This is a genomic window from Haloferax elongans ATCC BAA-1513, assembly GCF_000336755.1.
GTDB classification, from domain to species: domain Archaea; phylum Halobacteriota; class Halobacteria; order Halobacteriales; family Haloferacaceae; genus Haloferax; species Haloferax elongans.
In genome coordinates this window covers 387,469-497,536 of the sequence record NZ_AOLK01000011.1, presented here as the reverse complement: position 1 = coordinate 497,536, position 110,068 = coordinate 387,469, and the positions used below count along the sequence as shown (strand labels likewise).

The window sequence follows — 110,068 nt, the reverse complement described above, 5'->3', positions numbered from 1 at the left end:
TCTGCGTGACTGCCAACGTCGGCCTATGACACTCTCACTCGACGCCACGCAACTCGAACGCTACTCTCGTCACATCATCATGGACGAGGTCGGCCCGGACGGGCAGGAGCGGCTCCTGTCGGCGCGGGTCGTCGTCGTCGGGGCGGGTGGGCTCGGGTCACCGGCTATCGAGTACCTCGCCGCCGTCGGCGTGGGCGAGTTGGTGGTCGTCGACGATGACGTCGTCGAGCGAAGCAATCTCCAGCGACAGGTCATCCACCACGACGAGGACGTGGGCGAACCGAAAGCCCAGAGCGCCGCCGAATTCGTCCGCGGCCTCAACCCGGACGTGAGCGTTGAGCCAATCGAAGCGCGCGTAGACAAATCGAACGTCCACGAAATCGTCGCGGGCGCGGACGTGGTCGTCGACGCCTCCGACAACTTCCCGACGCGCTATCTCCTGAACGACGTGTGCCGATTCGAGGAGATTCCGCTCGTCCACGGCGCTATCTACAAGTTCGAGGGGCAGGCGACGACACTCCTTCCCGACGGTCCCTGCTATCGGTGTCTGTTCCCCGAAGCGCCCGAACCGGGGACGGTCCCCGACTGCGCGACGACCGGCGTCATCGGCGTGCTCCCCGGAACGGTCGGGTGTATTCAGGCGACTGAAGCCGTGAAGTTGCTTCTCGATGCGGGCGAGCCACTCGATGGGCGGTTGCTGTTCTACGACGCGATGGACATGACCTTCGAGACGGTGCCGTATCGAAAGAACCCGGAATGTCCGGTCTGCGGTGAGGGTGGGCTGGACTCTATCGCCGATATCGAGTACGTCGAGAGTTGTGCTATCGACCTCAATTAACTGGCTTCGGAAGACAGGACGCCGCCCGCTGAAAAGAGAGTCTCCCCCTACCGGTCGAAATTGAACGTGTCGTCCGAATCGGCTCCGTCCGACCCGGTTTGGCCGTTCGCAACGCTGCCTTCCGACGAAGCATCAGTCGCGTTCGACCCGTTGGAGACACCACCGGTACCCGCCGAGCCGAGGTCGGAGACTTCCGATTCGAGCGTCTCGACTTCGTCGACTGCGTCGGCGTCGCCGCCGACGAGTTCGTCGACGCGCTCTGCGAGCACGTCGAGCGCGATAGTCTGGTCCGTCGTCGCGTCCGTGATGTCCATAGTGGCTTCTTCGGCAGAGCGGGCGTGTTCCTGCGCCTGCTGAATCGTCGTCGTGACTTCCTCGATATTGGTCGCCTGCGAGTCGGTCGCGCGGGCGACTTCCGAGATACCGTTTGCGGCCGAGTCCGCTGCGTTCGCAATCTCGTCGAGCGATTCGAGAACATCGCCGATTTCGCCGGAGGCGATTTGAATCTGTTCGTGGGACTGCTCGGAGGCCATCACCGTCTCGTCGGCCTGTTCTTGAATCTCTTCGATGCTGGTGGCAATCTCTTCTGTGTGTTCGTGGGTCTGGTTGGCGAGTTGCTTGACCTCGTTTGCGACGACCGAGAAGCCTTCACCCGCTTCGCCCGCGCGGGCAGCCTCGATGTTCGCGTTGAGTGCGAGCAAGTTGGTTCGGTCGGCGACTTCGGCGATGACCTCGACGACCTCCTCGATTGCGCCCATCCGCTCTTGGAGTTCCATGACGCTGTCGAGCAGTTCGTCGGAGATTTCGATGACCTGGTCGGTCGCGGTTCGGATGCTCTGCCCCGCCTCTCGTCCGTTTTCGGCGGCCGCTTGTGCCTGATTCGCCGCCGAGGCGACTTCGTCGGAAGTGGCTGCAATCTCTTCCATGCTGGCCGAGAGGTCCTGCATCTCTTCGGCACCCTTCGAGAGCAGTTTGGTCTGTTCTGTCACCTGCGACTCGATGTCGGTCGCGGCGGTCGCCGCCCGCTGAATCGCCGTCCCGAGGTCGGCGGTCGTATCGTCGACGTCGGAGGCCAGTCGTTCGAATCGCGCGGCCATCTCGTTGAGGTGGTCGAGGACGAGCACCACTTCGTCGTCGAGGACGTCGTGTTCGTCTGTGAACTCCGCGCGCGCCGAGAGGTCGCCCTCGGTGATGCGCTGCATCGTCGTCGACACCTCGTCGACGAGTGCGAGCGACGCCTTCCCTTTGTTTACCTCCTCAGTTCGGTCGTGAATCGTCTCGATGACGCCGATGAGTTCGTCGTCCTCGAACAGCGGTCGCGCCGAAAACGAAATATACCGCTTGTCACCGTTTCGGTCCACCATCTTGCTCGAATCCTGGTAGAGATACTGCGACTTGTCGGCGAAGGTGAGACCGTACGCTTCGTCTGCATTTCGCGGTGCGTCGATAATCTTGTCTGCGAGCGTCTTCGCTCGGCGGCCGTCGGGGTAGAAGAGTTCGCTGACGTGTTCGGACCCGAGCGCCTCGTCCGCAGAGACACCCGTCAGCTCCGAAATCGGCTTGTTCCACGCGATGACCCGGTTGTCCGCGTCGAGCATGAACACCGGTGCACCAATCCCGTTGAGCAAGCCACCGAGTTGCATCTGCTCTGCGGCAGGAGTGACTGTCGCTCCTGCCGTCGTTTGTACGCCACCGTCAGCACGCGTCTGAGTCCCAACCCCGGGGACCAGCGCCGCAATGCGCGAAAGCAGGTCCATATGTTTCCACCACGACCATTTCCACTATAATGCTATGCAATTAGTTATCATGTATGATAACAGAAAAGTGAGACGAGGAGCAACGAGAGTCGAGTATTCACCAGAATTATACCCGACGAGTACGCCGACTCTCGAACTATATAGCAGCGTGTGATGAATCCACGAGAGCGAACGGGCGAAAAAGTGGGTCGTGGGTGGGGGGAGTGCCCAGAAGTGGGTCGCAGGGAGCGAGTCGCTACTGAGTGTCGTCGTCGCCGCCGTCAGTGACGGGCGACTCGGCGGCAAGGGCCTCAGCAGTATCTATCCCGTCGTCGTCGATTTCGACCGACTCGTCCAGTTCGGTCTGCTGGGCGTCGACTTCGAACGACGAGATGAGCGACATCAGCCGTTCGGCCTGTGAGGCGAGGCGGTCAGTGCCGCTGGAGACCTCTCCGAGCGAGGCCGTCTGTTCTTCCGCGGCCGCGGCGACGGATTCGGACCGTGCTGCGGTGTCGTCGCTGATGTCGGTGACGCGGTCCATCATCGACGCGACTTCCTCGGTCGAGGCGGCCTGTTCGTCGGTCGTTCGACTGATTTCGTCGACGCCGTCCTTGGTCGCGCGGACGTTGTCGACGATAGTGTCGAGCGATTCGCGGGCGTTTTCGACCGCGTCGACGCCGGATTCGACGGCGTCTTTCGTCTCGCGCATCTCGGTGACCGAGGCCTCGGACTTCTCTTGGACCTCTTCGATGGTCGCTTCGATTTCTTCGGCGGACTCCTTGGTCTCTCCAGCGAGGTCTTTGACCTCGTTGGCGACGACCGAGAAGCCTTCACCCGCTTCGCCCGCGCGGGCGGCCTCGATGTTCGCGTTGAGCGCGAGGATGTTCGTCTGCTCGGCGATGTCGGTGATGAGTTCGACGATGTCGCCGATTTCGGCCATGTGCGCTTCGAGTTCTTCGATACGCTCGGCCGTCTCGGCGGTCTTCTCTTCGACGTTCTCGATGGAGTCGATAGCCTCGACCGTGGCGGTGTGACCCGCCTCGCTCGCTTCGAGCGTGTGTTCGGCCGTGCGCTCGAGTTCGCTCGCCGAGGAAGCGACTTCCTCGATGGTCGCCGAGAGGTTGCTCGTCTCGTTCGTGGTCTGGCGGAGGTTCTCCTGTTGTTCGTGTGCGCCTTCGGCCATGACCTGCGTGGATTCGCTGACCTGGCGACTCGCGCGTTCGATTTCCTGCGCACTCGCGGTCACCTCTTGGCTGGCTGCCGCGACGGTTTCGGCAAACCCGGACACTTCGGCGATGGTGTCTTCGAGTTCGGTGGCCATCTGGTTGAACGACCGCGCCATCTCGTTCATCGCCTCGTTGTCGGCGTCTTCGCTCATGCGAGCCGTGAGGTCGCCGTCGGCAGCAGCAGAGAGCGCCTCACCGAACTCTTCGGCCTTCGTTTCGAGTTCGACGATGAGCGCTTCGAGGTCTTTGTGGGTCTGACCCATCGCCTCACCGAACGACCCTGGCACGTCCTCGTCCAACACGGGATCGTCGAACTCTTTCGCCGCAAGAGCTTCGGCCTGCCCGGCGACCGTCGTCAGGTACGACTGCATCTCGGCGAACGAGTTGTACAACTGCCCCATCTCGTCGATGCGGGCGGTAGACGGCACCTCGCCGTCGACCTCACCGCTGGCGATTTGGTCTGCGTTCCGTGCGACCGTCGCGAGCGACTTCGCGGTGCCGCGGCCAATCGTCACGCCGACGAGGAACAGCGACCCGACCGCGAACGCGAGGAGGAACGCGAGGTTACGCGTCACCGTGGTCTGGAGCGAGAACGCCCGTTCCGTTGGAACGTGGTAGGTGAGTACCCAGTCGGTGCCGGTAATGGGCGCGTACGCCATCGCGTACTGGCCTTCTTCCATTCCGGTCCGTGCAGAGACTTGCTTGTAGCCGCTCTGTCCGTTCAGGGCAGTTTCGATGGCCGTGACGGACCCTTCAGACGCGGAGTACTGTTCGAGAAGCGACGCCTTCCGGTTGTCTAGGAGGATGTTCCCTTCTGCCGTGACGACCTTCACGTCACCCGTCGGAATCGGCGACTCGAAGTCGTGGGAGCGCGCTTCGAGCGACGCGGTCAGGACGATGAACCCGTTAGACCCAGTGACCGGTGCGGCGAAGGCGATAACTGGCTCGCCGTTCACGTCGTAGGGTTCCGAGGTCACAGGTTGGTTCGAGCCCGCGACGGAGACTGCTTGGTCCGCCCACGGGGTGTCGAGGGAGTCGAGCGACGTGCCGCTCGTTCCGTCGGTCGTACTCGCGACGACCGACATGGAGTCTGCATCGACGTAGTGGAGCGACCGAACGTCACTCGGGAGTTCGATGAGCTTCTGTTCGAGCCACCGTTGGTGTTCTGTGGCCGACGTACTCGCCGGGCGTTCGCCGAGCGACGCCGAGAGGAAGGTGACGGTCGATTGCTTGGTTTCCGTCCAATCGGCGACAGAGCGCGCTTCGGACTTGGCAATCCCGCGAATCTCTTCTTCGGTCTGCGTTTCGACGACCGACTTGGTATCGAAGTGGATGAACGCGCCTGCGGCACCCATCACGATGATAATTGCGAGGAGTGCGAGGCCGAACTTCGCCGCGTACCGGCGGCGAATCACGTTCGGCAAGAGCCGCTCGAAGGCGTCGGCCAACTGTTTCAGTGGTGAACTCATTGGTTTCCTCCTGATTCGAAGAACTGCCGCTGAAGCAGCTCTAACTGCCTGACTTCGTAGTTGTGGACTTTCTCCACGACGTACGGACTCAGCGGTTCGAGGTCTTCGGTCAGGTCGACACCGCTTGCTGCACCCTGATAGTTCAGTTCGCGTCCGGCGTCAGTGAGTGAGCGCACGCGGCCGAAGTCGCCGACTGAAACCGTGTGTCCGGTCCCGCCGGAGACGGACTGAATCGTGTCGGCAATCGCAGCCCCAGTCGCCTCACCGGCCTTCTCGGCGGCCGCGGCCATGAGGAACAGTGCGTCGTACGCGTTGACGGAGTAGGCCGCAAGCGGTGCGATGTCGGACAGGCGCTGCGAGAGATGGAAATATCCGTCAGTGCGGACGCTCGAAAGCGACGCGCTGTAGAATCCTTCGTAATACTTCGGAACGTCGCTTCCGAACATCCCCGCGGAGAACACCCACGGTGCCTCGTAGTCGGACGACCCGTACGCGTCGAGGACGCCCGTCTCCTGTCCGGCGACACTAACGAAGCCGACTGCGTCGGGCGAGTTCTGGAACACCTCGTCGATGACGCCGTCGAACGACGACGCCGTCGGGTCGTACCGAACGTCCGAAACGACCTCTGCGTCGGTGCTTGTCTTCATCGAACTGGCGAGACCGTCGCCGTAGGCGTTGTCGGTTGCGAGAATCGCAATGGAGTCGGCGTTCGCGTACTGCGGCGCGTCGAGGATTTTCGCCATCGCGATGGCCTGAAGCGCGTCACTGGGGACCGTTCGGCCGAAGTACTTCCGACCGTCCGCTCGGCCGGCATCCGTGAGCGCAGGGCTCGTACTCGCTGGGCTCATTTCCATGATGCCGTCCGAGGCCGCCTTCGGTGCGAGCGCGATGGAGGCGTCGCTGACGAGTCCACCGACGAACCCGACGACACCCTCGTCAACAAGTGTCTTGTATCCTTCAACAGCCGTCTGAGCGTTTGCTTCCGTGTCGACGGCCGTCAGTTCTACCGGCCGGTCCAGCACCCCACCTGCCCGGTTGATGTCTGCGACAGCTTGTTCCACTGCACGCATTCCGTGCGTCCCGAGCGTTTCGAGGGAGCCGCTGACCGGTAGGACTGCCCCGAACCGAACTGGTTCGTTTGCTTGGTTATCGAGTGCCCCCACACACCCCGACAGCGACCCGAGCGCAACAGCGCTCCCGGCGGCGCGGAGAAGCCCTCGTCGATTGTACGAGAGAGTCACACCAGACCGACTAGCGAACTTGCATATAACTTTGGGCCGCCGATTATCAGTCGATATATTCTGGTGTCAAGTAAATGCCGATATTTAGATTAAGCGCCGTTATTTGAGGGATATATTGGCGAGAGATTCACACGCACATAAATGGGGTTGTGCGCTGATAGTATCCAACTGATAATTGGAGTTCGCTCACCGTCAGTGGGCGGTAACAAGTAGTCTGAGCGCCACAACTATTGGCATCGAAACAGAGTTTATTTCTGCATGACACAATTTTCAGACAGAACGTTGCGGTGTGGAGCACTCGTCACAGCACTGCTGGTCATCGGGATGGCCGTTTCGAGCGTTCCTGTTGCAGGGGAACTGGGGGCCAGTGGTCAGCAGGCGAACTCGACGGTCCAGTGCCAAGTCTCGATGGATGTCGCGAGCATGGCGTTGATGACCAAGGGACTTCTCACGTTTTCCCCATACGGTGTCGTCATCAAGGCAATCGAAGTGTTTCAGGAACCGGTCGGCTACGTTTCGGTTCCCGCGGGGGTGAACTGTAACACCGTCGTAGTGGCCTAAGCACCCAGACGGTATCGTTCCCGTCCGCACGCCATCGTAGCGTTTTATCCGCCCGCCGACCCACGTGCGCACATGACTGCTCAGGGAATCGTCGGCCAGTTCCTCTCGTTGAAAGAGGAGACCGACGCCGACCTCCTCGCCATGCAGTGTGGCGACTTCTACGAGTTCTTTGCGGACGACGCCGAGACGGTCGGGCGCGAACTCGACCTCAAGGTGTCACAGAAGTCGTCGCACGGTTCGTCGTATCCGATGGCAGGCGTGCCGCTTGCCGACTTGACGCCCTATCTCAAGGCGCTGGTCGAACGCGGCTATCGCGTCGCCGTCGCCGACCAGTACGAGACCGAGTCGGGCGACCTCCGACGGAAAATCACGCGCGTCGTTACGCCCGGCACGCTCCTCGAAACCTCGCGGGCCGACGCTCAGTTCCTCGCCGCCATCGTGACGGGTCGCAGCGGCGGCCTCGGTCTCGCGTTCGCCGACGTGACGACCGGCCAGTTCCTCGTGACCGAAGCCGACACCGTCGAGGACGCCGCGGCCGAACTCTACCGCTTCTCGCCGGTCGAAGTCCTCCCCGGCCCGGACCTCAGAGCGGACGACGAGACGCTCTCGCAACTCCGCGACGCCACGGACGCCTCCTTCTCGCTTTTCTCCAGCGACGCGTTCGCACCGGGTCGCGCTCGCCACGCCGTCCGCGAACAGTTCGGCGAATCCACCGTGGACAGCGTCGGTCTCGACTCCGAACTGGCGACTCGCGCTGCGGGTGGCATTCTCGCGTACGTCGAAGAGACGGGCGCTGGCGTCCTCCGGTCGATGACGCGCCTTCGTGTCTACCACCCGAGCGACCTGCTCGAACTCGACGCGACGACCCAGCGAAACCTCGAACTCACAGAGACCATGCACGGCGACCGCTCGGGGTCGCTGTTCGACACTATCGACCACACGGTCACCGCGCCGGGTGGGCGACTCCTCCGCGAGTGGCTCACCCGACCGCGACGCGACCGCGACGAACTCGCCCGCCGACACGACGCCGTGGAGTCGCTGGCCTCGGCCGCCCTCGCCCGTGAGCGCGTGCGCGACGTGCTCGATGGCGCGTACGATCTCGAACGCCTCGCCTCACGCGCTGCCTCGGGGAGTGCAGACGCGTCGGCGCTCCTCTCTGTCCGCGACACCCTCGATATCCTCCCCGCACTCGCCGACGCTATCGAGGGGACCGAACTCGCCGACACCCCCCTCGCGGATGTAGTCGCCAGACCCGACAGAGACGCCGCCGCAGACCTCCAAGCGGAACTCGACGACGCACTCGCCGAGGACCCACCGAAGACGGTCACACAGGGCGGACTCTTCCAGAAAGGCTACGACGAGGAACTCGACGACCTCATCGAGCGCCACGAGTCGGCGAAGTCGTGGATAGACACGCTTGCCGACCGCGAGAAGCGTCAGCACGGCCTCTCGCACGTCACGGTCGACCGCAACAAGACCGACGGCTACTACATTCAAGTCGGTAAGTCCGTCGCCGACCAGGTGCCCGACCACTACCGCCAGATTAAGACGCTCAAGAACTCCAAACGCTTCGTCACCGAGGAGCTAGAGGAGAAAGAGCGCGATATTCTCCGCCTCGAAGAGGCACGCGGCGACCTCGAATACGACCTGTTTCAGGACCTCCGCGAGCGCGTCGCCGCCCACGCCGAACTCCTACAGGACGTTGGCCGCGCACTCGCCGAAGTCGATGCCCTCGCCTCGTTGGCAGCTCACGCCGCCGGAAACGGATGGACACGCCCAGAACTCACCGAACCCGGTGTCCTCCACGTCGAAGCGGGTCGCCACCCGGTCGTCGAGACCACGACCGACTTCGTCCCCAACGACCTCCACATGGACGACGAGCGCGGCTTCCTCATCGTCACCGGCCCGAACATGTCGGGGAAATCGACCTACATGCGGCAGGCCGCGCTCATCACGCTTCTCGCACAGGTCGGGAGTTTCGTCCCCGCCGACGCCGCCACTATCGGGGTCGTAGACGGTATCTACACCCGCGTTGGCGCGCTGGACGAACTCGCACAGGGGCGCTCGACGTTCATGGTCGAGATGCAGGAGTTGTCGAACATCCTCCACTCGGCCACCGAAGACTCGCTCGTCATCCTCGACGAAGTGGGCCGCGGAACCGCGACCTACGACGGCATCTCTATCGCGTGGGCCGCGACCGAGTATCTCCACAACGAAGTCCGCGCGAAGACGCTCTTCGCGACCCACTATCACGAACTGACGAGTCTCGCCGACCACCTCGACCGGGTTGCGAACGTCCACGTCGCGGCCGACGAGCGCCACGGCGACGTGACCTTCCTCCGAACCGTCGTGGACGGGCCAACAGACCGCAGTTACGGGATTCACGTCGCCGACTTGGCGGGCGTTCCGCGTCCTGTCGTAGACAGAGCCTCCGACGTGCTCGACCGACTCCGCGACGAGAAGGCCATCGAGGCGAAAGGCTCGGGGTCGTCCGAACCCGTGCAAGCCGTCTTCGACGTTGGAAGCGGACAGATGAAAGTCGAGAGTGAGAGTAGCGAACGGAGTAACACAACTGGTGCACCCCAGAACGGGTCGGTCGAGTCTGCCGCAGCGGTCGCAAGCGAAAGCACCGAAAGCCCCGAAAGCCCCGAAAGCCCCGCCCCCGCCATCGACCCCGAAACCGAAGCGGTCCTCGACGAACTCGAATCGGTCGACGTGAACGCCACGTCGCCGCTGGACCTGATGGCGAAGGTGCAGTCGTGGCAGTCGAAACTGGAGGGTGACGAATGAGCGATATCGTCCAACTCGACGAGAAGACCATCCAGCGAATCGCTGCCGGAGAGGTCGTCGAACGCCCCGCCTCGGTCGTGAAGGAACTCGTCGAAAACAGCCTCGACGCGGACGCGACGCGAGTCTCGGTCGCCGTCGATGCGGGCGGTGTCGAAGGCGTCCGCATCCGCGACGACGGCGTTGGAATGTCCGAAGAAGAACTCGAACTCTCCGTGCGCGAGCACACGACGAGTAAGATTTCGGACATCGAGGATTTGGAGGCCGGTGTCGGAACCCTCGGCTTCCGCGGCGAGGCGCTCCACACCATCGGGGCAGTCTCCCGCATGACGATTCGCTCCAAGCCACGCGGTGGCGATGTTGGGACTGAACTGCAGTACGAAGGTGGAGAAGTCGAAGAGGTTCGACCCGCCGGGTGCCCGGAGGGGACCGTCGTCGAAGTCGAAGACCTCTTTTTCAACACGCCCGCCCGCCGGAAGTTCCTGAAGACGACGGCCACCGAGTTCGACCACGTCAACACCGTCGTCACGCACTACGCCCTCGCCAATCCCGACGTGGCCGTCTCCCTCGAACACGACGACCGCGAGGTGTTCGCAACCGAAGGACGCGGCGACCTCGCATCCACGATTCTCTCGGTCTACGGCCGCGAAGTCGCCGAGGCGATGGTCCCCGTCGAATACGACTCGGCGGACGTTTCGGTTTCGGGACTCGTCAGCCACCCCGAGACGACGCGGAGCACCCGCGACTACCTCTCGACGTTCGTCAACGACCGCTACGTCACCGCGCGCGTCCTCCGCGAGGCGGTTCTCGACGCTTACGGCGGGCAACTCGACGCCGACCGCTATCCTTTCGCGATCCTGTTCGTCGACGTCGCCCCCGACGCCGTGGACGTGAACGTCCACCCGCGGAAGATGGAAGTCCGATTCGACGACGAGACACAGGTTCGACAGGCCGTGACCGATGCGGTCGAAGACGCCCTGCTGTCGAACGGCCTCGTCCGGTCGTCGGCACCGCGTGGGCTGTCGAAGGTTGACGAGACGCCCATCGCACCCGGCAGCGAGGATGGTGCAGTCGGCGGCGACGATTCGAACGAACAGGTTGCCGACCCGAACGAGGAGAGTACATCGGCCGACGACCCGCACGACGTTCACGCGGCGGCGGCCGACAGCGAGGATTCGGACACCGAGCGGCCGAGCGCGAGAGACGTGCAAGCCGAGCGCGACCACCCACAGGGCGTCGGCGAGCAGTCGCCTGATTCGGGCGCGACAACGGCTTCCAGATCGGATGCGACAGCGTCTGACGATTCGAGCCAGTCGTCCCAATCGCCGCCGCCGACGCCGCCCCGCGAATACGACCTCGCCCCCGGGCCGGAGCGAACGTCGCAGTCGTCGCTGGATAGCGGGCGGTCGTCGTCGGATAGCGGGTCGCAGTCATCGCCGAGTAGCGGGACGCAACCGTCAGCAGACGCCGGGGTGCAGTCGTCGTCCGATGTCGGTACATCGTCGCCGGACACGGGTGCTGGCAGCAGCACCGACCACCCGACTGACTCGACCGCGGGTACCCCACCTCGCCGTATCTCGGCCCCGACGACCCAACGCGACCTCTCGGGCGAAGAAGCAACGCTCGAACCCGAGTTCGACTCGCTCCCGTCGATGCGAATCCTCGGGCAACTCCTGGACACCTACATCGTCGCCGAGACGAGCGAGGGGTTGGTTCTCGTCGACCAACACGCCGCCGACGAGCGAGTGAACTACGAGCGCCTAAAGGCCGAAGTCGAAGGCGACACGCCGACGCAGGCGCTCGCTGACCCCGTCGAACTCGAACTGACCGCCCGCGAGGCCGCTCTGTTCGAGGAGTACCGCGAGGCAGTCGCGCAGGTCGGCTTCCACGCGGGGCGAACTGGCGAGCGAACCGTGACCGTGCGGACTGTTCCGGCGGTCTTCGATGCGGCACTCGACCCCGAACTCGTCAGGGATGCACTGACCGCGTTCGTCCAAGACGAATCCGAGGGTGGCCAACAGACGGTCGACGCCGTCGCCGACGAACTGCTCGCGGACCTCGCGTGCTACCCGTCGATTACGGGCAACACCTCGCTTCGGGAAGGGTCGGTCCTCGACTTGCTGTCGGCGCTGGACGACTGCGAGAACCCCTACGCCTGTCCGCACGGCCGCCCGGTCATCGTCGAGTTCGACAGCGACGAAATCGAAGCGCGGTTCGAACGCGACTACCCCGGTCACGGGGGGCGACGCACAGAGGATTGAAGTCAGGCCGCCGAGAGAGACGAACCGATGCACCCGCTGGTCTTCGTCGGCATTCTGTTCGGGCCGCTGGTTTTGGTGGTTTCGTACCTCTTTACCGCCGCGACCGGACCGAGCGTCCCCCCGTGGGCCGACCCCGTCGGCGAGGCGATTCGATTCTACGGCACGGTACTCGCCGTCATCGTCGGCCCGGCCGCGCTTCACATGGACCGCATCAGGCTGGCCCGCGAGTCGAACTGGATACCGTCTCCGCTGTACTACCTCATCGGGATTCCCTTCCTCAGTCTTCCAATCTCGTTTATCTACCTCGTCCGGCGGCTGACCGGGGCGTAAGGAACCAGAGACGGGGAGCGTCGCGCTGACGGCAACACACCGACTCAGTCGCGTGATTCGACGCCAACGCCGGACGTTTATACAGTGCCGTCGAACGCATCTGCATGACCGACCTCGTGACCTTCGGCGAGACGATGCTTCGCCTGTCGCCGCCGCGTGGCGAGCGACTCGAAACTGCCCGCGAGTTCGAAGTCCAGGCTGGCGGCGCAGAGAGTAACGTCGCCGTCGCCGCCGCCCGACTCGGCTGGGATGCGGCGTGGTTCTCGAAACTCCCAGACTCACCGCTCGGCCGCCGCGTCGTGGGCGAACTGCGAAGCCACGGCGTCGCCACCGATGGCGTCGTCTGGGATGACGAACACCGACAGGGCCTCTACTACCTCGAACACGGTGTCGAACCGCGACCGACGAACGTCGTCTACGACCGCGGTGACGCCGCGGTGACGACTCTCGAAACGGGCGAAATCGACCTCGATACCGTCCGCGACGCCGACGTGTGTTTTACCAGTGGTATCACGCCCGCGCTCTCCGAGACGCTCCACGAGACGACGAAAGACGTGCTCGAAGCGGCCCAAGAAGCGGGGACGACTACCGCGTTCGACCTGAACTACCGGACGAAACTCTGGACTCCCGACGAGGCCGCCGCGGTGTACCGCGACCTGTTCGACGCCATCGACGTGCTGTTCGCCGCCCAGCGCGACGCTGAAACCGTCCTCGGACGCGACGGCGACGCCGAATCCATCGCTCGCGGGCTCGCGGCCGACTACGACTTCGAGACGGTCGTCGTCACCCGTGGTGCGGACGGGTCGCTCGCGTTCTCTGACGGCGACGTGTACGAGCAGGGTGTCTACGAGGCCGAAACACACGATGCAATCGGCACGGGGGACGCCTTCGTCGGTGGCTACCTTGCCAAGCACCTCGACGGCGGTGACGTCGCCGACTCGCTGCAGTGGGCCTCGGCGACAGCGTCGTTCAAGCGAACTATCGAGGGCGACGTGGCTGTCGTCACGCCCGAAGACATCGAGCGCGTCGTCGCCGACGAAGGCGACGGCATCTCGCGGTAAACGAGCTTCAAACGTTTTTCGCTGGACGAAATCCCGACCAGCAGTGCGATTTCCGCGCACCCCGTCCCAACGACTAAGCGCTCTCCGCTCGCGCGACACAGTATGACACACGTACTCATCATCGGTGCCTACGGGAGCGCCGGGGTCGCCGTCGCGGACAAACTGGTCTCGCACGTCGGCGACGACATCGACCGACTCACGCTCGTCGACGACGGCGACCCGGCGGGCGGGCTCTGCATCCTCCGCGGTTGTATGCCATCCAAGGAACTGCTCTCGGCGGCGGGGCATCACTATCAAGCACGGCACGACCACCGACTCGATGGTGACGCGCCCGAGATGGACCTCGATGCAGTCGTCGAGACGAAAGACGAACACATCTCGGGGTTCGCCAGTCACCGCCGGGCCGCGGTCCGAAAGCTAGCCGAGACGGATGGCGTCGAACTCGTCCGCGAGCGTGGCCAGTTCGTCGACGAGCGTCGCATCCGGGCTGGTGACCGTGAGTTCGACCCAGACTACGTCGTCGTCGCCACCGGGTCGTCGCCGTTCGTCCCTGACCTTCCCGGCCTCGACGAGGTCGGCTTTTTGACCAGCGCCGACGTGCTCGACGCGACCGACCTCCCCGACTCAGGCGTCGTGATGGGATTCGGCTACGTCGGTCTCGAACTCGTCCCGTATCTCGCAGAGGCGGGCGTCGACCTCACAGTTATCGAGCACGACGAACGCCCAATCGACGAGGCCGACCCCGAGTTCGGCGAGGCGTTGCTGGACATCTACCGCGACGACTTCGGCGTCGAGATTCGAACTGAAGTGTACGAAGAGCGCGTCGAACAGACCGACGACGGAGGTGTTCGCCTCCACCTCGACGACGGGTCGGCAGTCGAGGGCGACGAGATGTTCTTGTTCACCGGGAGAGAGCCAAACATCGACGGCCTGAACCTCGACGCAGCGGGCATCTCGCCGGGCGAGGACTGGGTGGACGACACGATGCGCGCCGTGGACGACGACCGGGTGTATGTCGTGGGCGACGCGAACGGCAAGGAGCCGATTCTCCACGTCGCCAAGGAACAGGGCTTCGTCGCCGCCGACAACATCCTCGCCGACGTTCGCGGTGGTGAACTCATAGCGTACCACAACGTCCACCATCACGTCATCTTCTCTGGGGCGACAGTGTACCCCTACGCCCGCGTCGGCCACTCGGAAGCGTCGGCGAACGAGGCGAGTCTCGACCACGTGGTCGTCACCCAAGAAGCCCGCGACGACGGCGTGTTCAAGACCAAGGCGACGCCGAAAGGATTGGCGAGTCTCGTTGTCGGACGCGACGGAACCGTCCTCGGCTATCAGGGTCTCCACTATCACGCCGACGTGATGGCGAAGACGATGCAGGTCGCCGTCGAGATGGAACTCGATGTGCGCGACCTTCCAGACCGGGCGTATCATCCAACGACACCGGAAATTCTTGACTCATTGTTTCGAAACGCATCATCTGGGTTGGATGATTGAGTAACGATAACGGTTATTTATAGCCTACAAAGGGCCAGATTGAAATTACCTACCATGGAAGACGGTACCGGTAATGGCAACTCTCTCGTTCGAACCGCTGACCTACGACGACATCCCCGAGGATGAGCGACCGTCGCTCATGCAGGCGCTCGTGCCCGTCGTCGGGATGCTCGTCTTCCTGAGTGTCGGGGTCATCTGGCTCGGCCTCGACCCGCAGTTGCCGCTCCTGTGGGGTATCATCCTCACCGGTGCGGTCGGACGATACTGGCTCGGCATCCCGTGGTCGCGCCTCTCGGAGGGTATCCGGGATGGCATCAACATGGGGATGTCCGCACTGCTCATCCTCCTCGTCGTCTACATGCTCATCTCGACGTGGACCGCGGCAGGGACGATTCCCGCGCTCATCTACTACGGGCTGGACTTCCTCTCACCGGCGGTGTTCCTGCCCGTTGCGACGCTGCTTTCGGCTATCGTCACCTTCGCTATCGGGTCGTCGTGGACGACGGCCGCAACCCTCGGCGTCGCCTTCATCGGCATCGGGTCCGGTCTCGGCATGCCGAACGCGATGACCGCGGGTGCAGTCCTGACGGGGGCGTACACCGGTGACAAGGTGTCGCCCTTCTCGGACACGACGAACCTCGCTGCCGCCGTCACCAACACGGAACTCCTGACTCACGTGCGGACGATGCGCGTCGGGACGAGCATCGCGCTCGCCATCTCGCTCGTCGCCTACACCGCCCTCGGTCTCACGGCCACGGGGAACATTCCCGCGGGTCGCGTCGCCGAGATTCAGACGGCGCTCGCGGGGTCGTACGTCCTCTCGCCGCTCGTCTTCGCGCCGCTCGTGGTCACGTTCGTGCTCGCGCTTCGCGGCTACCCCGCGCTGCCGTCGATCATCGCGGGCGTCGTCGCCGGGACGCTCACCCAGTTGTTCATACAAGGTCCCGTCGCCATCGACACCTTCGTCGGCGCGTGGAACGTCGCATTTGCTGGCACTGAGCCTGCGACTGGCGTCGAGACGGTCGATTCGCTGCTCGACTCGGACGGTCTCCTCGGGTCGTCGTGGACGATGACCGTCATCATCGCGTCGCTCTCGCTGGGTGGCATCCTCGAACGAACCGGCTGCATCGCCGTCATCGCGCACAAACTTCGAGTCGTGCTGACCTCGGTCGCCTCGCTCACCGTCGGGACGGCCGCCTCGTCGCTGGCGATGAACGCCATCGCGGCAGACCAGTACATGAGTATCGTCGTCCCCGGAATGAGCTTCCGCGGCCTCTACGACGACTTCGAACTCGAAAGCCGGAACCTCTCGCGGGCCGTCGAATCCGCCGGGACGACTACCAGCGCGCTCATCCCGTGGGGGACTGGTGGTGCCTACATGGCCGACGTGCTCGGCGTGCCGACGCTCCAGTACGCGCCGTACTACTTCCTCGGATTCCTCTCGCCTGTCATTCTCGTCGTCATGGGACTGACCGGGTGGCGAATCACGAAGGAAGGTTCGGACACGCAAGCCGGTCTTCGCGGCGCTATCGCGTCGTTCGCTGACGACGACGACTGAGCCACACGGTTCTCCTTTTTCGGACACGCACACCGGACCGGTAGTCGTATTTTCGTCCGTCGAGTAGCCGCGGCCATGGAGGTCACGACGGCCGGACAGTTTCGGGTCTACCGCAGTCCGCGGGACCGAGATGAGACGCTCTTGCTCGAACGCCCCGACGACGACGTGGACTGGTCCGACCCCAGTACCGCGACCGAGGCCGAGGAGGCATTTTCGCCGACGTACGTCCCGTCCGACGGGTACGAGGGAGAACTCGCCGAGACTGTCGCGGCGCTCGAACCCGGACACGTAGTGGACGCGACGCTCGCGTGGGACGACGGCGACCCCCGCTTTGCGTCGCTCGATATTCTCGACGAGACGCGATTCCGGTTCGTCGGGGCCACGACGGGACTGTTCGACGCCGCCAAAGAGACGTGGCGGTCGGTCCAAGACGCCGGGGAAGCGATGGGCTCGCGCGTTACCTACAGTACCGAGCGCGACCCGAACGCGGTGCTCTACGTCTTTGCCAAACAGTCCGGCGCGCGCGACCTGTTCGAGGAGTTCAGAGACGGCGTTCTCCCACTGGACCCGCTCGTGGGGAGAGTGGACGAGCAGGCCGACGCTCCCGACGCCCCCCGAGAGGTGTTCGTGATGCGTCCCTTGGACGAGTCGTTCGTCCTCGTCGCTATCGCGTTCGACAAGGCGGGACTGTTCGCGCGGACGATGCGCGAGACGTACTGCGAGGGGTGACACAGGGCCGCCACGTCAGAAGACGAAGTACACGCCCGCACCGACGAGGGCTCCCCCGATGATGAGCCGGACCGCACTGGTACCGCGAACGAAAAGCGCGAACGTGGCGATACCCAGTCCGATTCTGAACGGGTCGAACGCGCCGGTAGCGGGGACGACGAAGGCATCGCCCGCGAGTGAAACGGTCGCGCCCAAAATCGCCCCGACGACGGCCGCGTTGACGCCGACGAGCGCCGTCTGTACAACCTTGTTGTCGCGGATACGCGCGAAGTAGGGAAACAGAATCGTGACGAAGAGAAAGGAGGGGGCGAACGCCCCGAGCATGGCGACGAACGCGCCGAGGACGGCTGTAGGGACGCCTTCGGGAAGCATCAACGCGTACCCGACGAAGGCCGTGGTCATCACCACCGGGCCGGGCGTGAGTTGCCCGATAGCGATGCCATCGACAAACTGACTGCCGGTGAGCCACCCGAACTCGGCGACGACGTACTTCTCGATGAAGGGGATGAGAACCAGTCCGCCGCCGTAGATGAACGACCCGGTGTAGAGCATAAACAAGAAGAGTTTGACCCACGTGTTCGCCCAGAGTGCGGCGGCGACACCCGCGACCACGCTTCCGATTCCGGTCGCCGACTCTCCGGACGAGAGGTCCATCAAGAAGCCCACGAGTCGGTCACGGAACCACCAGAGTGCGCCGACGAGAGCGGTGGCGATGCCAGCAAGAGAGAGTTCCCGAGCGTTCTCGGCGAGCCAGTCGCGGCGGTAGAAGCCGAGCGCGACGAATCCGGCGACGACGAACTCGACGAGCGGGTTCGGGTTCACGACGACAGTTGCTGCGAGCGTCGCCGCGAGGAGGACGACCAGTCGAAGGTCAATCTCCCACTCGTCGTCCAGTATCGCGAACGTGAGGTCGATTTCGCCCTCGGCGAGCGCGCTCTTGCCCATTCGGAACGACGCGCCCGCGATGAGGCCGATGACGACGGGGTTGATACCGTAGAACAGCGCCTCCTTCGCCGGGAGCGTTCCGTAGGCAAAGTAGAGATATGAGAAGCCGACGACGAGGAGGAACGTCGGGAGCATGAACGCGGCCCCCGCCGCGATAGCGCCGAGGGTCCCCGCGCGGACCCACCCCATGAGGATACCGAGTTGCGTCGATGCGGGACCTGGAAGGGTGTTGCAGATGGCCAGTCCTTCCATGAACCGCGACTGGTCTATCCACCCGTCGTCGCCGACGAGTTCGTCTTCCATCATGGCGATGTGAACCAGCGGGCCGCCGAATCCGACGATGCCGAGTTTGAGGAAAAAGCGGACGATTTCGACAAGCCGGGCAGGCGTAGGGTCGCCTCGGAAGGCGGCGGTTGCTGTCGAACCGCCATCGGACTTTGGCACCGTCTCCCTCGGCGCAGGAGACTCATCCGTCGAATCTGTCACACAGGACTAGGTGGGGCGAATCCCCAAAAAGACGTGCCTCAGAGTGCTTTGGAGCGGTATCGAGTACTCCCGAAACTCGGTAGCGTAGTTGGGTGTGGCGACTCCCCGCAGAACGTCCTCTACTATTAGAAACAAATCTGTCTACGAATTTTCTCGATGGGGGTTGGTTCCCAGCTCCCGCGCAGCGGTCAAGCGACCCGTGCTAGCAAAGTATCTGTGGGTGCCGTTACCCACACAGAAATTTGAATATGTGAATTTGGCTGAAATTCAAATTCAGAAACATTTATCATTGACAGGTTAGAGATACGAATGTATGTCCCCCCAAATATGGAACACGGCGTGGTGTTCTGAAAGGTATCGCTGGCGGCTTTCTGATGTCCGGCTTCAGTTCAACTGTTAGTGGTAAAGAGACTTCTAAGCGCCAAGGCTCCGAGGTTGCTGTTCTCAGAGGAACAGCCGAGAACCCAATTAAACCGGGTGATATCGAAGACCTAAAACAACGGAATAGGCAGCGGTTTGAAGCGGCAACCTCTACACACACGGATGCTGCTGCTGTGACTGGATATCCCTCCTTTGATCTGGAGAATCATTTTGTTGCAGGGTTTGCCCAGAAGTTTGGCACAGGTGGGAAACCGATGACCTACATCGGGTACGGTACTTACGATCAGGCTGATGAAGACGGTCGTCAGACCTCTGGTAACTCCGTCAATAGTTCTGAAGAGTCCGCGAGTGAGAACTCTGCTGCAAGTGTCCATGCAGAGCTCGACGCAGTTGTCCGATCTTTCGAGGAGACAACGGCAGTCAGCAAGGACAATCAGAATGTATCGATTCAATCTGAAGGTGATGTTGAGCCCGATGTTGGTGATAATTGGCACCAATATAATAAAATCATCAGTAGTACCTACTGCAAGTTAGGGAAGAACCAGTTGCAGGGTAATTTGTACCGGCTAGAAGATGATCATGACTCAGAACCGAATCAGAATCTGTGGGGATCGATCTTCTCACATAACGCTTACTACGATGATTGTAGCGGGTGTGTAAGTGGACACTACACATCCTCAATGGAGGCAGAGCACAGATGGGGTAACCATCATGCAAATCCAAGTCAAGACGGCCTATCGGGCTATTATCCGAATAACCCTAAAAATGGAAGTTACAGCAATGAATTCACACTATCGTTGACCGGAACTGGTGGTCCCTCTGCATCAGTCACCTTCGACTACGACCAACAAGATGTGGAAGTCACACCTAGTTCGGAGAATAACAATGCAGTATGGGAGTTCTCAACTAATCACGCCGAGTCAAATAGGGACCTGCTCGTGAATCTCGGGAGTCAGTGTTGGATTTTAGACGATATTTCCGACCTTAATGAAAAACCTGCAGTTGGATCCGCGTACAACAAATCAACATGGCAGGAACTCCCAGGATACACAACTTCTGCAGAGACAGAAGTGGTGTACAAACACGAACTTGAATAATTAAATTCTTAAAATATAATATTATTGGGGCTATTCAGTTTTTGAAGCAAACCTAATTTGTTCGTAGCGACTTGTTTCAATTGAACTCCCTCCCTCAAATTCTGTTTTTGCAATGATTGTAACTGGGAATTCAGGCTTCGACTCGACTGTGAGAGAACCGATTAATTCGCTTTGCTCTGTCCAATTTTGTTGCCACTGGTCAACAAAATCATCAATGACTAGACTGACTGTCGTCTCCTTCGCCACAGATTGGTAGTCTCTTTGTAGATGTAACTGTGGAGATACCAACATCTCTACTGTTCCCTCCTTCTCGAAGAGATCTAATATGAACACAGTTTGCTTGATGTCTGATGGAACACCATTTCGGATGGTACTTGACCGAACATGATGGTGAGTCGTTTTTTCCGTCTCATCTTTGTCAGCGATTGCTGAACAACCTGCGACAGCTATCGGGGTGGTAGCCGCAATACCACACAAGAAATCTCGTCGACGCATTTCTATTCTATTAGTTTTCTAGTTAGATATTTATCAATTTCTGTTCTGTATCCTATGGGAAGTGACATATTCCACAACATAGCGCCTTGAAGGTGCTATAGACCCTCACGATTTAGATACCAAGATAATTTCTTTCGCCACATCAATCAAATTTCAACAGCACTGTAAATTTTCCCACTTTAAATCTATTATTTTTATACTATATTTTATTTAACTAAGTCTAATAGAGATACATGTCTAAGCCGACTGAGCAGAGTGTTCATAGACCCCCACCCGACAGATTCACCATAGTTGATTAGGAGGAACTTGAAAGCGTGAGCAGACAGCAACGTGGCGAGACGCAACGCGTCTCGTTCGCACCTCGCAGAATCGTGATTCTGCGGACTCATCGGAAAAACGTTGGTTTCAGAGACACCAAAACGCAAAGCGTTCTGAGGACGCCCGTCAAGGTGTTTGCTCTTCAGTTCCACCAATCGATTGTTCACTTAGAGGAACAAAGCAAATTCTTCGCTATCTCGGTGTTGAACGCTCTCACCGAGTTATTTGGAAATACGACGATTCAGTCCCACTCGGGTTCGACTTTCGCAGTCGGTTCTTCGCCCGCGAAGACGCGCTTGATGTCCCTCGCGGTCTGCTCGTTGACTTCGGCACGAGCCTCGGCCGAGCACCACGCAGCGTGGGGCGAGAGAACCGCGTTTTCCAGTTCGCGGAGCGGTGAGTCCTCGCGGAGCGGTTCGGTCTCGAACACGTCGAGTCCGGCGGCCGCGATGTCGCCCTCGCGGAGCGCATCCACGAGTGCGGCTTCGTCGATGACTTCCCCGCGGCCGGTGTTGACGACGATAGCGTCGTCGTCGAGGGCGGCGAAGGCGTCGGTATCGACCATGCCGCGCGTCTCGGGCGTCGCGGGCGCGTTGACAGAGAGGTAGTCGGCGCGGGCGTAGAGGTCCGAGAGCGTGACGCGCTCGACGCCGTATTCGGCGAGGGTGTCGTCGTCGACGTAGGGGTCGTAGGCGACGAAATCGAGGCCGAACCCACTGCATAGTTCGGCGGTTCGCTGGGCAATCGCGCCGAACGAGAGAAAGCCGAGCGTGCGACCCTTCATGCGATGGAGTTCGCGTCCGGGCGTCGCGGGCCACTCGCCAGCGCGGACGGCCCGGTCGTAAGAGGGTGTCGCGCGGATACACGACAGGAGGAGCGCGACCGAGTGGGTTGCGACCTCGTCGGTGCAGTACGACGGGACGTTCGTGACGACGACGCCGCAGTCGTCGGCGGCCGCAACGTCGATGTTTTCGAACCCGACCGCCGCGCGTGCGACGACGGACAAATCGAGGGTGTCGAGCGCGTCCGCGGTGACGGGCGTGTTGATGTCGGTCACGACGGCGTCGGCGTCGGCCGCCTCGCAGGCCTCCACGAGCGCCTTGACCGACCCGAGTTCGGCGGTCGTGACATCGGCCACGTCGCCGAGGATGCGACGCTGGTGGGTGGGGTCCACCATGTGAAAGTCGCTGAGCACGACAGCGTAACTCATATTCGAGTGAAGAATTTCGCCATGGCTACTTGATTGTGTCTGGGATTCCCAGAATATGACTGATTCAAACGTTGATGACGGATTTTACGCGAGGGAGAATAGTGAGACGAGCACGGTCGGTTCGTGTGGAGTGTGTGTCCGGTCAGTGCTGTTGTGACCAGCGTTGGTAGACGGCAGACCCACCGAGGACGGCGAAGACGAGCGAGGCGAGAAGCGGAGCCCCGGCGTCGGTGAGGAGCGGCACACCGACAGCGACCGCAATCATGAGAACGATTCCGAGCGCAGCGAGTGCAGCGTAGTACTCGCTCCACGAGAGTTCGCCCTCGGGAACGACCTCCATGTAGACGGTGACGTCGGACGCCTCCTCCAGCGCGACGACTTTCGAGTTCTCGTCGTAGGAGACGATGTCCAGTTCGGACAACTTCGGGATGTGCGTCTGTTGGAGTGAGACGTACGCGCTCTGTCTGATGTTTCGTGGGGGCGGCGTCTCCCCCGTCTCTGCCTCCGCAATGCGCTCAGAAAGGTCACGGAGCGTCAGTTCTTCGGTGTCCTGTAGGAATTCGATCGCCATCCGTCGGCGGTCGTTACTCAACACCTCGTGGATGCGGGTCTCGGATAGGTCGGAATCAGATGTGCTCGCCATACGAGGATTCGACTGGTTCGTGACTGGTCGCTTCTTCTATATCAACGGTTCGCCTCAGTTATCTCGGTTGAAAACAGTCGCGTTAGAGTGAATGTGCCGAAATCGACCGACAGGAACCAGTTCGCAGGTACTTTTTCGATGTCTGTGGGTAGTCCAAATTCGCTGAAACTTCGTGCCGAAGACGGAGATTTACTGACGAGTCTCCGACACACCAACTCAGTTGATACCAATATTTATCATTCGAAGGCATTCGAGTTAATATATGACCGTCGTCAGTGTCTCGATGCCGGAGGAATTACTCGAACGAATCGACTCGTTCGCCGGAGAACACGGGTACACCGGCCGCAGTGAAGTCGTCCGAGAGGCAGCGCGGAATCTCCTCGGGGAGTTCGAAGACAAGCGCCTCGAAGACCGCGACCTGATGGCCGTCGTCACCGTCATCTTCGATTACGAGACGACGAGCGTCGAAGAGCGTATGATGGGACTCCGCCACGAGTACGAGGGTCTCGTCAAGTCCAACTTCCACAACCACGTCGGCAACCACTACTGCATGGAACTGTTCGTCCTCGAAGGACAACTACAGGATATCTCGACGTTCGTCGGACGGATTCGCGCGACGCGAGACACGCTGAGCGTCGATTACTCGGTCATGCCCATCGACGAGTTCACGAACGTCGTCAACGAGTGAACACCGAATTCTGAGTGCGGTTCTGACTGCTCAGTCGTCGTCGCTCCACGCGACGTCCGAGGGCGCGTCGGCGTCCTGACGGCCGAGCATACTGTCGCGGAGGTCCGACTCGATAGCCTCCAGCGACCGACCCTTCGTCTCGGGGACGAACACGTAGGTGAAAGCCAGCGCCACGGCGCTGAGAATCCCGTACACCCAGAACGTCCCGGCTTTCGTAATCGCGCCGACCATGATGGGGAAGGTCAGCGAGACGGCGAGGTTGGCGACCCAGTTGAACACGGTCACGACACCCATGGCGGTCCCGCGAACCTTCAGCGGGTACACCTCCGAGATGAGGAGCCAGAAGACCGGGCCGAGGCCGATAGCGAAGAACGCCACGTAGAGCATCAGACTGCCCGTGGCAATCCACCCGACGAGACCAGACAGGCCGGGGAGGTAGAACGCTGCACCCAGACCGAAGAGCGTGAGCGTCATCCCGACGAGACCGACCGACAGGAGCGGACGCCGCCCAGTTCGGTCGATGAGCAAGACAGCCACGATGGTCATCACCACGTTGACGACGCCGATACCGACCGTGGCGAGGATGGACGCCGAAGACTCGAAGCCGGTCGATTCGAGGATGGTCGGCGCGTAGTAGATGACCGTGTTGATACCGGTAACCTGCTGGAGCACGGCGAGGCCGACACCCACGACGAGCGCCGGGCGCATCCACGGTTCGAGGAGGTCGCGGATGCTCCCATCTTCCTGTTCGATAGTCTCTCGAATCTCGTCGAGTTCGGCGCGAATCTGGTCGTCAGTGCGGGTTTGCGAGAGCACGTCTCGCGCTTGCTTCTCGCGCCCGTGTTCGACGAGCCACCGCGGGCTCTCCGGCATAAACACCATTCCGGCACCGAGGATGAGCGCGGGGACCATCCCCGTCCCGAGCATCCAGCGCCACTGCCCGGCGTCGGCAAAGGCGTAGTTGACGAAGTACGACGAGAGGATACCGACGGTGACGGCGAGTTGGTTCAAAGAGACGAGCGACCCCCGAACCTTCGGCGGCGCAATCTCCGAGAGATACAGCGGGCCAACGATGGACGCAAAGCCGATAGCGACGCCGTCGATGAGCCGCCCGACGACCAACACCTCGACGGTCGGTGCGATGGCCATCACGAGCGACCCAACGAAGAACACGACGGCGCTGACGAGAATGAGTCGCCGCCGCCCCCAGCGGTCGGCGAGGTGTCCACCGAGCGCGGCACCGAACGCAGCGCCGAGGAGCGCCCCGCTCACGACGATACCCTGGGCGAGCGGGCTCATCGTGAACGTATCTTTGATGTACAGGAACGCCCCCGAGATGACACCCGTGTCGAACCCGAAGAGGAGTCCGTTGAGCGCGGCAAGTGCGGCCGTTACGTAGACGAACCGGTTTCGCCCACCCCCGGAAGCTGATGAGACACTATCGTCTGTCATAGTTCGTACTTGACAATGACATTTCTACGGTGGGCTTAGAAATGCTGCGACATTTTATCAAACAATGAATATTTACATTATTGACTGATATATTACCCAAAATCGCATGACAAAGGCGGCTTTTGATAATCATAGTGAATTCATAATAGATGTATTTGACAAGTACTCTACTTAGTACACGAGTGTATAGAATATCGTAACTATTCGGATAATTCAGTGGTTACAGAGACACGTTCCGCCGAACAGAGATGGACTAATGAGCGGGCGTACCCCACTAGTGACCCAATGAGCGACCCTGTCCCAATCGTGATCTACACACGCGAGGACTGCCACCTCTGTGAGGTCGCCGAAGAGACCATCCACGAGGTCGCAGCGTCCACGGGCGTTCCGGTCGATATCGACGTCGTCGACGTGGACACAGACAGAGCACTCGCGGAGGAGTACGGCGATCGAGTCCCGTACGTCTACGTCGATGGCCGTCCGGCGTTCAAATTCCAAGTCGACCCCGAGCGACTGCGAGAAAAGCTAGACGCGGCCGCCGACTGACGATCGGCTCAACGACCGACTTGACGACCGACCGCGACAACTGAACACAATCGTCAGTCGTTCTGTACTTCCTGTTCGTGGGTGGGGTTGTCTACCCATTCGACACCCCTGAACTCGAACCGGGCACCGCCGCAGTCACTCTCGGAGAGGTGAACCGACCAGCCGTGTGCGTCGGCGATGTCTCTCACGATAGCGAGACCGAACCCCGTTCCGGTCGTGCTGGTCGTATAGCCGTGGTCGAACACCTGTTGTCGGTCGTCCTCCGAAATTCCCGGTCCGTCGTCTTCGACGTAGAAGCCCGAGTCGTCGTCGAGTCGGCCGACTGCGATGTCGACCGCTGACCCACCGTGTTCCACTGCGTTCCGAAAGAGGTTCTCGAACAGTTGGAGCAGGCGACTCCCGTCTCCGACGGCGACACCCAGTCCATTCGCTTGGAGCGTCGCGTCGTTCGTCTCGACGAAACTCCACGCGTGAGTGACCACGGACCGAAGCTCGACCGCCTCCCGCTCGACACTGGGCGAGCCGTGGCGAGCGAGCGTGAGCAAGTCGTCGACGAGCAGGTTCATTCGGTCGAGCGCCGTCTCTATCTTCTCGAAGTGCTCTGGGTCGTGCGTATCGAGCGCGATTTCGAGGTATCCCTTTGCGACCGAAAGTGGGTTCCGAAGGTCGTGAGCGACGACCGAGACGAACTCGTCGAGGCGTTCGTTTGCGGCCGCGAGTTCGGACTCTCTATCTCTGAGTTTCTGTTCGCGCTCGGCGCGCTCGATGGCCGACGAGACCGTCGCCGAGAGGATGCGAAGCAAGTCGACGTCGATGTCCGAAAACGAATCCGACTCGCTCGACCCAGCGACGAGCACGCCGTACTCCCCGAGCGGAACGTGCACTTCGGACTCCAGCGGCGTGTCCGGATTGAACGCGTCTGTCTCCGTTTCGAGACGGTCGTAGACCTGTATCTCTCCCGTGTCGTAGGCGTCCCAGACGAGGCCCGTGTCGGGGGTGAAGATTGGCGCGTCACCGACCATCGCTCGCGCCGAATCGCTCTCTGCGGCCGGGACAAGCGACTGGCTTTCGTCATCGTAGTACCAGACGGCAGCAATCGGCCATCCGACTACCTCTTTGACTGCATCGACCGCGACCGATGCCACCTCGTCGCGCGTCTCGACCTGAAGCAGGTCGCGTGCGACCGTCTGGAGGTCGCGGAGTGCGTATTCGAGACGGGCGCGGTCTGTCACGTCGATTGCGACGACGATGGCCTCTTCGACAGTCCCGTCGTCGTCGAAGACTGGCTCGGCCCACGCTTCGAACGTCTGCCCCTCGATTTCGACCGTGAAGTTCACCGCCTCCCCGTCAAGCGCGCGACGCAATCCATCGACGATGGGTGGCACGTCGGCGTAGAGGTCGAAGATAGATTCCCCAGCGGCGATTTTCGGCGTTATCGAGAGTGGCTCCAGCGCCTTCCCCTCGGAGAACGTGACGGTTCCATCGGTGTCGACGACAGCCGAGGCGACCGGGAGGTTCTTGACGAGTGTCTGCAGTCGTGTGTGTCGGTCACGAAGTTCTTGGGCCGCCTCCCGTTTCTCGGTCGTGTCGCGGAAGTAAACCGAGAGTCCCGACTCCGACGGGTACAATCTCGCCTCGTACCACGCGTCCGAGAGCATGCCGTGAAATTCGAGTGTCTTCGGCTCGCCGGACTCCATCGCTTCGAGGTACTCCTGATGAACCTCGGTTCCGACCAACTCTGGAAACGCCTCCCAGAGGTGGTCGCCGAGTTCGACGTCGCGGGTCCGGTTCATCAACGCCTCGGCGCGGTCGTTGACGTAGGTGAGTCGCCACGCGTCGTCGACGGCGAAGAAGGCGTCAGTCATCCGCGAGAAGACCGCTTTGTGCTCGGGGTCGAAACGCTCGGCATCTGTCCCGTCGCGCACGCAGACGGTCAGGCCATCTTCGTCGGGGTAGATGCGTGCTTCGACCCGAGCATCGAGCACGTCGACGAACGTCTCGATAGTCTGGGGCTCCTGTGTCACCATGGCGCGTTCGAGTGCGTGGGCGATATCGGACTTCCGTGCCTTCGGAAAGAGTTCGCGGAGGTCGTGACCGCGAATTTCCTCGGCAGAGATGTTCGTTTGTGCCTCCAGCGGTTCGTTCCAGTAGACGACGCGCCAGTTGTCGTCGACGGCGAAGACGCCGTCAGAGATTCGTTCGTAGACCGCTGTGAGCGTCGAGTCCGACTCGACGAGTCGTGACTGAACGCGGTGTTGGTCGACAGCGTTTCGAATTCGGTTGGCGAGGAGGCGGAAGTCCTCGTTGCCGCTGTCGCGACGAACGTAGTCGCTCACGCCCATCGAGATGGCGCGACTGGCGACCGACTCGTCGCCGTCGGCAACGTAGAGAATACACGGAAGCATCGGAGACTGTGCGCGAACCGCCGTGAGAAGTCCTAAGCCGTCACCGTCGCGAAGGTGGTTTTCGCAGACGACGCAGTCGAAATCACCGGTTTCGACAGCCGAGATACCGTCGATGAGAGACGTTTCGGTTCGAACGTCGAACGCGTCGACGTGCCGTTCGAGTGCCGTCTCGACTAAGTCGGCGAAATCCGGGTCCCGACCGACGTAGAGGACAGCCAAGGGAGAATGGTCCTCGGCCGGCGGTCGTTGTTCGGGACCGTCCATACGAAACGTGCGAGAGGTAGTTCAATAGAAGTTGTGGCACCCGGCGGTTTTGTCACCAGTGACTCGGGTGTCTCGATAGAACGCGTCCGAGTGAAGGACCGGCGGAGTCGGTCAGCGCCGACGAGGCGGTGCAGTCAGCCACCAGCCGAACACTTTCGACCAGTACTCTTCGGGGTCTGACGGCGGTTTCTTGGTCTCGACGTGCGTCTTCCCTTCGAGCAACTGCCGTTCGACGACGTTTCGAGCGAGATGCAGCGCGTGTGACGCACCGTATCCCTCCCCCGTTCCGAGGAAGTGGCCCTTGTCCGTGTAGAGCCGTACCCGAGCCAGGATGAGTGGCGTTCCACGAAGCTTCTCGTCGTGTTCCTGCAAGTGGATGTTGGCTTCGAGCAGCGTGATACCGCCGAATTTCCCGGTCAGCCCGTCTATCATCTCGACGACTTCGTCGCGGGAGATGTCGTCCAACAAGTCGACGTTCGTAATCTGGACGGGCGGCCGCGTCTCGCCAGTCCACGTCAGCGAGCGAAGCACGTCTGTTTTGGTGACGATGCCTGCGGGCGCGTCCTCCTGAATGACGATGAGCGACGAGACACCCTCGGTCAGCATTCGCTCGACAGCGTGGTCGAGTCCCTCTTCGGGGAGTGCCGTCTCGATTGGCGCGCTCATCACGTCGGCGACCGGCAGGTCGAGCAGGCGGTCGATTTCTCCGGCTCGTTCTCCCATCCCGCCGGGTGAACGGAATCCCGGAGCAGCCTCACCAGCGGCGACGTCGAACCCGCTCGACGCACCGCCCGAGGCCTTATCGACAGCTCTCGTCGTGAATCCAAGCACGTCGTAGAGGCTGACGACGCCGACGACGGTGTCGCCGTCGGTGACGGGGAGGTGAGTGATGCGGTTCTTTCGGAACGTGTGGAGCGCTTCCCCGAAGGTGGTGTCTTCGTCGATGGTGACGAGCGAGTCGGTGTAGACGTCCTCGACGGTCAGCACGCTGAGGTACTCCTGTACTTCGGCCAGTACGTCGTCGGCGGAGACGATGCCGACGAGGTCGTCGGCTTCGAAGACGGGCAGGACCTCACTCTGGCTCGCGAGGATGAGGCGGGCGACCTGTCGAACGTTCTCGTCCGGCGCGACCGTCGCCGGATGCCAGAGGATACTCCGAGCCTTGGCGTCGGGGTCGCGATGGGCGGCGTTCAACTGCCGCAGCGTGACCAACCCGTGGTACCCGTCGTCGGCGGCGACGACGATGGCCTTCGTCCCCGTCTCATGGAACACGCCCTGTAACTCTGAGACGCGCGCGTCGGGCCCAACAGTCGGGAACTCGTCGGTGACGATGTTCGAGATGTCCATGTCCGATACTACGACCGACGAGCTGTTGAACTTTGTCAGCAGAAAAACCAGTCCGTCGTGACCGTGGGAACGGTTATGCGAGTCGTTGTCATATGTGGACACGGTGACAACCACGTGGAACCCGTCGAAATCGAGCCGAACGTGTACGAGATAGCGCCGACAGGGGAGATGCGCGTCCCTGCCCGTGTCTACGGCTCGGAATCGCTCGTCGAAGCGATGCGAACAGCAGACGACCAGACGCTCGCTCAGATTCAAGACGTGGCGACCCTGCCGGGCATTCAGCAGTTCGCAGTCGTGCTCCCCGATGGCCACCGTGGGTATGGATTTCCGGTCGGGAGCGTCGCCGCCGTCGACGCGGACGACGGCGTCATCAGTCCCGGTGGCGTCGGATTCGACATCAACTGCGGCGTCAGACTCCTCAGGACGGGACTCACGTTTCAGGACGTCGCCGGACGCGAGTCGATGCTCGCCGACCGCCTGTTTCAGACGATTCCGACGGGCCTCGGACCGGGAAGCTCCCTCGACACCGACATCTCCGACGTTCGCGGGGTTCTCGAAACCGGGGTCGAGTGGCTGCTCAACGAAGGCCACGCGAGGAAAGCCGACCTCGAACACTGTGAGGAGAACGGTCGGCTTCCGGGCGACCCGAACGCGGTCCCAACGGAGGCGTTGAAACGGGGCGTCGACCAAGTCGGGTCGCTCGGGTCCGGCAACCACTTCCTCGAAGTCCAGCGCGTCAGTGAGGTGTACGACTCGGCCGCGGCAGCGGCGTTCGGCATCGACCTCGACGAAATCGTCGTGATGATTCACGCCGGCTCTCGCGGACTCGGCCACCAGACGTGTTCGCACTACATCGACGAGTTCGAGCGCGCGTACCCCGACCTCGCCGAGTCGCTACCGAACGAACAACTCGTCTACGCGCCGCTTTCCGACAGACTCGCCGGAGAGTACCGGTCGGCGATGAACGCCGCCGCGAACTTCGCGTGGGCCAACCGACAGGTGATGACACAGGCCGTCCGCGAGGTGTTTTCCGACCTGTTCGAAGAAGCCGACGTCCAACTCGTCTACGACGTGGGCCACAATATCGCCACAGAAGAGCACCACGCCGTCGGCGACGACGAACAGACGCTTCTCGTCCACCGGAAGGGGGCAACTCGGGCGCTTCCAGCCGGCCACCCGGACGTTCCCGACGCCTACGCCGACATTGGACAACCGGTCTTCGTCCCCGGAGACATGGGGTCTCGCTCGTACGTGCTCGCTGGCGGGTCGCGGTCGCTCGAACGCAGTTTCGGGTCGGCCCCGCACGGTGCCGGCCGAGCGAAGTCGCGGACGCAGGCGAGTCGAGAGTACGCTGCCGGCGAACTACAGCAGGCATTGCGCGCCCGTGGTATCTTCGTCAGAGCACAGTCCGGCGAGACGTTGACCGAGGAGTCGCCCGGCGCGTACAAGAACGTCGACGAGGTCGTACACGTCTGTCACGAACTCGGCCTCGGGACGAAAGTCGCCCAGACCACACCACTGGCGAATATCAAAGGGTAAACTGCTCCATTCGAGCGTACTGCTTTGGTCATGGCGACCGTGTACATAGCTATGGACGCAGATAGGGAACTCCTCCGGCGTGCTCGTGACAACCTCGACGGCTGGATATACGCCGCTCGCGACGAGGCGTACCACGACCTGTTCACGGGAGACGACGCCGCGGTCACTCCCGAAGAGCGCCAACTACTCGACGACATCGACTCGGAGCTCTCGGTCAACGGCGACGAGGGACTCTGGGGCGCAGACGAGTACGCCATCGTCCGCGGGCACCCGAAGAACCACCCGCTTTCGGTCGTCTGTACGCAACACCCCGAAATCCCCACCGAATGGTCACGAGGAGAGACGAGCCTCACCGAACCCGAACGCGAGCAGTTCAACGACCTGCTGTGGGACTACTGCGAGCGGATTCGTCGGTACGTGCAAGACGAGGTCAACGAGTTCGTCGGTGCCGCCGGAATGCCAGAGAACTGACCTCCCCGCGAAAACGGAGCGCGCCGCAATTTTGCGTCTGTCGTGGAGTAGCTTCGCTCCGCGTCTGGACCCCCGGTATCTCTCTCCGTCTGGACCACCGACTTCTCTCCCCGTCCTAACTCTCCAATTCCACACACCGAGCCCACACCGCAGTTGTTCGCCCCGTTCCGAGATAGTGAGAACAGCTAATCGTTTCAAGACTGCTGATGCCCTACAGCCAGTAATGGTAGATTCAGACCCGTTCGGTGCGATCCGTGAATTCGAACACGGTGACACCACATACAAGATGGCGGACCTGACAGTCCTCGAAGAACAGGGCCTTTGCGAACTCGACAAGCTACCGGTCAGCATTCGAATCCTCCTCGAATCTGTCCTTCGGAACGTCGACGACGACACGGTTTCCGAAGACGACGTGCGAAACGCGGCCTCGTGGGAGCCCGACGTACCGAATGTCGAAGTTCCGTTTACGCCGTCTCGCGTCGTCCTGCAGGACCTGACGGGGGTCCCGGCCGTCGTTGACCTCGCAGCACTGCGCTCCGCGGCAGACCGCGCTGGCGAGGACCCGAGAATCGTCGAGCCCGAGGTCCCGTGTGACCTCGTCATCGACCACAGCGTGCAGGTCGATTACTTCGGCAGCGAAGACGCCTACGAGAAGAACGTCGAACTGGAGTACGAGCGCAACGCCGAGCGCTACAAGGCGCTCAAGTGGGCGCAAAACGCCTTCGACAACTTCAGCGTCGTGCCACCGGGAACCGGCATCGTCCACCAGGTGAACCTCGAACACCTCGGGCGCGTCGTCCACGACCGAGAGTGGCGCGACGACCAGTGGCTCCTGCCCGACACCCTCGTCGGCACCGACAGCCACACCCCGATGATTGGCGGTATCGGCGTCGTCGGCTGGGGCGTCGGCGGCATCGAGGCCGAAGCGGCGATGCTCGGCCAGCCGATTACGATGAAGCTCCCCGAAGTCGTCGGCGTCAAACTCGAAGGCGAACTGCCCGAGGGCGCGACCGCGACGGACCTCGTGCTGCACGTCACCGAGCAACTCCGCGAGGTCGGCGTCGTCGACCGCTTCGTCGAGTTCTTCGGCCCCGGCGTCCAGAACCTCTCTGTCCCCGACCGGGCGACCATCTCGAATATGGCCCCCGAACAGGGCTCGACTATCAGCGTCTTCCCGGTGGACGAGGCCACGCTGGACTACCTCGAACTCACCGGCCGCGACCCGGAGCACATCGAACTCGTCCGCGAATATCTCGAATCGCAGGGCCTCTTCGGCGAGCAGCACCCCGAGTACACCGAGACGGTCGACGTCGACCTCTCGGCTGTCGAACCGAGCCTCGCCGGGCCGAAGCGCCCGCAGGACCGCGTCCCGATGGGCGACATGAAGACCCACTTCCGCAAACTCGTCCACGGCGAGTTCGAAGACCAACTTGACGACTACGACGAACGCGAACTCGAACAGTGGTTAGGCGAGGGCGGGAGCGACCCTGAACTCGCCGGTGACGGCGGCGCGGCCGCCGCAGTCGAAGCCGATGCCGACCTCGACCCCCTGACGAAGCGCGTCGAAGTCGACCTCGGCGACGGTGAGACGGCCGAAATCGGCCACGGAAGCGTCGTCGTCAGCGCAATCACGAGCTGTACGAACACCTCGAATCCCTCGGTCATGGTCGCCGCGGGACTCCTCGCCCGAAACGCGGTCGAAAAGGGACTCGACGTGCCAAACTACGTCAAGACGAGTCTCGCGCCCGGAAGTCAGGTCGTCACGGAGTACCTGAAGAAGGCCGAACTGCTTCCGTACCTCGAAGACCTCGGCTACGACGTGGTCGGCTACGGCTGTACGACCTGTATCGGCAACGCCGGACCGCTTCCCGATCCTATCGAGAACGCCATCGACGACCACGACCTGTGGACGACGAGCGTCCTGAGTGGCAACCGGAACTTCGAGGCGCGCATCCACCCGAAGATTCGCGCGAACTACCTCGCGAGTCCGCCACTCGTCGTCGCCTACGGCCTCGCCGGACGGATGGACATCGACCTCGAAACCGACCCGCTCGGCACCGACGAAGACGGCGAACCGGTCTACCTCGCCGACATCTGGCCGGACACGACGGAAGTCCAAGAGACCATCCACGACAGCGTCGACCCCTCGATGTTCCGCGAGAAGTACGCGGAAGTGTTCGAAGGCGACGAGCGCTGGGACGCGCTCGAAGCGCCGACCGGCGACGTGTACGAATGGGACGACGAATCCACCTACATCCGCGAACCGCCGTTCTTCAAAGACTTCCCGCTGGAGGAACCCGGCGTCTCGAACGTCGAAGACGCCCGCTGCCTCCTGACGCTCGGCGACACCGTGACGACCGACCACATCAGTCCCGCCGGACCGTTCGGGTCTGACCTCCCGGCAGGCCAGTGGCTCATGGACCACGGCGTCGACCCCGTCGACTTCAACACCTACGGCTCTCGCCGCGGCAACCACGAAGTGATGATGCGCGGGACGTTCGCCAACGTCCGTATCGAGAATCAGATGCTCGACGGCGTGGAAGGCGGCTACACCATCCACCACCCGACGGGCGAGGAGACCACGGTCTTCGAGGCGAGCGAACGCTACCGCGAGGAAGACACCCCGCTTGTCGTCCTCTCGGGCGTCGAGTTCGGGACCGGTTCGAGTCGTGACTGGGCGGCCAAAGGAACGGACCTCCTCGGCGTGAAAGCGACCATCGCCGAGAGCTACGAGCGCATCTACCGCGACAACCTCGTCGGCATGGGCGTTCTGCCGCTCCAGTTCGAAGACGGCGACTCGTGGGAGTCGCTCGGACTCGACGGCTCTGAGCACTTCGACATCCGCGGCCTCGACGACGGCCTCGACGTCAACGACGAACTCACCGTCGTCGCCACGAAAGACGACGGAACCGAAGTCGAGTTCGACGTGACCGCACAGGTCGGCACTCCGGCCGCAGTTCGGTACGTCGAAAACGGTGGTATCCTCCACTACGTCCTGCGCCGCCTGCTCACGCAGAACTGAGGGCGTTCCGGTGGGGTAACTCCCGAGCGGGACGACTACTGCTCGCCGCGGCTCACGTCGCGGCCCTCGTCGTATCCTTCTAAGAAGAGCGCGATTATCCCGTAGCCAGCGCCGACAAACAGGAGGAGACCGACACCCCCCCACAGGAGGTTGCCCGTTGCGAGTTCCCGAAGCAACCCGAATCCGAGTATCGCAACAATCCCAAGCAGGGTACCAAGGATTCCTCGCTGGAGAGTGGACGCGAACTGGCCGGTCTTGGAGTCGGTAGCGGTCACACTATTTTCATCAGGGTAACAGATGTAAACCACTTCGGTCTGTCTCCGCGCTCCGCCGAGCGCATCTTCATGCTCTTTGGTGGCGTAGTCTGTGCAGCTATGTCCACAGTCACACCGACCGTCCAGCCAACCCTGTCAGTGCTCGCCCGACGCGGTCTCACGGCCGTCGCCGTCTCCATCGCTGGGAACGGACTCCTCTTGGCGCTCGTCCTCGCAAGTGGGGTAGTACAACCGTTCATGCCACTTTCGTACCCGCCGGTGCTGTTCCTCTCCGCGGCGGGTGCTATCGGTGCGACGCTCGTGTATGGACTGCTCTCGCGGCGCGTCGAAAATCCAGACCGGACGTTCCTCCGGGTCGCAGTCGCGGCATTGGTGCTGTCGTTCCTCCCGGATATCGGCCTCCTCTTCGGCGACCCGCAAGCGACGATTCTAGGCGTGCTCGTGTTGATGGTGATGCACGTCGTCGTCGCCGCCGTGTGCGTGGGGACGTTGACTCGGCTCGGGCGAGCACGTCGCAGCGGCTAAATACGATTCAGACGCTGGCGAGCGCTTGTATCCACTTCTTGCTGTGTTGGTCGATACTGATTGCTCCGAAGCCCGCATCGTCGAGAAGTGACCGAATTTGCTCGGGACGATAGCGTTCGAAGTACCGACCGGTGGCGTCGAATCCGCTCTCGTCGCCGTGTTTCAACGATAAGTAGAGCGTCCCATCATCGTCGAGCACTCGGCTGAACTCGCAAAGCGTCTCTGGTGCGTCTTCGCGTGGAACGTGGAGGAAGGATGCACAACTCCAGACGCCGTCGAACGTGTCGTCTGCAAACGGAAGCCGTCGCATGTCACCGCGGGCGAACGACGCGTCGGGGACCTCCGCGGCCGCGGTTTCGATGAACGACGCCGTGAGGTCGAATCCGGTGACCTCGAACCCGTCGTCGTTGAACGTCTGCGTATCACGTCCGGGACCGCATCCAGCGTCCAACACACGCTCGCCCGAGAGGGCTTCGTAGAACTCGTCGCCGAAGCGTGCAGCGATAGATTCGGAGCGATATTTCTCGACGAACGCGTCGGCGTCGCTCTCGTAGACGGTCGTTGTGCGAGAGACTTCGTCCATGGCGTCCGGTCAGCGACGATGGTTGTCAATTTTCCGCACCCGTCGTGGTGCTCGACTCCTCGAACGTTATCGAACGTGGCTGTACGTTGGGACCGGGGCACCAACCGTGAGCAGTGTATCTGGCCAGAGCCATGCTTCGGGTTTCTTCGTGTCGCAAATAATCTCGAACAAGAGCCGATATAATCTCCTTACACATCCCTAGTCACAGTGTTTTTGTGTCAGAGCTGATTCGGACGTGATACCCACCAGCACGCCCGTCTCAGGGCACTGTGGACCCATCTATCAATGCGTACTGAAGCACGAGAATTAGCGACCGACCTGCAGTCGATTTCCACGTTCGACGACTTCACCGGCTACGAAGACGGCCGCGCGTTCGTCATCTGCGACACGAAGAACCCGAACGCGTGGATTCGCTCCGACGAGACGCGACCGGTCTCGGACTGACGGCTGCGCTGACGACGGCGGACTCACAGTGGCGTCTTCAGCGTAAGAGTCGTCTAAATCAGCGGCAGTCCCGACAGACGTACTCTGTCGTTGCTCCCAGATGCGCCCACTCTGGACGCGCGATGTACGCGCCGCACTCCATACACTCGGTCCAGTAGACCATGTGGTCGTGTTCGAGAACACGCCCAGCCGCAAGGCCAACGTCTACCGGTTCGCGACTGATGACGACGTGCGTGTCGGTCACTGCCGCGACCGTCCCGTCGAAGGGTGCGTGCTGGGCGTTGCTGATACCGTCTTGTCCCGGCACCGAAATCATCTCACCAGCTTCGACCCATTGTCCGACATCGACAAGTGGCTGGCTGGGTGCGACGAGTGAGCCGAATCCGGGGTTGGTGATGAGTGGGATGCGAACCTCGTTCGGTTCGAGCGTGCTCGGTTCAGTCTCGTGGTCTCGGTCCCAGTCACGGGCGTTGAGGACGTTGATTCGCTCGTTGCCCAGCGTGTTCTCTTCGACTTCTGTCCTATCGAGAACGAGCAGGCAGTTGGTGCGCTTCGTGACGCCGAATTCCTCGGGCGGGCCTTCGATTTCGAAGCACCACCCTGGCCCGCCGTCAGCGAGCACCTCGTCGTCTCGGAGGTCGTCGGGTGACCGCCCGGCCGCCTCAAGAAGGTCGGACGCCGGGGTCCCGACCGGAACCTTGAGGAACCGGTGGCGGGGAACGTTGCCGTCCACGTGGACGTACTTGTGCGTCACCGACTGTCCACTCTCCAGCGCCCGGTAGATGTTGAACATCGTCTCCGTGTTCTGGACGAGCCATCCCTGGTCCATCGGCAGTTCGTTGCGCAGGGCCACGCCAGCAACGACACGGAGCAGCACGCTCTCCATGCCGTACTCGTACCTGTCGTCCGTGTACGCGATGACGAGTCCCGACTCTCCAGTGGGGTCTATCGGAAGGTCCTCCGGAAGATACACCGTCGCATCGGTCGCGCCCTCGACGTTTCGCATCCACCGTTCGCGGTGCTTCGCTTTCGCACACACGACGACGAGTTCGACCGTGTTCTCCAGAAGTAAGTCGAAGAACTCGGCGTACAATTCGGCGTGCGTGTCACCCAGCCACTTGTCGATGTAGTAGTTCGGCTCGCTCTCCTGGTGGTTCATCAAGAGGGACGACACCTCGTCGATGCGCTCCCACTTCGCATGCGTCGGGAACCCAGCACCGCCCGCCCCGGCGATACCAGCGTTCTTGAGCGTCGTCGCGAGCGCTGATACGTCGGCCTGTTTGAGATTCTGAAGGCTCACGCTCATGGTTCTATGTAATAATATGTGTGGACACATCTATACCAGTTTCGTTATTCATAGCATATTTGGAATGGTTGATAGACAATATTTCGCACAATTTGGGCACGAACATATTCGATACCGTTCTTTCACTCTCGGAATCGCTGTGTCTCTTAATCGAACCAGGTCTCGAAGCGCTAGCTGTACCGATGACTATTGTCTCACCCACCTCACGGCGGCGACTGCTCTCGACAACCGGAGGCGTCCTCGTCGCGGGCGTACTGGGAGGCTGCCTCGGTGGGTCGAAGCCAGGCAGCGACGGGTCTGCTCCCGAAACACTCGACTCAGGCCTCCCGTCGCGGGTAGAGGTCACGATGACATCTCGACCGACCCCGAAGTTCGAACCCCGTCTGGCCCACGTCGCGGTCGGCGGGACCGTCGTCTGGACGCTCCACTCCGGCGACCACGACTCGACGGCGTACCATCCCGACACCTATGGTCCAGACCGTATCCCACCCGGCACCGAGCCATGGGCTAGCGACACGATGAGTTCCGTGGGCGAGACGTTCGAACAGACGTTCGACACACCCGGAGTGTACGACTACGTCGATACACAGGCGGTCTGTACAGCTCACGAGCAGATTGGAAACGTCGGCCGCGTCGTCGTCGGATGGCCGGAACTCGATCCGGAGACACAGCCCGCGCTTCGACCGCCGCAGTCGGAACTCCCGCGAATCGCGCGAACCAGAATTGAGGAGTTGAACGACCAGACGCACTCGTTGCTCGCCGACGAGGGCACCACGACCACTGAAGAATCATGACTACTCCATCACGCCCCGTCAGCCGACGAACAGTGCTGAGGGCGGCTGGCGTCGCTGCAACCATCGGCGTCGCCGGGTGCCTCTCCGGACGCAACCGACCAACAAACGTCACGTTGGACCCGCCGGAGAACTACGACAAGCTCGTCGAGGCCGACCTGCCGTATCCAATCTACGGCGAGAAACTGCCGGCCGTCACGGTCCCCGGCGTCGTCCACGACCGACCGGTCTCGACCCGGGAGTTCGTCGGCGAGCGTCATCTGCTCTTGACGTTCGTCTACACGCGGTGTAACGGCATCTGTCTCAACTTAGGACAGAACCTCGTTCACGTGCAAGCCCGCGCTGCTGACGCCGGCTTCACCGAGGACATCGCCGTCGCTGGAATCTCGTTCGACCCGGAACACGACACACCGACACGACTCCGGGCGTGGGGCGCAAAACGCGGCCTCGACTACGACCTCGGGAACTGCTATCTCATGCGCCCCGAATCACCAAAACGAGCGAGGACCGTCGTCGAGGATACCTTCGGCGAGGCGTACAAACACGAAGAGGGGGCCAAGATGCCGTTTCTCCACAGTGGTCTCATCCTCCTCGTCAACGACGAAGGCGTGGTCGAACGGTCCTACGCCGGGGACCCACCGAACCCGACGGCCGTCATCGACGACGTCGAAGCGCTCGTGGAGGTGTAGACGATGCGTCGCCGCGACCTCCTCGCTGGACTCGCCGGAGCGGCAACACTGGGGGCCGGAGCGTACGCCGTCGGCGGGACCACCGGTCTCGGCAGTGGCCCGAGGGGCGTCGAACCAGTCGCGTTGACCGCCATCGAGGCACCAAGAAGTCACGGAGAAACGCTAACGGTTCCCGAGCGGGGACGAGTGACGCTCGTCGAGTTCTTCGCTACGTGGTGTGACGTCTGCGCCGCATCGATGGCCCCGCTCGGCGAGGCCTACGACCGCGTCGGCGACGACGTGCAGTTCGTTTCCGTGACCAACGAACCGCTCGGCCACGCCGTCACCCGCGCCGAGATTCGTGAGTGGTGGGTCGAACACGACGGGACGTGGCCTGTCGCACCCGACGAAGACCTCGCGCTCACAGAGGCGCTGGGTGCCAGTGCCGTTCCGATGGTCGTCGTCCTCGACGCCGACAACGTCGTCACGTGGAGTGCGAAGGGCAAGCACTCGGCAGAGACGCTCGTCTCCCGTATCGAAGAGGCCCGCGGAGGGAACGATGATTAGCCCGGAGACCGCAGGCGCGGCCATGCTCGCACTCGGTGCAGCCGTGGCGACGTTCTTCTCGCCGTGTGCGTACGCCCTCCTGCCGGGGTACGTCGGCTATTACGTATCGAGCGTCGAAGACGAATCTGACGCCGGCGCTCCAGTCGTCGGTGCCACCGTCCGCGGTGGAGCGGCATTCCTTGGCGTCGTGGTCGTCTTCACCGTGTTATCCGTTGGAATCCTGCTCTTGGGGCGTTCAATCGAACCCGTCCTCGGCGTCCTCGAACCACTCGTCGGCGTCGGGTTACTCGCGCTCGGTATCGCAGTCCTCGTCGGCTACAGCCCGGATATTCACGTCCAGTTACCCGAGCGCCGGGCGTCGAAACTCGGCTTCGTGCTGTTCGGTGGCGGCTACGCCATCGCCGCCGCTGGCTGTGTCGCACCCGTGTTTCTGGCGATTGTCCTCCGGGCGGTGACGTTCCCGCCCGGTCCGGCACTCGTCGCCCTCGGCGCGTACACGGTCGGCTTCGGCGGACTCCTTCTGGGTACCACTGTCGCTATCGCAGTGGGTCACAGAGGACTTCTGGACTGGCTTGGTCGTCGAAAGCGGTATCTCGATGGCATCGCTGGCGTGGTGCTCGTCGGCGCAGGAATCTGGCAGGTCGTGGTCGCGCTCTGATTCGGTTAGGGTTGGTCGCGGGTGAGCGTTCCGAGCGAGAGTGCCGCGACGATGGTCAAGAGGTCGGCCGTGACCAGTTCGAGTGCGAACCTCCAAAGGAGGATGACGAACGGATGGAACGAAGTGAAGTGCCAAAATTCGGACCGGGTGACCAGTCCCAGCAAAAGATCTCTCGTGCCCGTCCAAAAGACGAAGTATGCAGTGGCCTGTCCAAGAAGCGACCCAGCAAGTATGACGACGACGATTCCGGGGAGAATAGATTGTACGTCGAGCGGCGAGTCGAATCGGCGAGCGACGACGAACAAGACGACAAATAGGATAACCGGATCGAACGGAAAGGCTCCCATCACGAATACAATCCACTCGAACAACGAGAGACTAAACGTGTGAGACTGCACGCCGCGGAGGTAAACTTCGTACGTCGCGGCGAACCCGCCGAAAAACAGGGTGAGAGCGATCACCCCCGAGCGTGATTGCGACGTTCCGGTCTCGATAGGGGTCGAGGAGAGACGAGTAGCGAGACATCTCTCCAAGTATTATTCGATTTGACATGTATCTTTGGTGTTACTGTCTCGCCCACACTCGGCTCCAGGCGATTCGATAACAGGAGATTATGGGCCCCATGGGGTTCGAACCCATGACCACCCGGTTATGAGCCGAGCGCTCTGACCAGACTGAGCTAGGGGCCCTCGGTCGATTCTTTCCCCCGGTTCCTCTTATGTCTTATCAGAAGGCGTCGTCGGAAAGTACGAAAGACCATCAACTCACGACGCGAGAGACAGAGAAGCGCCACCGCCAGGACTCGAACCTGGGACAACCTCGTGACTGCGGACGGCAGCCGAAACTGCAATCCCTAACAGCGAGGTGCTCTACCAACTGAGCTACGGCGGCTCTCACCTCACCGTACCGACGGCTGGCTAAAGTGGATTTCGTTTCGCTTCGAGCGTGAATTCACCGACGAGCGTCGAGAGAGTCGCAGAAGAGACGCGTCACTCGAAGGCGTTGAAAGTGAGAGAAGCGCCACCGCCAGGACTCGAACCTGGGACAACCTCGTTAACAGCGAGGTGCTCTACCAACTGAGCTACGGCGGCTTTCGTCCGCACTCCTTCGTATTCGACGTTTCTTGATAGGGCTTTCGTTTCCACCCGACGGCTGTCGGGTGCCATCGTCTCACGCGGCCGCGGCAGCACCGTCACGCTTTCGCCCGCAGGCGCGGAAGCGTCGCCCATGACGAATTCGGACCTCGATGCAGTCGTCGCCGCGGTCCGCGAGCGCATCGACCCCGACGAGGAGGAACGTCGGGCGCTCGCGGATGCGGCGGCGGAACTGGAGTCACGCGTCTACGACGCCCTCGACGACCTGCCGGTGGATGCCGACGTGCTCCAAGTCGGCAGCACCGCCCGCGGAACGTGGCTCTCCGGTGACCGCGATATCGACCTCTTCGTTCGGTTTCCCGAGGAGCTCCCCCGAGACGAACTGGAGTCCTACGGTCTCGACATCGGCCACGCAGTCCTCCCTAACGGCCACGAAGAGTACGCCGAACACCCCTACGTGAAAGGCGACTACGACGGCTTCGACGTCGACCTCGTCCCCTGTTACGACGTGCCCACGGCCCCCGAGATTCGCTCGGCGGTCGACCGCACGCCCTTCCACAACGAATATCTCGTCGAACATCTCGACGACGACCTCGCGGCCGACGTGCGCGTGTTCAAGCGCTTCTTGAAAGGCATCGGTGCGTACGGGAGCGACCTCCGTACAGAGGGCTTTTCGGGCTACCTCGCAGAGTTGCTCATCCTCGAATACGGTGGGTTCGAACCGCTTCTTCGCGCCGCCACCGACTGGCACCCGCCCGTCGAGTTCGACCCCGAAGACCACGGCACGCGCTCGTTTTCGGACCCGCTCGTCGTCATCGACCCGACGGACCCCGAACGAAACGTCGCGGCCGTCTGCTCGGCCGAAAACGTCGCCCGTCTCCAGCACTACGCCCGCGACCTGCTGTCGAATCCGCGCGAGGCACTCTTTTTCAACTCCGCGCCACCAGCACTCGACGCTGACGGAGTCCGCAAGCACATCGACCGGCGCGGAACTACCCCGCTCGCCATCGTCTTCGACGCGCCGGACCTCGTCGACGACCAACTGTATCCGCAACTCAGAAAGTCGATTTCGGGGGTCGCTGACGGACTCGACCGACGCGAGTTCGACGTGTTCCGCGCGACGACGTTCGCCGCCGACGAGGCCGTGTTGTTCGTCGAACTCGCAGTGTCCGAGCGACCCGCAGTCGAACGACACGTGGGACCGCCCGTCCACGTCCGCCAGCACGCCGAAGGCTTCTACGGGGCGTACGCCGAGGGCAACGACCACTACGGGCCGTTCCTCGACGGCGACCGCTACGTGGTCGAACGAGACCGCGAGTTCACGTCCGCGACTGACTTCGTGACGAGCGACGCGCTGTTCGACGTGGCACTCGGAAAGCACGTAGAATCGACGCTGCGAGAAGACGGCTACGAGGTGTTCGTCGGCGACGAGGTGGCCACCCTCGCCGAGACGTTCGGAGCCGAGTTAGGTTGGTTCTACGACCCGAGACCGTGAACGTCGCGAATTTCGTCGATTAAGTCGAGATTCTTCTGCTCTGGGTCCTCGTCTGGGTCCATCGCGAGTCGGCCGTCGAAGGTCTCGTGGACGATAGCGACGCCCTCCGAAAGTGTGTCAAGCCCGTAGCCGCCTTCGAGAACGAACGAGAGTGCCGTGTCGGTGTCGTCACACAGGTCGCGAACGCGTTCTGTGAGCATGGCGTAGCCTTCCGTCGAAACGCGCATCCGAGAGATTGGGTCGTGTCGGTGTGCGTCGAAGCCAGCGCTGACGATGAACAGGTCGGGGTCGAATCGCTCGACTGCGGGGGCGATGGTCTCCTCGAACGAGTAGACGTAGTCGGCGTCGCCCGCGCCAGCGCGAAGCGGGATGTTCAGTGTCGTCCCTTCGGCACCGTCCGCGCCCGTCTCGTCGACCTCACCGGTACCGGGGTAGAGGCCGTCTTCGTGAATCGACACGTAGAACACGTCGTCGCGGTCGTAGAAGATATCCTGCGTGCCGTTTCCGTGGTGGACGTCCCAGTCGAAGATGGCGACGCGCTCGGCGAGGTCGTCGTCGATGACGGCCTGTGCGGCGACCGCCGCGTTGTTGAAGAAACAAAAGCCCATGGCGTCGTCTTCGACAGCGTGGTGACCCGGCGGACGGCCTAAGGAGAAGGGCGTCCGGCGGCCGTCGTCGCCGGAGAGCGCGGAGCGAGCGGCCCATTCAGCGAGTCCCGCAGACGCGAGTGCGGCGACCCACGTCTCCTCGACGGCGACGGTGTCTGGGTCCCAGTTGCCGCCGCCGCCGCGACAGAAGTCGTGGAATTCGTCCACGTAGTCGTCGTCGTGGACGGCCGCGACGGTGGATTTCACGGCGGGCGCGGCTTCGACGTATTCGACGCCGTGACGCTTCGCCAACCCGCGTCGAATCGCGCGGAGTCGGTCGGCAGTCTCTGGGTGTCGGGCCCCGGTATCGTGGTCGAGACACGATTCGTTGTAGCCGAAGCGCATTATTCGAAGAGAGAGAAGTAGGTCTCGATGTCCTCGGCTTGCACGGTTCGGCGACCGGCGTGGTGGGTGAGTTTGACGGCGGCACTCGCCACGTTAGTCGCGTAATCTTCGAGGATATCGGCCAGTGCGATTCGAGCATCCATTGCGACCCGATAGCGGTCGTCAATCTGGAGGCGAGCGATGCGGTCGATTGGTGCGACGGGGAGTTCGAGGTCGTCGCGCTCGACGACCTGTTCGACACCGAAATCCTCGGCCATCAACGTCTTGCGACCGTCTTCAGTCGCCCGCTCGGCCGCGTCGATTGCCAACTCGGCGCCGTGTTCCTGAATCCGGCGCGCGAGCTCCTCTGCGGCACCTGCACTGACGCGAAGGTTGCCCGCGTTCTGCCGGATAATCGCGTCTACCGGGGCGAACGGTAGCTCGACACTCATACCCACATATCGGGTCCGACCGGCGTATAATCCTTTCCGTAGCGGCGTCCATTGGATTTTACAAACCGCCGGCTCACCCGAGTCCACACGAGCGGTATCGGGATGTGACAAACACACCCGGTAGCGAGTGGACGCTCGTTACCGCTTTGCGCCGGTGTGGATTTCGACCGAGTCGGCACTGATTCGGCCGTCGGTCTCGGGACCGCTGACGGTCACTTCGTCTCCGAGACCGAGGTCGGCGTCGGTCTCGACGGTCTTCGTCTCCGAACCGTCGTCGAGGATGACCGGGTTCCCGGCCTGAACGACGGTGCCGGTGAACTCGACGACCTCGTCGCTGGATGCCGTGGTGTCGTCGGACGACTGACTGGACGAACTGGTCGACGATGTCGAGGCGGTCGACGCGTCCGATCCGCTGGACTCGCCCGAGAACGCGCCGAGTCCTTGCGAACTTGTCTGGTCTGCACCAGCGTCGTTGTCACCACCCGCGCCTGCAGGTGCGTCGTCCATGACCGTCACAGACGAGCGCCAGCCAGCGGACGCTTCGAGGTCGTCCTGCCAGCCGTCTTTGATTTCCACGTCGGTGATAACGACGTAATCGGCGAGGTCGACGTCGGTGTCGGCTTTCTCGCCCCAGAGGGCGACGCGAATGTCGCCCGTGTCGTCGCGGACGCGGATGTTCCGAACCTGCCCTTCGGAGCCGTCGTCGCGGTCGAAGGTTCGCTTGGAGTCGGATTCGATGACGCCGCCGGCGATATCGACCGTCTGGCCGAGTTCGAGCGCACCGATGTCGGTCGTCTCAGGGACGTACTCGATATCCTCGTCGATGACTTCGACAGCGCCGCGCGACCCGACGTGGAGTTCGAGCGACCCGTCGCGCTCGCGGACGTAGCCGTCGACGATTTCGACCGACTGCCCGGCGTCGAGTTCCTCGACGAGGTCGGCGCGCTCGTCCCACATCGTGACGCGCACGCGACCCGTGGCGTCACCGACAGAGAGGTTCGAGACGCGGCCTTCGGAGCCGTCGTCGCGGTCGAACGTGCGGACGGTCCCCACGTCTAGAATCTTCCCTTTGAGGTTCACGTCCGAGAGCCCGAGTGCCAGGTCCTCGACGCGATAGGTGTCGAGTACCTTGACGTCGACTTCGGCGTCGGGGTCCTCTTCGACCTTGCTCGCGCTGACTTCGACGCCGCTGTAGCCGTCTTTCGGGCGGCCACCGATGCGGAGGACGGTGCCGACTTCGAGGTTTTCCTCTGCGCCAGCGGCCATCTCGTCCCACAGCGAGACGCGGATGCGACCCGTCTCGTCGGCGACTTCGATGTTGAGGACTTTGCCGTCTTCGTCCTCGCCGTCGCGCTCGAAGGTTCGAACGTCGCCGACGCTGACGACCTTGGCGAGGAACTTCACGTCCTCCATCCCCGGTTCGATGTCGGCGATGCCGTTTACCTCCTCGTCGCGGAGTTCGTGAGCGATGAGCATCGCCGCCGTCTCCTCGTCGGCGAGGCCGCCCATCTGCTCGACTTTGTCGTTCACCGCAGCCTCGAACTTCTCGAACTCGACATCCGTGTCGAGGTCGTCGTAGACGTCTTCGATGACGCCCATCAGGCGCCACCTCCATCGACGAAAGACGCACCGCGTCGCAGAACACACGTCGTACTCATTCTATGCACGAACAGGGAAGGCCGGCGCTTAAGCGTTGTTTTCCTCGTGATTCGGGCTTCGAAAAGCGCCCCGGAATCGAGTGACATAGCGGACCTGGAGTCGTCTTCCGGGATGAACCTTCGGTGTGCCATCGAAGGCACCTGCCGCGGGGAATCGTCAGGCGTCGTCGAAGTCGATGCGGGCAATCTCCCGGCGACCGTCTACATCGTCGTGCTCGACGACGAGCTCTCCAGGCAGTCCGTTCTCGAACTGAAGCCGGGCCTCGTAGCCGACAGGTTTGAGCGCCTCGGTACACGCCTCGTCGGGGTCGCGGTCCTCGACCGTCTCGACGAGGAGTGACGCCACGTCGGATTCAGGGTCGTAGGTCGCCCTACCGAGTCGAGCGATAGCGCACCCGTTCGCACCCCAGAGACATCCCTCGACGAGGACGCCAACCGAGATGTAGCTCGCCTGTGCAGCGCCGCCCTGCGGACACTCTGGGTCGTGCCGCGGCGAGAGTGAGTTGTCGACCAGTCGGGGTTCTGGCGGGGTTGGTGTCGGTGTCGATGCGGTGGTTGTGGTCTCTGTGCCGTCGTCGGTTGCGTCGTCACTCGTACACCCTGCGAGGGCTGCACAGAGGCTTGCGGTCCCGGTAAGCAGGGCGCGTCGGTTCACGACCAAGGGTACAGCGGGGCAGGAAAAAGTCCTTGTGTCGGAACACGTCGCTGGCGGACCGGAGAGACTCTGGCCCCGCTCTCTGTGTGCACCTCCGTACCGTGGTCCCGCGGTTCACTGGAAGTACACATCGTAACCGTCTTAAGTAACCGTCGAGTACCGAAGAATGCAGCAAGACAGTCCTGGTAGGGTAGTGGACTATCCTCTTGGCTTGCGGAGCCAGGGACCGGAGTTCAAATCTCCGTCAGGACGTTTTCCTTCCGAACACTAATCTTCGAGAGACTTCCGTGTCTCTCGGTCGTTATCTCTGACACGGACTCTACGGTACGGCGCAGTCGCTCAGCGGCTAGTCCGGCAAAAAATGGGTGTTACTCGTCGTCGTACGGTGGTTCGAGGGTCGGTGTGTCGTCTTCGTCAGGCTGAGTAACCGACGAGACGGAGGCGGAACTCTGTGGGCGGGGACGGGGGGCATTCTCAGTCCGAGGTTTCGACGACCACTCTTCGTTGCAGTCGGGGCAGTAGTTACCCTTGTAGGCTCTGGAGAACAGGTACGCGTCTCCACAGCTAATGCAGACTGGCGAGTTGGTCATTAGTCGACACCTCGGCTGAGGGGAAAGAGGGCATTCATGTGCTACCATATCACATATGGCCTGAAGACGGATAAGCATGTACACCCTACCAATTGAGGGAGCCGGTTCCCGCGGAATCTTTACTCGTCGCCGGCGAACGGCGACCATGGACGATTCCCTTCGCGCTGGTCTCGCTATCTACAACGCCGGAGCCTTTCGAGCGGCCCACGGCGCGTGGGAGTCGCGGTGGCTCGACCTCCCGGACGGCAGCGCCGACGAGCGGTTTCTCCACGGACTCATCCAGTTCACGGCAGCCGTTCACCACGCGCGAGAAGAGAATTACTCCGGTGCAACAGGGTTGGCCGAGAGCGCACAGGCGTATCTCGACGGGTTAGCCGACGACTACCGGGGTGTCAACCTCGGCGACGTTCGGCAATTTCTCTCCACACTCGAAGCTGACCCTGCTGCCGCACTCCGCGACGGGCCGGTCGCGCTCCGCCACGACGGGCAGGTACTCACCTACGACGACCTCGACTTCGATGCTATCGTCGTCGCTGCCGAGACGCTCGCCGAGGAGATTTCGGGATTCGACGAATCGGTCGTCGAAGACGCGATTGCCTACGCCCGCGAGGAGGTCGCAGACGGAACACAAACACAGTACACCGCACAGGTGTTCGACTTCGTCCAAAACGAGGCCCAGCGAGGGCTGGTCTACCAGCGGATGGCAGAACACGTCCGCCGGAAGCGACGACGCGAGGACGACGTGAGCGGCCTGTTCGATTGAGTTCCGTTACAGTTCGTCGTCGGTTCCGGCCGCACCGACCAGTGCCGACACGAGATTGGCTTCGATTCGCTGTAGATGCTCACTCACAGTGCCGGGTGCCACGGAGAGTTCGGCGGCGATACCCCGGTGTGTCGCTTCTCGGGGCACCTCGTAGTAGCCAGCCCGAACCGCGACATCGAGGACCTCGCGCTGGCGGTCGGTCAGTGACGACAGTGGGTCGTGGGCAGATGCCTCGTATCGGCCGGTTCGAACGAGCGAAACGTCGATTTCGGCCGGGATAGTTGCGATAGCCTGACTCAGTGCGTCTTCGGTGCCGAGCAGGGTGAGTTGCGCCGAGAGGTTCCCGTTCGACCGGGCGAAAGTGACCGGCCACGTGAGGACGACTGCGTGGTCGAAGACGACCGCCAGCAGCCGGTCCATGAGCGGCGACGCCTCGTAGTGGATGTACGCGATACCTGCAGCAGAAATGTCGAACGCCCGGACTTCGGGAATCGAATCGAGGATGTCTCTCGCCGCGTCAAGGTCGCCACGGAGATGGCTCAGTTCGGCGTAGCCGCCGTCACCGACCGAGTTCACGTAGTGAAGTGACTCGATGGTGACGCCCGCGTCGGTGAACGCGGCGGTCAACGGGTGCAGTTCGGTGTCGTCCCAACCGAGACGCAGTGTGGTGTATCTCATCGCTAATTTCGGCCGCGATACTGACGGAGAGTGGGGAGACTGAACTTATAAATACACCTCGTATGCTCGGAGTCAGTCACATTTCATCAGTGGACGAAGGTGTATCTATGGCAGTAAACGCCTCTCGACGAATCGCACTCTTGTTGACCGTCGTCACCCTGCTTCTGGTCTCGCTCGCGCCGTGGGGTCCAATCGAGACGCGGTCCTTCGAACACCTCTCCCCGACCGTCTATTGGGGGTTCAACGCCTTCCTCATCCTGTTGGGGCTGGGAAGCTTCGCCACCGCGTATCGCCTCTGGTCGGGGAATACCAGCGCGCTGCTCGCTGCAATCGTCGCCGGCGTGCTCTATATCGCCGTGTACGGCCTCGATTTGGCTGGCATCTTCCCGACCTCGCCCGACGCGATGCCGCCGCTGCTGTTAGCCATCGAAATCGTCGACACGGCGCTCGCGGTCGTGCTCGTCGTATACAGTTACTGGGTCTGGAACCGGGCAACACCACGTCGCGGGCGGGCCGAGACTCGGGCGTCCTGACCTGCGGCGGGCGCGCTGATGGCTGTGAAATCTGTCGTCCAGAAAAAACCGTGCCAGCCCTGAAACCTACGCTTCGTCCAGCGGTTCGCCTTCAAAGGTGTACTCCGCGGAGTTGTCCTGCGGGTCGTAGCCGAGCACCTCGCGGGCGCGCTCGATGGAGTAGTACTTGCGGTCGTTGTTGGAGATGCCGTAGACGATTTCGAAGTCGTAGTCGGCGTCGATGCAGCACGCGAACAGGTGGGCGCAGTCGCGATAGGAGAGCCACATCGCCTGGCCGCGTTCGTACTCCTTCGGCGGATGGTGCTGGGTGAGGTTGCCGATACGGACGTTCACGACCGAGATGTCGTGGTGGTCGTGGTAGTATCGGCCGAGCGTCTCACCAGTCGCCTTGCTCACACCGTAGAGGTTGCTTGGGCGGGGGAGTTCGGTCCCGTCCAGTCGGAACTCGTGGTGGGGTCGGTACATCTCCGGCGTCCGTTCGTCGGTCTCGTACGCACCGACGGCGTGGTTCGACGAGGCGAACGCGAACTTCTCGACGCCCGCGTCGATAGCCGCCTCGAACATATTCTGCGTGCCGTCGATGTTGTTCCGAAGGACACTGTCCCACGGTGCCTCGGGACGCGGGTCACCGGCGAGGTGGATGACTGCGCCGACGCCCTCGATGGCGTTTCGAATCGCAGTCTCGTCGGTGATGTCCGCGACGTAGACGTTCGTCTGGTCGACGGAGTCGGGTATCTTCTCGTCAGACAGCGGCTCGCGGTCCAGCAATCGCCAGTCGTAGGCGTCGCCGATGTGCCCCAGTATCGCCTGGCCGACGCGCCCGCCAGCCCCCGTCAGCAAAACCGGCTTGTCCATTCGAGTCTACGTCCGACAAGCGGGACTAAGTAAGGACCGGTTCGCGCCCGCGAGCGGCCCGACCGGCGAACTTTAGGCCCGAGCGACAGACTCGCAGACATGGTCACCGACCCGCAGTCTGCCTGTTTCGAAGCGGGCATCAAGTTCGGCTCGCTCTACCACCAATTCGCCGGGACGCCGGTGTCTCCCGACAGCGCTCGGAGCCTCGAACGAGCGATGGCGGAGTCCATCGAGAACCAACCCCACTGCGAGTCTGTCACCGTGGACATCCTCGACGACGAACTCGAAGCGACACTCGCCGATTCGGCGGCCGACTACACCGAACTCACAGGGTCGCTGATGAACGTCGAGATGCGAATCGAGTACGAAGACGTGACCGTCCGCACGAAGATGGAGATGGAAGACGGCTACCCGCTGATGAAGCTCGTCTCGGTCGAGGAATGAGCCCCCGAATCGCCGCTCGCGGACTCGTCGTCGACGACGGCGACCTCCTGACCGTCCAATACGGCTCCGGCGACGAGGTCTGGTATCTGACGCCCGGTGGGGGACAACAGACAGGGGAGTCGCTTTCGGAGACAGTTCACCGCGAAGTTCGCGAAGAGACAGGGTACGAGGTCGAGGTCGAATCGCTCGCGTTCGTCCGAGACTACATCCCGTCGAACCACACCGAAGACGGAGACGACGACGACCACCGGGTAGACCACTTCTTCTGGTGCGAACTCATCGACGACGACCCTGTCCAACCGTCGATGAGAGACGCGAAGCAAGTGGGCGTCGCGTGGCTCGCGGTGGACGACCTCGACGACTACTGGTTTTTCCCGCGTGAACTGCCAGACGCGCTTCAGAGCCGGGAGAAGACCGCGACTCGGGACGCGCGATATCTTGGCGACATTCGCTGAGCAAATCGGCCGCGACCACGACCGAGTCCCTCGATTTCACTTTCACTTTCGGGGTTGTTTTTAAACCCCCACGTGCCGAATGTGCTGGCATGAGTCAAAGCACGCTCGGCGACGACGACCTGTTCGGAGAGGCAGCAGCGGAGATGCGAGCCGACGTCGAGGAACACCTCGGCGAGGCACGCGCGGCCCTGCCCGATGCGGACGACGTGTGGGACGCCGAGGCGGACAACGTTCTGGGCGTCCTCAACGGCCTGCGCTCGTCACTTGACGTGGAGGGAGCCGCAGAGCACGTCCGGCAGGCCAAGAAGTGGTACGTCATCGGCGAGCGCGCCGACGCGTTCGACGACCCCGAGGACCTCGAAGAAGCCATCGAGGAACTACAGGAACTCCTCGAAATGGTCGAGGACGCACACGAACTCGTGGGCGAACTCACCAACACGATGCCGCAACTCCGCGGTGCACTCACCGACGCTGCCGAGGCAGCGGACGACGACGACGAAAGTGAGGAAGAAGAGGAAGAGGAAGAGGAAGAGGAAGAAGAGTAGAGTAACCGAGCGTCGGCCTCCGCCGACTGTCTCGCCTCAGTCGAGTGATTTCTCTCTTACTGCCGTCAGCAACTTCGCAAGCGATTCAGCGGCGAGTGACTCCAGTTCTGCCCCACGTTCGGCATCGCCGTCAGCCGGGTCGCCGACGACGCCGTTTTCGGTGAACTCGTCGGAGTCATGGGCGAGATTGACGCCCGCGACCCACTCGCCCCAGCGGTCGGCCGCACCCTCGCGGGCCTCGTCGATGCGGTCCTCACGGACCAGTTCGGGGTGGGTGTGTCGGAGCAGTGCGGTTTCGAGTGGTCCGCCGTGTCCCATGTCGGAGGAGTGGTCGCCGACCGCGTTGAACCACGTGAACGAGACGGTGTAGGCCTCACCGGTTCGAGAGAGGCGACGACAGCATTCTGCGAGGGCTTCGATGTTGCCGCCGTGACCGTTGACGACGACGACGCGGTCGAAGCCGTGGTGGGCGAGCGATTCGATAGTCTCGCGGACGTACGCGCGGAAGGTGTCTGGGGAGACCCAGAGCGTGCCGTCGAAGGCGCGGTGTTCCTCGGCGACGCCGACCGGAATCGTCGGGGCGACGAGCACGTCGCTGTCGAAGGTTTCAGCCCCTGCCTCGGCGACTGATTCGGCGTTGAGAGCGTCCGTACCGAGCGGTGCGTGTGGGCCGTGTTGCTCTGTGCTTCCGACCGGAAGGAGCGCGAGGTCGGTGTCGAGGTCGGCGACCTCGGTCCAAGTGGCCTCAGAGAGTCGCATGCCGGGAGAAAGCGGGGCGCGGTCTTAGTGGTAGGCGCTTCGGGCGAGCGAACTGGGTCGGTCAGTCGTCGCTCGCATCGACTTCGGCCTGTCGGCGGGCGGCGCGCTCGACGAACTCGTCGGGGAGTTGGTCGATTTCGCCCGCCTGTACACCCCAAAGGTGAGCGTAGAGGCCGTCGTCAGCCAGCAGGTCGTCGTGGGTGCCGCGTTCGACGATACGACCGTCTTCGAGGACGACGATGGTGTCTGCGTCCTTAATCGTCGAGAGTCGGTGGGCGATACTGAAGGTCGTCCGGTCTTCCGTGAGTGTGTCGAGCGACCGCTGGATGAGCATCTCGGTCTCGGTGTCCACGTCCGAGGTTGCCTCGTCGAGGACGAGGATATCGGGGTCTTTGAGAATCGCGCGGGCGATAGAGACACGCTGGCGCTGGCCCCCCGAGAGTTTCACGCCGCGTTCGCCGACCTTCGTGTCGTAGCCGTCCGGGAGGTTCGAGATGAATTCGTGGGCCTCGGCAGCCTTCGCGGCCGCAACGATGTCCTCTTCGTCGGCGTCGAACGTTCCGTAGGCGATGTTCTCGCGGACCGTCCCGTAGAACAGGAACGTCTCTTGGCTGACGTAGGCGATGCGCTGGCGGAGACTGGAGAGCGTCACGTCGCGAACGTCCTGTCCGTCGATGCTGACGGTGCCCTCGTCCGTATCGTACATTCGCATGAGGAGTTTGAGGATGGTCGATTTGCCCGCCCCCGTCGGGCCGACCAGCGCCAGTGTCTCGCCGCCGCCGACTTCGAAGGAGATGTCTTCGACGATTGTCTCGCCGTCGTCGTAGCCGAAGGAGACGTCGTCGTACTCGACGCGACCGTCGGTGACGGTGAGGTCCGGTGCATCTTCTTTCTCGGCGAGGCGTGCGGGTTCGTCCATCAGGCCGAAGATGCGCTCGCTGGACGCGTGGGCACGCTGGTACATGTTGATGATTTGCCCGAATTGGGCGAGTGGCCAGACGAACTGCTGGGTGAGCAGGATGAACGTGACGAACTCACCGACTTCGAGTTCGCCGGTGAAGGGGCCGGGGCCCTGTCCCTCGATGACCCACAGGCCACCGACGACGAAGGTGAGCGTGAAGCCGATACCCGCAAGGATGCGGAGCGCCGGGAAGAACTTGATTCGGGTGTTGATGGCGTCCCAGTTCGCGCCGAAGTAGTCCATCGAGACGCCGTCGACGCGGTCTGACTCGTGGGACTCGGCGTTGAACGTCTTGATGACCTGAATGCCGCCGAGATTGTTTTCGAGACGGGAGTTGAGCGTGCCGACCGACGAGCGAACCTCGGCGTACTTCGGCTGGATGATTTGGACGAACTTCCAGGTGAAGATGGCGATGAGCGGAACCGGCACCAGCGCGACGAGCGCGAGTTGCCAGTTGTACGAGAGGAGCACGACCGCGATTGCGAGGACCATCACCGACAGGCGGAAAAAGGAGTTCATGCCGTCGTTGAGGAACCGTTCGAGTCGGTTCACGTCGTTCGAGAGGATAGACATCATCTCGCCGGTCTGCTTGTCGGCGAAGAAATCCATGTTGAGCCGTTGCATCCGGTCGTAGGTGTCGGTGCGGACGGCGTGCTGGATGTTCTGAGCGAAGGAGTTCCAGCCCCAGTTGCGGAGCCAGTGGAACGCGGCCCCGCCGACGAAACTGAAGACGATTATGCCGACAGCGAAGAAGAACTGACCGCCTCTGGCGGCGGGGACGAATGGTGCAAGCCACGCTTCAGGAACGACGGGGAACGCCGCCGCGAAGGACTTCTCCTGTCGGATGATGGCGTCGATGGCGAGACCGAGGACGACCGGTGGAAGGAGGTCCAAGACGCGAGCGGCGACGCTGGCGACGACGCCGAGGACGAACTGCGGGAGGTTTTCCCGCCCGTACTCGGCGAAGAGCCGTCGCATCGGGTTGTCGACCCGCTCGCGCTGGTCCTCGAAGGGGTCGTCGTCCGAATCAGGGGACATGCCAGTGTTGGAAGGGACGACGACAGTAAAGGACTCGGGTGGGGGCGCGCTGCGCCGGTTCTACAACTGACGGGCTTCGGTGTCGGGGTCGACGCCCGCGTCGTCGAGGTCCTGTCGCACGCGCTCGCGAAGGGGGTCTGGCACGGACTCCCTCCCGACGGGGACCGCCACCTCGCCGTCGCCTTTCACTTTCCAGTAGAGAACGCAGTTCGACGGCTCGTAGTATTCGATGCTGTAGGCGTCGTCAGCGCCGCGGTAGTGGACGCGCGCCGCGAAGTCCTCGGCGCGCCAGCCTTCGAGGTCCGCCAGTGCATCGACGTGTTCGCCCATACCGGGGACAGACACCCCGCCCCCTCGGTCGTTTCGCTTTCAGTCGAGGACGACTCGGTCGCCTTCCTCAATACCCGTCTCGTTGGTGTAGCCATAGGGGACTTCGAGCACGTACGTCCCAGTCCCGCGATAGCGGGTGAGGTCCGACTCGCTCGTCCCCTCGGGGTCGAGTTCGGCGTGGTGGATGGTCGTGATAGTGCCGTTTTCGGCGACGAAGAGGATGTCCAGCGGGAAGTCCATGTCGCGCATGACGTAGGCGTAGGTGCCCGACGAGTCGTGGACGAACCACATGCCTTCGCCCGCTTCGAGAGATTTGGTGTCGCTCAGCCCGGTGTATCGCTTCGCGTGGGTGTCGGCCACGCGGGCGTCCACGCGGGCGAGCGTGTCACCTGTTTCGTCGTCGACGATGGTGAGCGTGGTTCGGTCGTAGTCGGAGGTCGAACCGGGGATGATGGCCGGGTTCGTGAGATAGACGACGCTTCCGGCGGCAACGAGGACCGCGGCGAGGAAGAGGACGGTTCGCGCCCGAGAGGTCATTAGTTGGGTGGTAGCGTACCGTATGTCTAAGGGTTCCGGGGTCCGGTCGAAACAACAACCGTTATGAGCGCGAGCGGATTTCTTGCAGATACAGGGCTCGTGGTCTAGTGGTTATGACGCTTCCCTTACAAGGAAGAGATCGGTGGTTCGACTCCGCCCGAGCCCATCAGATTTTGTGACGAACCGAACGGTGAGTCACAAATCTGTTCCGCGAGGGCGGGAGAACCTTGCGGCAACCGAGCGTAGCGAGGTTGACGGAGTGGTTCGACTCCGCCCGAGCCCACTAATTCTGTGCGAGCAACAGCGAGCACGAATTCGTGAACCGAGGAAGGAGTCGAATCAGGGAGCAGCTTTGCTGCGACCGGGGTTCGACTCTGCCTGTGCCCCGTAACAACCACTCCACCAACACGAACCATTTTACCCGATACCGGTCCCACACCGACCTAGTGACCATCATCGCCCGCGCCCGAGAACACCCGTACTCGGTCGTCGCCGTCTACACCTACGCGATAGCCATCCTCGTCGCCTCGGTGATACAACCAAGCGGGGCCGACCTCGCTGCACTGGGGCCGCTTGGACTCGTCGGCATGGACAAGTGGTTACACGCGGGTGCCTACGTGGGATTAGGATTCGGCGTCGCGGCCGCCCTGCGCGCCCAGAGAGCGACGGTCCTCGTCGCGGCCATTGCTATCGCGACTGCCTACGGTGTGGGCGTCGAACTCTTTCAAGTGATGGCACCGGATCGGATGTTCTCCGTGGCAGATATGCTCGCCAATGCACTCGGGGCAGTGGTCGGTGGACTGCTGTGGACGGTCGTGAATATTTTCGAATTCGATACTCGGAGGTAACATTATCATACCCTCTGCCGAACGTGGGTCTACCAGAGGCACAATGGGTATCGAACGACTATCACGGGCACTTGGAATTGCGGGCGCAACCCTCGCGGGGAGCTACCTCCTCGCATTGCGGCCGTGGCACAGACGGTGGGGAACGACCGACGACGAAGCATCAGAGACACTTCCGGGCGACGATTTCGTCGACGATGCGGACTGGCAATCGACGCGGGCGATTACCATCGCCGCACCAGCGCGGGCGGTCTGGCCGTGGTTGGTGCAGATGGGACAGGGCCGCAGCGGATTCTACAGTTACGAACGACTGGAGAGTCTCTTCGGATTGCAGATAGACACTGCCGGGGGCAATCACGCCAATCAGCAGCAACTCGACATTGGAGACGAGGTGCGGCTCGGTCCGCGTGGGTCGGGACTTCCCTCGTTCCACGTCGCGGTCGTCAATCCTGGAGAAAGTCTCGTGTTGAGTGCGCCCGGTTGGGAAACCGGCGAGAGTGACGCGACGTGGACCTTCGCACTGCACGAGGTCGCCCCCGGAGCGACGAGGCTCGTTATTCGATTCCGCGGGCGTTCCGAGACACTGTACGGGCGAGTGATGAATCGCCTCGTCACCGAGCCGATACAGTTCCTCATGGAACGGAAGATGCTGAAAGGCATCCGAACTCGCGTCGAACGCGGGCGCTCGGCCGCCATGAACGGTCGCTATCGGTGACCCGACGCCGACGGCCGATTCGAAAGTCTTTTTGACTGGCTCCGGCTTCGGAAGAATGCGAGCCGCCTTAGCTCAGACTGGGAGAGCACTCGACTGAAGATCGAGCTGTCCCCCGTTCAAATCGGGGAGGCGGCATTTTCCTGCGAACTACCGAGGAAGCAACGCGACCGAGTCGTGAGCAGTGAAAATGCTCCCGACCGGATTTGAAGTAGACCTGGAACGCGCAGCGAAGCGAGCATTTCCGGGCGTAGTTCAAATCGGGGAGGCGGCACTTCTCTGAACCCGACCACCGAGCGAAGCGAGCGTGGCGGGTTCTGTACGTTCGGCCCGACCGAATTCTGAACCAGGGAGCGAGCGCAGTGAGCGACCGAGGTTCAAATCGGGGAGGTGGCATACTTTTTCGGCGAAATTACCATCCATTAACCTCGACTGAAGGTCAAGCTGTCCCCCGTCCCCGCGAACGGAAACTGAGGTGCAGATTCGGGGGACGAGAGTTAGAGATTCGGGAAGAAAAAGAAGTAACCCAAATCAGCGTCGAAGAGGCTGGTTGTTAGTCGCTTGAAGAAACACTCGTCCAACTAGGAGCGGATTTCCCTAGATAAGTTGTATTCGGGGCTGCATATCGGCTTCGTTCGTTCACAGCTTCACAAGACTTATGAGTGCGTCGTGCGGCTATCCAAAAGCAATGGCGAAAGGTAAGGTTGACTTCTTCAACGACACTGGCGGTTACGGTTTCATCTCTACTGACGACGCGGACGACGACGTGTTCTTCCACATGGAAGATGTTGGCGGCCCGGACCTCGAAGAGGGACAAGAAATCGAATTCGACATCGAACAGGCCCCCAAGGGTCCCCGCGCGAAGAACGTCACCCGCCTCTAAGCAGGTTTCAGTTCCACGCGGTACTCTCACAGACGAACGGACTTTCTTCGGTTTTTCACACTCCTGAGCGGCGGTACTCGCGAACTGTTCCTCGTCATGACCCGACGGTCGAGTATGCGGAAAGATTAACCGTCCGTGGGACCCCCATACAAAGGCAATGGCGAAAGGTAAGGTTGACTTCTTCAACGACACCGGCGGTTACGGCTTCATCTCGACAGACGACGCGGACGACGACGTGTTCTTCCACATGGAAGACATCGGCGGCCCGGACCTCGAAGAGGGACAGGAAGTCGAATTCGAAATCGAAGACGCCCCGAAGGGCCCGCGCGCGAAGAACCTCGAGCGACTGTAACTCGCGGAGATTCACGCAGCGGTAGGAGTATCGAGTTCTGAGACATTTTCTACCATCCGTGAGTGGCAACGCTCGGCGGCTGCACCCCGAAGCAGTTGTGCAGTGTACGTCGGACCACCGCGAAGGCAGAAGGCTCATATTCTCCGACAGTATTGCATAAATAGAACAACAATGTCTGACGAGGGGGAGTCACCAGAATCACCGTCGCCACCCGACTCACACATCGGTGCAGGCGTCTTCGAGGAGTCGATGGGGCCAGGGTCGTCGTTCGCCCACCTATACCGTGGTGAAATCCACCGAATGAAGTCCTGGCGCGAGCGCTTAGACCGGACGAGCAACTGGGCAATCACGCTGATGGCCGGTATCCTCACGTGGTCGTTTTCCGCACAGAACCACCCGCACTACATCATCCTACTCGGCGTCGTGACGCTGAGCATCTTCCTCTGTATCGAGGCGCGTCGGTTCCGCGCGTACGACATCTGGCGGTCGCGAGTGCGCATGTTCCAACAGAACGTCTTCGCCTACGCGCTCGACCCGGAGGGTGGCGTCGTCGACGACAACTGGCGACAGAAACTCGGTGACGACTACCGGACGCCCAATCTGAAGATACCGTTCGAGGAGGCGCTCGCCCACCGACTCCGGCGTGTCTACCTCCCGCTGTTTCTCGTGATGCTCGTCGCGTGGGTCATCCAGTTGACCGCATACGCCGACCAGGCGAGTCTGGTCGCGAGTGCTGGCGTGGGAGGCATCCCCGGCAACGTCGTCGTCGCGCTGGTCGCCGGGTTCTACGCGACAATCGGTGGCGTGGCGTTGCGCCCGCGGGACTGGCACGTCAACGGTGAGTTGGTTCCGAGCGACGTGACCGGGTGGGAACCGACCGACACGTAGGCGGAATTCGAAATCGTTTTTTCGTCCCTGTGCTTCTTCCAAGTTGCGCCGCCTTAGCTCAGACTGGGAGAGCACTCGACTGAAGATCGAGCTGTCCCCGGTTCAAATCCGGGAGGCGGCACTTCTCTGAACCCGACCACCGAGCGAAGCGAGCGTGGCGGGTTCTGAAAGTTCGACCCGACCGGATTCTGAACCAGGGAGCGAACGCAGTGAGCGACCGAGGTTCAAATCCGGGAAACAGCCCCCTCCCTGTGAACGACAGCGTACGTATTGCACGGAAGGACACAGAAAGCTGATAGCGGAACTTTGCGGCGACTTCGTGTCGAAGAGTGGCTGTCCAACACAGATAGCAGTGCCCATTCCACGGGAACAGCCATTATTTCTCGGTGAAAAATAAATTACTCAAGATAGTCTAGCAAGTCGAACATTTAAATGAATGAGAATAAATCAATCAGTTGCAAATGTTAGAAGATGGTCTGAGTTATCCCCTCTCTGGGGACAACACACTCGGTCGCATCGTTATCGGTTCACTGCTCGTTGCCGGGAGCATCTTGGTCATCCCGATGTTCTTGCTGTTCGGGTATCTCGTTCGCGTCCTCGAATATACTGCACGCAACGAACCAGAGCCTCCAGAGTTCGACGATTGGGGGAAAATGTTCGTCGACGGTCTCAAGGGAGTCGTCGTCACACTGGTGTACGGAATCCTGCCCTTCGCGCTCATCGGTGTCAGTTTGACTCTCAGCGCCGGTGGTGCGAGTAGCGGAAACGACGCCGCTGCAGGCATCCTCGGCGGCGTCGGTGTCATCGGCCTCTTGGCGAGCTTCGTCGGACTGTTCGTCCTGTACTACCTCGTCCCTGCCGCGCTCACGAACATGGCCGTCGAAGACAGCATCGGCGCAGCGTTCGACTTCTCGCTTCTGAAAGACGTGCTTCTGAGCTTCGACTACCTCATCGCGTGGCTCATCCCGTTCGGCATCGCGTTCGTCGCGCAGCTACTCACGAGCGCACTGGTGACGTTCACGTTCGGCATCGGAATCATTCTCGTCCCGACCGTCCAGTTCTACGTCAACGTCTCTGTGTTCTACATGTTCGGCAGCGCGTTCGGGAAGGTCACCGGAATCTCGCCCTCCCGCTCGGCTAGTACCGCCGGTATCGCGTAACGCCTCTCCACCCCGTCGAAACGTTTTCTTCACCCGGCGTACAGCCCTCAGCGAACTCAGTTGTCGACGAACGAAAGTCGCACTTCCAACCCGGACGGAGAGACAGAAACCGTCACGTCGTCGATAGCGCGTTCGTACTCGGAAGTGTGCTTCCCAGACCGGCAGATACGGAGTTCCTTGGAGACGAGGTCGGAATCGGTGAGTCGGTCGAGTTTCCGATAGGTCGTCGAGAGCGGCAATTCACACGCCTCGGCGAGTTCGCTCGCGGACATCGGATTCCCCTCGGTCACGTCGAGAATACGTCGGCAGTCAGGGTCGTCGAGCGTCTCGAAGAGGACGTCGATGGTCTCCTGGTCGTCGACGACTTCGGACGGAGACCCACTAGTGTGCGAACGAACAGACGGCGGAAGCGTTGCCTGACTCATACTCCAACGAACTCGCTAAACCGGAACGAACGGTCATCCCCGATAGCAGGGGTGGTTTATATACCCCCGCGTCGAGGGGCGATTGAGGACAGAGTGGACTGGAGTAGTCAGGACCCTTCTTCGAGAATATCTTCGAGTAATTTCGACTGGGCGGCGACGAGGTGTTCGGCGAACGTCGATTGGTTGATGCCGAGCGTTTCGGCAACTTCAGTGGCGTTGGCCCGTCGCGGGCGTTCGAAATAGCCCATCTCGTAGGCAGTCTGGAGAACCTCTAACTGGCGGTCGGTGAGTTTCCCGCGATTGACGAAGACGTTGTCCTCGGCAGCCTCTCCCGTCGGAGAGCGGACGAGTCGCTTGATATCTACGTCGGGGTACCGGTCGCGGAGTTCGCCGATGACCGCCTGTAGTTGGTCATAGTCGCTCGCGTGAAAGACGAGCGTGAGCGACCCGCGGGCGGTGAAATAGCGGTCGATTGGGCACCCGAACTCGCCGAGACACTCACACGGACAGTTGGCACTCCCGTCGTGTTCGATTCGGTAGACGTGCGTGTCACCGTAGGAGAAGACAGATTCGACGGGAATGTCGTCGGGAACGTCCTCGGAGTCGACGACGAATTCAGAGATGCTGACGGTGTCGGGCGTGGGTGCGACACTCGTCGAAACCGAGTGTACGGTCGAGTCGGTCGCGTACGCAACCGCCGTAATCGGGCAGATAGATGGCGAGTTGAACTCGACTGTCGCACGTATCCCAGCAGGCATCGCACTACGCCCGATTCGGCTGGCGACGTACTTGAGTTTGCGGGTCCCGGCGGGCGGTTACGTCAAGACTCAAGAGCCGAGTGTTTCGGGTGAAGAGACGTTCAGTGGAGCGGTGTTCGGTGGAGAAGCGTTCGAGTGGGTCGTTCCACCACTGCCTCATTCTTCGTCTTCGTCAACGACGACCTTACGGCCGCTTAGCGTCTCGGCGTCGAGTTCGAAGAGCTGGATATCGAGGTTACGCTTCGTCTCGCCCCAGATTTCGAACAGTGGTCGCTTTGCATCCCCGTACTGGACGATGTGTTCGACAGTCATCTCGTCGGGGTCGACTTGGTTGAGCGTCCCTTCAGCGATGACACTCCGGTAGGTCCGGCCCTCCTCTTCGTAGATGACGAGGCGAGCTTGTGGCGACGACGTCAGGAACTGCCGTTTCTCGCTTTCGGGTGTCGAGACGAGACGGAGGTAGAATCGATTCGATTCGGGGTCGTACCCGTAGGAAATAGGAATCGCGTATGGCTCGTCACTCCTGGCGAGCGTCAGCACACCGGTCTCGTGCCGGGCCAAAAGCTCGTCGATAGCGTCAGACGAGAGTTCAGTCTGCTGGTCCAAAGACATCTGTTATACCCCTCAAACTGGGGTGACAAGTAATCACTGTTATCCTTGTGTCACGGGCGACGGGCCCGGGAGCAAACCGCAGGCCAGCCCGAAGCGATGAGGAAAAGCGCGCCGACTGCTCACGCGGTGGAAAACGATTGCTGTGAGACGGTCGACCCACAGATGACACACCCGTTGTCGATGAGCGCGTCCCGCATGGAGGCGTTGACCATCATGGACTCGCCACACTCCGGGCACTCGAAGGTGTAGTCCGCGCTGTCGGTCATAGTAGTTTGTAGTACGGTAAGTCGTAGTATATGTAGCCTGCTGTTTCTCCGGCGGTGGGAACTCCGGTCGAGGTGTGTGACTCTCCGATGTCACGACATCGTGGGGAACGACACGATGCCGCCGTTGGGGAACCTCACTACGTCATCGCTGCCGAAAACGCGTCGTTGGGGACGGTCGCAGCACAGACCGGACAGCCTCGTTCCAAGAGCGCGTCTCGCATTCCACCGTTTACTTCGAACCGTTGTCCACACTCCGGGCAAGTGAATTCGTATTCTTGTTGTGAGTCAGTCATGATTAATCAACCTCTGGTGACGCGAGTGCGTCTTCTAACCCCGTTTCACGGACAGTAATCGAGATGTCCCGCATCAGTTCGATGTCGGCCGTACCGAGTTCGTAGCCTGAACGCGTGTCAGTCTCTTGTTCCTCCGTGAGCGTCGACTGGCCGGTGACAGAGACGAACAAGTCACCCAGCGAGTCCGTGGAGTTGCGGGCGGCCATCTCACTCAGCGCTCCTCGGTGGTCGACCCACCGTCGGTCGCAACGTTACGGAACTCGACTGCGACGTCGCTGCCAGCCGCGAGCGACAGCGAGAGCGTGTCAAAGCTCGTCGAGTACTCGCGGGGGTGGTGATTCGCCGCCTGAATCCGGCGACTCTCTTCGAGGAGGGACGCATCGGAGAGCGTGCCAAGCTTCCGGTACACCGTCGAAAGCGGCACGTCACAGGCGTCTGCGCACTCCTGAGCAGTCATCGCCTGTTCGTCACAGGCGGCGAGGATACGCCGGCTATCGTCGTCGCTGAGGGCGGAGAGGACGACGCCAGGGTCAGCGTTCTGGGAGTTGTGAGCCGCGACACCACCGACGGAGAGAGACGACGAGTTCATACTTCTATTGACGGCCGTATGCCGGAGGTATCCAGTCCCGCGCTATCCGGGGTGGTTTAAGTAGGGGTGCAAAAAGAGGGCGGAACATCGCTGCTCGACGCTCGGGGGAATCACCCTCGCCCACCGGCCAACTTCGTTGCGTCGGGGTGACCACGTAGACGCAACATCGCGAACGTGCCGATAGCAGGGCCGACAGCGAGCGGCGCGAACGCCCACTGCCAACCGACGAGGGTGGCGACGACGGGCGTGAGTTGAATCGAAACGACGGTCAGGAGGAACCCGAAGGCCGTCTGGAGCGTGAGCGCAGTTCCGAGGTAGCTGGGGTCCGCAAGTTCCGAGACGGCCGCAGAGAACTGCGCCGAGTCGGCGACGATGGCGAACCCCCACCCGAGGACGAAGGGGACGACGACGAGCGGCGACGCACCGAAGACGAGACCTGCGAGGAGGCTGGCGAGACCGCTTCCGACCATACTTAGGGCCGTGACGGTGGTCCGGCCCCAGATGTCGGCGGCGCGGCCCGCAACGAGTGCACCAACGCCACCGATGGCAATCGCACCGAACGCGGTGAGGGCGGCTGCCTCGGGAGTCGCCTGCGGGTGGGAAGAGGCGTCGAACGCGAGCGTGAGAAACACCGGAAGCCACGTCCAGACGGCGTAGAGTTCCCACATGTGCCCGAAGTAGCCCGTGTTGGCGAGGAGCGTCGGCGGGTCGCGGAGGATGCGCCGAACCGCCGCGGGGTCGAACGGTGCCGCAGGCGACTGGTACGGGCCGGGACGGACGCGAAGAACGAGAAGCCCGCCGACAGTTGCGAGAGTCGCTGCCCCGAGGAGGACGAGTCGGGGACGGTCGATACCGCCGACAGCACGGAGTAAGTGCGGCAGGGCGGAGCCGACAGTGAGCGCGCCGATGAGGGCCCCGATTGCGAGCCCCCTCCCCTCGCGGAACCACCCCGCGACGAGCTTCATTCCGGGTGGGTAGACACCGGCGAGAGCGACACCCGTGAGAAACCGCAGCGACAGCGCCACTGCTGGCGTTTCGACGACGGTTCCGAGCACGACTGTCGCAGCAGCACCGACCAGTGAAGACCCCGCGAGGAGATATCGCGGAGGAACGATGTCAGAGAGGGTAAGCGCCGCAGAGGCGAGCGCGCCGACGACGAATCCGAGTTGGACGGCCGTCGTCAGCCACGCTGCCTGACTGAGCGTCAGCCCCCATTCGACTGCCAGTTGCGGAGCCACTGCACTGGCGCTGAACCACAGCGACATGACAAATAGCTCCCCGATGGCGACGACAGCCAGAGCGTACCACTGCGAGCGATTCACACTCGATACGACGGGTGGCGAAATAAAAGAGCAACTGCGGCAGTGCGTTCGCTCCGCGCAGACGGGCGTCTCACGCCTGTCGTCGCTGGAGGCCGGAGCAGTGGTCGATACGGAGTTCCCACCCGAGCATATCCTGCATGGGAGAGGTCTCAGAGAACAGACTCGGGAACCAGGCGTTGTCTTCGAGAATCTCGTTGACGCGCTCCCAGTCGTCGTCCTCAATGTGGTGGAGTTCACCTTCGGCGACGATACTTCGCCACTCGAACCGCGACGGCGCTTCCCAGACGGTGAAACTCGCTCGCGCGGTCTCCTCGGCGAAGTCGGACTTCTTCGAGGAGTCTCCAGGGCGGAGGAAAACGAAGTAGAGCTTGCTTCGCTCTTCATCGTAGCCGAAGGAGATGGGGATGCCATACGCGACACCCTCGTCAGCAAACGAGAGCACGCCGACGCCGTGGTCTCGGAGCATGCGGTCGATTTCCGAGTCGGTCATCTCGACTCGATTGCTCTCTGGATATTCGGGGGCCATGGTACATATACGCATGGGGGTGACATAAGCGTAGCATCGACTCCCACGCCTCGGGCGACGACGCGGTGTTTATCCCCTGTGGCGACGAACCGCACGACGACATCCGGATGACGGTGAACACACTTCACCGGCCGACCCACCGCGACGCGCTCGTCCATCTCGAAGCCGCCTTCGAGCGCGAAGACATGATTACGGTGTTCGGTCGTTGTACGGTGGATTACGACGGTCGCGCGACGAGTGAACTCGGCCCCGGAGACCGGCTGGTGGTTCTGAAACCGGACGGCTCCATCCTCGTCCACACCGACGAGAAGCGAACGCCCGTCAACTGGCAACCGCCGGGGTGCGAACACACCGCCAGCGTCCGCGACGGTCGCCTCCGCGTTCGAAGCACGCGCTCGAATCCAGACGAACGACTCGACGTGTTCTTCGAGCGCGTCGACCAGTGTTCGACCTACGCCGTCGACGACCGAAGCGACCTCGAACTGTTCGGCAGCGAAGAAGACCTCAGACAGCACATCCTCTCGGACCCCGACATCCTCGAAACCGGGTTCGAACCACTCGAAACCGAGCGCCAGAGCGACGCTGGCCCGGTCGACATCTTCGGTGAGGACGCCGACGGGAATCCCGTCGTCGTGGAGTTAAAGCGAAGGCGGGTCGGCCCCGCCGCGGCGAGCCAACTCCGCCGGTACGTAGACGCGTTCCACCGCGAGTTCGGCGACGGCGAGACGATTCGCGGCATTCTGGTCGCCCCGTCAGTCACGGACCGAGCCGCGGAGCTACTCGACCGTGAGGGACTGGAATTCGTCGCGCTCGACCCGGAGACAGGCGAGCGGCCGCCCGAGGCTAACGACGAGAGTGGACCAGAAACCGAGGAAGAAGAAGAGTAATCAGTCGAGACCGGCCACGAGCGCGAAGTTGTCGACGGTCTGTGCCGCGTTCACGTCCGAGAAGTCCCGTTCGCCGTCCGTGTCCGGCCAGCCGAAGTCGTCTGCAACACGGTCGAGCAGTGACGCCGTGAACTCGGGGTGGTACTGGACGGTCCAGACCGGGAGCGACTCGTGTCGGGTCGCGAGGTGGTCGTAGTAGTCTGCCGAGCCGATGACCTCCATGCCGTCACCCGGCTCGACCACGTAGTCGCCGTGGACGAGCGGGATTCGTTCGGAGAGGCCGCCGAAAAGCGGGTCGTCGTCGAATTCGACATCGACCAGCCCGCGTTGTTGGTCGCCCGCTTCGACCCTGCCACCGAAGGCGTCGTTGACGAGTTGGTGGCCGAAGCAGACGCCGAGTGTGGGAATCTCTCGTGCAGCGAGGTCGCGGACGAGCTTTTTGGCACCGTCAATCCACGGCCGGTCGTCGGCCTCGTAGACACCTGCGGTGCTCCCGGTGACGATGGCTGCGTCGACACCCGAAAGTGCCGGGAGGCCCGCATCGGGTATCGAGTGGACGACGCCCTCACGCCCGTCGAGCGCCATGGTGACGAGGGCGTCCGTGAAGTACGTCGGACCGTCCGACGGCATGGTGTCGCAGACGAGCAACATCGTCCGAAACGAAGTGAGGAAATCTGATAAGACTGTTCATCGGTATCACGAGCCACGAGTTGTGTCAGGAACACGTCGATTCGGTTCGGCGGGGGAGTGCATGTGAGAAAATCACACGACGAGGCGTCCGAACGACGCTTCGAAGCGTTTTTAGCCCGTGTGACCCTCACACCTCACAAGTAACTATGTCAGACAAACCCGCCTCTATGTACCGGGAGATCAAGAACCCGGCGTACACGCGACGCGAGTACATCACGGGCATTCCCGGTTCCAAAATCGCACAGCACAACATGGGCGACCTGCAGGCGGACCCCGAGGACTACCCCGTCGAGATCAGCCTGATCGTCGACGAGGACGTCCAGATTCGCCACGGTTCGCTCGAATCCGCACGTCTGTCGGCGAACCGTACGATGCTCAAGAACGCCGGCGAGAAGCAGTACAAGATGGTCCTGCGCAAGTTCCCGCACCACGTCATCCGCGAGAACAAGCAGGCAACCGGTGCCGGTGCAGACCGTGTTTCCGACGGGATGCGCCAGTCGTTCGGTAAGGTCGTCGGTACCGCCGCTCGCATCCCCAAGGGCGAGAAGGTCTTCACCATCTACTGCGACGTCGAAGACGCCGCAACCGCGAAGGACGCCTTCCGCCGTGCGTACAACAAGATGTCGCCGCCGTGCCGCATCGTCGTCGAGCGCGGCGAAGAACTGCTCGTCGCGTAAGTTCGCCACGAACCAGCCACTTTTTGACCCGGCGCTGCCCCTCGTAGCGTATGCTTCGGCTGGCCGTCACGACCAGCAGCGAGACGTTCGAGCGGATGCGCGAGCCACTCGCGGCGCGCGGTATCGAGGTGGGTCACCTGCGCGCCAAGCAGTTCGCGCTCGACCTCGGTCGCCCCCCGAGCGACGAGTTCGATGTCGGGTTCGTCTTCCCCACGCGCGCGATGGAAGGTGGTGTCGTCGCCGCCCGACACGACATCCCGTGGGTGAACACTCGCGAGGACGTGCTCACGTCGCGGAACAAGGCGGACGTTATTGCACGACTCTCTCGTGCTGGACTTCCGGTCCCGGAGAGCGTGTACGTCTCGAATCCGACCGACGGTGAGGAACTCCTCCGGGCCGTCGCCGACGCCGATATCGACTACCCGGTCGTCGTCAAACCGAACTCGACGACCCGCGGCACCGGAATCGCGAAGGCCCACGACCCCGACTCACTGCTCGGTCTCGTCGACCACCTGAATCTCGTCCACGACTATCGCGCCACCGGCGACAAATCGTATCTCGTCCAAGAGTGGCTGCCGGACGCCCGCGACTATCGCGTGATGGTACTGGACGGTCGGGTCGTCGGCGCAGTCGAACGTCGCTTACCCGAAGGCGCGCGAGACGAGGGGCGATGGAAACACAACGTTCACCGGGGAGCCGAGGCAGTCGGCATCGAACTCCCAGACCGACACCGGCAACTGGCCGAGTCGGTCGCCGACGAACTCGGGATTCGCTATCTCGGCGTTGACCTCCTCGAATCTGACGGCCGGGTCGTCGTCTCGGAGACGAATGCACGACCTACTATCGACGACGACGCGAAGTACGAAGCGGGCTTTTTCGACAGACTGGCGGCGCTGGTCGAGCGGGTCGCAAAGAAGTCGTAAATCGGCCGTTCCGGCGGCGAGCGCGTTACTCGACGTCGATTTCGGCGGAGTCCTCAGCGCGGTCGAACGTGACCTGCAGGACGCCGTTGTTGAAGGTGGCGCTCGCGGAGTGTTCGTCGACGTGTGCGGGGAGGCGGACACGTTCGTCGTACTCGCGGCGGTCTCCGGCGGCGCTGATTGTCAACGTTTCACCGTCGCACTTGAGGTCGATTGCGTCTTTATCGACGCCCGGGAGGTCCGCGACGAGTCGAAGCACGTCACCCTCATCGTACACGTGGATGTGGGTTTCGGAGGCGAATCCGGCGTCGCCTCTCGTCATGTCGTTCATCATCCGTTCGATTTCGTCGAAGATGTTGTCGAACGGGTCGTCGCGGTCGTCTCTGACCATGGGGGCCGCTATGGAATGGGAGGTTATAACGTTTCTGTCCGCGACAGTCACATCTCGGAGAATCGGCACGAACAGGGTTCATGCGGCCACTGACGACCGCTTCGCCGTCTGCCGAAGAGTAGAGCGGTTTGTTTGATTTTGATTGATTTTTGTGTATGGTTGTGCGGAGACGACAGCTCCCGCTTGATTCTCTGCGTTTTCCGAAACAGATATACTGTTGGCACCTGGATATCTAGCTGGAAACTACTCGAACATGAGTGAAATTTCTTACCTCAACGCGGACGAGAGCGTGGACGAGTCGGACGTGGTGCGGGTGGCACTCAACGGGTTCGGCCGAATCGGTCGGAACATCTTCCGTGCCGTACAGGAGAACCCGAAGGTCGACCTCGTCGCTATCAACGACGTCATGGACTTCGACGACATGGCGTACCTCGCGAAGTACGACTCCGTCATGGGTCGTCTCGACGGCGTCGAACGCGACGGCGACTCGCTGACTATCGGCGGCACGTCCGTCGGCCTCTACAACGTCCAGAGCCCGGCAGAACTGCCGTGGGACGAACTCGACGTGGACGTCGCCCTCGAATGTACGGGCATCTTCCGAACGAAGCAGGACGCCTCGGCGCACCTCGAAGCCGGTGCTGACAAGGTCGTCATCTCCGCCCCGCCGAAGGGCGACGAACCGGTCAAGCAGCTCGTCTACGGTGTCAACCACGACGAGTACGAGGGCGAAGACATCGTCTCGAACGCCTCCTGTACGACCAACTCCGTCACGCCGGTCGCGAAGGTGCTCGACGAGGAGTTCGGCATCGAGAACGGTCTCCTGACGACCGTCCACGCCTACACGGGCAGCCAGAACCTCATCGACAGCCCGCACGCCAAGCAGCGTCGTGGGCGCGCCGCCGCCGAGAACATCGTCCCCACGACGACCGGTGCCGCACAGGCGGCGACCGAGATTCTGCCCCAGCTCGACGGCAAGCTCGACGGGATGGCGATTCGCGTCCCTGTTCCGAACGGGTCGCTCACGGAACTCGTCGTCCGGCTCGAAGACAAGCCGTCCGTCGAGGAAATCAACGACGCCTTCCGCGCCGCCGCCGACTCCGGCCCGCTCGCTGGCGTCCTCGGCTACACGGACGACGAAGTCACCTCGCGTGACATCCTCGGCCTGCCGTTCTCCAGCACCGTCGACCTCAACACGACGAACCAGGTCAACGACGGCGGTCTCTACAAGATTCTGACGTGGTACGACAACGAGTACGGCTTCTCCAACCGGATGCTCGACGTCGCACACTTCATCACGCACCAGTAACCACGTCCACGACTCGGCCGCCGACTCGGCCGCGACACCCGTTTCGGATTCGACCGCGACACCGACCGAACAGTCCACGCCTTCGGTCCAACCCGACCACCACTAAGTAACACCTCTTCGTTCTCTCACCTGATGTTCAACACCCTCGACGACCTCGACCCAGAACAGCGCGTCCTCGTCCGACTCGACCTCAATTCTCCCGTCGAAGACGGCGAGGTACAGGACAACCGCCGCTTCGACCGTCACGCCGAGACGGTCCGCGAACTCGCCGAGGGCGGCCACCGAGTCGTCCTGATGGCCCACCAGGGTCGCCCCGGCGGGGACGATTTCGTCTCGCTCGAACAGCACGCCGCCATCCTCGCCAAGCACATCGACCGCGACGTCCAGTTCGTCGCCGACACCTTCGGTGACGAGGCCATCGACGCCATCGAGTCGCTGTCCGCAGGCGAGGTTCTCCTCCTCGAAAACACCCGGATGTGCGACGAGGAACTCCCCGAAGAAGCCCCCGAAGTCAAAGCCGACACCGAGTTCGTTCAGACGCTCGCGCCCCTGTTCGACGCCTACATCAACGACGCCTACTCCGCCGCCCACCGGTCCCACGCCTCTCTCGTCGGCTTCGCGCTCGAACTGCCCGCCTACGCGGGTCGCGTGATGCAGACCGAGTACGAAGCGAACTCCTCGATTGCGACACGCGAGTTCGACGGGCAGGTCACGATGGTCGTCGGCGGGACGAAAGCCACCGACGTCATCGACGTGATGAACAACCTCGGCGACAAAGTCGACCGCTTCCTGCTCGGCGGTATCGCGGGCGAACTGTTCCTCCGCGCCGCGGGCCACGACGTCGGCTTCGACCTTGACGGCATGGACTTCTTCGACGACCAGTGGGAGGCCAACCGCGAGACCATCGAATCGCTCCTCGACGAGCGCGGCGACCAGATTACGCTCGCCGCGGACCTCGCGTACGAAGACGACGAGGACGAGCGCGCGGAAATCACCGTCTCCGACATCGACGAGAAAGACCGCGCCTATCTCGACGTTGGTACCGAGACGGTCGAGACGTACGACCACGTCATCCGCGACTCCGAGGCTGTCTTCGTGAAGGGCGCACTCGGTCTGTTCGAAGACGAGCGCTTCTCTGCCGGGACTGTCGGCGTCCTCCGCGCCATCTCCGAGACCGACTGCTTCTCCGTCGTCGGCGGCGGCGACACCTCCCGCGCTATCGAGATGTACGGCATGGACGAGGACGACTTCGGCCACGTCTCCATCGCTGGCGGTGCTTACATCCGCGCGCTGACGGGCGCGCCGCTGGCTGGCGTCGAAGTGCTGACTCAGGACTGACGACGTTACTCGGACGCGGTTTTTCTGACTGTCATCCGACTCGCCGAACGTTGATACCCGATGCCGCCGAATCGAGAGACATGAAACTCGGCGTCGTCTCCGACACGCACGACAACCTCGACTACGTCGAGGCGGCGGTAGCGTACTTCGAAGCGGAAAGCGTGGACGTGGTCGTCCACTGCGGCGACATCGTCTCGCCCTTCTCTGCGACCCCGTTCGACGCGGGCTTCGACTTCCACGCGGTCCGCGGAAACAACGACGGCGAGTGGAAACTCCGAGAAATCGTCGAGTCGTTCGGCACCTACCACGACGATTTCGCACACCTGACGCTCGATGGCGAGGAGATAGCCGTCTACCACGGCACCGAAGCGGGGTTGGTGGACGCACTTATTGAATCGGGGTCCTACGACTACGTCCTCCGGGGTCACACCCACGAACGGGTGGTCGAACACCACGGGAAGACGACGCACCTCAACCCTGGCGGACTTCCGATTTCGGGCGCTGACGACGACTTCCACGTCGCGGTCGTCGACCTCGGGACGGGAAACGTGTCGTTCGAGCGGCTGTAAGCGGGATGCGAGAATTGAGAACGAAACGCGAGAACCGAAACGCGAAATCCGAGAACTGAACAGGCGATTCGCCGACTAGTCGTCGTCAGCGAACTCCGCGCGCGCCTGCTCAGAGAACCCAGAAGGGTCGCCAGTGATACCGACGCCGAGTTGGCGGTCGGTGCGCTGCATGCTGGTCTCTTTGTCTTCGAGGTCGAACATCGCGCGAATAGCGTCGACGTTCTCCGGAATCACGTCGGATTCCTGGTGGATGGCCTGGAACAGATAGAGGTCGCGGCCGTTCACGCCGATGGATTCGCCCCACACGCAGTTCTCCCAGAGGTCGCCACGCGGGCGGCCGGCGTCGAGTGCGAGGTCCTTGAGCTTCCCTGCACCGTCGATGCCGAGCCCTTCCGGAATGACGTAGATGCGGTCTTCGTCTTCGAGCAGTTGGCGGACGTGCGCGCCCGTCACGTCGTCGCCGAGCGTGACGTTCAGCGCGTGGACGTGCATGAGCGTCGCTGGGACTTTCAGTCCGAGCGTGTCGATTTCGAGGTCGGGGAAAATGGTCTTGACGTCAGGGCCGTGGTGCGAAGGAACTTTGATTGGGTTCGGGAGGATGTCGTTGATTGGTCCGCGAGAGTTCTGTCCCGGGTCACCGCCACGGCGAACCAGTGTTGCGCGTACCTTCTCGACGCCGTACTCCTCTTCGAGCGGGGCGATGACGCGAGAGAGTCCAGTCGTGTTACAGGAGACGACGCGGACGTAGTCGGCGTCACGTGCGGCGTCGAAGTTCGAGCGAGCGTTGAAGCTCACGTCCGCGACGTCCGCACTCTCGCCGCCCTGGAAGATGGCGGGCGTGTGGTGGGTTTCGTACAGTTCTCGGTTCTGCTCCCCGATTCCGGAGGGCGTGCAGTCGACGATAATGTCCGCTTCCGCGACGAGTTCGTCGACTTCACCGGCGACCTCGATGCCAGCTTCGGCGAACAACGGAGCACGTTCGGGGATGGCGGCGTACATCGGGTAGCCGCGTTTGACTGCAGTGTGCGCTTCGAAGTTGGGCTGGGTCTTGGCCACGCCGATAATTTCCATGTCGGGCTGCGCCTCGACCGCGTCGGCGACGCGCTTTCCGATTGTACCGTAGCCGTTGACACCCACTCGTATCATGGCTGAAACACGGCCGTAGCCGACCATAGTTATTTCGATGGTTAGTGAGTAGAAATTAACTCCAATGTGAGTGAGTCGTTGGACAACTCCCGGCGAGAATGTCGAGGTGATTGACTGGCAAAATTCGCCGACCGCATGGTGGCGAGCAGAAACGAACCCACAGTTGACTCACGGATGGGAACGCCTAACCGGACCGCTATCACACGTTCGACCATGGCAATCGACGACTCCGACCTCCGCGCCGCCAGCGAGACGGCGGTCCACCAGTGTCTCGACCTGCAAGCCGACGAATCGCTCGTCGTCGTCACCGACGACACGCGCCAGCGCATCGGCGAGGCTCTCTACGAAGTCGCAAGCGAAGTGACCGACGACGCCGCTATCATCCGCTACCCGCCGGGGAACCAGCACGGTGAGGAACCACCTGCCCCAGTCGCGGCGGCGATGGCCGACGCCGACGCCTTCCTCGCGCCAACGACGAAGAGCCTCAGTCACACCCGCGCACGCGGTGACGCCTGCGAGGCCGGTGCCCGCGGTGCGACCCTTCCTGGAATCACAGAAGAGGTGTTCGTCACGGGTCTCGACGCCGACTACGACGCGATTTACGACCACAGTAAGGAGATGCTCGACGCCGTCGGCGACGCCGACGAGGTGCGCGTCACCACCGAGAAGGGAACGGATATCACCTTCGTCCGCGGTGACCGCGAATGGCTCGCCGACACCGGCTCTATCGCCGAGTCCGGGTCGTTCTCGAACCTCCCCGCGGGCGAGATTTTCCTCAGTCCCGAGTCCGCGACCGGGACCTTCGTCGTAGACGGGACGATGATGCCCCACGGCCTCCTCGACGAGGGTCAGGAACTCAGCTTCGAGGTCGAAGACGGCTACGTCACTCACATCTCGGACGACGACATCCGCGAGCAGGTCGAGGAGGCCGCCGAGGAAGTCGGACAAGACGCGTACAACCTCGCCGAAATCGGCATCGGGACCAACGTCGGCGTGACCGACCTCGTGGGCTCGGTCCTCCTCGACGAGAAGGCCGCCGGAACCATCCACATCGCCATCGGCGACGACGCGGGCATCGGCGGCGACACTGACGCACCGCTCCACCTCGACGGTATCGTCCGCGACCCGACAGTCTACGCCGACGGCGAAGAAGTGGACCTGCCGCAGCCCTGAAACGCCGCACTGGGTCCGACTTACCCCCGCTCCGAACCCTGACAAGCCGCGCTGACTCCTGTTTTATCCGTTCCTAACACAGCGCCCGAGGACCGAGACATCGCAGGCTTCGAGACACAGGAGTTCGCCGCTCCCGAGTCCGACGTAGCCCGCGCCGTCGACGACTGCGAGCCCAGACACGGTCGCGGAGCGTGAGACTCGCCCCGACCCACGGACCCGCCCAGAGGCTGCATCCAACGCGTAGAGATAGTTCGGGCGGCCGTTTTCGGCGCGATGCTCTGCGAGGGCATAGACGACGTTCCCGGCGACGACCGGCGTCCAACCGAGCGAGACGCGGGGAGTGGGGCCGAATGACCAAACGAGGTCGCCGGTGTCGAAGCGACGCGCGAGCAGCATTCGGTCGGCGCAGTAGTAGACGCGGTCGCCAGCGACGGCGACACCAGCCTCGGTGTGTCGGACGCCCGACGCTCGCCAGCGAACCGCTCCGGTTCGGCGGTCGACTGCGGCGATAGCTTCGGGGTCGCCGTCGAGCGGGATGAGTAGCGTGTCGCCCGCGACCGTCACGGGGCCTTCGACCGGGAGCGAAACGGACCACTCGCGCCCACCGGACTGAAGGTCGAGTGCGACGACCCCCGCGTTACCCTCGAAGAACGGGACGTAGACTATTCCCTCGCTGGCCGCGAGCGTCCACGGTATCTGCCGGGAGTTGAACCCGACGCGCCACCGTGGGGTCCCGGTCTCGGCGTCGACTGCGGCAACGCCAATCGGCGGCGTTCGCTCTCCGTAGGTGGCTGTGACCGCCACTCCGTCGGCGACGACCGGCGGAGCTACAATCGGATACGGCTGTGCAGTCGTCGGAATGGGGTGTCGCCACAGGCGGTCGCCGTCGAGCGAGAGCGCGTAGAGGGCTTCGAGCGTCCGAAGATAGAGACGGTCGGCGACGACCAGCGAGTCGTGGTGGTACGCGAGTTCGTCGTCGTCGGCCACCGAAACGATAGTTCGCCAGCGCTCCGTGCCAGCCGCGGCGTCGAACGCGGAGACGACCGACTCGTGAGGGTGTCCCCTCCCGCCGCGTGTGTGGTGGTAGTAGACCACTCCGTCGGCGACGACCGGTGAGGTCGTCGGATACCCGTCGAATACGTCCGCGCGCCACGCGACAGTGAGGGGGCCAGTGGGTCCCGAAGCGGGCGCGAACCCGGTCCGGGCGTCGTCGAATCCGGGCCGCGACCACGTGCCCTCGTAGGTCGCCCCGCTGCCGGAGACACACCCGGCGGTCGCCGAGAGTGCGGATGCACCGAAGGCGGCGAGGAACTGGCGACGGGTCGCGTGAGACACAACCTAGAAATAGGCTCCGCGGCGGGAAAAGCGTCGAACGTCGAATAGCCGGGCAGAGTGTGCGGGCGTCGGCTATCTGGGTTAGCCGAGTAAGCAGTGACTGAATGCGCCTGCTGCGCAGTCTTCGAGACAGACGAGTTTGTCGTAGCTGTGAGAGAGGTAGAGCGCGCCGTCGGCGACTGCCGGAGTCGACATGTTAGGTACGACATCGTTCCACGGAATTACCCGTCCGAGTTCAGTTCCCGTCTCGGGGTCGAGAACGAGGAAAAATGTCCCGTCGCCTTCGTTTTCGCCGAGGGAACGATACGCGCTGACGTAGAGTTTGTCGGCGGCGATAACGGGTGTCGACTGATGAATATAGCGGTCGTCTGTGCCACCGACTCTCCAAACCTCCTCGCCGGTGTCGAGTCGACGTGCGACGAGATACTGGAATTCGTTGTGATAGACCCGTGTTCCGTCCGTGACAATGGTTCCTTCGAGCACCCCGGCGTTGAGGTCGACACTCCACTGTTGGGTTCCAGTGTCGATATCGAACGAGTACAACCGTTCCTCCGGCCCGTGTTCGGAAAGGACGAGTAGTTGGTTATCAGAGACGGTGACTGCCCCAATAGGGCCAGCGTCGTACGTTTCAATCACCTCACCAGTCGTCGCGTCGAGCGCGAGGACACGACCATCGCTGGAGAGCGGTGCGTAGCACGTGTCGCCATCGAGTGTGAGTCGCCAGAGAATCCCATCGAAGTTCTCTAACGTCCGTTTCCAGACGCGTTCGCCGGTCTGGTGGTCGATTCCGTACAACACCTCGGGGCGGCCACTATCGTCAGTCCCGTACGAACCAGCAACGACGAGGTCGTCAGTGACGACCGGTGATGCGTGGTCTGGCAGCGGTTGGTGTGGGCCGAGGTTCTGGAACGTCCACAGGAGTTCGCCATCGGTCGAGACGGCCTTGACGCCGTCGTGTGTCTGGGTGAACAGTCGGTCGCCATCGAAGACCGGCGGCCCCTGATGGTAGAAATAGTAGAACTCGTCTGTCTCCCATAGACGCGTCACCCACTGCGTCTCGCCGGTTTTGGCGTCGAATGCGGAGAGCCACGTTCCACCGGTCTTCTCACGTCGTGCCTCGCGAGAATCGAGATGGTAGACCGTGCCGTCGGCGACGACAGGCATCGTCGGTGGGGACGCGTCCCGCATCTCCCGAGACCACGCGATGTAGGCATCCGACCCCGGTCCAGAAACGTCGGTGACGTACCTGTTCGGCTCAGGCGGCCAGCGTCCCTCGTGAGACGGACGGTCGTAGGTCACACATCCAGCAGTCGACGCAAGACCGGCAGCACCGAGAGTGGCGAGGAACTGGCGACGAAATGGGGAGGGCATGGCAGAATAGTTGGATATCCAATACAAAAACGAACCGGCCGCGACCATCTGGTTCCCACCTCAAGCATCAGCGCCCGCCCACTCCTCACCAGCACCACCACCCACTCCTCGCCATCGACTCCCACGCGCACGAGGAGAAAGGCGGCTTTTTACGGCCTGATGGGGTAACACCCTCTATGAGCCTACCCGACGCCGGTGAGCGCGTCCCTCTCTCCTGTCCGACGTGCTCGCCCGACGAACCCACCGTCCACGAGGTGCTGAAGCCCGGCGGTCACTCGACCGTCCGCTGTACCGAGTGCGGCCACGTCCACAAAGAGAAAATCGAAGTCCCGAACGAAATCGACATGAACGTCGTCGTCTCGCAGGACGGGTCGTCCGTCTCGACGAAGGTCTCCGCGCCCGCCGAGGCCGAGATTGCGAAAGGCGAGGAGTTCATCGTCGACACTCCCGAAGCGATTCAACTCGTGCGCATCACGGGCATCGAAGTCGGCCCCGAAGAGCGCACCGAGGAAGCGCAGGTCAAGGACGTAAAGACCGTCTGGACCCGCGTGGTCGACAACGTCGCCGTCAACGTGACCGTCCACCCGAAGGACGGCAAGCGCGAGGACACCCGGAGTATCACCGTCAACGTCCCCGGCGACTACGAGTTCGTCGTCGGCGAGACCGAGTCCTTCGGCGACGAAGAAGTGGAAATCGAAGGGCTGGTCGTCCGTGAAGACGCCCCCGAATACCGCCACGGCAAACTCGACCACCCCGGCGACATGGTGTACGCGAAAGACGCAAAGCGCGTCTACGCGCGGGACCAGACCTCGACCGCGTGGTCCGCCTGGTAAGACGGCGACACCAGCGACGCCCGTCTGCGGAACACGAAATCACCTAACTTCTCGCACCTCGTCGGTGCGGATATGCCTACCCGCGACCGGTCGCGTTTCTCGGTCGAATCGCTTGCGCTCCTCTGGGCCGCCCGCGAGAGCGGCGTCATCGACGCGCTGACGACCAACGCCGGGACTGTCGAAGCCGTCGCCGAGACAGCCGGTATCGACCGCCGCGCGGCCCGAATCACAGTCGAAGCGCTCGCGTCGATGGGCTTTATCAAGCGCGTCGGCGACGAGTACGAGATTACGAACCGCGCGCTCGGCTTTCTCGCAAAGCGCGACGTTCGGTCTATCGGCCGCCTTCCGAACGCGCTCGACAGATTCTCACTCTACACTGACCTCCCAGAGACGATGGAGCGCGGCGAGCCACCGGCACTGCCCGAGGAGTGGACGCGAAACCGCCTCGGCGCACACGACGCGACAGACGACACAGTCGTTCGCGCGTGCGTGACCGCCGCTGTTCGTGCGGCACCGGACGCGACTCGCGTTCTCGACCTCGCAGGTGCATCGGGTACCTTCACCCGCGAGTTCCTCGCACGCGGCCGTGACGTGACCTTTGTCGACACACCGGAGACGGTCGAAGTCGTTCGACCCCTCCTCTCTCGGGGCGGTGCCGAACTCGTCGCGGGCGACCCCACGGACCCGCCCGTAGCGAATTTCGACCTCGTCTTCGTCGGCGACGCGTTCGCCGGACGCGACGCAGACGAGGCGGCCGAGATAGTCGCCGCCGCGCACGACGCCCTCGAACCGGGCGGGACGGCAGTGTTCGTCGATGCACTCCACGGTCGGTGTTCGACCGACGCGACGACGCAAGCAGCGGTCGACGCGCTCGCACTCGGCCACGGCGACCTCCACGACGAGTCAGCGGTCCGGTCGTGGGTCGAATCGGTCGGATTCGCCCGACAGACAGTCCAAGACGTGCCCGGAACCGACTTGCAGGCGGTCGTGGCCGAGCGTGCGGTTGATTAGGGGCGACCGCCGAGACTTTGTATGGACCACTCGGTGCTGCGCGAGGACATGGTCGACGGGTTAGAGCACTCGCTCGACCAGTTCGACGAGGCCGTGGACCTCGCCATGCGAAACGTCCCGCGCCACGAGTTCGTCACCGACTCGCCGTACCAAAACAAGCCGACGGCACACCGGAAGACGAACACGACGATTCTCGCACCCACCACCGTCGCACGCCTCCTGAACGCGCTCGCCGCCGAACCCGAAGACGACGTGCTCGTGGTCGGCGCGGGCGTCGGCTACACCGCGGCCGTTCTCGCGGAAATCGTCGGCGACGCGCACGTCCACGCCGTCGATATCACCCGCTCGCTCGTCTACGAGGCGCGGACGAATCTCCAGCACGCGGGCTACGATGCCGTCCTCGTCGACTGCCGCGACGGGGCCGACGGCCTCCCGGAGTACGCCCCCTACGACCGGATTCTCGTCGAAGCCTCGGCCGTTCGACCGCCGCGACGACTGCGCTCGCAACTCGCGGCCGACGGGCGACTCGTTATGCCGAAAGGCACGACCGACCAGACACTCGTCGCCATCGAAGGTGGCGAAGTCGTCGAGACGTTCGGCCCACTGCAGTTCAAACCACTCCTCGTCGATGGCGAGCAGACAGGCGGTGTCGTCCGAAACCGGACGAAACGCGAAGACCCTGAGTACGAGGGCCGCGGCTGGCACGCCGGGAGCGGCTGGGAGCAAGAGTGGATTGACTGGGGCGGCCACAACTGAACGGCTGTTGCTACGACATATCCAGCCGAGTGATAGTCACGATTCCCCACTTCCGGGAACCTTCGTCGGTCGCTATTGCCGTGCAACCCATACTCTCACACGGTGACAAACCATGGAGAAAAACGTCGGTGGATACGATAGAATTGCTCGCGCCATCCTCGGACCGGTGCTCATCATCGTCGGTGCCGCGGCGCTCGCGGGGTTCCTGACCATCGCTGCGGGGACGCTCGGACTCGTCATCGCAGGCGTGGCGCTCGTCGTCGGTGCGGTGCTGGCGACGACTGCAATCACTCAGAAGTGCCCGCTCAACGACGCGCTCGGCTTCAACACCTACGAAGGTGAGATGAAGACGGAGGCCGAGAATCCGGTCGAACCCCGGATGCAGTAACTATTTCTTCGGAACGACACCCGGCCGTGACTCTGGGGAGCGTCCGCGCTACGATTTGAGGCCGCTTCCCGTCAGTGGGACGACCACGTCGTCTTCGGCGTCGATTTCGCCCATCGTCCGAAGTTCGCGGAGTGCCGCGGGCGCGACGGCGCAGGTCGGTTCAGTGTAGAACCCATGGCGGTGGAGTCTGTCGAGTTCGTCTTCGACCGCGTCGGCCGAGAGCGCAACCGCGTCGCCGCCGGTCTCGTCGAGCGCCTCGTGAATCTCCGTCACGCGAACGGGGTTCTCGATTTGGATGCCGTCGGCCACGTCGTTGGTTTCGTCCGGCGTGTGGTGTCGCGCATCGGCGATAGGTGCGTATCCGGCAGCCTGTGCGCCGTACAGTCTCGGAATGCGGTCTATCCATCCGGCGTCGCGGAGTGCGCGGAAGCCGCGGTACGCGCCGAGGAAGAGCGTGCCGTGACCGAGCGGGGTGACGATAGCGTCGGGAACGTCCCAGTCGCGCTGGGCAGCGATTTCGTAGGCGACGGTGGCCGTACCTGCGAAGAACGCCGGGTTCCACGCGTGGCTCGCGTACCACGCGTCGCCGGTTTCGACCGCCTCGACGCAGGCGTCGGTCACGTCCTGTCGAGTTCCTTCGACGCGAATCGGTTTCGCACCGGCGCGTTCGATAGCCTTGAGTTTCGAGGGCTTGACCGACGCCGGGACGTAAATCTCCGCCTCGATGCCCGCGCGGGCGGCGAAGGTCGCGACGGCGGCCCCGGCGTTCCCCGAGGAGTCTTCGACGACGCGGTCGATGCCCAGTTCGGCCGCAAGCGAGAGCATCGTCGTCGCGCCGCGGTCCTTGAACGACCCGGTCGGGAAGACGTATTCGAGTTTGAACGAGGCGTTCCACTCCGGGGCATCGACGAGCGGTGTCATCCCTTCGCCGAGGCTGGCGCGTGGGTCGGTCGGGAGGAACTCGTCGAACGCCCAGAGGCCGTTTCGGTAGTCGAGGTCGGCGTCGTCGGGAGTCGCCGCGTTCGGGGACGGCGTGGTGGCGAAGTCGAGCGGCGCACCGCAGGTGCAGCGCCAGCGCCACTCGTCGTACGTCGAGTCACAGGTGGGGCACGCGAGACGGAGGTGAGCAGGGAGTGAGTGTGCAGACATTGGTCAGTAGGTGTCGGTGTTGATACCCACAGAACAGACGTATTCGCCGGTCGCGACCTGCGGGAGTCGGCGCGAGCGCCAGAAGATTCCAGCGTGGTCGGCCGTGACGCGGGCCTTGAGTTGCCCGAACACGTCTGTCACTTCGAAGAGAACGTCGCCAGCGGAGACTTCGTTTCCGAGTTCCTGTTTGAACCGAACGACACCGCCAGCGGGCGACCCGTACTGGTCGAAACCACGAGCGCGGGTCTGGGCTTCGAGTTCGACGTCGCCGTCGAGGAAGCCGTACTCGTGGAGGACGTTGTAGACGCCGCTGACGCCCTTCTGGATGCTCTCTTCGTCCCAGCCGACACAGCCGCCGAGTTCGGGGTCGATAGTCGGGATTCCGGCGTCGGGACCGGCGCGGGCGAGTTGTCCGTCGGGGCCTTTCTGGTCGAGGACGTAGCCGCAGCCGAACGTCTTGGCGAGTCGCAGGCACTTGGCGTGCATGCGGTGGTGACGGCCACAGCGTACCCGGACCTCGTTTATCATCCGACTCGTCGACCCCTGATGGAGGTCCAAGATGAGATCGGCGCGCTGGGCGGCCTCGAACGTCGCCGCGGCGATGCGCTCTGAGGAGGTGCCGCGCTCGTCGCCGGGATACGCCCGGTTCATCTTCGTGTCGTCGATTGGGTTCCGGTGTTGTGCCACCTGAAACGCGTGGTAGTTGACGATGCCGACGACGAGAATCGTCCCCGAGAGTTCGGCCGGGTCGAGTTGCGGGACGACCCGCTGGATGACGCCGACCCCGTTGAGTTCGTCGCCGTCGGAGGCTGCCTGCATGTAGAGCGTCTTTCCGGGAGACGCGCCGTTGATGACGGCGACGGGCAGGCCGACAGTCGCGCCGTCGCGCGATTCACCCACCTCGAGACGGCCCACGTCAATCTCCCCGGGGGCCGCGCTCGCCGTTCCCAAGGTAATCATACCGCGAAACTCGGACCCATTTCCCTTTAGGGGTTCGGTCCGGCGAAATCGGCACCGAAGCGGTGGCGCTTTGGTCGCCGGGCCGTAACCACCGGTTGTGACAGACGACGTTCCCGAACGCCCACCGTCCGCCACGCTCGTCGAGGCGCTGGACGTCCCCCGAAACGCCGCTATCGGCGTCGCTGTCGGTCTCGCACTCGCCGTCGGAGCCTATCTCTTCCGCGTGCTGGAGTTGTTCGGCCCGTTCGCGGGGACGCGCGAGTACCCGATTCTCGGGCCGGAAGGTTGGTTCCTCATCCTCGCGTTCGTCCTCGGGTCGGCGACGGCGCTGCTCGTGGCGACGGTGCTCACGCTCGTGTCCGCGTATCGGCTGAGTAAAACGCTCTAAAGTACGGTACCTGCCCGTTCGCTACTCGTCGAACTCGCGTTCGTCGCCGACCAGTTCGCCGAGGCGCTCGGCCCCCGCACGGGTTCCTTTGGCAATAATGAGGTCGCCAGCGTGGAGTCGCGTCATCGGCCCCGGTGAGACGACCCACTCTTTGCCGCCCGCCCGTCGGACCGCGATGACGCGCATCCCCGTCTCAGTCTTGACGCGCCTATCGCCGAGCGTCGCGTCGGCGAGATGGCTTCCGGGCGCGACGCGAAGGCGGATGATGACCTCGTCTGACTCCTTGACCGCCGCGGCGACGACGGGGTGTGCGTCGATACCGCGAAGGACGCCTTCGGCGATTTCGAGGGCGGCGTCGCTTATCATCTCCGTCGCGCTGGCGAGTTGGACGAGGCCGCGAAGCGAGACAGGGTCATCGACGCGACTCGCGGCGCGAAGCGTCCACGCCTCGAAGCGGGACTTGAGCGCGTCCACTTCGGCTTCCAGTTCTTCGACCTCTTCGGCGACGCCCTCGCTGTCGAACAGCACGGCCCCGTAGGCGAGGTCGACGGCGAGTTCGCTCATGTCCTTCATCAGGACGATGGAGTCGACGGCGCGTTCGAGGTCTCCGATGGCCGGTTCTTCGAGTTCCGGCGGGTCGTATCTGAGTCCGGTCGCCGCCTCGTGGACCGTCCGAAGCCCGTCGTCGCGCCCGCGAAGAAGCAACACGTCGTCAGCCCGGAGGACCGTCTCGTGGTGGGGGTTCGTCACCCACTCGCCAGCGCGGTGGATAGCGACGACGCGGACGCCCGTCTCGGTCTCCATGTTGATGTCGCCGAGCGTCTGGTCGGCGTAGGAGGAGTCGGCGGTGAGTTTGCAGCGAATCGTCGTCTCGACCGCTTCCGGGAGGGCCGCGCGGATGGCGTCCGGGAGGCCGATGTCTTCGATGACGATCTTGGCGATGTCGCCGGCGGCGTCGGAAATCTTCTCCGCAGCGCCGACGACACCGAGCACCGGAGCGAGTTCTTCGGCGTCCTCGGGGCTTCTGGCAGCCATCATCAGGCTCATCCGCGCTTGCAGTTGGAGGATGTCCATCCGCTCTTCGAGGTCCAACACCTCGGCTGCGAGTTCGTCGTTCGCGTGGAGGACCGACGAGTACGAGAGGTCGATAAGTAGCTCGGCCGTGTCCTTCATCTCCGCGAGCACGGCTTTCACGCTGACGGGTTCGTACTCGACGTCCTCCGGATTCATGCGCCCGCCTTCACGACGTGACGGGAAAAGACTTGCCAGGAATATCGGTGCCACCGTTTCTCGTGTAGTCTACGCGGGCCACCAATATGACCTCTCCGCGAGTCGTGTCTCTAACCGCTCCGCCGAGAACCGGTCACTATCGCCGTCAACGACCCTCACGAATGATGATGGATACCACATTCTAAGGACATATAAACCCTCCAAAATTATCGACGAACGTCGAACGTGAGTATAGACAGCACAGTCGTCTAAATCGCCAGACAGCGTCGGGGGAGCCACCAATTGGTGGTCGGTAACAAATCCGTGGAAACGATAACGCTTTTTTGATATGGTAGGCAACGTTCTGGGTATGTCAGGTGAACTGAAGCGGGGGCTGGAAGGTGTGCTGGTCACAGAATCTGAGCTCAGCTTCATCGACGGCGACGCGGGACAACTCATCTACCGCGGGTACTCCATCGAGGACCTCGCACGTGATGCGAGCTACGAAGAGGTCCTGTACCTCCTCTGGCACGGGAATCTTCCGAATAGTGAGGAACTCGACGACTTCGCTTCGGAACTTGCGGCGCATCGCTCTGTCGACGACGGTGTTCTCGACGTTGCGCGTGAACTCGCAGCACAGGACGAGTCGCCGATGGCGGCCGTCCGAACCCTCGTGTCGGCGATGTCGGCGTACGACGAAAACGCCGACTTCGAGGACGTGACCGACCGCGAGGTCAACCTCGAAAAGGCAAAGCGCATCACGGCGAAGATGCCGTCTGTGCTCGCCGCCTACGCGCGATTCCGCCGCGGCGACGACTACGTCGAACCCAAGGAAGACCTGAGCCACGCGGCCAACTTCCTCTACATGCTCAACGGCGAGGAGCCGAACGACGTGCTCGCCGAGACGTTCGATATGGCCCTCGTGCTGCACGCGGACCACGGTCTGAACGCCTCGACGTTCTCCGCGATGGTCACCTCGTCTACCCTCTCGGATATGTACAGCGCGGTCACCTCCGCAGTCGGGACGCTCGCAGGCTCGCTCCACGGGGGCGCGAACGCGAACGTCATGCGGATGCTGAAGGACATCGACGACAGCGACATGGACCCCGTCGAGTGGGTCGAAGACGCTCTCGAACGCGGCGAGCGCGTCGCCGGGTTCGGCCACCGTGTCTACAACGTCAAGGACCCCCGCGCGAAGATTCTCGGCGAGAAATCCGAGGCGCTCGGTGAGGCCGCAGGCGACATGAAGTGGTACGAGATGTCGGTCGCAATCGAGGACTACATCGGCGAGGAGAAAGGCCTCGCGCCCAACGTGGACTTCTACTCCGCCTCGACGTACTACCAGATGGGCATCCCGATAGACCTCTACACCCCCATCTTCGCCGTCTCCCGCGTCGGTGGCTGGATTGCACACGTCCTCGAACAGTACGAGGACAACCGACTCATCCGCCCGCGCGCTCGCTACACCGGTGACAAAGACCTGACGTTCCCCGGTATCGACGAGCGATAACGAAGGGCGAACACGACACGGCTGGACTCGTTTTCTTTTGTCGCTGTGGTGACTCGGACGACGGTGGCGGTGCCGCTATCGATTCGCGACGACACCTGAACGCGAGACGCTGTCGACCCTGAATCACTGAGATGACGAGCGAATGCCGTGTGTCTGACGGAAATCCGACCATCGCCGCCGTCTTTCGATTTCACTTTCGCTCCGGGTGGGGGACGTTTATATGGTCGGGCCTCGCAACAGCAATTGCACGTCACACGCGTGCGTTCCCCCCTTCCCCCTTAGGACTACACCCCAGAGCAGCAGCAGTCGCCAGACGGTGCGTGCGATTCGACACCACAGACCGAATCTGCGAGTATCCCGAACGATTAAACACTAACGGCAGCGAGTCGTGAGCATGCTCTCTCTCTCAGACATCGAAGACGCCCGCGAGCGCGTCGAATCAGTTGCTCGCCGGACACCGCTGGAGTACTCTCACACGTTCTCCGATATGAGCGGGGCAGAAGTTCACCTCAAGCTGGAGAACTTCCAGCGGACGGGGTCGTTCAAGATTCGTGGCGCGATGAACCGCATCACGACGCTCTCTGAGGAGGAAAAATCCGCGGGCGTCGTGACCGCGAGCGCCGGCAACCACGCGCAGGGCGTCGCTCTCGCGGCCTCGCGTGCAGGCGTGGACTCGAAAATCGTGATGCCGGAGCACGCGCCCATCTCGAAGGTGAAAGCGACGCGGCGCTACGGCGGCGACGTCGTCCTCTACGGCAGCGATTACGACGACGCACAGAAGCGCGCCCACGAAATCGAGGCCGAAGAGGGTCGGACCTACGTCCACGCGTTCGACGACGAGTACGTGATGGCCGGACAGGGAACCATCGGCCTCGAAATCGCCGAGGACTGTCCCGAACTCGATACCGTCGTCGTCCCCATCGGTGGGGGCGGACTCATCTCCGGTATCTCGACAGCCATCAAAGCGAAGCACCCCGACGCGCGCGTCATCGGCGTCCAGGCCGACCGTGCATCGAGTGTCGCGACTTCGCTGGAAAAAGGAGAGATTCAGGCACTGGACGAGGTGGACACGATTGCCGATGGCATCGCGGTCCGTCGAGTCGGCGAGCAGACGTTCCCGGTCATCGAAGAGCGCGTCGACGAGGTCGTCACCGTCTCGGACGAAGAGATTGCCGTCGCGCTCACGTACCTGCTCGAACGCTCGAAGACGCTGGTCGAGGGGGCTGGCGCAGTCGCGCTCGCGGCGCTCATCTTCGAGAAATTCGACTACGACGCCGACGAGGTTGTCGTCCCCGCGCTCTGTGGCGGCAACATCGACATGAACACGCTCACGACGGTCGTCATGCGCGGCCTCGTCGAGACAGGTCGCTATCTGAAGATTCGAACCGAACTCAAAGACCGACCGGGGTCGCTCGAAAAGCTCATCGAAATCGTCGCCGAGGAACGCGCGAACATCTACGCGATTCGGCACGACCGAACCTCGCGTAAGATTGCGATGAACGCCACCGAGGTCGAAGTCGACCTCGAAATGCGCGGCCCGGACCACGTCGATACCCTGCTCGAATCCCTCCGAGACGCGGGCTACGACGTCGAAGTGCTCGACTGACGGCGACGTTCCAGCGGACCAATTTTCGACGTTAGTCGCAGTTCGTACAGACCTTCTGGGATGGTTTTCAGTTTCCGGGAACCGCCGAGTACATACACGTTCCCGTCATTCTAAGGTGCTTTTTGAAGGGTGTCGAGGCTCTCTCGTCTGCACACAGACTGCGCCGCCTCCCTTCCCCCTGCAACCATGCTCGACCCAGTCATCGCAAGCCGGGCCCAGTTCGCGCTGACGACTATCGTCCACATCATCTTCCCCGTGATGAGCATGGGTCTCGCACCCTTCCTCATCTACTTCACGTGGAAGGACATCCGCTCGGGCGACCCAGTGTACGAACAGTTACGACGGTTCTGGACGAAGATATTCGCCGTCTCGTTCGTCGTCGGAACCGTCACCGGAATCGTCCTCGAATTCGAGTTCGGAACCAACTTCGCGGCGTTCTCCACCGCCGCTGGCGAGTTGTTCGGCGGCCCCCTCGCAACCGAGGGGATGATGGCGTTCATGCTGGAAGCGACGTTCCTCGGCGTGTTCGTCTTCGGCCGTGAGAAGGTCTCCGACGCCCTGTACATGGTCTCCGCTGTCGCTGTCGGCCTCGGAACGTGGCTGTCGGCCGTCTGGATTCTCGTCGCCAACTCGTGGATGCAGACGCCCCGCGGCTACGAACTCGCGAGCGAGAGCGGCCAACTCGTCGTCTCGCTCGTCGACCCGATTGCTGCCTACGCCAACCCCCGCTTCCCGTGGATGTTCGTCCACATGCAGAACGCCGCCGTCCTCTCTGTCGCCCTCTTCATGGCGGGCGTCGCGTCCTACGTAGTCTGGCGACGCGGTATCGACGCCGACTCTGACGAACAGGACGCCCGCTTCTGGCGAAAGACGCTCAAAATCGCGCTCGTCGTCCTCCTCGTGACCGCCCCGTTTCAGGTGGTCCACGGCGACGCCTACGGCCGCCACGTCGCCGAGACGCAACCCCAGAAGTTCGCCGCGATGGAAGCCGTCTGGGAGACAGATAGCTATGTCCCCGAGTACATCATCGCTCTCCCGACTGACCTGAGTCAAATCACGGACCCACGCGCCAAGGAACTGTTCGGCATCGGTATCCCCGGCGGCGCGTCGTGGTTAGCCAGCGGTGGGGACCCGCAGGCCGAAATCACCGGCCTCAACGAGTTCGAGACCGAGGCCCCACCCGTAGCTATCGTCTTCTGGTCGTTCCGCCTCATGGTCGCCGCCGGATTCTGGTTCGTCGTCCTCGCCTTCTGGGCGGCGTACCGCTGGTGGACCGGCGAGTTGTACGACGACGACCTGCTTCACAAGGCGTTCGTCGGGTCGTCGCTCCTCGGCATCTTCGCCGTCGAAGTCGGCTGGATTGTCACCGAAGTCGGCCGCCAACCGTGGGTGATTCAAGGCGTCATGAAGACCAGCGACGGCGTGTCGCCGGGACTGACCGGTCTCGAAGCCACCATCACGCTTGTCGGATTCGGCGTCGTCTACACGGGGTTGCTGACGCTGTACGCCTACATCGTCAGGCGAATCATCCGCGAGGGGCCGCCAGACATCGACGGGACCGGTCCGACCGAGTCACCAACCCCGGCGGAGGTGACCGCAGATGACTGACTACGGAACCCTCGCGACGGACCCGATTTTCGGCCTGCCGTTGCAGGAACTGTGGTTCGGACTGGTGTTTTTCATTCTCGCCATGTTCCTGTTCCTCGACGGGTTCGACTTCGGCGTCGGCGCGCTGTTTGCGACCCGTGATGACGAAGCGGAGCGCGAGACGCTCCTCGCAGCTATCGGCCCGTTCTGGGACGGCAACGAAGTGTGGCTCGTCGTCTTCGGCGGTGCGCTCTTCGCCGCGTTTCCCGCGGTCTACGCCAACCTCTTTAGCCGCCACTACCTGCTGATGTTCGCCATCCTCGGCGCGCTCATCCTCCGCGGTCTCGCGCCGGAGATGTACGAACAGCGCCACGACGAGGCGTGGCAGACGTGGTGGGGACGGTCGTTCGTCGTCGGAAGCGTGACCACGCCGTTCTTGCTCGGCGTGTTCGCGGCACACTGGCTCCTCGGCGTCGAGACGCTCGTGTCGCTTCCGGGTGTCGTCGTCGGCCTCGCAGTCGTCGCGCTGACGGTCGTCGCTGGTGTCGGATTCCTCGGGTTGAAAACTCGCGGTGCACTTCGCGACGACATCGTCGGCTACGGTCCGAAGGCGTTGGCGGCCTACCTCGCGCTCGTCGTCGTCACAGTCGGCTACCTCGTCGTCATGCGCCCGGACCTCGGCGTGCTCGCACCGATTCCGCTCGCGCTCGTGGCCCTCTCACTCGTCGCGGCGGCAGGCTACGTCGTCGCACTTCGAGAGAGTCGGTTCACGCTCGCGTTCGCGACAGTTCCGGTTCTCGTCTTCGCGTTCGTCGCGCTCGTCGCGGTGCTCATGTTCCCGATGGCCGACCCCGCCGCAGGGCTGACTGTCTCGGACGCGATTATCTCGATACTCCCGCTGAACATTATGAGCATCGCATCGGCGTTGTTGCTGCCGCTCGTCTTCGCGTACTTCGGCATCCTCTACTCGTCGTTCAGCGGCCCTGTCGAAGCAGGTGAATCGTACTCGTAAGCAGCGCCAGTAATTCGGACTCCAACTGTCCCACAGACCGGATTTCAACCACACCCAAAGCTCACCCACCAGCCACACACCAAACCCATGGTTACACTCCCACCCACACAGCCCACCGTCGAATCGCTCACGAAACCACTCACGCTCCTCGGTCTCGTCCTGATAGCAGTGAGTCTCTCGGTCGCGGGCGTCGCACTCGGCGACGGCGACATCGTCACCGCGCTCGGGATGGGACTCCTGCTCGTTTCCGGCGTCTTCGCCACCGGCATCGGTCTGTCGGGGAAGTCCGTCTGAGGCGACCGCTCGGCCACGTCGTGGCCGTTCTCACTTATTCGAGTGACAGCGGCTCACTCGTTCCCACCTAATTTATCACGCCGTGGCGAATTCTGCCGGATATGAAGCGCGTCATCGAAACAGACGAAGCGCCGGCCGCAGTCGGTGCGTACAGTCAGGCAACGACCAACGGTTCGCTCCTCTTCACCGCGGGCCAGATTCCCATGACGCCGGAGGGCGAACTCCTCGACGACGAGGACATCGCCACCCAGACGAAGCAGTCGCTCGACAACCTGATGGCCATCCTCGACGAGGCTGGCGCGGACGCGAGTGACGTCATGAAGACGACCGTCTTCCTCGCCGACATCGACGACTTCTCGGAGATGAACGAGACGTACGCGACGTACTTCGACGACGAGCCGCCGGCCCGCTCGGCCGTCCAAGCCGGAAACCTCCCGAAGGGCGTCGGCGTCGAAATCGAGGCTATCGCCGTCGTCGACGAGGAGTGAGTCGCCGCCGACGTTCCGCCATCGTCTGGGGACTCGTGAGCGTCCTCCTCGTGGGCGTCATCGTGCAGACCTCGATTCTCCTCGGACTCGGCCTCGACCTGTCGTTCGAGACGGTTGCGACGGTGGCACTGGTCTCCGGTGTCGTCGTCGCGTCTATGACATACGTCATCGAACCTCGCCTCGAACGGAAAGGAAGGGCTTAAATTATCCAGGCGGAAACGTTGCATTGTCAGCCAGGATGGCCGAGCGGTAAGGCGCACGCCTGGAAAGCGTGTTCCCTTTGGGATCGGGGGTTCAAATCCCTCTCCTGGCGCTTCTTCCGAACTCAACTCGCATAGCAGCGCGTCTCGTCGCGCTGCGGACACCGAGTTCGGTGAAGCGTCCCAGAGTGATTTGAACCAGGGAGTGTCGCGAGCGTCAGCGAGCAGAACGACCGCGGTTCAAATCACTCCCCTAGCGCTTCTCCGTAAACTACGCCCCCGAGACACCTGCAAACGTATTCTGTGCCCATGACTATTCTCGACACACCAGAATCGCCAGCAAGTATATTGGCGTGAGACGGCAAGACAAGGTGGGCAAAACTCCCATGTCACTGTCCGGTGTGACCAGGTTACCTTCCGGACCGTGTCAACTCTGTATCAGCATAGCGTGCAAAACATTCATCCCTGTGGGAACCAATACCACGTTTGACAATGCCTGACACCAAAAGCGGCCGAGAGAAGAAGGGTCTCAACAAGCAGTCCCAGCTCACCGAACGGCTGTACGAACAAGAATTATCGGTGTTAGACGGCGACGAAGAGGAGGACGAACCCTCGCTCGAAGACACCTCCGGCGAATTCATTGCTGACGAACTTCCGGAAGACGACTGACGCGCGGCAACTACACAGGCGATTTTTTATCGACGGCAGCGTAACCCGAGAGCGTGCCACACCGCGCGAACTACGCGACGCTCTTCGTCAGGTCGCATCTCCACCCGCCAGACGAAACGCTCGACCTCGATTGGGCTGCCGACGTCGGCGACGCGACGGACGAATTCGAATTCGACGTGCCGACCGACGACCCGCAAGACCCCTACATCGGGATTCAGGCGTTCGACGTCGGCGAATACGGCCACGAGATAGAAATCAATGGCCAAGCACTGTCCGGGTTCGACATCCCGCCGAACGACGGCTGGCAGTACTGGGTCGACACGATTACCGGAGCGCAACTCGTCGGCGGAACGAACACGATTCGCTTCGTCCGCGACGAGGCAAGCGACGACGCCTTCGCTATCGGAACGATTACCGTCCACTGGAAAGCGCCGGTCGACGAATAATATATAAACACCAGCCGTAGCCGCCCAGTATTGAGATATGGTGACTTATACCAAGGGCGAGGATATCCCCTGAAAATCCAACGCAGTCTATCGATTAGGTGGTGAGTTGCTCGGTGACGCGCTGTCACCTCGTATCTGTCCTCGGCGACAGATTTTTATAGAATCACAAACAATCAGGCGATGACTATGAGCCAGCGAATGCAACAGGGTCAGCCGATGATCATTCTCGGTGAAGACTCCCAGCGCGTCAAGGACCGCGACGCGCAGGCGTACAACATCCGCGCCGCACGAGCGGTCGCAGAGGCAGTACGCTCGACACTCGGACCGAAGGGGATGGACAAGATGCTCGTCGATTCGATGGGCGATGTCACCATCACCAACGACGGTGTCACCATCCTCAAAGAGATGGACATCGACAACCCGACGGCCGAGATGATCGTCGAAGTCGCCGAGACGCAGGAAGACGAAGCCGGCGACGGAACGACCACGGCAGTCGCCATCGCGGGTGAACTCCTGAAGAACGCCGAGGACCTCCTCGAACAGGACATCCACCCGACGGCCGTCATCCGCGGGTTCAACCTCGCCGCCGAGAAGGCCCGCGAGGAAGTCGACGACATCGCAGAGCACGTCGAACCCGACGACCAAGAGCTCCTGAAGAAGGTCGCCGAGACCTCCATGACGGGCAAGAGCTCCGAACTCAACAAGGAGCTTCTGGCGGACCTCATCGTCCGCGCCGTCGAGCAGGTCACGGTGGAAGCCGACGATGGTACCTACGTCACCGACCTCGAGAACCTCTCTATCGAGACGCAGACCGGTCGCTCCGCGTCCGAATCCGAACTCCTCACCGGCGCTGTCATCGACAAGGACCCCGTCCACGACGACATGCCGGTCTCCTTCGAGGAAGCCAACGTCCTGCTCCTCAACGAGCCGGTCGAAGTCGAGGAGACGGACGTCGACACGAACGTCTCCATCGAGAGTCCCGACCAGCTCCAGAAGTTCCTCGACCAGGAAGAGGCCCAGCTGAAGGAGAAGGTCCAGCAAATCGTCGACTCCGGTGCTGACGTCGTCTTCTGCCAGAAGGGCATCGACGACCTCGCCCAGCACTACCTCGCGAAGGAGGGCATCCTCGCGGTCCGCCGGACGAAGAAGTCCGACATCAAGTTCCTCAAGAACATCACCGGTGCGGCTATCGTCTCGGACCTCGACTCCGTCGACGAAGCCGACCTCGGTGTGGCATCCGTCCGCCGCGACGACGGCGACGAGCTGTTCTACGTCGAAGGTGTCGGCGATGACGTCCACGGTGTCACCCTCCTCCTGCGTGGCTCGACCGACCACGTCGTCGACGAACTCGAACGCGGCGTCCAGGACGCCCTCGACGTCGTCGCCGCGACGGTCACCGATGGCCGCGTCCTCGCTGGCGGCGGTGCCATCGAAGTCGAACTCGCCTCGCGCCTCCGTGACTACGCGGACTCCGTCTCCGGTCGCGAGCAGCTCGCCGTCGAGGCGTTCGCCGACGCGCTCGAACTCGTTCCGCGCGTCCTCGCCGAGAACGCCGGTCTCGACTCCATCGACACGCTCGTCGACCTCCGCGCGGCCCACGAAGACGGTCAGGTCCGCGCTGGTCTGAACGTCTTCACTGGCGAAGTCGAAGACGCCTTCGAAGCTGGCGTCGTCGAGACGGCCCACGCCAAGGAGCAGGCCATCGCCTCCGCCTCCGAAGCCGCGAACCTCGTCCTCAAGATTGACGACATCATCGCTGCTGGTGACCTCTCCACCGGCGGCAACGACGACGACGAAGGCGGCGCACCCGGCGGCATGGGTGGCATGGGCGGTATGGGCGGCATGGGCGGTGCGATGTGAAGGTAGGCACGCACCCGTCACACTGACACACGCTCTCTTCCCCCAACTCAACCGCCGTACCGCGCGACGACCCGATTTTCTTTTGCAGGTCTAATCACCAGACAGCGGCGGCACTCTCTCGTACGAGACTGTGTGGCAACAAATCACACAGGAAACAAGTTGGATAATTCTCTCACTTTTTCCAATAGCCTTGGACTTCCATGCAGAAATAGAACAAACTAAGTAGGAGGTACGGCAACGTTTCTCTATGCGCAAGACGCTGCTACTGAACAAAGACGACGTTCACGAGAACGTCCAGATGCCGGAACTCATCTCGGCTATCGAAGACGCCTTCGGTGCCTACGAGTCTGGAGATGCCCAGATGCCGCCGAAGTCCTACATCGACCTGCCGCAGTACAACGGCGACTTCCGGTCGATGCCAGCGTACCTCGACGCAGGCGACTGGGACGCAGCAGGCATCAAGTGGGTCAACGTCCACCCCGACAACGGTGACAAGTTCGACCTGCCGACGGTCATGGGCACGATGATTTACTCCGACCCCGAGAACGCGTTCCCCCTCGCGCTCATGGACGGGACGGAACTCACGATGCTCCGCACGGGTGCGGCCGCGGCCGTCGCCACCGACTACCTCGCCGTCGAAGACGCCTCCTCGATGGGTATCATCGGCGCTGGCGTCCAGTCGTACACGCAGCTTCGCGCTATCAGCGAAGTCCGCGACATCGAGGAAGTCGTCGTCTCCGACCTCGACGAAGAGCGCGTCGCCGACTTCATCGACGCCTTCGAAGACCAGTTCGACATCCGCGCGGGGTCCATCGAAGAGGCCGCCCAGTGCGACGTCCTCTCGACCGTGACGCCCGTCGAATCGCCCATCGTCCCGCGTGACGCGGTTGGCGAGGACACCCACATCAACGCGATGGGTGCGGACGCCGAGGGCAAGCACGAACTGGCCGACGAGATTCTTCTCGACGCCAAGCTCGTCATCGACGACCACGCCCAGACGACCCACTCCGGCGAAATCAACGTCCCGTACCACGAGGGCGTCCTCGACGACGACGACATCTTCGGCGCTATCGGCGAAATCGTCGCCGGTAACAAAGACGCGCGCACCGAGGAAGACGGCATCACCGTCTTCGACTCCACGGGCCTCGCGATTCAGGACGTCGCTGCGGCTCACGTCGCCTACGAACACGCTATCGAGAACGACAACGGCTACGCGTTCGACCTGCTCGGCCTGGCCGAGGAGTAAACGCGACCCCAGTCCCTATCGCGGCCGGGCTCAGTGTCTGGCTATTCTCCCGCGCCGCGTTGTGCACCGAGATAGCCGAAGGCTTTCGATAGCACGTACACGATGGCGATGAACGGCAGAAGCGGGATTATGAGGACCGCAAGAAGACCGAACATCAGCCACCCGACTGAGTCCATCTCGCCATCCGGTCGGCTGTCGAAGCGCGGCGTGACGGTGTGGTAGTCGTCTTCCTCCGATAGGGTCAGCGATTCCTCTTGACTCATGTTACCAAATAGGTAGGGAAAGCCGATAAGATGAACGCTACCTCCGGCAGTATCGGAACGTCACACGTTCGAGAACGTCGATAAAAGTAGAGAGCGTCAGCCGCCTATTCGAGGTGGACGGCGGGACGGAACGGAATCGCCTTCGATGCGCGGTCCGCGGGGTCGACGATGTCGTCGGCGTCCTCGGCGAACACCTCGACGTCGGCGTCGAACTCCCGGGAGAGGAAGTCCGCAGCGCGTTCGTAGAGTTCGACCTCGTCGAGGTCGAGTTGCGCGCGCAGGGTATCTTCGTCCCGCCCGCGAGTCTGGCTCACGAGGTCCTGCACGAGGTCGTTGACCGCGTTACCCTTCTCACGGAGGTCAGGGTTCTGCATGACCTGCCCCATGATAGCACCCACGTTGTCGCCTTGGTCCACAACCGTCTCGAAGACGGTTCGCTTCCAGTCGGCGGCGACGTAGACGCGAATCGTCTCGGGGTCCGAGTCGGTCACGTCGATGATGTCGCGAACGTCCTCGGTTAGGCGCTCGACCTGTCGTTCTTCGAGTTCGACCGCCTCGTCGTCGAACTCGGTGTCCGGTTCCGGCCACGGTGCGTCTTCGGCCGGCGTGCCGGTCAACTGCTCGTGGAGTTCGTTCGTCATGAACGGGACGAACGGGGCGAGCAGGCGCAGACGCGTTTCGAGGACCTGTCGGAGCGTCCACTTCGCGGCGTCGCGGTCGAGGTCGGTCCGGCGGCGGTACCAGCGCAGGTCTTCTTCGAAGTTGTAGAACGCGGCTTGGCTGGCAGAGCGCGTCTCGGCTTCGTCCATCGCGTCGGTCACGTCGCGGACGGTGTCGTTGAGCTTCGACAGCAGCCAGCGGTCCACCGTCTCCAGTTCGGGCTGTTCGTCCGGGCCGGGGTCGGCGATAATTTCCTGTGCGCGGTTCCAGAAGCGTTCGAGCTGATTCGCGACAGAGCCGACGAGGTCGTCGCGCCAGTCGTAGTCCTGCCACGGTTCGGCGGAGTTGAGCAGGAAGAACCGGACGGTGTCGGCACCGTACTTCTCGATGGCCTCGCCGGGGAGGACGACGTGGCCCTTCGAGGAGGACATCTTCTCGCCTTCGAGCAGGCCCATGCCCATGATGACGATTCCCTGCGGCCACTGCGCCTGGTCGAACAGTTCGCCGTGGTGGAACTGGTAGAACGTCAGGTGGTTCGTGATGAGGTCGTTCGCGGAGAACCGGTAATCGACCGGGTACCAGTAGTCCCACTCCTCGCGCAGTTCGAGCGCCTTCTCCGGCGCGTCGTCTACGGCCTCGGGACCGTAGAACAGCGTGTCGAAGAAGTCCTGCGTGAGTTCCTCGGTCGGAACCTCCTGCAGGCGGTGGGCGATGGTGTAGTAGGCCATGTAGATGGTCGAGTCCGAAAGCGGCTCGATGACGAACTGGTCGTCCCACGGCAGGCGAGTGCCGAGGCCGTAGTTTCGGATACACGGCCATCCGTTCAGCCAGTCGATGGTGTGGTGGTACTCGTCGCGGGTGTTGTCCGGGATGGCGTCGAGACCGTCGGCCACGTCGTGAGCGGTTTGCTTCCAGTCCTCGTCGTCGTACGAGAGGAACCACGTGTCCTGTTCTGCGACGACGACGTCACCGCCACAGCGACAGACGACTTCCTCGGAGAACTCCTGCATCACGTCGAACTGACCGGACTCGACGCCGTCGGCCTTGAAGTCGTCGCGGGCTTTCTCGACGAGTTCGCCAGCGTACTCGCCGTAGAACTCCTTGAGGTGGCCAGCGTGGAACTCCTTGTTGTAGAGGTCCTTCGTCGCCTTTTCGAGCGCGGGGTCGTCCGACGACTCGATACCGCGGTTCTCGACGATTGACTGGGCGGGAATCTCGCCGTAGTCGTCGTCCTCGGAGTCGATGTCGAGAATCGGAATCGGCTCGATGGCGGCGACATCCTCGGGGTCGATACCGAACGATTCGAGGTAGTCGGTGTCGGCTTTCGCCTCCTGCAGCGCCACGTAGTCGTCAGGGCTGTGGGCCGGGACCGACATGACGACACCCGTCGCGTTGTCGGCGTCGACGAACGAGGCCGGGAGGACGAGCACGTCGTCACCGGTAACAGGGTTCTCGACGGTCTTTCCGACCAGTTCGGCACCCTCGATGGTGTCCAGAATCTCCACGTCGTGGGCCTGGTACTCCAGTTTCGCGGACGCGTACTCGGAGACGAACCACGTCTCGCCGTCGACTTCGGCGACCACGTAGGTCGCTTCAGGGTCGATGTAGGCGTTCGTCACGCCGTGGACCGTCTCGGGGCGCAGCGTCGCCATCGGGACGACGACGGACTCGCCGTCGCGTTCCCAGCCGAAGCGAACCAACGTGTACTCTTGGAACTCCGCTTCCTCGCCTTCCAGCAGGTCGTGGGTCGTGACTGGCTGTTCTTCGTTCGTACAGAACTTGACGGGGTGGAGTCCTTTCTCCAGTCGGCCACGCTCGCGGAGCGTCCGGTACTGCCATTCGATGAATTTCGAGTAGCGCTCGTCGTTCGTCGTGAACTCACGTCGCCAGTCGATAGAGAGACCGAGCGACTGCATTCCGTTCTTGTAGTGTTCCTCGATGAAGTAGCGTGCCCACCCCATCGGCGTCTCCAGTTCGGGGAGCGTGTCTTCGGAGACGTTGTAGGTGTCTTTCAGAACCGACAGTTGCTTCTCTTCACCCTTCTGCAAGCGCTCGACAGCGCCGATGATGGGTGTTCCGGTGACGTGCCACGCGATGGGGAACAGAACGTTGTCGCCCTGCTGGCGTCGGTAGCGAGCGTACACGTCGGGGACAGTGTAGGTTCGGGCGTGCCCGATGTGCATCCCACCGCTCGGATACGGATACGGAACTGTGACGAACGTCGCGTCGTCGGCGTCTGCGTCCGGGTCGGCCTCGTATCGGCCGGTCTCGGACCAGCGCTCCCGCCAACGCGCTTCGAGTTCCTGCGGGTCGTAGTCCATATCCGTGGTAGTGGCACCCCGGCCTAAAATAACTCCTATACTCGACTTGTGGGTCTGTCTGATTGCGGCAGGTATTGCCAGATATTGTCACGCAGGTGTCGAAGGCAGTGGCTGGTCAGCGGTGTCGCAGTCTGGTCAGCACGGAAGCAGCATCCAAAAAAGGCTGTGCGACTCGCAGTTCGTTCAGGGCACAAACAACGACTGGGAGTCACCGCTTCGACGACGCTAGCTCGCCGTTACTCGATGTCGATGTGGCGAGAGTCGTCGGGCTGGGCGTCCAGTTTGGGCAGCGTCACAGTGAGGACGCCGTTGTGGTACGACGCTGAGGTGTTTTCCTCGTCGACCATCTCGGGAAGGCGGATGGTGCGGCGGGCGGACTCGTGGCGGCGTTCGCGACGGAGGTACTCGCCCGACTCGTGTTCGTCGTGCAGTTCGCGTTCCGCGTCGATAGAGAGAGTGCGGTTCGCAATCGACAGCGAGATGTCGGACTTCTCGTAGCCCGGCAGGTCGACCGTGACGATAATCTCGGTCTCAGTGTCGGTGATGTCCACGGCCATGTCGTGTGTGCGGACAGACGACATCATGCCCGAGCGGTCGAACTGGCGACCCATCTCGTCAAACTGGCGGGACATTCGCTCGAACAGTTCTTCGAAGTCGTCGAAGGGATTGGTACGTCGCATCATTGGTAATTCACCGAGGGGTACGAACGTCGTCTGAGGAGATAACCGTTACCAGACCTAGTCTATCAATTCGCACGCACCACGGCTTCTACGTCCAAAATATCGAGAATAAGCTCAAAAGAGATGCTGGTCTTTCGGAGCGGTTCACGTGTTCTGCAGCCGCCTCGTTCGGACCACTTGCGTCACTCGATGTCGATGCGGTGGGAATCGTCTGGTTCGGCCTCTAACTTCGGGAGCGTCACAGTGAGGACGCCATTGTGGTACGACGCCGACACCTCGTCGCGCTTAATCTCCGCTGGGAGCGTGACTGACCGAGAGACAGAGCGGTGTCGTCGCTCGCGCCGGACGTAGCGTTCGTCGTCCACGTCGGTCGATTCCTCACGCTCGGCGGAGATTGTCAGTTGCCGACCGCGGACGGTCACGTCGATGCTGTCCTTCTCGTACCCGGGGAGGTCCGCAACCACCTCGATGTCGCCGTCGGCTTCGACGACGTCGAGGGAGATATCCTGCATTCGTGCGAGACCAGTCTCTTCGAACGACCGGCTCATTCGTTCGAACAACTCCTCGATATCGTCGAATGGATTTCGCTGCATGCGTGCCAACGTAGGGCATGCACGATTAAGAGAGATGTGGCTATTCCCACACGTTGGCAGCAAGAAAATCGGGTAGGTGGCCACCCGAGAGGCGGCAGTCTCAGTAGAGGACGTGGCGCGTGTCGTACGAGCCGAGCACGCGAACCCAGCCGTTTCGGGCGATGCCTTCGACTTCGTCGAGGGCGGCTTGCATCCGTTCTTCGTAGAGACCGGCGTCGGCGTCGATGTGGAAGAGGTAATCGCCGAGGCGGTTACCGCTGGGACGCGACTCGATACGCGAGAGGTTGATGTCGCGCTCGGCGAACGCTTCGAGCAGTTCGAGGAGCAGTCCGGGGTAGTTCGCGTTCGGGTAGACCACGAGCGACGTCTTTCCACCGGCATCGGAGCGGGCGGACTCGGGAGCGACGACGAGGAAACGCGTCGCATTCGACGAGCGGTCTTGGATGTCCTCGGCGATTATCTTCAGGTCGTCGCCAGCATTGTCCGGGTGTCCGATACCCGCCACCGACGTGTCGGCGCGAGCGCGTTCGACACCGCGAGCGGTGCTGGCGACTGCTTCGAGCGCCACGTCGGGGTAGTTCGCTTCGAGGTAGGAACGACACTGTGCGAGCGCTTGGGAGTGGCTGGCGACGGTGTCGAACTCCTCGGACTGGGCGAGAAGGGCGTGTCGAATCGGCGTGACGATTTCCTGGACGACGCTCACGTCGGAGTTCGCCACGGCGTCGAGGCTCTCGGAGACGCTGCCTTCGATACTGTTCTCGATGGGGACGACACCGCGTTCGAACGCGCCATCGGCGACGGCGTTGACGATAGACGTGACCGATTCGCGGAACGCGACGTCGTCGGCGACCGCGCGGGCAGCGCGATGAGAGTAGGTGCCCGCCGGGCCGAGCGTGACTGCCTGCATGGGCACTCCTTGACTCACGGATGACAAAAGCGCGTCGGGGGCGGTGAATTCGGCCTACTGCTCGGCGCAGAACTCGACGAAGTTCCGCAGGATAGTCAGGCCGGTCTCGCCGGACTTCTCGGGGTGGAACTGAGTCCCGAAGACGGTTCCTTCCTCGTTGGCGACGACTGCGGGGAACTCGACGCCGTAGTCGGTCGTGGCGACGATGGCGTTGTCGTCGTCGGGGTCGGCGTAGTAGGAGTGGACGAAGTAGGCGTATTCGCCCTCGACGCCGTCGACAATGGGGTGGTCGCGCTCGACGTGCAGTTCGTTCCATCCCATGTGCGGAACCTTCTGTCCCTCGGCGAACCGGACGTTGCGACCGGGAATGAAGTCGAGCCCTTCGACCTCACCCTCGCCAGCGTGGTCCGCTTCTTCCGAGGTGGTAAGAAGCATCTGCATCCCGAGACAGATGCCGAAGACGGGCGTTCCCGACTCGGCGGCTTCGGCGAGTGGTTCGCGGAACGGCCCGGCGTTCTCCATCCCCTCGGAGAACGCGCCGACGCCGGGGAGAACGATACCGTCGGCGTCGTCGAAGTCGGCTGGGTCGTCGGAGATGATGACGTTCGCACCCGCGCGTTCCAGACCGCGGCGGGCGCTCCGGAGATTTCCAAGCCCGTAGTCGACCATCACCACGTCGGCGAGGGTCTCTTCGGAGGCCTGTGTCGTGCTCATGTGTGTACCCTCGGTGACCGGAGGCAAGTGAGTTTCCGTCCCGGCGACCGTCGCGGATTGAGACAACTTGGCACGCGTTCTATGGTTACTCACGAGATTCACGAGATGACCGAATAACTACCGACAAATATAGAGAAAAAATAGGAACTTTTAACCTCAATCTACAATAGCTTCCGTACGAATCACATGTCTTCCCGACGTAATTTCCTCAAGACAGCCGGTGCGGCAGGGGTACTCGGCATGGCGGGACTCAGTGGGTGTATTGGGAACTTCGGTGAACAATCGTACGGAAACGGTGAAATCAACTTCATGATGTCACCGTCTGAGCCGCAAGACTACATGCGGTCGCAGTACAAGCCGTACGCGGGCTATCTCGAAGAGGAGACCGGGACGTCGGTCTCGCTGAAGTACGCTGCCGACTACTCCGCAGTCCTTCAGGGCCTTGGCTCGGGGACGGCCGACATCGCAGAGACCGGCCCCTTCGCCGCCGCGCTCGGTGTGAAGGCTGACAAAGCGAAAATCGCTCTTCAGCGCCACGCCTACGGTTCGTGGGACTACACGAGCGTCATCGTGACGAAGAAGGACTCCGACATCGAGTCGCTGACCGACCTCGAAGGCGAGAAGGTCGGCTTCGCAGACATGACCTCGGCCTCCGGGTCGCTGTACCCGCTGTACATGCTGAAGCAGGCAGGACTCACTATCGGTGAAGCGCCGGTCAGTGACTCCGGCGCAGACTTCACCGGTGTCTGGTCGGGACACGCCGAAGCGTTCGCCGCCCTCGAAAACGACCAAGTGGCCGCCGCCGGTGTCGGGCAGTTCATCACCCGTGGCGACGACGGCGAAATCGCAGACGGCTACGAGTACGTCGAGACGTACGATGGCATCCCCCGCGCGCCGATGGTGGTCAACCCGAACCTCTCCGAGGAGGAGACAAACAACATCGTCGAGACGCTTCAGGGCGCCCCAGACGAGATATACTACGGCGCAGACGGCGAGCAGGACACAGACGACGACCTCTGGTTCGACGGCGTCCGCGCGGCCGACCTCGAAACCTACAAGCCTGTCATCAAAGTCGCCGACGAACTCAATCTCTCTACCGACCTTCTGAACCAAGGTTGAACGCTCTTTCGACGTGGCACAGGACGTAACAACCAATTGCTTTCTTTCAGACAACAAACCAATGCCTGCAGTTTCGGTACAGAACGTCACGAAGCGGTTCGGCGACACGGTCGCCTTAGAGAACATCTCCTTCGAGATTCCCGAAGGGGAGTTCGTCATCCTCTTAGGACCCTCCGGGGCCGGGAAGTCGACACTCCTTCGAATCCTGAACGGCCTCAGTCAACCGACAGAAGGGACAGTCCACATCAACGACCGGGCTGTCACCGGTCAACGGTCGGATGTGGGGATGGTCTTTCAGATGCACTACCTCGTCGAGACGATGAGCGCCTATCGAAATGCTCTCACTGGCGCTCTCTCGCGTGTCTCGTTCGCCGAAAGCCTCGCGTCGCAGTACAGTGAAGAAGACAAGCTAGCCGCGCTCGAAGCACTCGACACGGTCGGACTGCTTGACGAAGCGCGGCAGCGCGCCGGGTCGATGTCCGGCGGCCAGAAACAGCGCGTCGGAATTGCTCGCGCGCTCGTCCAGAAACCAAACCTGCTTCTCGCCGACGAACCGGTCGCGAGTCTCGACCCGAAGGCCGCAGAAGAGGTCATGGGCTACATGAAAACGGCCGCCCACGAGCGGAACTTGACGACCATCGCGAGTCTCCATCAGGTCAATCTCGCCCGCGAGTTCGGTGAGCGCTACATCGGCCTGCGAGACGGAAAAGTCGTCTTCGACGGCCGACGCGAAGACCTGACGATGGACGTCGTCGACGACATCTACTACGAAGAAGGTGAGACTGGTATGGTGGAGGCGATGGGATGACCGACGACGAACTCCGCGCCGACGGCGCTGGCGAGAGTGCGTCGGCACCGCGACACATCCAAGACGCACTGTCGACCATCGAGCGCGCGCAGTTCATCCGCCGCGTGCTCATCTTCGTGGGCATCATCGCGCTCTTGGCGTTGACGGGAATCGGGATGACGTACCTCGGGTTTACCGTCGCCCAAATCTACCGCCAACTCCCGCAGTTCCTGAACAACGTCGCCGAATTCCTCTCGCCGGACTTCCATTACTTCACGCTGTTTGCCATCCAAAACGACCTCCACGGCTTTTCCGCCCTCTTCGAGAGCCTCCTCGCTCCCGGGTCGCTCCTCGACGCCGTCCTCAACCGTGACCAAGGACTGAGTATCATCGGTGGCGCTGTCGCAACCATCGTCATCGGGTTCACTGGGACGGTTATCGGGTTCCCACTCGCCCTCATCTTCGGTGTGCTCGGCTCCGAGCGCGTGACGCCGTTCCCGTTCAACTTCCTCTTCCGCGGGACGATGTCCGTCATCCGCGCCGTGCCAGCACTCGTGTGGGTTCTCATCTACATCCCACTCGTCGGCATCACCCCCGTCGGGGCGATGCTGGCTATCGGGACCGACACCATCGGGAATCTCGGTCGCCTGTTCACCGACGAACTCGAAGAGGTGTCCGACGGCCCCATCGAGGCGATTTCCTCGACCGGTGCGGCGTCCTCTCAGACGGTCGTCTTCGGGATGCTGAGTCAGGTGTCTTCGTCGTTCGTCGCGTGGACACTGTACATCCTCGAAATCAACGTCCGAATCGCCGTCTCGCTCGGTGTCGTCGGTGCTGGCGGCATCGGACAGTACGTGAAAGGACGGCTCAGCCTCCTCGCGTACGACCAGGCCGCGGCCGGTATCGCGATGATTATCGTCATCGTCCTGTCGGTCGAACTCACGTCGTCTCGCCTCCGCGCGCGACTCCGACCGGGTGAGACAGAGTCCAAGGGTATCGTCGATGCCCTCCTCGACCTCGCAGACACCGGAAAGTGGCTCGGCACGGGCAACAAGAAGTGACGAGACACGGCGGTCAATACCGACCGTGACCGTCTGAAAAGAGACAACTTTTCCACAATTATCGCGTCGGTGCGAGCGCATGCGTTGGTCCTCGGCCCCTTCGTCCCCGCTCGCCCTCGCCGCGCTCGTCGCCGCGAACGGCCTCCCCCTCGCTGGCGTCGTCTGGTTCGACTGGAGTCTGAAGGCGCTTCTCGTCGCCTACTGGCTGGAAAGTGCCGTGGTCGGGGTGGTGAACGTCCCGAAGATTCTGGCCGCCTGTGGGTCAGACGACGAAGACCATTTTTCGGTGACGGTCGGTGGGTACCGACTCAACCTCGCACCGCCGCAAAATCCACGCGACAGAGTCCACCTCTATCCGACGAACATCCCCGCGGCGGGCTTTTTCGTCCTGCACTACGGTCTCTTCTGGGCGGTCCACGGACTCTTCGTCTGGGACTTCGAGTCGTTCGTCGGCGACATCGGCGGGGTGCCGCTGGTTCCTGTCGGTCTGGCCGCCGCCGCGACGCTCGTCAGTCACGTCGGGTCGTTCGCCGTCAACTTCGTCGGCGACGAAGAGTACCGGTCGGTCGCGCCCAAAACTCAGATGTCGGAGCCGTTCCACCGAGTCCTCATCCTGCATCTGACTGTCTTGTTCGGCGCGTATCTCGTCGCGGCCTCCGGTGCGCCCGTGGCGGCGCTGGTCGTGATGGTGCTCGTGAAGTCGGGACTCGACGTGCGGGCACACCTGCACGAACACGCCCGAGCCGAGAAGCGAACACAGCAGTCGGAAGACGGGACAGAAGAGCTGTCGGCGTAGAATGGTGGTTCCGACCCCTCTCAGAAACCGCCGAGCCTACTCAAAAGTCACCGAGACTCGACTGCCCGCTCGACGAGTCGGCGAGACCGGAGAGTTCGGCGGCCCGCGAAATCGTCTCGAAGAATCCCTCGCGCTGGCCGCGGTCGTAGAGAGTCGCAGCGGGGTGAACAGAGAGAAGCACGCGGTACGACTGGTCGCCGAGGCGAGCGTCGGCGACCGAGCCCGCTTCCTTCGTGATTGCGACACCCCGGTCGAGCAAGTGCTGCGAGGGCACCTTTCCGAGCGTGACGACGAGTTCCGGGTCTACGAGTTCGAACTCGCGGGCGAGGTAGCCCCGGCAGTTCGACAGCTCCTCGCTTCGAGGGTCGCGGTTCTCCGGCGGGCGACAGCGGACGCAGTTGGTGATACGAACGTCTGCGCGCGCGAGGCCAGCCTCTCGGAGCGCGTCGTCGAGGACGGTTCCCGACCGGCCGACGAAGGGTTCGCCGCCCTCGTCTTCTTTCGCTCCCGGCGCTTCGCCGAGAAAGAGCAAGTCGGCGTCGTCGGGGCCGACCCCGTTGACGATTCGACTCCGCGACTCGACGAGGTCCGGGCAGCGCTCGCAGTCGGTCACGCAGAGGCCCTCCATATGTTCCATACGTCACCCGACGGCGGGGGGCGCTTAATCTCCAACGAACTGCCGTGCCGCACGCGCGGCCATCCGCGCCACGCGAATCGGCTCTGGTCGCCCGCCAGTCGGCGTGAACGCTCGGACGACGCGCTCTGCCTCGGCGGTGTCACAGCCAGCAGCCCGCACGAACAGTCGTTCGTCGTTCACCTCGACGGGGGTTCGGGGCGGGGCGTCGCGGTAGGTCTCCAGACGAGCATCGAGGGCTGCACCCGAAAAGTGCTCTCTGAGCGCCGGTTCGAGGCCGTCGCTCGCTTCGAACGAGACAGAGATGACCGGGCGGTCGAGGTCGGAAGCGAGTCGGGGACTGTCGACGAGGTTGAACCACGCAGGGGCGATACCGGAGACGAGTACGTAGCGCGCGTCTTCGCGGCCGAGTGACGACCACAGCGAGGCGATGGCGTCGGTGGCGTCGTCGCCGCCGACAGTACACGTCTCGAAGGCGAGGCCGTCGACGACGCGGTCGGCGCGAACGACTGCGCCACAGAGCACACTCGTCGGGGCGGAAGCCGGGATGTGACTCTCGGCAGTCGTCGCCTCGAAAGAATCAGTGTTGTCTGGTCTCTCGGTTGATTCGTCGTTTTCGTCAGGCGCGGTGCTGGCGGGCGGCGGTTCGGTGGCTGTGTCGTCAGTGCTTCCGACGTACGATTCAGCGACCCCCAGTACGCGCGTCCCTGACTTCACTCCTCTTTGATATCTTTGAGTTTGTCGAGCAGCTCGTCGTTCGATGCGCCAATCTCGAAGTCGACTTCCCCCTCGTGGTTGCTTTCACTCGTCTCTACGCCATCTTCTTCGTCAAAATCGACGTTCTGGTCGCTCTGCTCAGACTCGTCGTAGCTCCCGAATCCCATACATCTAGTCATAAGGGACCGACTGTGAAAAATGGTTTGCCGAACGAATCCCGGGAACTGTGGCCGAAGAGACGCGACGTGCCTACCGATTTTTTTCGCTCCGGGCCGTACGTGACGTATGCGCGTCATTCCAGTCACCGCCGACGCCGAGGTTTTCACGTGTAACGCCTTCCTCGTCGTGGGCGACCGAACCGTCCTCGTCGACGCCGGGTCGATGTCGGGAGTCGAAGACGTCGTCGCCGAGCACACAGACCACCTCGACGCCGTCGTGGTCACGCATCAAGACCACGACCACGTCGGCGAACTCGACGCCGTCGTCGAGCGATTCGACCCCGAGGTGTACGCCTATGCCGACCACCCGCTTCGAACCCACGAACTGCCGGACGGCGAGACAGTACAGATAGGCGACGAGGCGTTCGAGGTCGTCTACACGCCCGGCCACACCGACGACCACGTCTCGCTCGTGAGTGAGCAACGGCTCTTCTCGGGCGACGTGGTCGTGTACAACGACACCGCGTTCGAAGACGGCAGCTTCGGCAAGACCGACCGACCGGGGAGTTCTCGGGAGCGCCTCATCGAGAGTCTCCAGACACTTCTCGACCGACTCCCGGAGACGGTCGAGACGATGTACGCTGGCCACGGCGACGTCTTCGAGAGTAGAACCGGTGGCGACACCGTTCGCGACGTCATCGAACGCGCCCTCGAACGGGCTGAACGCCGGCAGCCGAAATACCCGGAGGCCTGAGATGGCGACCACAACGTCAGACGGCGGCGAGGTGACGCGCCTGCACTACATCGGCGTCGCCCTCGCGGCCGTCACGGGACTGATTCACCTCGCGCTCGGTGCTGGCGCACTCGCGTCGAACCTCGCTGACCCGCTTGGGTTGGCGTTTATCGCTGCCGCTGCTGGGTTCGCGGGTGGTATCGTCGCGGTCCTCCGCGGTGACGAGCAACTGCGCTCGCGAGCAATCCTGCTCGGAATACCCTTCGTCGCCGGACAGGTCGTGTTCTACGTCGTCCTGAACTGGCCCGATATCTTCGGCATCGGTGGCGTCGTCGACAAAATCATCCAGCTGGCGCTTATCGGCGTGTTGGTCACGCTGTACCGTCGAGAATCGTAGGAAGAACGGGGGCGCTTACGCAGCGCGGCGTTCCTTCGACTTGGGTCGAAGGTGCTTGTAGCCGCACTTGCGGCACTTCTTGGCGCGCTTGGGATTGCGTGCGTTACATCGCATGCAAATCTGCTTTTCGAGCGTCCGTTCCGTCGCAGCGTCACTAGCCATGGTTACGATTCCCCACGCCGGTCGTATAACGCTTGCGAGACGCCCCGCCAGCGACGGAGTCGGGACTGGCGGTGTCGTGAGTACTGCTGAGAAGTCGCGGGCGACGTGCGGGCCTACGCGCCAGCCTGCTTGAGCGCGTCTTCGATATCTTCGCGCTGGGTCACGCCCACGAATCGGTCGACGATACCATCGTCGTTTTCGATGATGAGCGTCGGCAGCGAGCGTACCTGATATTGGTTCGCGACGTCTTGCTTCTCGTCGACGTCAACCTTCTCGAAGGAGACCTCTTCGTAATCGGCCTCGAGGTCGTCGAGAATCGGGTCCTGCGTCTTACATGGGCCGCACCAATCTGCGTAAAAGTCCAAGAGTCGAACAGTCATCGTATCCCGGCGGAGTTTGCTTGCCCCCGCGCATAAGGATTACTCATGGGGTTGCACGTTCCGCTTCGAGGGACGCCCGAGAGCCAGATTCGCTGGGTCTGTCGCGCCCGCGAGCCGAAACGTTTAGGCGGTGGACGAACAGACGACAGAGCATGAGCAAGGGCCAGAACTCTGGCGGCCTGATGTCGAGTGCGGGTCTCGTCCGCTATTTCGACGCCGAGGACCGCAACGCGATTCGAGTCGACCCGAAGACAATCGTCGCATCGGGCGTGCTGTTCGGCATCGGCATCCTGGTGCTGAACGCACTCGCGTTCTAACGCGAAGCGCCGACGAACGGACGCTTTTTGTCCTCCCGTTCCGCAGTTTCGACCATGAGTACGCTACGCGCCGGTGTCGTCGCCGTCCAGGGTGACGTCTCCGAGCACGCCGACGCTATCGAACGGGCAGCGGACGCCCACGGCGTCGAGGCAGACATCGTCGAGATTCGAAGCGCGGGCCTCGTCCCCGACTGCGACGTGCTGTTGCTGCCGGGTGGCGAGTCGACAACCATCTCGCGTCTCCTCGACCGCGAAGGCATCGACGAAGAGATTATCGACCACGTCGCGGCCGGAAAGCCCGTCCTCGCAACCTGTGCGGGCCTCATCGTCTCCTCGCGCGACGCGAAAGACGACCGCGTCCAGCCACTCGACCTCCTCGACGTGACCGTCGACCGCAACGCCTTCGGCCGACAGGTCGACAGCTTCGAAGCCCCCCTCGACGTGGCGGGCCTCGACTCTCCGTTCCCCGCGGTCTTCATCCGCGCGCCCCTCATCGACGAGGTCGGTGACGACGTGGAAGTGCTCGCCGAGTGGGACGGCAACCCCGTGGCAGTCCGCGACGGTCCCGTGGTTGGAACGTCATTCCACCCCGAACTGACCGCCGACAGTCGCATTCACGACCTCGCGTTCTTCGACGAACTCGAAGTCGAAGCGTAAGTATCAGCGCCGACCACACACCGTCTCCGCCGGAACCAGAGAGTCTTTTTCCGCCCACGCCTGTTTCGGACCATGGACGCGGACACTCCGACAGACGAGGTTCTCGACGAACTCGTCGCGACTATCGAGTCGCGGAAGGCCGAGTTGCCCGAGGACTCCTACACGACGACGCTGTTCACCCACGAGAAGGGCAAAAACTACGTGCTCGAAAAGCTGGGCGAAGAGGTGACAGAAACCATTCTCGCGGCCAAGGACGACGACCGCGAGGAACTGCTCTACGAGAGCGCCGACCTCGTCTATCACCTGCTAGTCGTATTGGCGATGCACGACGCGTCGCTCGACGACCTTCGAGAAGAGTTGAAAAAGCGGTTCTGAGTGCCGCTCGTTACTTGAATTCGATTCCGAGGTCGTGCATCCCCTCGTTGTTCTGTGCGACGTTGATGAGAAGCGGCGTCAGCGCCTCGATTTCGCTGGCATTGGCGAGGCCACCGGCGTCGAGGGGGCGGAGTCCGTCGATACCGTCTGCGAGGAGTCGGACCGTCTCCTTCGCGTCGGGGTCGTCGGCGACGAGGAGCGTGTCGATGCCGAGGTCGGCGTCGAGGTCGGCGAGGCGACCGGCCGAGAGGTTGTGGAACGCGCCGACGACCGGGATGTCGTCGGGTGCCGCGTCGGCGACGAGCGCGGTCACACTACCCGCTTTCGGCGGGTGGTAGTGGAAGCCGTCGTCGTCGCGTTTGATTCCCGCCGCGGGCGTGACGAGCACGTCACCTTCGGACAGCGAGTCAGAGACGGCTTCGACGGTGTCAGAGACGTGGTACGGCGGCACCGCGAGGACGACGACCGAGGCTCGGTCGGCGGCCATCTCGTTGGTGAAGCCGTTTACCTTCACGTCGCGGCCGCGACTGGAGAGTTCCGTCTCGTACTCGTCGGCCTTCGCGCGGGCTTTCTCGGGGTCGCGAGACCCGATGATGACCTCGTGGTCGGTGTGGAAGGCCCAGCGTAGGGCGAGTCCTTCGCCGATATCGCCGGTCCCACCGAGGAGTGCGATTCGCATACCACCACGTGAGAACCGCGGCGACCTAAATGGTTACACGTCGGAGGGTGCTGCCACGAATTGAGACGCGCCGGGTGACGAGCGGTCGCAGCTCACTCCTCGTCCGGGTCGACGACGCCTTGCAGACGGGCGAACCCGTCGCGGTAAACCAGCCACCACGCGATGGCCGGCGCGAGGAGGAGCGCAGGACCGACGAGCAGCAATTGCGTAAACGGGTCCGGCGGGGCGACGACCGACCCGACGACGAAGACGACCGCGTCGAGCGCGAGGAGCGTGACCACGAAGGCGCGGAAGTTTCCCATGGTCGGCTACTCGAGGAGGTCGGGGACTTCGTTGACGTCTTCGACGACGGCCGCAGCCCCGATTTCGGAGAACTTCTGTCGGCCTTCGTCGCCGGACAGGCCTCCCGAGAGGACGCCGACGCCGTAGTATACGCGTTCGGAGTCCGCCGCGTCGGCGTTCAGGGCGGTCTTCACGTCGTCGAGGGTGTCGCCGACGAAGACGACCGACTGCGCACCGAGTCGTTCAGCGACAGTGACGAGGGCCGCGGGGTGCGGCTTGCCTTCTTCCCAGTCGTCCATCGTGAATCGGTGGTCGTCGTCGAGTTCGAGGGTGACGCGGTCCAGCGCGATGTCGGCCTCGGCCGAGGGACGACCGGTGACGACACCGAGTTCGC

At 62.5% G+C, this 110,068-nt stretch carries 120 protein-coding genes, 8 tRNA genes and 2 pseudogenes (1 of these 130 cut by a window edge); 71 read left to right on the top strand and 59 right to left on the bottom strand.

Features of this window, described 5'->3' with window-relative positions; all coding sequences use genetic code 11:
- Positions 1–25: 25 nt before the first annotated feature.
- Positions 26–838 carry an SAMP-activating enzyme E1 gene (gene ubaA, locus C453_RS04905; RefSeq protein WP_008323070.1) on the top strand — a complete coding sequence of 271 codons (813 nt, stop codon included), beginning with the start codon at positions 26–28 and terminating at the stop codon, positions 836–838.
- Positions 839–885: 47 nt separating this feature from the next.
- Here the strand turns inward: ubaA and C453_RS04900 are convergent, their stop codons facing one another.
- From C453_RS04900 to C453_RS04890, 3 genes are all read right to left on the bottom strand, one after another.
- Positions 886–2,595 carry a methyl-accepting chemotaxis protein gene (locus C453_RS04900; RefSeq protein ID WP_008323066.1) on the bottom strand — a complete coding sequence of 570 codons (1,710 nt, stop codon included), beginning with the start codon at positions 2,593–2,595 and terminating at the stop codon, positions 886–888.
- 235 nt (positions 2,596–2,830) lie between these two features.
- Positions 2,831–5,269 (bottom strand): methyl-accepting chemotaxis protein, encoded by a 2,439-nt coding sequence (locus C453_RS04895; protein ID WP_008323065.1) that lies wholly within the window; start codon positions 5,267–5,269, stop codon positions 2,831–2,833.
- A complete protein-coding gene (locus C453_RS04890) occupies positions 5,266–6,510 on the bottom strand; it encodes an ABC transporter substrate-binding protein (protein ID WP_008323063.1) in 1,245 nt (414 codons plus the stop codon). Before C453_RS04890 ends, C453_RS04895 begins: the two co-directional genes overlap by 4 nt.
- Positions 6,511–6,768: 258 nt before the next feature.
- On the opposite strand from C453_RS04890, the gene C453_RS04885 reads away from it, so the two are divergent.
- The 8 genes from C453_RS04885 (at position 6,769) to C453_RS04850 (ending at position 17,297) form a co-directional block, all read left to right on the top strand.
- Entirely contained in the window at positions 6,769–7,071 is a 303-nt protein-coding gene (locus C453_RS04885; protein WP_049907502.1) for a hypothetical protein, read from the top strand.
- A gap of 72 nt (positions 7,072–7,143) precedes the next feature.
- Entirely contained in the window at positions 7,144–9,861 is a 2,718-nt protein-coding gene (gene mutS, locus C453_RS04880) for a DNA mismatch repair protein MutS (RefSeq protein ID WP_008323061.1), read from the top strand.
- A complete protein-coding gene (gene mutL / locus C453_RS04875; protein WP_008323060.1) occupies positions 9,858–12,119 on the top strand; it encodes a DNA mismatch repair endonuclease MutL in 2,262 nt (753 codons plus the stop codon). The genes mutS and mutL overlap by 4 nt, the downstream gene beginning before the upstream one ends.
- A gap of 27 nt (positions 12,120–12,146) precedes the next feature.
- The gene (locus tag C453_RS04870; RefSeq protein ID WP_008323059.1) at positions 12,147–12,449 is read left to right on the top strand and encodes a hypothetical protein; all 303 of its coding nucleotides are present in this window, start codon (positions 12,147–12,149) and stop codon (positions 12,447–12,449) included.
- Positions 12,450–12,553: 104 nt separating this feature from the next.
- Complete coding sequence (gene kdgK1, locus C453_RS04865) at positions 12,554–13,510, top strand: bifunctional 2-dehydro-3-deoxygluconokinase/2-dehydro-3-deoxygalactonokinase (protein ID WP_008323058.1); 957 nt, start codon at positions 12,554–12,556, stop codon at positions 13,508–13,510.
- A 102-nt stretch (positions 13,511–13,612) separates the two neighbouring features.
- The gene (locus C453_RS04860; protein ID WP_008323057.1) at positions 13,613–15,010 is read left to right on the top strand and encodes a dihydrolipoyl dehydrogenase family protein; all 1,398 of its coding nucleotides are present in this window, start codon (positions 13,613–13,615) and stop codon (positions 15,008–15,010) included.
- A 73-nt stretch (positions 15,011–15,083) separates the two neighbouring features.
- Complete coding sequence (gene arcD, locus C453_RS04855; protein ID WP_008323055.1) at positions 15,084–16,568, top strand: arginine/ornithine antiporter ArcD; 1,485 nt, start codon at positions 15,084–15,086, stop codon at positions 16,566–16,568.
- A gap of 75 nt (positions 16,569–16,643) precedes the next feature.
- On the top strand, positions 16,644–17,297 hold the full coding sequence (locus C453_RS04850; protein WP_008323054.1) for a DUF6663 family protein: 654 nt from the start codon (positions 16,644–16,646) through the stop codon (positions 17,295–17,297).
- Positions 17,298–17,312: 15 nt separating this feature from the next.
- On the opposite strand, the gene chrA is transcribed toward C453_RS04850, so the two are convergent.
- The gene (gene chrA, locus C453_RS04845) at positions 17,313–18,686 is read right to left on the bottom strand and encodes a chromate efflux transporter (RefSeq protein WP_008323053.1); all 1,374 of its coding nucleotides are present in this window, start codon (positions 18,684–18,686) and stop codon (positions 17,313–17,315) included.
- Positions 18,687–19,102: 416 nt separating this feature from the next.
- On the opposite strand from chrA, the gene C453_RS19885 reads away from it, so the two are divergent.
- The gene (locus C453_RS19885; protein WP_152418010.1) at positions 19,103–20,206 is read left to right on the top strand and encodes a hypothetical protein; all 1,104 of its coding nucleotides are present in this window, start codon (positions 19,103–19,105) and stop codon (positions 20,204–20,206) included.
- A 30-nt stretch (positions 20,207–20,236) separates the two neighbouring features.
- Here C453_RS19885 and C453_RS19490 read toward each other — a convergent pair whose 3' ends face one another.
- Positions 20,237–20,701: a hypothetical protein gene (locus tag C453_RS19490; RefSeq protein WP_241430666.1), complete on the bottom strand. Its 465-nt coding sequence runs from the start codon at positions 20,699–20,701 to the stop codon at positions 20,237–20,239.
- A gap of 437 nt (positions 20,702–21,138) precedes the next feature.
- On the opposite strand from C453_RS19490, the pseudogene C453_RS21105 reads away from it, so the two are divergent.
- Positions 21,139–21,254 (top strand): annotated as a pseudogene (locus C453_RS21105) (IS6 family transposase); the annotation flags it as partial.
- A gap of 6 nt (positions 21,255–21,260) precedes the next feature.
- Here the strand turns inward: C453_RS21105 and C453_RS04840 are convergent.
- Together C453_RS04840 and C453_RS04835 are read right to left on the bottom strand one after the other, a co-directional pair.
- The gene (locus tag C453_RS04840) at positions 21,261–22,229 is read right to left on the bottom strand and encodes a C-terminal binding protein (RefSeq protein WP_008323052.1); all 969 of its coding nucleotides are present in this window, start codon (positions 22,227–22,229) and stop codon (positions 21,261–21,263) included.
- 142 nt (positions 22,230–22,371) lie between these two features.
- Positions 22,372–22,872, bottom strand: coding sequence for a DUF7344 domain-containing protein (locus C453_RS04835; protein ID WP_049907501.1), 501 nt, complete (start codon positions 22,870–22,872; stop codon positions 22,372–22,374).
- 262 nt (positions 22,873–23,134) lie between these two features.
- Between C453_RS04835 and C453_RS04830 the strand changes: the two genes are divergently transcribed.
- Positions 23,135–23,560 (top strand): CopG family ribbon-helix-helix protein, encoded by a 426-nt coding sequence (locus C453_RS04830; RefSeq protein ID WP_008323049.1) that lies wholly within the window; start codon positions 23,135–23,137, stop codon positions 23,558–23,560.
- 30 nt (positions 23,561–23,590) lie between these two features.
- On the opposite strand, the gene C453_RS04825 is transcribed toward C453_RS04830, so the two are convergent.
- A complete protein-coding gene (locus C453_RS04825) occupies positions 23,591–25,012 on the bottom strand; it encodes a sugar porter family MFS transporter (RefSeq protein WP_008323048.1) in 1,422 nt (473 codons plus the stop codon).
- Positions 25,013–25,297: 285 nt separating this feature from the next.
- On the opposite strand from C453_RS04825, the gene C453_RS04820 reads away from it, so the two are divergent.
- A complete protein-coding gene (locus tag C453_RS04820) occupies positions 25,298–25,558 on the top strand; it encodes a glutaredoxin family protein (protein WP_008323047.1) in 261 nt (86 codons plus the stop codon).
- A gap of 53 nt (positions 25,559–25,611) precedes the next feature.
- Here C453_RS04820 and C453_RS04815 read toward each other — a convergent pair whose 3' ends face one another.
- Both C453_RS04815 and C453_RS04810 read right to left on the bottom strand, forming a co-directional pair.
- Positions 25,612–28,227, bottom strand: a complete 2,616-nt coding sequence (locus tag C453_RS04815) for a hybrid sensor histidine kinase/response regulator (protein ID WP_008323046.1) — start codon at positions 28,225–28,227, stop codon at positions 25,612–25,614.
- 111 nt (positions 28,228–28,338) lie between these two features.
- Complete coding sequence (locus tag C453_RS04810) at positions 28,339–29,574, bottom strand: CBS domain-containing protein (protein WP_008323045.1); 1,236 nt, start codon at positions 29,572–29,574, stop codon at positions 28,339–28,341.
- Between the two features lie 75 nt (positions 29,575–29,649).
- Here C453_RS04810 and C453_RS04805 point away from each other — a divergent pair, with 75 nt between their 5' ends.
- The 3 genes from C453_RS04805 to C453_RS04795 all read left to right on the top strand — a co-directional run bounded on the left by C453_RS04805 (position 29,650) and on the right by C453_RS04795 (position 34,606).
- Entirely contained in the window at positions 29,650–31,113 is a 1,464-nt protein-coding gene (locus C453_RS04805; RefSeq protein WP_008323044.1) for an RtcB family protein, read from the top strand.
- A 51-nt stretch (positions 31,114–31,164) separates the two neighbouring features.
- On the top strand, positions 31,165–31,584 hold the full coding sequence (locus C453_RS04800) for a DUF7539 family protein (RefSeq protein WP_008323043.1): 420 nt from the start codon (positions 31,165–31,167) through the stop codon (positions 31,582–31,584).
- Positions 31,585–31,807: 223 nt separating this feature from the next.
- On the top strand, positions 31,808–34,606 hold the full coding sequence (locus C453_RS04795; protein ID WP_008323042.1) for an aconitate hydratase: 2,799 nt from the start codon (positions 31,808–31,810) through the stop codon (positions 34,604–34,606).
- A gap of 35 nt (positions 34,607–34,641) precedes the next feature.
- Here C453_RS04795 and C453_RS04790 read toward each other — a convergent pair whose 3' ends face one another.
- On the bottom strand, positions 34,642–34,881 hold the full coding sequence (locus C453_RS04790) for a hypothetical protein (protein WP_049907500.1): 240 nt from the start codon (positions 34,879–34,881) through the stop codon (positions 34,642–34,644).
- Between the two features lie 99 nt (positions 34,882–34,980).
- Between C453_RS04790 and C453_RS04785 the strand changes: the two genes are divergently transcribed.
- Complete coding sequence (locus C453_RS04785; protein WP_008323040.1) at positions 34,981–35,406, top strand: DUF6069 family protein; 426 nt, start codon at positions 34,981–34,983, stop codon at positions 35,404–35,406.
- A 7-nt stretch (positions 35,407–35,413) separates the two neighbouring features.
- Here the strand turns inward: C453_RS04785 and C453_RS04780 are convergent, their stop codons facing one another.
- Positions 35,414–35,989: a class I SAM-dependent methyltransferase gene (locus C453_RS04780; protein ID WP_008323039.1), complete on the bottom strand. Its 576-nt coding sequence runs from the start codon at positions 35,987–35,989 to the stop codon at positions 35,414–35,416.
- 285 nt (positions 35,990–36,274) lie between these two features.
- Here C453_RS04780 and C453_RS20355 point away from each other — a divergent pair, with 285 nt between their 5' ends.
- Complete coding sequence (locus tag C453_RS20355) at positions 36,275–36,433, top strand: DUF7331 family protein (protein ID WP_008323038.1); 159 nt, start codon at positions 36,275–36,277, stop codon at positions 36,431–36,433.
- A gap of 58 nt (positions 36,434–36,491) precedes the next feature.
- On the opposite strand, the gene C453_RS04775 is transcribed toward C453_RS20355, so the two are convergent.
- A complete protein-coding gene (locus C453_RS04775) occupies positions 36,492–37,739 on the bottom strand; it encodes an NADH dehydrogenase (protein ID WP_008323037.1) in 1,248 nt (415 codons plus the stop codon).
- 182 nt (positions 37,740–37,921) lie between these two features.
- On the opposite strand from C453_RS04775, the gene C453_RS04770 reads away from it, so the two are divergent.
- Genes C453_RS04770 through C453_RS04755 form a run of 4 tightly spaced genes read left to right on the top strand, consistent with a single transcriptional unit; the run spans position 37,922 to position 40,423 of the window.
- Positions 37,922–38,533, top strand: coding sequence for a plastocyanin/azurin family copper-binding protein (locus C453_RS04770; protein ID WP_008323036.1), 612 nt, complete (start codon positions 37,922–37,924; stop codon positions 38,531–38,533).
- The gene (locus C453_RS04765) at positions 38,530–39,219 is read left to right on the top strand and encodes an SCO family protein (RefSeq protein ID WP_241430665.1); all 690 of its coding nucleotides are present in this window, start codon (positions 38,530–38,532) and stop codon (positions 39,217–39,219) included. Before C453_RS04770 ends, C453_RS04765 begins: the two co-directional genes overlap by 4 nt.
- Positions 39,220–39,222: 3 nt before the next feature.
- Complete coding sequence (locus C453_RS04760; RefSeq protein ID WP_008323034.1) at positions 39,223–39,765, top strand: TlpA family protein disulfide reductase; 543 nt, start codon at positions 39,223–39,225, stop codon at positions 39,763–39,765.
- Complete coding sequence (locus tag C453_RS04755; RefSeq protein WP_008323033.1) at positions 39,758–40,423, top strand: cytochrome c biogenesis protein CcdA; 666 nt, start codon at positions 39,758–39,760, stop codon at positions 40,421–40,423. The genes C453_RS04760 and C453_RS04755 overlap by 8 nt, the downstream gene beginning before the upstream one ends.
- A gap of 5 nt (positions 40,424–40,428) precedes the next feature.
- Here the strand turns inward: C453_RS04755 and C453_RS04750 are convergent, their stop codons facing one another.
- The 4 genes from C453_RS04750 to C453_RS04735 form a co-directional block, all read right to left on the bottom strand.
- Positions 40,429–40,770, bottom strand: a complete 342-nt coding sequence (locus tag C453_RS04750; protein ID WP_152418008.1) for a hypothetical protein — start codon at positions 40,768–40,770, stop codon at positions 40,429–40,431.
- Positions 40,771–41,037: 267 nt separating this feature from the next.
- Positions 41,038–41,112 (bottom strand) — tRNA-Ile (locus C453_RS04745).
- A 98-nt stretch (positions 41,113–41,210) separates the two neighbouring features.
- Positions 41,211–41,314 (bottom strand) — tRNA-Asn (locus C453_RS04740).
- 127 nt (positions 41,315–41,441) lie between these two features.
- Positions 41,442–41,514, bottom strand: a tRNA-Asn gene (locus tag C453_RS04735).
- A gap of 136 nt (positions 41,515–41,650) precedes the next feature.
- Here C453_RS04735 and cca point away from each other — a divergent pair.
- Positions 41,651–43,012 carry a CCA tRNA nucleotidyltransferase gene (gene cca, locus C453_RS04730; RefSeq protein ID WP_008323031.1) on the top strand — a complete coding sequence of 454 codons (1,362 nt, stop codon included), beginning with the start codon at positions 41,651–41,653 and terminating at the stop codon, positions 43,010–43,012.
- On the opposite strand, the gene C453_RS04725 is transcribed toward cca, so the two are convergent.
- The 4 genes from C453_RS04725 to C453_RS04710 all read right to left on the bottom strand — a co-directional run bounded on the left by C453_RS04725 (position 42,994) and on the right by C453_RS04710 (position 46,754).
- Positions 42,994–44,004, bottom strand: a complete 1,011-nt coding sequence (locus C453_RS04725; protein WP_008323030.1) for a histone deacetylase family protein — start codon at positions 44,002–44,004, stop codon at positions 42,994–42,996. The genes cca and C453_RS04725 overlap by 19 nt on opposite strands.
- Positions 44,004–44,435, bottom strand: a complete 432-nt coding sequence (locus C453_RS04720) for a histone family protein (protein WP_007544802.1) — start codon at positions 44,433–44,435, stop codon at positions 44,004–44,006. Before C453_RS04720 ends, C453_RS04725 begins: the two co-directional genes overlap by 1 nt.
- 138 nt (positions 44,436–44,573) lie before the next feature.
- Entirely contained in the window at positions 44,574–46,034 is a 1,461-nt protein-coding gene (locus C453_RS04715; protein WP_008323029.1) for a single-stranded DNA binding protein, read from the bottom strand.
- 216 nt (positions 46,035–46,250) lie between these two features.
- Positions 46,251–46,754, bottom strand: coding sequence for a hypothetical protein (locus tag C453_RS04710; protein ID WP_008323028.1), 504 nt, complete (start codon positions 46,752–46,754; stop codon positions 46,251–46,253).
- Between the two features lie 173 nt (positions 46,755–46,927).
- Here C453_RS04710 and C453_RS04705 point away from each other — a divergent pair.
- Positions 46,928–47,000 (top strand) — tRNA-Arg (locus C453_RS04705).
- Positions 47,001–47,116: 116 nt separating this feature from the next.
- Here C453_RS04705 and C453_RS19485 read toward each other — a convergent pair.
- Positions 47,117–47,338 carry a DUF7564 family protein gene (locus tag C453_RS19485; RefSeq protein WP_008323027.1) on the bottom strand — a complete coding sequence of 74 codons (222 nt, stop codon included), beginning with the start codon at positions 47,336–47,338 and terminating at the stop codon, positions 47,117–47,119.
- 145 nt (positions 47,339–47,483) lie between these two features.
- Between C453_RS19485 and C453_RS04700 the strand changes: the two genes are divergently transcribed.
- A complete protein-coding gene (locus tag C453_RS04700; RefSeq protein ID WP_008323026.1) occupies positions 47,484–48,101 on the top strand; it encodes a DUF309 domain-containing protein in 618 nt (205 codons plus the stop codon).
- 6 nt (positions 48,102–48,107) lie between these two features.
- On the opposite strand, the gene C453_RS04695 is transcribed toward C453_RS04700, so the two are convergent.
- Positions 48,108–48,779, bottom strand: a complete 672-nt coding sequence (locus C453_RS04695) for a helix-turn-helix domain-containing protein (protein WP_008323025.1) — start codon at positions 48,777–48,779, stop codon at positions 48,108–48,110.
- A gap of 107 nt (positions 48,780–48,886) precedes the next feature.
- Here C453_RS04695 and C453_RS04690 point away from each other — a divergent pair, with 107 nt between their 5' ends.
- Positions 48,887–49,312 carry a hypothetical protein gene (locus C453_RS04690; protein WP_008323020.1) on the top strand — a complete coding sequence of 142 codons (426 nt, stop codon included), beginning with the start codon at positions 48,887–48,889 and terminating at the stop codon, positions 49,310–49,312.
- 66 nt (positions 49,313–49,378) lie between these two features.
- Here C453_RS04690 and azf read toward each other — a convergent pair whose 3' ends face one another.
- Complete coding sequence (gene azf / locus C453_RS04685) at positions 49,379–50,167, bottom strand: NAD-dependent glucose-6-phosphate dehydrogenase (protein WP_008323018.1); 789 nt, start codon at positions 50,165–50,167, stop codon at positions 49,379–49,381.
- 99 nt (positions 50,168–50,266) lie between these two features.
- Here azf and C453_RS04680 point away from each other — a divergent pair, with 99 nt between their 5' ends.
- From C453_RS04680 to C453_RS04670, 3 genes are all read left to right on the top strand, one after another.
- The gene (locus C453_RS04680) at positions 50,267–50,611 is read left to right on the top strand and encodes a dihydroneopterin aldolase family protein (RefSeq protein ID WP_008323017.1); all 345 of its coding nucleotides are present in this window, start codon (positions 50,267–50,269) and stop codon (positions 50,609–50,611) included.
- On the top strand, positions 50,608–51,066 hold the full coding sequence (locus C453_RS04675) for an NUDIX domain-containing protein (RefSeq protein ID WP_008323016.1): 459 nt from the start codon (positions 50,608–50,610) through the stop codon (positions 51,064–51,066). The genes C453_RS04680 and C453_RS04675 overlap by 4 nt, the downstream gene beginning before the upstream one ends.
- An 89-nt stretch (positions 51,067–51,155) precedes the next feature.
- A complete protein-coding gene (locus tag C453_RS04670; RefSeq protein WP_008323015.1) occupies positions 51,156–51,611 on the top strand; it encodes a DUF5790 family protein in 456 nt (151 codons plus the stop codon).
- Between the two features lie 36 nt (positions 51,612–51,647).
- Here the strand turns inward: C453_RS04670 and C453_RS04665 are convergent, their stop codons facing one another.
- From C453_RS04665 to C453_RS04650, 4 genes are all read right to left on the bottom strand, one after another.
- Positions 51,648–52,370 carry a creatininase family protein gene (locus C453_RS04665; RefSeq protein WP_008323014.1) on the bottom strand — a complete coding sequence of 241 codons (723 nt, stop codon included), beginning with the start codon at positions 52,368–52,370 and terminating at the stop codon, positions 51,648–51,650.
- A gap of 61 nt (positions 52,371–52,431) precedes the next feature.
- Entirely contained in the window at positions 52,432–54,369 is a 1,938-nt protein-coding gene (locus C453_RS04660; protein WP_008323013.1) for an ABC transporter ATP-binding protein, read from the bottom strand.
- Positions 54,370–54,429: 60 nt separating this feature from the next.
- Entirely contained in the window at positions 54,430–54,699 is a 270-nt protein-coding gene (locus C453_RS04655; protein WP_008323012.1) for a DUF7538 family protein, read from the bottom strand.
- Positions 54,700–54,738: 39 nt separating this feature from the next.
- Positions 54,739–55,236: a DUF192 domain-containing protein gene (locus tag C453_RS04650; RefSeq protein WP_008323010.1), complete on the bottom strand. Its 498-nt coding sequence runs from the start codon at positions 55,234–55,236 to the stop codon at positions 54,739–54,741.
- A 93-nt stretch (positions 55,237–55,329) separates the two neighbouring features.
- Between C453_RS04650 and C453_RS04645 the strand changes: the two genes are divergently transcribed.
- The 9 genes from C453_RS04645 (at position 55,330) to C453_RS04605 (ending at position 60,076) form a co-directional block, all read left to right on the top strand.
- Positions 55,330–55,402: transfer RNA gene (locus tag C453_RS04645), tRNA-Val, on the top strand.
- Between the two features lie 280 nt (positions 55,403–55,682).
- Positions 55,683–56,084 carry a VanZ family protein gene (locus C453_RS04640; protein ID WP_008323009.1) on the top strand — a complete coding sequence of 134 codons (402 nt, stop codon included), beginning with the start codon at positions 55,683–55,685 and terminating at the stop codon, positions 56,082–56,084.
- Positions 56,085–56,127: 43 nt separating this feature from the next.
- Positions 56,128–56,796 (top strand): hypothetical protein, encoded by a 669-nt coding sequence (locus C453_RS04635; RefSeq protein WP_008323008.1) that lies wholly within the window; start codon positions 56,128–56,130, stop codon positions 56,794–56,796.
- A gap of 61 nt (positions 56,797–56,857) precedes the next feature.
- A tRNA-Phe gene (locus C453_RS04630) sits at positions 56,858–56,931 on the top strand.
- Positions 56,932–57,481: 550 nt separating this feature from the next.
- Positions 57,482–57,676: a cold-shock protein gene (locus C453_RS04625; protein WP_007544773.1), complete on the top strand. Its 195-nt coding sequence runs from the start codon at positions 57,482–57,484 to the stop codon at positions 57,674–57,676.
- Positions 57,677–57,833: 157 nt separating this feature from the next.
- Positions 57,834–58,028 carry a cold-shock protein gene (locus C453_RS04620; protein ID WP_007544772.1) on the top strand — a complete coding sequence of 65 codons (195 nt, stop codon included), beginning with the start codon at positions 57,834–57,836 and terminating at the stop codon, positions 58,026–58,028.
- 171 nt (positions 58,029–58,199) lie between these two features.
- On the top strand, positions 58,200–58,916 hold the full coding sequence (locus C453_RS04615) for a DUF2270 domain-containing protein (RefSeq protein WP_008323007.1): 717 nt from the start codon (positions 58,200–58,202) through the stop codon (positions 58,914–58,916).
- 47 nt (positions 58,917–58,963) lie between these two features.
- Positions 58,964–59,037, top strand: a tRNA-Phe gene (locus C453_RS04610).
- Between the two features lie 340 nt (positions 59,038–59,377).
- Positions 59,378–60,076, top strand: coding sequence for a DUF4013 domain-containing protein (locus C453_RS04605; protein ID WP_008323006.1), 699 nt, complete (start codon positions 59,378–59,380; stop codon positions 60,074–60,076).
- Between the two features lie 56 nt (positions 60,077–60,132).
- On the opposite strand, the gene C453_RS04600 is transcribed toward C453_RS04605, so the two are convergent.
- From C453_RS04600 to C453_RS04565, 9 genes are all read right to left on the bottom strand, one after another.
- Positions 60,133–60,501, bottom strand: coding sequence for a winged helix-turn-helix domain-containing protein (locus C453_RS04600; protein WP_008323005.1), 369 nt, complete (start codon positions 60,499–60,501; stop codon positions 60,133–60,135).
- A gap of 107 nt (positions 60,502–60,608) precedes the next feature.
- Entirely contained in the window at positions 60,609–61,259 is a 651-nt protein-coding gene (locus C453_RS04595) for a DNA-binding protein (RefSeq protein ID WP_008323004.1), read from the bottom strand.
- Positions 61,260–61,415: 156 nt separating this feature from the next.
- A complete protein-coding gene (locus C453_RS04590) occupies positions 61,416–61,871 on the bottom strand; it encodes a pyridoxamine 5'-phosphate oxidase family protein (RefSeq protein WP_008323003.1) in 456 nt (151 codons plus the stop codon).
- A gap of 119 nt (positions 61,872–61,990) precedes the next feature.
- Positions 61,991–62,137, bottom strand: coding sequence for a DUF7560 family zinc ribbon protein (locus C453_RS20350; protein ID WP_007544766.1), 147 nt, complete (start codon positions 62,135–62,137; stop codon positions 61,991–61,993).
- A gap of 137 nt (positions 62,138–62,274) precedes the next feature.
- Complete coding sequence (locus C453_RS04585; protein ID WP_008323002.1) at positions 62,275–62,430, bottom strand: DUF7560 family zinc ribbon protein; 156 nt, start codon at positions 62,428–62,430, stop codon at positions 62,275–62,277.
- A gap of 2 nt (positions 62,431–62,432) precedes the next feature.
- Entirely contained in the window at positions 62,433–62,636 is a 204-nt protein-coding gene (locus C453_RS04580; RefSeq protein ID WP_008323001.1) for a hypothetical protein, read from the bottom strand.
- Between the two features lie 5 nt (positions 62,637–62,641).
- Entirely contained in the window at positions 62,642–63,019 is a 378-nt protein-coding gene (locus tag C453_RS04575; protein ID WP_008323000.1) for a winged helix-turn-helix domain-containing protein, read from the bottom strand.
- A gap of 110 nt (positions 63,020–63,129) precedes the next feature.
- Positions 63,130–64,341 (bottom strand): MFS transporter, encoded by a 1,212-nt coding sequence (locus tag C453_RS04570; RefSeq protein WP_049907499.1) that lies wholly within the window; start codon positions 64,339–64,341, stop codon positions 63,130–63,132.
- A gap of 70 nt (positions 64,342–64,411) precedes the next feature.
- Positions 64,412–64,867: a pyridoxamine 5'-phosphate oxidase family protein gene (locus C453_RS04565; RefSeq protein ID WP_008322998.1), complete on the bottom strand. Its 456-nt coding sequence runs from the start codon at positions 64,865–64,867 to the stop codon at positions 64,412–64,414.
- Between the two features lie 107 nt (positions 64,868–64,974).
- On the opposite strand from C453_RS04565, the gene nucS reads away from it, so the two are divergent.
- Positions 64,975–65,754, top strand: coding sequence for an endonuclease NucS (gene nucS / locus C453_RS04560; protein ID WP_049907532.1), 780 nt, complete (start codon positions 64,975–64,977; stop codon positions 65,752–65,754).
- Here nucS and C453_RS04555 read toward each other — a convergent pair whose 3' ends face one another.
- Positions 65,755–66,405 carry a type 1 glutamine amidotransferase gene (locus C453_RS04555; RefSeq protein WP_008322996.1) on the bottom strand — a complete coding sequence of 217 codons (651 nt, stop codon included), beginning with the start codon at positions 66,403–66,405 and terminating at the stop codon, positions 65,755–65,757. It lies immediately after the preceding gene.
- 185 nt (positions 66,406–66,590) lie between these two features.
- On the opposite strand from C453_RS04555, the gene C453_RS04550 reads away from it, so the two are divergent.
- Together C453_RS04550 and C453_RS04545 are read left to right on the top strand one after the other, a co-directional pair.
- Positions 66,591–67,121 carry a 50S ribosomal protein L16 gene (locus C453_RS04550; RefSeq protein ID WP_008322995.1) on the top strand — a complete coding sequence of 177 codons (531 nt, stop codon included), beginning with the start codon at positions 66,591–66,593 and terminating at the stop codon, positions 67,119–67,121.
- Between the two features lie 50 nt (positions 67,122–67,171).
- Positions 67,172–68,044, top strand: a complete 873-nt coding sequence (locus tag C453_RS04545; RefSeq protein ID WP_008322994.1) for an ATP-grasp domain-containing protein — start codon at positions 67,172–67,174, stop codon at positions 68,042–68,044.
- Between the two features lie 25 nt (positions 68,045–68,069).
- On the opposite strand, the gene C453_RS04540 is transcribed toward C453_RS04545, so the two are convergent.
- A complete protein-coding gene (locus C453_RS04540; RefSeq protein ID WP_008322993.1) occupies positions 68,070–68,432 on the bottom strand; it encodes an Hsp20/alpha crystallin family protein in 363 nt (120 codons plus the stop codon).
- 253 nt (positions 68,433–68,685) lie between these two features.
- Here C453_RS04540 and gap point away from each other — a divergent pair, with 253 nt between their 5' ends.
- From gap to C453_RS04525, 3 genes are all read left to right on the top strand, one after another.
- On the top strand, positions 68,686–69,738 hold the full coding sequence (gene gap / locus C453_RS04535) for a type I glyceraldehyde-3-phosphate dehydrogenase (protein WP_008322992.1): 1,053 nt from the start codon (positions 68,686–68,688) through the stop codon (positions 69,736–69,738).
- 132 nt (positions 69,739–69,870) lie between these two features.
- Positions 69,871–71,076, top strand: a complete 1,206-nt coding sequence (locus C453_RS04530) for a phosphoglycerate kinase (protein ID WP_008322991.1) — start codon at positions 69,871–69,873, stop codon at positions 71,074–71,076.
- Positions 71,077–71,156: 80 nt separating this feature from the next.
- The gene (locus C453_RS04525; protein ID WP_008322990.1) at positions 71,157–71,645 is read left to right on the top strand and encodes a metallophosphoesterase; all 489 of its coding nucleotides are present in this window, start codon (positions 71,157–71,159) and stop codon (positions 71,643–71,645) included.
- 75 nt (positions 71,646–71,720) lie between these two features.
- Here C453_RS04525 and C453_RS04520 read toward each other — a convergent pair whose 3' ends face one another.
- The gene (locus C453_RS04520; RefSeq protein WP_049907531.1) at positions 71,721–72,791 is read right to left on the bottom strand and encodes a type II glyceraldehyde-3-phosphate dehydrogenase; all 1,071 of its coding nucleotides are present in this window, start codon (positions 72,789–72,791) and stop codon (positions 71,721–71,723) included.
- Positions 72,792–73,004: 213 nt separating this feature from the next.
- Here C453_RS04520 and C453_RS04515 point away from each other — a divergent pair, with 213 nt between their 5' ends.
- Positions 73,005–73,964 carry an aminopeptidase gene (locus tag C453_RS04515; RefSeq protein ID WP_008322988.1) on the top strand — a complete coding sequence of 320 codons (960 nt, stop codon included), beginning with the start codon at positions 73,005–73,007 and terminating at the stop codon, positions 73,962–73,964.
- A 63-nt stretch (positions 73,965–74,027) separates the two neighbouring features.
- On the opposite strand, the gene C453_RS04510 is transcribed toward C453_RS04515, so the two are convergent.
- On the bottom strand, positions 74,028–75,299 hold the full coding sequence (locus C453_RS04510) for an outer membrane protein assembly factor BamB family protein (protein WP_008322987.1): 1,272 nt from the start codon (positions 75,297–75,299) through the stop codon (positions 74,028–74,030).
- Between the two features lie 81 nt (positions 75,300–75,380).
- A complete protein-coding gene (locus C453_RS04505; RefSeq protein ID WP_241430662.1) occupies positions 75,381–76,670 on the bottom strand; it encodes an outer membrane protein assembly factor BamB family protein in 1,290 nt (429 codons plus the stop codon).
- A gap of 176 nt (positions 76,671–76,846) precedes the next feature.
- Here C453_RS04505 and C453_RS04500 point away from each other — a divergent pair, with 176 nt between their 5' ends.
- From C453_RS04500 to C453_RS04485, 4 genes are all read left to right on the top strand, one after another.
- A complete protein-coding gene (locus C453_RS04500; RefSeq protein WP_007544728.1) occupies positions 76,847–77,503 on the top strand; it encodes an HVO_0476 family zinc finger protein in 657 nt (218 codons plus the stop codon).
- 72 nt (positions 77,504–77,575) lie between these two features.
- Complete coding sequence (locus C453_RS04495) at positions 77,576–78,514, top strand: class I SAM-dependent methyltransferase (RefSeq protein ID WP_008322985.1); 939 nt, start codon at positions 77,576–77,578, stop codon at positions 78,512–78,514.
- Between the two features lie 21 nt (positions 78,515–78,535).
- Entirely contained in the window at positions 78,536–79,270 is a 735-nt protein-coding gene (locus tag C453_RS04490; RefSeq protein WP_008322984.1) for a protein-L-isoaspartate O-methyltransferase family protein, read from the top strand.
- Positions 79,271–79,382: 112 nt separating this feature from the next.
- Entirely contained in the window at positions 79,383–79,658 is a 276-nt protein-coding gene (locus tag C453_RS04485; protein ID WP_008322983.1) for a YgaP family membrane protein, read from the top strand.
- Positions 79,659–79,706: 48 nt separating this feature from the next.
- Here C453_RS04485 and C453_RS04480 read toward each other — a convergent pair whose 3' ends face one another.
- Both C453_RS04480 and C453_RS04475 read right to left on the bottom strand, forming a co-directional pair.
- The gene (locus tag C453_RS04480) at positions 79,707–80,807 is read right to left on the bottom strand and encodes a threonine synthase (RefSeq protein ID WP_008322982.1); all 1,101 of its coding nucleotides are present in this window, start codon (positions 80,805–80,807) and stop codon (positions 79,707–79,709) included.
- A 3-nt stretch (positions 80,808–80,810) separates the two neighbouring features.
- On the bottom strand, positions 80,811–81,767 hold the full coding sequence (locus C453_RS04475) for a succinylglutamate desuccinylase/aspartoacylase family protein (RefSeq protein WP_008322981.1): 957 nt from the start codon (positions 81,765–81,767) through the stop codon (positions 80,811–80,813).
- Positions 81,768–81,864: 97 nt separating this feature from the next.
- On the opposite strand from C453_RS04475, the gene C453_RS04470 reads away from it, so the two are divergent.
- Positions 81,865–82,155 (top strand): DUF7536 family protein, encoded by a 291-nt coding sequence (locus tag C453_RS04470; RefSeq protein WP_008322980.1) that lies wholly within the window; start codon positions 81,865–81,867, stop codon positions 82,153–82,155.
- 21 nt (positions 82,156–82,176) lie between these two features.
- Here C453_RS04470 and C453_RS04465 read toward each other — a convergent pair whose 3' ends face one another.
- Positions 82,177–83,385 (bottom strand): potassium channel family protein, encoded by a 1,209-nt coding sequence (locus C453_RS04465; protein WP_008322979.1) that lies wholly within the window; start codon positions 83,383–83,385, stop codon positions 82,177–82,179.
- Positions 83,386–83,734: 349 nt separating this feature from the next.
- Between C453_RS04465 and citZ the strand changes: the two genes are divergently transcribed.
- The 12 genes from citZ (at position 83,735) to C453_RS04410 (ending at position 94,282) form a co-directional block, all read left to right on the top strand.
- Positions 83,735–84,874 carry a citrate synthase gene (citZ, locus tag C453_RS04460; RefSeq protein ID WP_008322978.1) on the top strand — a complete coding sequence of 380 codons (1,140 nt, stop codon included), beginning with the start codon at positions 83,735–83,737 and terminating at the stop codon, positions 84,872–84,874.
- A gap of 394 nt (positions 84,875–85,268) precedes the next feature.
- Positions 85,269–86,480 carry a threonine ammonia-lyase gene (gene ilvA, locus C453_RS04455; RefSeq protein ID WP_008322977.1) on the top strand — a complete coding sequence of 404 codons (1,212 nt, stop codon included), beginning with the start codon at positions 85,269–85,271 and terminating at the stop codon, positions 86,478–86,480.
- 186 nt (positions 86,481–86,666) lie between these two features.
- A complete protein-coding gene (locus C453_RS04450; protein ID WP_008322976.1) occupies positions 86,667–88,088 on the top strand; it encodes a cytochrome ubiquinol oxidase subunit I in 1,422 nt (473 codons plus the stop codon).
- The gene (locus tag C453_RS04445; RefSeq protein ID WP_008322975.1) at positions 88,081–89,079 is read left to right on the top strand and encodes a cytochrome d ubiquinol oxidase subunit II; all 999 of its coding nucleotides are present in this window, start codon (positions 88,081–88,083) and stop codon (positions 89,077–89,079) included. Before C453_RS04450 ends, C453_RS04445 begins: the two co-directional genes overlap by 8 nt.
- Positions 89,080–89,166: 87 nt before the next feature.
- Complete coding sequence (locus C453_RS04440) at positions 89,167–89,373, top strand: hypothetical protein (protein WP_008322974.1); 207 nt, start codon at positions 89,167–89,169, stop codon at positions 89,371–89,373.
- Positions 89,374–89,474: 101 nt separating this feature from the next.
- On the top strand, positions 89,475–89,861 hold the full coding sequence (locus C453_RS04435) for a Rid family detoxifying hydrolase (RefSeq protein ID WP_007544688.1): 387 nt from the start codon (positions 89,475–89,477) through the stop codon (positions 89,859–89,861).
- Positions 89,858–90,064 (top strand): hypothetical protein, encoded by a 207-nt coding sequence (locus C453_RS04430; RefSeq protein WP_008322973.1) that lies wholly within the window; start codon positions 89,858–89,860, stop codon positions 90,062–90,064. The genes C453_RS04435 and C453_RS04430 overlap by 4 nt, the downstream gene beginning before the upstream one ends.
- A 29-nt stretch (positions 90,065–90,093) precedes the next feature.
- Positions 90,094–90,174, top strand: a tRNA-Ser gene (locus C453_RS04425).
- Positions 90,175–90,553: 379 nt separating this feature from the next.
- Positions 90,554–90,730: a hypothetical protein gene (locus C453_RS20345; protein WP_008322972.1), complete on the top strand. Its 177-nt coding sequence runs from the start codon at positions 90,554–90,556 to the stop codon at positions 90,728–90,730.
- 53 nt (positions 90,731–90,783) lie between these two features.
- A complete protein-coding gene (locus C453_RS04420) occupies positions 90,784–91,176 on the top strand; it encodes a DUF7383 domain-containing protein (protein WP_008322971.1) in 393 nt (130 codons plus the stop codon).
- 216 nt (positions 91,177–91,392) lie between these two features.
- Positions 91,393–93,036, top strand: coding sequence for a thermosome subunit beta (thsB, locus tag C453_RS04415; RefSeq protein WP_008322970.1), 1,644 nt, complete (start codon positions 91,393–91,395; stop codon positions 93,034–93,036).
- A 247-nt stretch (positions 93,037–93,283) separates the two neighbouring features.
- Positions 93,284–94,282, top strand: coding sequence for an alanine dehydrogenase (locus tag C453_RS04410; protein ID WP_008322969.1), 999 nt, complete (start codon positions 93,284–93,286; stop codon positions 94,280–94,282).
- 41 nt (positions 94,283–94,323) lie between these two features.
- On the opposite strand, the gene C453_RS04405 is transcribed toward C453_RS04410, so the two are convergent.
- From C453_RS04405 to hisH, 6 genes are all read right to left on the bottom strand, one after another.
- Positions 94,324–94,545: a DUF7535 family protein gene (locus C453_RS04405; protein WP_008322968.1), complete on the bottom strand. Its 222-nt coding sequence runs from the start codon at positions 94,543–94,545 to the stop codon at positions 94,324–94,326.
- Positions 94,546–94,649: 104 nt separating this feature from the next.
- Complete coding sequence (gene leuS / locus C453_RS04400) at positions 94,650–97,526, bottom strand: leucine--tRNA ligase (RefSeq protein ID WP_008322967.1); 2,877 nt, start codon at positions 97,524–97,526, stop codon at positions 94,650–94,652.
- 236 nt (positions 97,527–97,762) lie between these two features.
- Positions 97,763–98,209 carry an Hsp20/alpha crystallin family protein gene (locus C453_RS04395; protein ID WP_008322966.1) on the bottom strand — a complete coding sequence of 149 codons (447 nt, stop codon included), beginning with the start codon at positions 98,207–98,209 and terminating at the stop codon, positions 97,763–97,765.
- Between the two features lie 179 nt (positions 98,210–98,388).
- Positions 98,389–98,799: an archaeal heat shock protein Hsp14 gene (gene hsp14, locus C453_RS04390; RefSeq protein WP_008322965.1), complete on the bottom strand. Its 411-nt coding sequence runs from the start codon at positions 98,797–98,799 to the stop codon at positions 98,389–98,391.
- Positions 98,800–98,899: 100 nt separating this feature from the next.
- Positions 98,900–99,706, bottom strand: coding sequence for a prephenate dehydratase (gene pheA / locus C453_RS04385; RefSeq protein ID WP_008322964.1), 807 nt, complete (start codon positions 99,704–99,706; stop codon positions 98,900–98,902).
- A gap of 54 nt (positions 99,707–99,760) precedes the next feature.
- Complete coding sequence (hisH, locus tag C453_RS04380; RefSeq protein ID WP_007544668.1) at positions 99,761–100,420, bottom strand: imidazole glycerol phosphate synthase subunit HisH; 660 nt, start codon at positions 100,418–100,420, stop codon at positions 99,761–99,763.
- 186 nt (positions 100,421–100,606) lie between these two features.
- On the opposite strand from hisH, the gene phnD reads away from it, so the two are divergent.
- From phnD to C453_RS04360, 4 genes are all read left to right on the top strand, one after another.
- Positions 100,607–101,539 carry a phosphate/phosphite/phosphonate ABC transporter substrate-binding protein gene (gene phnD / locus C453_RS04375; RefSeq protein WP_049907498.1) on the top strand — a complete coding sequence of 311 codons (933 nt, stop codon included), beginning with the start codon at positions 100,607–100,609 and terminating at the stop codon, positions 101,537–101,539.
- A 61-nt stretch (positions 101,540–101,600) separates the two neighbouring features.
- Positions 101,601–102,347, top strand: coding sequence for a phosphonate ABC transporter ATP-binding protein (locus tag C453_RS04370; protein ID WP_008322962.1), 747 nt, complete (start codon positions 101,601–101,603; stop codon positions 102,345–102,347).
- Entirely contained in the window at positions 102,344–103,387 is a 1,044-nt protein-coding gene (locus tag C453_RS04365) for a PhnE/PtxC family ABC transporter permease (RefSeq protein ID WP_008322961.1), read from the top strand. Before C453_RS04370 ends, C453_RS04365 begins: the two co-directional genes overlap by 4 nt.
- Positions 103,388–103,466: 79 nt before the next feature.
- Complete coding sequence (locus C453_RS04360) at positions 103,467–104,183, top strand: DUF6498-containing protein (protein ID WP_008322960.1); 717 nt, start codon at positions 103,467–103,469, stop codon at positions 104,181–104,183.
- A 40-nt stretch (positions 104,184–104,223) separates the two neighbouring features.
- Here C453_RS04360 and C453_RS04355 read toward each other — a convergent pair whose 3' ends face one another.
- From C453_RS04355 to C453_RS04345, 3 genes are read right to left on the bottom strand one after another with little or no spacing between them, the layout of a single operon-like run.
- Positions 104,224–104,820 (bottom strand): uracil-DNA glycosylase, encoded by a 597-nt coding sequence (locus C453_RS04355; RefSeq protein WP_008322959.1) that lies wholly within the window; start codon positions 104,818–104,820, stop codon positions 104,224–104,226.
- Between the two features lie 24 nt (positions 104,821–104,844).
- Positions 104,845–105,534, bottom strand: coding sequence for an endonuclease dU (locus C453_RS04350; RefSeq protein WP_008322958.1), 690 nt, complete (start codon positions 105,532–105,534; stop codon positions 104,845–104,847).
- Positions 105,531–105,701: a DUF5786 family protein gene (locus C453_RS04345; RefSeq protein WP_007544647.1), complete on the bottom strand. Its 171-nt coding sequence runs from the start codon at positions 105,699–105,701 to the stop codon at positions 105,531–105,533. Before C453_RS04345 ends, C453_RS04350 begins: the two co-directional genes overlap by 4 nt.
- A 118-nt stretch (positions 105,702–105,819) precedes the next feature.
- On the opposite strand from C453_RS04345, the gene C453_RS04340 reads away from it, so the two are divergent.
- Together C453_RS04340 and C453_RS04335 are read left to right on the top strand one after the other, a co-directional pair.
- Positions 105,820–106,446 (top strand): MBL fold metallo-hydrolase, encoded by a 627-nt coding sequence (locus C453_RS04340; protein WP_008322957.1) that lies wholly within the window; start codon positions 105,820–105,822, stop codon positions 106,444–106,446.
- A gap of 1 nt (position 106,447) precedes the next feature.
- Positions 106,448–106,822: a hypothetical protein gene (locus tag C453_RS04335; protein WP_008322956.1), complete on the top strand. Its 375-nt coding sequence runs from the start codon at positions 106,448–106,450 to the stop codon at positions 106,820–106,822.
- Positions 106,823–106,837: 15 nt separating this feature from the next.
- Here the strand turns inward: C453_RS04335 and C453_RS19480 are convergent, their stop codons facing one another.
- Complete coding sequence (locus C453_RS19480; RefSeq protein ID WP_007544643.1) at positions 106,838–106,984, bottom strand: 50S ribosomal protein L40e; 147 nt, start codon at positions 106,982–106,984, stop codon at positions 106,838–106,840.
- A gap of 113 nt (positions 106,985–107,097) precedes the next feature.
- Positions 107,098–107,370: pseudogene (gene trxA / locus C453_RS04330) on the bottom strand (thioredoxin); the annotation flags it as partial.
- A gap of 146 nt (positions 107,371–107,516) precedes the next feature.
- Between trxA and C453_RS04325 the strand changes: the two are divergent.
- The 3 genes from C453_RS04325 to hisE all read left to right on the top strand — a co-directional run bounded on the left by C453_RS04325 (position 107,517) and on the right by hisE (position 108,713).
- The gene (locus C453_RS04325) at positions 107,517–107,681 is read left to right on the top strand and encodes a preprotein translocase subunit Sec61beta (protein WP_007544641.1); all 165 of its coding nucleotides are present in this window, start codon (positions 107,517–107,519) and stop codon (positions 107,679–107,681) included.
- A gap of 54 nt (positions 107,682–107,735) precedes the next feature.
- Complete coding sequence (gene pdxT, locus C453_RS04320) at positions 107,736–108,338, top strand: pyridoxal 5'-phosphate synthase glutaminase subunit PdxT (protein WP_008322954.1); 603 nt, start codon at positions 107,736–107,738, stop codon at positions 108,336–108,338.
- 72 nt (positions 108,339–108,410) lie between these two features.
- On the top strand, positions 108,411–108,713 hold the full coding sequence (hisE, locus tag C453_RS04315; protein WP_008322953.1) for a phosphoribosyl-ATP diphosphatase: 303 nt from the start codon (positions 108,411–108,413) through the stop codon (positions 108,711–108,713).
- A gap of 10 nt (positions 108,714–108,723) precedes the next feature.
- Here hisE and npdG read toward each other — a convergent pair whose 3' ends face one another.
- The 3 genes from npdG to C453_RS04300 form a co-directional block, all read right to left on the bottom strand.
- A complete protein-coding gene (gene npdG / locus C453_RS04310) occupies positions 108,724–109,392 on the bottom strand; it encodes an NADPH-dependent F420 reductase (RefSeq protein ID WP_008322952.1) in 669 nt (222 codons plus the stop codon).
- A gap of 92 nt (positions 109,393–109,484) precedes the next feature.
- On the bottom strand, positions 109,485–109,694 hold the full coding sequence (locus C453_RS04305; RefSeq protein WP_008322951.1) for a DUF7534 family protein: 210 nt from the start codon (positions 109,692–109,694) through the stop codon (positions 109,485–109,487).
- A gap of 6 nt (positions 109,695–109,700) precedes the next feature.
- On the bottom strand, positions 109,701–110,068 hold the 3' end of the coding sequence (locus tag C453_RS04300; RefSeq protein WP_008322950.1) for a TIGR01548 family HAD-type hydrolase. 487 nt of this gene lie beyond the right edge of the window; 368 of the gene's 855 nt are visible here — the last part of the coding sequence; its start codon lies beyond the right edge, outside the window; the stop codon is at positions 109,701–109,703.

Bases quoted from the DNA above. Each gene is read 5' to 3' on its own strand.
- C453_RS04615 (WP_008323007.1), top strand. From the start codon at position 58,200: ATGTCTGACGAGGGGGAGTCACCAGAATCACCGTCGCCACCCGACTCA.
- C453_RS04625 (WP_007544773.1), top strand. From the start codon at position 57,482: ATGGCGAAAGGTAAGGTTGACTTCTTCAACGACACTGGCGGTTACGGT.
- C453_RS04590 (WP_008323003.1), bottom strand. From the start codon at position 61,871: ATGTCTTTGGACCAGCAGACTGAACTCTCGTCTGACGCTATCGACGAG.
- C453_RS19480 (WP_007544643.1), bottom strand. From the start codon at position 106,984: ATGGCTAGTGACGCTGCGACGGAACGGACGCTCGAAAAGCAGATTTGC.
- C453_RS04410 (WP_008322969.1), top strand. From the start codon at position 93,284: ATGCGCAAGACGCTGCTACTGAACAAAGACGACGTTCACGAGAACGTC.
- C453_RS04780 (WP_008323039.1), bottom strand. From the start codon at position 35,989: ATGGACGAAGTCTCTCGCACAACGACCGTCTACGAGAGCGACGCCGAC.
- C453_RS20350 (WP_007544766.1), bottom strand. From the start codon at position 62,137: ATGACCGACAGCGCGGACTACACCTTCGAGTGCCCGGAGTGTGGCGAG.
- C453_RS04335 (WP_008322956.1), top strand. From the start codon at position 106,448: ATGGCGACCACAACGTCAGACGGCGGCGAGGTGACGCGCCTGCACTAC.
- C453_RS04830 (WP_008323049.1), top strand. From the start codon at position 23,135: ATGACCGTCGTCAGTGTCTCGATGCCGGAGGAATTACTCGAACGAATC.
- arcD (WP_008323055.1), top strand. From the start codon at position 15,084: ATGGCAACTCTCTCGTTCGAACCGCTGACCTACGACGACATCCCCGAG.
- C453_RS04440 (WP_008322974.1), top strand. From the start codon at position 89,167: ATGGTTACACTCCCACCCACACAGCCCACCGTCGAATCGCTCACGAAA.
- C453_RS04540 (WP_008322993.1), bottom strand. From the start codon at position 68,432: ATGGTCAGAGACGACCGCGACGACCCGTTCGACAACATCTTCGACGAA.
- C453_RS04520 (WP_049907531.1), bottom strand. From the start codon at position 72,791: ATGATACGAGTGGGTGTCAACGGCTACGGTACAATCGGAAAGCGCGTC.
- citZ (WP_008322978.1), top strand. From the start codon at position 83,735: ATGTCAGGTGAACTGAAGCGGGGGCTGGAAGGTGTGCTGGTCACAGAA.
- C453_RS04370 (WP_008322962.1), top strand. From the start codon at position 101,601: ATGCCTGCAGTTTCGGTACAGAACGTCACGAAGCGGTTCGGCGACACG.
- C453_RS04545 (WP_008322994.1), top strand. From the start codon at position 67,172: ATGCTTCGGCTGGCCGTCACGACCAGCAGCGAGACGTTCGAGCGGATG.
- C453_RS04770 (WP_008323036.1), top strand. From the start codon at position 37,922: ATGACTATTGTCTCACCCACCTCACGGCGGCGACTGCTCTCGACAACC.
- C453_RS04815 (WP_008323046.1), bottom strand. From the start codon at position 28,227: ATGGACGGTCCCGAACAACGACCGCCGGCCGAGGACCATTCTCCCTTG.
- gap (WP_008322992.1), top strand. From the start codon at position 68,686: ATGAGTGAAATTTCTTACCTCAACGCGGACGAGAGCGTGGACGAGTCG.
- C453_RS04680 (WP_008323017.1), top strand. From the start codon at position 50,267: ATGGTCACCGACCCGCAGTCTGCCTGTTTCGAAGCGGGCATCAAGTTC.
- C453_RS04650 (WP_008323010.1), bottom strand. From the start codon at position 55,236: ATGACCTCTCGGGCGCGAACCGTCCTCTTCCTCGCCGCGGTCCTCGTT.
- C453_RS04760 (WP_008323034.1), top strand. From the start codon at position 39,223: ATGCGTCGCCGCGACCTCCTCGCTGGACTCGCCGGAGCGGCAACACTG.
- C453_RS04555 (WP_008322996.1), bottom strand. From the start codon at position 66,405: ATGTTGCTCGTCTGCGACACCATGCCGTCGGACGGTCCGACGTACTTC.
- hisE (WP_008322953.1), top strand. From the start codon at position 108,411: ATGGACGCGGACACTCCGACAGACGAGGTTCTCGACGAACTCGTCGCG.
- C453_RS04660 (WP_008323013.1), bottom strand. From the start codon at position 54,369: ATGTCCCCTGATTCGGACGACGACCCCTTCGAGGACCAGCGCGAGCGG.
- ubaA (WP_008323070.1), top strand. From the start codon at position 26: ATGACACTCTCACTCGACGCCACGCAACTCGAACGCTACTCTCGTCAC.
- C453_RS04585 (WP_008323002.1), bottom strand. From the start codon at position 62,430: ATGACTGACTCACAACAAGAATACGAATTCACTTGCCCGGAGTGTGGA.
- C453_RS04345 (WP_007544647.1), bottom strand. From the start codon at position 105,701: ATGGGATTCGGGAGCTACGACGAGTCTGAGCAGAGCGACCAGAACGTC.
- C453_RS04325 (WP_007544641.1), top strand. From the start codon at position 107,517: ATGAGCAAGGGCCAGAACTCTGGCGGCCTGATGTCGAGTGCGGGTCTC.
- C453_RS04475 (WP_008322981.1), bottom strand. From the start codon at position 81,767: ATGATTACCTTGGGAACGGCGAGCGCGGCCCCCGGGGAGATTGACGTG.
- C453_RS04360 (WP_008322960.1), top strand. From the start codon at position 103,467: ATGCGTTGGTCCTCGGCCCCTTCGTCCCCGCTCGCCCTCGCCGCGCTC.
- C453_RS04515 (WP_008322988.1), top strand. From the start codon at position 73,005: ATGGCAATCGACGACTCCGACCTCCGCGCCGCCAGCGAGACGGCGGTC.
- C453_RS04755 (WP_008323033.1), top strand. From the start codon at position 39,758: ATGATTAGCCCGGAGACCGCAGGCGCGGCCATGCTCGCACTCGGTGCA.
- C453_RS04490 (WP_008322984.1), top strand. From the start codon at position 78,536: ATGGACCACTCGGTGCTGCGCGAGGACATGGTCGACGGGTTAGAGCAC.
- pdxT (WP_008322954.1), top strand. From the start codon at position 107,736: ATGAGTACGCTACGCGCCGGTGTCGTCGCCGTCCAGGGTGACGTCTCC.
- npdG (WP_008322952.1), bottom strand. From the start codon at position 109,392: ATGCGAATCGCACTCCTCGGTGGGACCGGCGATATCGGCGAAGGACTC.
- C453_RS04795 (WP_008323042.1), top strand. From the start codon at position 31,808: ATGGTAGATTCAGACCCGTTCGGTGCGATCCGTGAATTCGAACACGGT.
- C453_RS20345 (WP_008322972.1), top strand. From the start codon at position 90,554: ATGCCTGACACCAAAAGCGGCCGAGAGAAGAAGGGTCTCAACAAGCAG.
- C453_RS04690 (WP_008323020.1), top strand. From the start codon at position 48,887: ATGGCAGTAAACGCCTCTCGACGAATCGCACTCTTGTTGACCGTCGTC.
- ilvA (WP_008322977.1), top strand. From the start codon at position 85,269: ATGCTCTCTCTCTCAGACATCGAAGACGCCCGCGAGCGCGTCGAATCA.
- C453_RS04405 (WP_008322968.1), bottom strand. From the start codon at position 94,545: ATGAGTCAAGAGGAATCGCTGACCCTATCGGAGGAAGACGACTACCAC.
- C453_RS04840 (WP_008323052.1), bottom strand. From the start codon at position 22,229: ATGAGTTACGCTGTCGTGCTCAGCGACTTTCACATGGTGGACCCCACC.
- C453_RS04565 (WP_008322998.1), bottom strand. From the start codon at position 64,867: ATGGCCCCCGAATATCCAGAGAGCAATCGAGTCGAGATGACCGACTCG.
- C453_RS04500 (WP_007544728.1), top strand. From the start codon at position 76,847: ATGAGCCTACCCGACGCCGGTGAGCGCGTCCCTCTCTCCTGTCCGACG.
- hisH (WP_007544668.1), bottom strand. From the start codon at position 100,420: ATGAGCACGACACAGGCCTCCGAAGAGACCCTCGCCGACGTGGTGATG.
- phnD (WP_049907498.1), top strand. From the start codon at position 100,607: ATGTCTTCCCGACGTAATTTCCTCAAGACAGCCGGTGCGGCAGGGGTA.
- C453_RS04575 (WP_008323000.1), bottom strand. From the start codon at position 63,019: ATGAACTCGTCGTCTCTCTCCGTCGGTGGTGTCGCGGCTCACAACTCC.
- C453_RS04355 (WP_008322959.1), bottom strand. From the start codon at position 104,820: ATGGAACATATGGAGGGCCTCTGCGTGACCGACTGCGAGCGCTGCCCG.
- hsp14 (WP_008322965.1), bottom strand. From the start codon at position 98,799: ATGCAGCGAAATCCATTCGACGATATCGAGGAGTTGTTCGAACGAATG.
- C453_RS19485 (WP_008323027.1), bottom strand. From the start codon at position 47,338: ATGACCAACTCGCCAGTCTGCATTAGCTGTGGAGACGCGTACCTGTTC.
- C453_RS04885 (WP_049907502.1), top strand. From the start codon at position 6,769: ATGACACAATTTTCAGACAGAACGTTGCGGTGTGGAGCACTCGTCACA.
- C453_RS04480 (WP_008322982.1), bottom strand. From the start codon at position 80,807: ATGTCTGCACACTCACTCCCTGCTCACCTCCGTCTCGCGTGCCCCACC.
- cca (WP_008323031.1), top strand. From the start codon at position 41,651: ATGACGAATTCGGACCTCGATGCAGTCGTCGCCGCGGTCCGCGAGCGC.
- C453_RS04445 (WP_008322975.1), top strand. From the start codon at position 88,081: ATGACTGACTACGGAACCCTCGCGACGGACCCGATTTTCGGCCTGCCG.
- C453_RS04485 (WP_008322983.1), top strand. From the start codon at position 79,383: ATGGAGAAAAACGTCGGTGGATACGATAGAATTGCTCGCGCCATCCTC.
- C453_RS04765 (WP_241430665.1), top strand. From the start codon at position 38,530: ATGACTACTCCATCACGCCCCGTCAGCCGACGAACAGTGCTGAGGGCG.
- C453_RS20355 (WP_008323038.1), top strand. From the start codon at position 36,275: ATGCGTACTGAAGCACGAGAATTAGCGACCGACCTGCAGTCGATTTCC.
- C453_RS04670 (WP_008323015.1), top strand. From the start codon at position 51,156: ATGAGTCAAAGCACGCTCGGCGACGACGACCTGTTCGGAGAGGCAGCA.
- C453_RS04810 (WP_008323045.1), bottom strand. From the start codon at position 29,574: ATGGACATCTCGAACATCGTCACCGACGAGTTCCCGACTGTTGGGCCC.
- C453_RS04785 (WP_008323040.1), top strand. From the start codon at position 34,981: ATGTCCACAGTCACACCGACCGTCCAGCCAACCCTGTCAGTGCTCGCC.
- C453_RS04525 (WP_008322990.1), top strand. From the start codon at position 71,157: ATGAAACTCGGCGTCGTCTCCGACACGCACGACAACCTCGACTACGTC.
- C453_RS04495 (WP_008322985.1), top strand. From the start codon at position 77,576: ATGCCTACCCGCGACCGGTCGCGTTTCTCGGTCGAATCGCTTGCGCTC.
- C453_RS04805 (WP_008323044.1), top strand. From the start codon at position 29,650: ATGCGAGTCGTTGTCATATGTGGACACGGTGACAACCACGTGGAACCC.
- pheA (WP_008322964.1), bottom strand. From the start codon at position 99,706: ATGCAGGCAGTCACGCTCGGCCCGGCGGGCACCTACTCTCATCGCGCT.
- C453_RS04775 (WP_008323037.1), bottom strand. From the start codon at position 37,739: ATGAGCGTGAGCCTTCAGAATCTCAAACAGGCCGACGTATCAGCGCTC.
- mutS (WP_008323061.1), top strand. From the start codon at position 7,144: ATGACTGCTCAGGGAATCGTCGGCCAGTTCCTCTCGTTGAAAGAGGAG.
- C453_RS04550 (WP_008322995.1), top strand. From the start codon at position 66,591: ATGTCAGACAAACCCGCCTCTATGTACCGGGAGATCAAGAACCCGGCG.
- C453_RS04605 (WP_008323006.1), top strand. From the start codon at position 59,378: ATGTTAGAAGATGGTCTGAGTTATCCCCTCTCTGGGGACAACACACTC.
- C453_RS04620 (WP_007544772.1), top strand. From the start codon at position 57,834: ATGGCGAAAGGTAAGGTTGACTTCTTCAACGACACCGGCGGTTACGGC.
- C453_RS04465 (WP_008322979.1), bottom strand. From the start codon at position 83,385: ATGAATCCGGAGGACGTCGAGTACGAACCCGTCAGCGTGAAAGCCGTG.
- C453_RS04600 (WP_008323005.1), bottom strand. From the start codon at position 60,501: ATGAGTCAGGCAACGCTTCCGCCGTCTGTTCGTTCGCACACTAGTGGG.
- C453_RS04900 (WP_008323066.1), bottom strand. From the start codon at position 2,595: ATGGACCTGCTTTCGCGCATTGCGGCGCTGGTCCCCGGGGTTGGGACT.
- mutL (WP_008323060.1), top strand. From the start codon at position 9,858: ATGAGCGATATCGTCCAACTCGACGAGAAGACCATCCAGCGAATCGCT.
- kdgK1 (WP_008323058.1), top strand. From the start codon at position 12,554: ATGACCGACCTCGTGACCTTCGGCGAGACGATGCTTCGCCTGTCGCCG.
- C453_RS19490 (WP_241430666.1), bottom strand. From the start codon at position 20,701: ATGCGTCGACGAGATTTCTTGTGTGGTATTGCGGCTACCACCCCGATA.
- C453_RS04580 (WP_008323001.1), bottom strand. From the start codon at position 62,636: ATGGCCGCCCGCAACTCCACGGACTCGCTGGGTGACTTGTTCGTCTCT.
- C453_RS04435 (WP_007544688.1), top strand. From the start codon at position 89,475: ATGAAGCGCGTCATCGAAACAGACGAAGCGCCGGCCGCAGTCGGTGCG.
- azf (WP_008323018.1), bottom strand. From the start codon at position 50,167: ATGGACAAGCCGGTTTTGCTGACGGGGGCTGGCGGGCGCGTCGGCCAG.
- C453_RS04870 (WP_008323059.1), top strand. From the start codon at position 12,147: ATGCACCCGCTGGTCTTCGTCGGCATTCTGTTCGGGCCGCTGGTTTTG.
- C453_RS04305 (WP_008322951.1), bottom strand. From the start codon at position 109,694: ATGGGAAACTTCCGCGCCTTCGTGGTCACGCTCCTCGCGCTCGACGCG.
- C453_RS04725 (WP_008323030.1), bottom strand. From the start codon at position 44,004: ATGCGCTTCGGCTACAACGAATCGTGTCTCGACCACGATACCGGGGCC.
- C453_RS04595 (WP_008323004.1), bottom strand. From the start codon at position 61,259: ATGCCTGCTGGGATACGTGCGACAGTCGAGTTCAACTCGCCATCTATC.
- C453_RS04675 (WP_008323016.1), top strand. From the start codon at position 50,608: ATGAGCCCCCGAATCGCCGCTCGCGGACTCGTCGTCGACGACGGCGAC.
- C453_RS04395 (WP_008322966.1), bottom strand. From the start codon at position 98,209: ATGATGCGACGTACCAATCCCTTCGACGACTTCGAAGAACTGTTCGAG.
- C453_RS04850 (WP_008323054.1), top strand. From the start codon at position 16,644: ATGGAGGTCACGACGGCCGGACAGTTTCGGGTCTACCGCAGTCCGCGG.
- C453_RS04750 (WP_152418008.1), bottom strand. From the start codon at position 40,770: ATGGGAGCCTTTCCGTTCGATCCGGTTATCCTATTTGTCGTCTTGTTC.
- C453_RS04695 (WP_008323025.1), bottom strand. From the start codon at position 48,779: ATGAGATACACCACACTGCGTCTCGGTTGGGACGACACCGAACTGCAC.
- C453_RS04365 (WP_008322961.1), top strand. From the start codon at position 102,344: ATGACCGACGACGAACTCCGCGCCGACGGCGCTGGCGAGAGTGCGTCG.
- C453_RS04340 (WP_008322957.1), top strand. From the start codon at position 105,820: ATGCGCGTCATTCCAGTCACCGCCGACGCCGAGGTTTTCACGTGTAAC.
- C453_RS04860 (WP_008323057.1), top strand. From the start codon at position 13,613: ATGACACACGTACTCATCATCGGTGCCTACGGGAGCGCCGGGGTCGCC.
- C453_RS04655 (WP_008323012.1), bottom strand. From the start codon at position 54,699: ATGGGCGAACACGTCGATGCACTGGCGGACCTCGAAGGCTGGCGCGCC.
- C453_RS04635 (WP_008323008.1), top strand. From the start codon at position 56,128: ATGGGTATCGAACGACTATCACGGGCACTTGGAATTGCGGGCGCAACC.
- C453_RS04530 (WP_008322991.1), top strand. From the start codon at position 69,871: ATGTTCAACACCCTCGACGACCTCGACCCAGAACAGCGCGTCCTCGTC.
- nucS (WP_049907532.1), top strand. From the start codon at position 64,975: ATGACGGTGAACACACTTCACCGGCCGACCCACCGCGACGCGCTCGTC.
- C453_RS04800 (WP_008323043.1), top strand. From the start codon at position 31,165: ATGGACGCAGATAGGGAACTCCTCCGGCGTGCTCGTGACAACCTCGAC.
- C453_RS04820 (WP_008323047.1), top strand. From the start codon at position 25,298: ATGAGCGACCCTGTCCCAATCGTGATCTACACACGCGAGGACTGCCAC.
- leuS (WP_008322967.1), bottom strand. From the start codon at position 97,526: ATGGACTACGACCCGCAGGAACTCGAAGCGCGTTGGCGGGAGCGCTGG.
- C453_RS04835 (WP_049907501.1), bottom strand. From the start codon at position 22,872: ATGGCGAGCACATCTGATTCCGACCTATCCGAGACCCGCATCCACGAG.
- C453_RS04505 (WP_241430662.1), bottom strand. From the start codon at position 76,670: ATGCCCTCCCCATTTCGTCGCCAGTTCCTCGCCACTCTCGGTGCTGCC.
- C453_RS04715 (WP_008323029.1), bottom strand. From the start codon at position 46,034: ATGGGCGTCATCGAAGACGTCTACGACGACCTCGACACGGATGTCGAG.
- C453_RS04700 (WP_008323026.1), top strand. From the start codon at position 47,484: ATGGACGATTCCCTTCGCGCTGGTCTCGCTATCTACAACGCCGGAGCC.
- C453_RS04450 (WP_008322976.1), top strand. From the start codon at position 86,667: ATGCTCGACCCAGTCATCGCAAGCCGGGCCCAGTTCGCGCTGACGACT.
- C453_RS04895 (WP_008323065.1), bottom strand. From the start codon at position 5,269: ATGAGTTCACCACTGAAACAGTTGGCCGACGCCTTCGAGCGGCTCTTG.
- C453_RS04665 (WP_008323014.1), bottom strand. From the start codon at position 52,370: ATGCGACTCTCTGAGGCCACTTGGACCGAGGTCGCCGACCTCGACACC.
- C453_RS04825 (WP_008323048.1), bottom strand. From the start codon at position 25,012: ATGACAGACGATAGTGTCTCATCAGCTTCCGGGGGTGGGCGAAACCGG.
- thsB (WP_008322970.1), top strand. From the start codon at position 91,393: ATGATCATTCTCGGTGAAGACTCCCAGCGCGTCAAGGACCGCGACGCG.
- C453_RS04720 (WP_007544802.1), bottom strand. From the start codon at position 44,435: ATGAGTGTCGAGCTACCGTTCGCCCCGGTAGACGCGATTATCCGGCAG.
- C453_RS19885 (WP_152418010.1), top strand. From the start codon at position 19,103: ATGTCCGGCTTCAGTTCAACTGTTAGTGGTAAAGAGACTTCTAAGCGC.